Here is a 115,343-nt window from a genome sequence, read left to right as displayed (position 1 = left end):
TGCACATGTTCCGTTGGTTAGCCAGAGTTTCATCGCGAAACTAGCGCGGTTTCCAGCTTTTCTGGTACACTATGCCGACTTTTTAATCTTTATTGTTTTCAATTGTTGTCTGGTCATTACCGCTACTTTACTAGCGGAACGTTTTCAATGGCGTTTCAAAACAAGCTCGCCTTGGGTAGACCTACTGACTACATTGACTATCCTTGGAGCCCTCTGGGCCGTTGTTACGCCCGGCACAGAGTTTGGTCACCATCTCTTATTGCTGGTGTTCCCTTTAAGTTGGGGACTGGCTTTGGCTATCCATAAATTAATGCAATCAATCCCTGATCCGCTGATCAGGCAGTCTGTAATAACCACTTTAATAGGCTTGTATATTCTGGAGGTTATTCTAACTGATAACTTACTTCTAGCCTATGGCAGGCAACTAATGACAAGACCTATCAAGGCAACGATAAAACCGACCAAATCGGAGTCAACCCAAGATTGGTTAATAAGCAGCAACCCCTACCTGTTTTCGTTTCCAGCCAAACTAGTCTTGCCCTTATCTCCCGTTTCTCAGGTCATCAGGCGGCTAACACTCCCCCTCGACAAAATAGCGGTATGGGGTTGGAACTGTCAATATTACGTTGAAACAGGGTTAGCACAGGGGGTTCGTGAGAACCACACGCAACGAAGCATTATACCGAACCGGATGCGGAACGCGTATCTAAACCGATATGCACACGATTTGGTGATGAATCGACCCGTCGTATTCGTTGATGCGGTGGGAAAGGCCAGTTTAATATTGACCAAACCGCAATATCGCCATGAGCAGTTTGCCACGATCAACCGGATTATTCAACAGAATTATAGCTTAGTCACCTCCATAAAACAGGTGCGTATCTATGTTCGCCAGGACCGACTCCATCTATTTTCACAAAAAGTGGCCATTAATCCACTACGTTCACAGATTAATTAAAAATACCCATTTCCAGGCAAAGCTTGTCTATCTATTCCAGCCGTGGACCGTTGACCAATTGCAAAACCAACTTAAAATAAGGCAGTCATATACTTGACGACCCCAATGCAGTTTATCAATAAATTCAAGGAGTAGTTTAGGTGATCCTCCAACCCTAAGTTCTAGCCAGATCTGAGGCATAGAAACAGAGTGTGCTAAATCGGAGGATATGTCTGCGAGTCCTTGGCGTCGCAGTGGCACACTACCCCGTTAGTATATCCCACTCTGGTCAAGAACTTGCACGTTACCAAATCGTGGAATCTTACCAGTTCTCAAACCTAAGGGGCGGCCCGCCCGCTGATGAATCAACGTAAGTGAAAATCCAAACTTCGCGGGTATCTATACAAGAAAATGTAGCACCAAAATTTGCAAAATGAAGCGGCATTCTGGCGATTTTACTAGTTGTCCAGCGGTCCGCTGCCGCGGCTCAATCCATAGCATATGATTGTCTGATTGTCGCACGCGCAGACGCTAAAACGTAGCAAATTGGCATAAAATGGGGGCTACTTTGCTACGTTTTAGTTTGCCTTCACTATGGCTATTCGCTTAAAATTACCTTGCGAGTTATACGCTGCCGACCCTGAACCAGCGATAGAATATAAAAGCCACGCTTGAGGTTCTGCACGGGTAGATTAATCAGGTTTTCACCCGCCCTGACCAAAACTATCTGCTGAAGCATCGGCTGGGCTGCCTCGTTGAGGAGTTGCAATGACAGATCGCCCAAAGTTTCGGCCCGATAGCGTATTTGCAGCGTTTCACGGGCTGGGTTGGGATAAACTTCAGTTGTGAAAACATCAGCTTCTGACTTTACGGAAGCTACCCGACTACCACTCGGCTTGGTAAGTCGTGCTCCAGCCCAGTCCCCGTGATCACAGGCGCTACCATCGCCCCCATCGGTGATCATCAGCGTCAGCGTCTGTTTGCCCGATACGTCTAAAGTCACCGACTTGGTGGCCGTGGCCGCGTTCATGTTGCCGCTGCGGTAGACCAGTGTGCCATCGACGTAAATCTGGAACTCGACGTTGCCGCAACTGCTGCTCATCTCATCGTCCAGGCCCATGTCGGTGATGAACTGGGTATACTGCCCACCCAAATTGTAGCTGATCGAAGAGGCCGAATGCGCCCCCAGTCCTTTGGCGTAGGTCTGCCCATTGAGGGTGATGGTGCGGCCGTCGCCAGCCCCGGCTTCTCCGTTGCTCATGTCTTTCTCAACGGGACCATAGCCATTAGTAGCCGATGCCCAGGTCAGGTCTGACAGGTATACGCCCGATCCGGTAGGAACCGGGGTAGTGGTTGCCGGGACGCGATAGAACGCACTGGCCGGAATGGCCTGCTTACTAATGCCAGGTCCATCGTAATTGACGCTGAGCGCCTGATTGCCATTACCCTGGAAGAAGGGGACGGTGATCGCGTGTTTGCCAGCTTTCAGACCAATAGTACCCGATTTCTCCTGGGCAGCGTGCTGGCCATCATTACTAACGACCTCGGTCGAGCCAATATAGAGTTTGCTGCCGTCGTCGGAAGTGGTATAAAAGGTGTATGTACCGTCTGTAGGGGCGTTGAAGTAACCTTTGAACTGCAATCCAAAATAGCTATCCCGCGCCCGCACGGAGAGATCAGGCTGACTGGCAGTACCGGTCCTGGCGGCTGTAAGGTTGCTGAAGTCGGGTAGTATACTCCAGGAGCCTTCGTAGTACCGGTAGTCGAGACCATTCGTGGTTGAAGCGGGGTTTTCCGGATCGCGTAGGCTAACGGGCGTCGGAGTGGCTGCTGTAATCTGTTTCATCAGCACCATCGACGAATAAGGCGCAAGCGTAACCTGACCCGTATAGGCCGTGTTTTTAACGTCGCGGTAGGTCGCGTCTAAGCTCACGTTGGTGTTTTGGCCTGTAGCGTTGTAAACAATCTTAACGTAGTCGTCAGGATTAAGCGTAGTCAGGGTCGCTTCGCGCAGAATCAGGTTATCAATCCAGGCAGTCTGCCCGTCCTCAGACACCTGCACAACAAGGATGGCATTCGACTCGTCGGCATTAGCCGTAAATGTCGTTTGATAGCTCTGGCGACTCGTACCCATCACGAAGGTTGTGCGGTCAGCCAGGTCGCTATAGTTGCCCGCCAGCTGACGCGGATAAACCGTCAGGCGTTTATTGGATGCCGACGCAACGCCATCCAGCACCAGCTCATAGGTTTGTCCTTTCCGTACACTGCCCAGATTTATTGTTGACAGCAGATACGAATCGCTCTGACCCGACGAAGAGGCAAACGACAACCGCATAGATCCGCCATCGAGCTTGTTGGTATTGTCCCAGTCGACCCGACCGTTCCCAAAGGGCGACCAGTAATTCCAGCCATTGGTTCCGCTTGAGAAAGGGTAGTTCAGTAAGGTGGCACCCGTCTGGGTTACCATTTGAGGCTTAAAAGTGACGGCACTGTTCGACGAGTTTCTATCAAGGCCGAAGCGGTTTTGCCATTCCGCGAGTGATAGGATAGGGCCGACAAAGCCTGTACCAGGATTGTAAACGGCCTGAATCTTAAACTGATCTTCGAAGGGCCGCACGTAGTAGTTATAGTCGAATGAACCAAAACTACCCAGGTCATTGGCGTTGGTCTCGTAGCCCGCTACAATACCCGTGGCCAGCTTGCTGACCAATATATTGTTTTGATTAACGATATTTCGTGGTGAACAGGTACCATTTGCAACGATTTTGAGTTGATATTCACCATTGTCAAAGCTGGTATTATTTTTAATCGTGCAATTGTAAGCCCCCCGCAGGAAGATACCCATACCAGATACATGAAAGATGGTGTTGCCCGAAACCTCCGCGTTGAGCGTGCAGTCGTCGAGGAAAATACCGTGCGCGCCCGACGTCGACTGAACCTGCGTACCTTCGGGAGCACCAATACCATTATATACAATATTCGACTGGAACTTGACGTCGGTCAGGTTGGCCCGCCCGCCATTGGATATGTATAAGCCGCCCCCGTCGCTCTTCGTCTGGCAGAAGTTCGACACACGGTTGTACCGAACCGTTGTACTACTGCCAATAGAAACGCCCGTATAACCGAGTTGGTCGAACACATTGTTTTCGATGAGCGAGTTGGAATTACAGGCCGACTGAAGCCCAGAATACGTTCCGTCGCCATTGCCACCCCGGCCTGCCGACAGGCCAATTCGTTGAACAGTATTCCCCCGAAAGGTGAAATTCTGATAGACGTTGATCATAAAACCCGTATTGTTAGCATCTTCAATCAGGTTGTTTTCAACCAGAATTGTGTTGCCCGATCCAGTGAAATTGACCCCGTTTTCGCCCGAGAAGGTAATGTCGTTACCCGACAGCGTAATGCCGTTGCCGTTATTCGACAACAAACCTGCCGAGAGCGTCTGGGTGATCTTGATGTTACGTACAGTTATGTACGAAGAAGAACCGAGGTTAACGCCCTCACTGGCCGTTGTCGCCGTAATTGTCTTACTGTTAGGACTAGTCTGATTATCGTAAATACGGATCGTTTTATCGGACGGATTATAGTACCATTCGCCAACCTGATCGAGTGTTGCCGGATGATTCTGGATAAAGTATCCCCAGTTATCGAGCGGCTGATACGTAGTACTATAATTGAGCGATAGGGTATTGCCGTTCTGCCCGGTAATCTGGGCGCGGTCGATAACCCAGACAGCAGAGCGCAGCACGGCTTCCCCCCCCGTAAAATTGCTTGGCAAATTCTGCTGACTCGTAATCTGACTTGTACCATTGTGCGACTGAACAGTCAGATACCCTTTGTTCGAGTCGCTGAGATTAGGATAACGACCGAGGGGTAAACCTGCATTGTTGCTGTATATACCCGTCACCCGACTGCCACAACTGGGGCAACTAGCCTGCCAGGTATTGTTGCCGATGTTGTTCCACCCTGTAATCTGGCTCGACCCGGCAATGATGGGCTTATTACCTGAGCCGTAGGCATCAACAACAATCGGATTGCCTGACGAACCCGACTGCCGGATGTGCAGCGTTCCCCGGAACGTATCACCCCGTCGGAGCAGTACCTGGTCGCCCGGTTGTAGAGACAAACTGCTGATTTTAGCAAGCGACTGATAGGGAGCGTCGGTCGAGCGACCGGAGTTACTATCGTTGCCGTTGGCAGCTACATAATAAATGTTCTGAGCAAAGGCGGTGGAGACGGCCAATGATAGTAAAAGGGCAAACAAGCCTCGTCCAGCACGCCTGTTCGGGCGTGAGTTCAGGCGTACAAGTACTGTGAACACAAGTGAAGTTGGATAAAGTGGAGAAATAGTTTACTCTATCGGATAGTATTAAAGTTTGGACTAAAAGGATTAGATACTCAATCACTTTTCAATCAAACTGAGCCACTTACCTTTATTGTGGAATAACTAATTCTAGAGAATAAATTTACTAAGCGGTCACTAATTAAACAAACAATAAAAATTATTTGATCAATCAGTCAAAAAATTAGCGATATCTCCGTTTAAATTTGTTTTTTTAAGATGATTATTTTGCACAAATTCGATGAAAATAAACAAATGCATTCTATTGGTGTTAGCATCATATTATTCTTCATCCACTGAGTATCTTCTCCGCTCCTTTAATCTAATTTATTGGCCAGAATGGTCAAGCTAAGTCCACAACATATATGGAGCTTTTTAATCAGATACACGATCAACAAGTTTTGTAGACTTTCATCAATTTCCACAATAAGTTCACCCTGTTTCAGAATTAGATAATAGTTTTAAAGGAGTGTAATGACTGGTCTTAGAAAGCCTATAGACGCGAATTAGACATCGTCACACACTCGTTAATAAACTAAGGCACAACTTGTAGTAGTCACTGCCTGATCAAATCATTCTGAATGTCTCCATAGTTTATCACTCCACCTGATGGAATCAGAGTTACGAGTCAAGCCAATTCGTTATCACGAGATTGATTTGTTGCGCTTTATTGCTGCATTCGTCGTTCTGATGTATCATTATGTATTTCGAGGCTATAACCACGATCAGCTGAGCCCGGTTAATTATCCATTTCTAGGTAGCATTTTTAAGTATGGTTACCTTGGCGTTGAACTGTTTTTTATTATCAGTGGGTATGTAGTGCTGATGTCTGCCTATCACAAAAATGTTCGGGAATTTTTTGTATCGCGCGTCGTGCGCTTATATCCTGCGTTCTGGATTGCCTGCACTCTCTGCTTCGGTATTACTTACCTATTTGCTCCTTTACAGGGTCAACCTGGTTGGTCTGTTTATCTCGACGTCCATCCTCGTCAGTATCTGGTTAATCTCACTATGCTACATTACTTTTTTGGGTATGGGAACATTGATGGGGTATACTGGACATTAACCTACGAGATCGTCTTCTACTTTCTGATCTCTCTGCTGATAGGTTATGATTTAGTCAAACACTTGCCTTTATTACTTGCCGTCTGGCTGGTATATTGTGGTGTAGTAGGCTTCAAGCCGATGGGGTCTGCTTCCGCTGCGCCATTCGCAACGTTATTTTTCCCAGCATATGCGCCTTATTTTGTTGGTGGTATGTTGTTTTATATGATTCAACAACGTTTGGGTAACCGGCGCTATTTACTGATCTTATTAATAATTTCCTGGGCGTTGGGAGTTCGCAGCGCCTTAGCCGAATCAAGAGAGTATTCAAAATGGTTTGGTCAGCCATTTTCGCCTGAAATAACAGCTATACTAGTTACGCTGCTTTTTAGCTTATTTCTGCTTATTATTTTCAGAAAAATTGACTTACATCGGTATACTGGGCTAGTTTGGCTAGGTACTTTGACTTATCCCTTATACTTGTTGCATCATAATATTGGCTTTATTTTATATCAGCGTATAGGAAATACAGTTGATAAATATGTCTTATTAATTGGCATTACTGGCTTTATGATTGTACTCTCCTATGTGCTGCATATGTATATAGAAAAACCGTTAAGCCAGTTTTTGAAGCGTAAACTCGTTACAGTGTTTAAGCACTTTGACAAAACAATTCCTATTGAACACGTTTACTAGTTGACATCTGAAACAGGGTAGTTGATTACAGTAATCGTTATGTCCTAATCAGTCGACGTTGTTCTGGTTATAGGTAAGCGTAGCTATCTGACTAACAAAACCAGAATCAGTGAGTTTGCTCAATATTAGGCCCAATCGTGTTCCCGCTTGATGGTACGCTTTGCACGAATTCGCCCGTTGCCTTAGTCGAACGGGCAAGCGTATTGTTCTGAATCACAATACGTTGGCTATTGCCTGGGATCGTTACTACACTGGCTGCATTGGTCGATTGGGTTAATCGGATGCTACTATTAGTCACCGCTACGGCCTGGCTTTCATCAACAAGCATCGCATTGACGTCGTTCGTCACCGTCAGCGTAAGTCCGCGGAGCGAGCCATTACTGGCACGTATAAGTTCAACTTTCTTATCGGTAATGAACGAATCGTCAGTCACTGAAAAAGAATCGACATCATGGAGTATATACGCCCGACCTTTAACTGTGCCACGGTTGTTACTTAAAGTCACCCCACTGGTTTTATTGGCACCTGCCTGACTAATCGAATACGCACTGAAGTCATTCTGTACACCCGTAAAATGATTATTAGTCGAGGAAACGTTGCGGTTACTAACAAACTCAAGTCCGCAATACTGAGTATCCGTAATGTCGTTGCTGTCGACCTGGATATTATTGCCAATACCACTCAGTGAAAGCGCCGGGCCAAAAGCCCTATCCTTCGTCCCCATGTTAGTGACTGTGTTGTGGCTGAAGCGGAAATTTTCAAAATAAGCAGTGGTCTTATTATCAGCGTGAACGTGTGAATTCAGTTCACAAAACGCCCGTCCTCCGTCTTTGCCAACACAATCATGGATATTGATGTTGCGTTGCATGGCCCCCCGCCCGTTACCCGACTCATTAATGGGAGAATAGGGCACAAAACTAATCAGGTTAATCGGCGCATTGGGTGACGTAAAGGTGCAATGGTCAATCTCGTAGCCATCAATGAAGCTTTGTTCGAAGGCACATATAAGACCGTATTGATAGGAACCAGGCCCGGCCGTAGTCGAGAAGTTAATCCCTGTCAGGCGTATATTCCGACACGTACCCAGTAAGGCAAACAAGTTAGGTACTGAACTACTCCCTACCCAATTGGCCTTACCCTGGCCATCGATGGTAATATTATTTTTGCTCGTCAGATTGACCCGTGCGGTGGCGTTATAATCGCCGGGTGGTAGTATAATACGAGCGCCGGTAGCAGGAGCTGCATCAATGGCTTCCTGGATGGCAGTACTGGTCAATACTCTTACGACAATATCCGGTACTGTTTCATCCTGTATGGTGTTGGGATTGCACCCCCACAAAACGCTGCTTCCTGTTAGGGTTATCAACCCAAGAAGCCAAACAAGTTTTATACGTAGCGAAAGCCGATCTGTTCTTTCTATTTGCGTCATATTAAGTAGAAAGGTGACGATAAATCAATCATATTTATCGCGGTCAGTAAAATTGACTCAAGGAACGGAGGTTCATTAAGTTTGTTTAATTCACAACTTACAACTAATCGCGCTATTAATGAAGATTTGCGTTAAAATGACCATTAATAGCAATATAAGTTCTCAAAATAAATTAGATATATACATTGCTCAAACGGCAGCCAGTTAGCTTATCATACATAAGGCATACGGATATAGATGTCTATTATTACTTCATTTTAATTAATTTCTGAAATGGTATTTCTTTAAATAATTTTGTTTTATGAACTAATAATTTCACCGCCTTATATACTTTTATTTTTTTTCATTAACTAAACCATTCATTTTCTCTCATTTTCTACAAAAAATAAACTATAAGCTTTAACGATTATGTAATTAGTTTATGCCATTAGATTTGAACTTGAAGCCTACTTTTCTAATTTCAATATATATATGAATGAATGATTTCCCAAAAGCTGTTTGGGTTATCAAGAAGTGTCTATTGACTTGCTCTATAACTACCAGGTAAATCGTCCTGATAAATATCCTTAAAAACGGATTATCACATAAGGTCTGTTTATTGAGGTCCTACCGCAAGCGACTGAAATTTTAAGAATAGACCCGCCCTAAAATGGATTAATAATTCCATTTTGTTTTATGGATGGTACAATCAACTATCTAACTAAAGTTACTAGCGCTATTACACCCCCGACTCTACATGAAGTGCTGTCAAGGTGTTGGCATTAGCCTGGCACGGCTGGGGATGGACTAAAAAACGGTTGAATAAATAAAACAAGTTAGGTTCAATCGGTTTAGCCGTCGGGCAGCAACTGAATAAACAAGTGGTAAAAAATAAACGAGCATGGATTCAGGGGAAAGAATAAGTATTGTTTTGGCGAGTGACAATCATTATGCTATTCTGATAGCAGCCATGATTAAGTCGATTGAGATCAATCATAAAACGGAGGAACCAATTGACTTTTATGTCCTTGACGACAATATCTCAGAGAAAAACAAGGCTAAAGTATTAGCCTCCATCCACTCAGAGAAGATAAGTATCAACTGGGTCGATGTGCACCAGATCATCCCCCCTACAATCAAACTTCCTGTTGATAATACCCCCTTTCCGCTAACAACATATTTGAGGTTATTCGCACCCTACGCTGTCCCCCCGGATCTGGACCGGATTCTGTTTTTGGACGTGGACACCATCATCCTGACCGATATCTCTAGGCTGTGGCACACCGACATCGGTGATTACCTGTTCGGGGCGGTTCAGGATTTCCAGAAGGTGGTTAGCCACGGGGGCGTGCCCAATTACAAAGAGCTGGGGATGGCCCCGGATACGAAATATTTTAACGCTGGGGTACTGTTAATAAAAGCCAGGGAGTGGCGCGATGCGGACGTGACCAACCGGGTGTTTGCGTGTTCGCACGAGAATATAAAACACATAATTTACGCGGATCAGTATGGTCTCAATGTGACCCTGGCCAACCAGTGGTTCGAGCTGGACCCCCGCTGGAACTGGTTTTCTTTGTTTGAGACGCCAGACGATCCGTTTCTGATTCACTTTGTCAGCACTAAACCAATTTTCACTTCCTACAAATACGTCCCACGATTCAAGACGTTGTTTTACAGTTATTTAAACCAGACCACCTGGAAAAATCATCAGCCTATCAACGGCAACTACAACAACATACGTAAAGTCTATAACCTGGTGAAGAAGGTGGTCTTTCGCAGCTTGAACGTTGCCAACTGACCAGCCATTACGCCATTACTGATGGACTGGATTGAAGACCATTAGTTCGCCTGCAATCCGGTCAATACTCCCTAACAACGGGGGGCTGTTTTCAGACGAACAACGAAGAATGAGTAGAAAGTGATCATGTTCGATTTATTTTAGCTGCTGAATAATTGCAGGTAGGAGCAAAAATAAACGAGCATGGATTCAGGGGAAAGAATAAGTATTGTTTTGGCGAGTGACAATCATTATGCTATTCTGATAGCAGCCATGATTAAGTCGATTGAGATCAATCATAAAACGGAGGAACCAATTGACTTTTATGTCCTTGACGACAATATCTCAGAGAAAAACAAGGCTAAAGTATTAGCCTCCATCCACTCAGAGAAGATAAGTATCAACTGGGTCGATGTGCACCAGATCATCCCCCCTACAATCAAAATCCCCGTTGACACCACTCCTTTCCCGTTAACGGCTTATTTCAGACTATTCGCGCCCTACGTCGTTCCGCCAGAACTGGACCGGATTCTGTTTTTGGACGTGGACACCATCATCCTGACCGATATCTCTAGGCTGTGGCACACCGACATCGGTGATTACCTGTTCGGGGCGGTTCAGGATTTCCAGAAGGTGGTTAGCCACGGGGGCGTGCCCAATTACAAAGAGCTGGGGATGGCCCCGGATACGAAATATTTTAACACTGGGGTACTGTTAATAAAAGCCAGGGAGTGGCGCGATGCGGACGTGACCAACCGGGTGTTTGCCTGCTCCTATAAGAACATTAAGCACATAATTTACGCGGATCAGTATGGTCTCAATGTGACCCTGGCCAACCAGTGGTTCGAGCTGGACCCCCGCTGGAACTGGTTTTCTTTGTTTGAGACGCCAGACGATCCGTTTCTGATTCACTTTGTCAGCACTAAACCAATTTTCACTTCCTACAAATACGTCCCACGATTCAAGACGTTGTTTTACAGTTATTTAAACCAGACCACCTGGAAAAATCATCAGCCTATCAACGGCAACTACAACAACATGCGCAAAGTGTACAACCTGGTGAAAAAAGTAGTCATCCGCAACCTCAACAGACCCAATTGACCAGCTATTATTTCACTGTGTGATTTAGCAGAAATTCTCACTTTACAGTAGCTGACAGACGCATCAGAAGCCGTAGTCATTGATAAGATGCTTGCTTATTGATGACTACGGCTTCTGATACGTCTTTATTGGTATCCGTCCTATTAATAAACGACAGCGATTATCGGTCGTAGTCCGTTGTTTGGGGAGAAAAATTGGTCCAGCCCGTCAGCCAGTTTTCCGAGCCAAAGGCCCCCCGATACGTGACCGGCGTGAAGAATGAATTGGCTAGGCGCCCCCCCGTCACCGCTCCCGTCAGCAGGGGCGAATTGGCTAAGAGAGAAAGATTGGGCGAGTCAAGCGTAAAATTAGCCGAATTTAACAACAGAGCCGTCAGGCCGGTTGACGGAATGATTTGGTTGGTACGTGCGGCATCTAAAAAATAGGTGGACGCCTGCGCATTTGTCACTGCACCCGTGCCAACTACTGGCGTGAGCGTGTTGGCCAGCACAATTCCTTTCAGATCGATGGAGCCTCCCGTCAGGGCGGATGCCGATACAGTTGACCCGACGTGAAGTCCTTCGGGATATCCGTAGAGCAGGGAATTGTAGATAGCAATTGCGCTGTTACGGCGTAAGTTGATACCGGCTACATAGGCCCCTGTTCCACTCGCAGTAGTAGCCGTTGAAGGTGTCGTGCTAAATGCAAAGTTGCTTATGTTAGTGAAGATCGGATTGGTTTGGGCTAATCCATTAAATAGAACAACCGGTGCAACATCCGTCTGTTCTGTCGGATTATAATTTTCAATCTCAAATCCGTTCGAGCCGGATGCATCAGCTACGGCCGGATCGCGCAGGGCTACTCCAAACTGCACGTTGCCTACGTACCCCCAGTCGGCTGTCCAGTCGTCGTCCAGGTTACGGTAAGCAAACAGGTTTTTTGCATTTGCCGACCCGCCAAACCAAGAGTAAGCATCGCTTCCGGAATACGAAACCTGTACGTGGTCGATTGTCGTAGCAGATCCTACGCCAATCATGGTTAGGCCACTGAGTTTAGGATTGGGCACGGCGGGCTCCAGCGCACCGGGCTGAACGGCCCCCGCGTACTCGATGCGCACGTACTGAAATACACCGGAGTTATCGGACGGTTCGCCGTAAGCTTCTACCGCACCTCGAATCCCATTTGGGTAAAACAGGGTTTTAGGCCGGTTTACGGGGGAGCGGCCAACTAACGCTACGCCACCCCAGTCGCCGGGTTTACGCTGGCCAACAGGCTTGATAGACGTAAAAATAATCGGTTTAGCCGCCGTTCCTCTGGCAAATATCTGGGCTCGTCGTTCGATAACGAGCGCACCCGCACGGTTGGTACCGGCAGGATCCCGTTCGGGTCCAGCCCCTTTAATGATGGTACCTGGCTGAATCGTCAGTGTGTGGTCTTCGGGGATATAGACCATACCCCGGAGTACATAAACAGTATCGCTCGTCCAGGTTGGGTTGGTATAGATAGTACCCTGTTTTTCAGAAATAGGTTTGAGCGGAGCCACGTACATCGTAAAAGAGGTTGGGCTTTGAACAGTTTGCCCACCAGATGTTACTGATATAGGTCCGCTGGTAGCGCCCTGGGGAACGGTGACGATAATCTGCGTTGGCGAAACAGATACAATAGTAGCCGTTACGCCCCCAACAGTGACGGTTGTACTGGCCGGGTCACTACTGAAATTGGTTCCGTTAACGGCAATAGTACTGCCCACGGGAGCCGTGGCTGGGTCAACGCTGGTAATGCTGACTATTGGGGCAGGTTCATCGGGCGTTTTTTTACAGCTACTCATCATAACCGCCGACAAGCAACACAGCATGAGTAACAGACAGTTCAGTGTACTATAGCTTTTCATAATTACATCAGTTTATACTTGATTATCAATTAGTGTGCAATAGTTGACTGGCGTTGGGGACCTGGTCGCTTTTTAAGAACATACACTCTAGAAGCCGGTGACCTGGGATATCAATGGGTAGTTCTCTAATCACCTTCACTTGCCCCCGTTTGATATAATCTTCAATTTGATAAATGGCCTTTTCGTCAACGACATAGAAGTGAGAGAAATGGGTAGCGTTGAACGTATCAGATGGCACAAGGCCTTTTACATGGTACTTATCGGCTAAAGACTGCAATATTTTATAATCGGTAGTGGTGCTTAGAAGGTTATTGGGCCGGTTAGCGTTTTTCCAGTCCAGCATAAATGACACGTTCGGTTGCTCTTTGTGATACCAGATGGGCAGGAAATAATCGGCTCGCTCTACGAATACGGGATATTGTTCCTGTTGCTTGGGTAAGTATGTCAGGAGACTGCTGCGAAAGGAGGATTCCATTTTCCATACTTTGTAGAAAATGACCGATCCTATCAGCAACGCGTATAAGGGCAGAAAATAGGCTAGGCGGGGCGCGATACGTTGCTGCCCCGCAAAATAATAGTAGGTATAAACGAGCTGATACATAATCAGCAACTGGCTGGGCCACATATAGCGGCTGATAAATACGGAGGTGTAGGTCAGTGAAACAAGCAGCGCAACGATGATGACACCCAAGTAAACAAAGCCAGACAACAGAAAAAACTGGAAGGCTTCGTTTTGGCGTATAGCCCCATAACCAGTTTTGATACCGGGAATGGCTATGTATAGATACAAACCCACAACCAGCACTACGCGCAACACATCTAATCCTAGCGATGGGGGAAGCCAACTTATCCTGATAGGTACCGCCGGAATCAAGTCGCCAAAATTTGAGAAAAAGGAACTAACGGTAGGTAACGGTATCCAGCTATGGGGTTTACCGGCATCGGATTGAATAACGAAGCTTGGATACCATATTACCAGCCAGACTAGGGCTATAATACCGAATGTGCTCAATACTAGCCAATAAGTCCGGTCTTTAGACCAGAGCAGTAAAATGAAGAAGAAAGCTCCCGAAACCGCCAGGTAAAACGCCCCATAGTTATGGCAAAAAGCCAGCAGCAAACCCAGTACGGTATGTGCAGTCAACAGTCTGATGTTGCTGGGCCTGTTTATTAACCGGTGCATACTGATAAAATAAGCACAGCTAATAGGCAACAAAATGGCGTACGACCGGATGCCCGTCGAATGGACAAAGTTCTGATACGTCGTATATACCATAACCGAAATCAACACGAAGTTGATAAAGCCATTACCAATCAGCCGAGTCGTATACCAGAAGAACACTACTATAGTACCACTAAACAGCACTACCGAAATCAACCGTAAAAACAGGGGATTCAGGCTGATATAATGCCCAATGGGCCAATAGACATTGAAAAACAGGGGTGGATTAGCATCGAGACCGCTGACAAGGGCATCGTTAAGATGTACCAGGGATGGGTCTGAAATAAGCACATAGCTCAGTACCTCATCCATCCACAACCAAGATGCTCTAAAATATAATCCAAGACCGATACTGACCGCCAGCAACAGAAATAACCCCACACTCAACCACCGCATTTCTGCTTTATAACGTGTCATAACTAGTCTAAAATAAGGTAGCGTCAGTTTATCTGATTATGTGCGTGGATAAATACTTGTTCAGTTCGCCATTGTCCCCGCCAACAGCCTGCGAGTTCACGCTACAGATGGAACCAACCTGTTTCTAACTAGGATAATACGCCACTGGATAGATTTACTTTTGACCAAAAAACACTTTACGATAATTCGTAGCTAAGGGGTGTTTTGATAAAACAGGTGGAAAAAGCACATACCGCTCGGCAACTTCTTTGTCAAAAAAATGCTCATCTACAGCCGTAACGGAAAAGCCCGAGTTGGTTAGCATATCCACAAAATCGTCTCCGTAAATACGCAGGTGATCGACTTGTCCAAAGGTGCGTTCGCGCTCCTGCGGGCTGGTGATGGATAAGTCCTCGATAGTATGTTCCAGGTTGTCTTTCTGCGGAATGGTCAATACACAGTAGCCCCCCGGTTTCAGCACCCGGTAAATTTCATCAATAGCCCGAAGGTGATTGGGTACGTGCTCCAGTACGTCGCAGGCAATGACGCAGTCGAAAGACGCATCGGCAATGGCGTTCATGGCCGAAATGTCGATGTTGTAGTCAATGTGATTGTAGGAATACCCATCGGCCAGAAAGTCAGCCGTTTTGTAAGTTCCGGCCTGATTGCGCATGATTTTTTCCAAGTGCTTTTCCGGAGCAAAATGAAGCACGCTTTTATTTTGGATCAGTTTCTCGAACCGGAATGATTCAAGCAGACTGAAAGTTGCCATCAGCAGTCGATGCCGCACCGTCGACCCACAGTTAGGGCAGTAGGAATGGCGGTGCCAGGCATCGCTGACTAGATGGTCCGCTTTGTAGTGGCAGATGTTGCACTCAACTGCGTTGCCCGCCACATTGTAATACACTTGCGAAGCCTGGATGTAGGTGCCTTTCACGGCCCGCTTGATTGATTTCAGTGTTTGTATCATTGTTTCACTGTTTAGATGTTATCTCCTTCCTGTTGCGCTGTCACATACCATGTCAGCAGCCTTACTAAGAATCCATTAGCTTGTCATTGGAAGTATAGGCCCCAATGGTGTTACGTACCTGTTCACTTACCATTCGCTCTTCGCCTTCGGGTAGCAGCATAGCCGGGTACCACTCATCCACAAACAGCCGGATTTTGGTTTCCCAGAGTTGGGTAAGGGCAAATTTATGCGCCTGACGGCCCATCGTCAGGCGTTCGGTGGGGTGAGCAGCCATCCATTCAATGGCTCTCGCTAACTGGTCTGAAACCGTTTCGGGGTCAGTAACCGGTACACGTATTCCAGACCCATCGTTAACTAATTCGGCCTGCCCATGTAAATCGAGTGTAACCACAGGTAGTGAATACGCCATAGCTTCCAGCAACTGATGCGATCCCGAATCGCGCAGACTGGTAAAGAAAAACACATCCGACTGCCGGTAGTACTGTTTGACTTCGTCGTGCGTTACGTGCCCCACCCAGTTGACCCGATTATCAACTCTGTATTTTTCGATGTAGTGCGGTACCTGATCTACCAGATCGCCCCGCCCACCCACAATGGTTAGCTCAACGGGCAGATCGGGGTTAACCTTTCCGAGTGCCTGAATGGTTAGTTCCAGCGCCTTACGAGGCAGCATCCGACCTACCCAAAGTAGCTTCAATACCGCACCTGGTGGGTGTTCGACGAGCGTTTCGGGCACAAATGACAAACTGATGCCTCCGTCCAGCATACGCTCAATGGGTTGTACAGGGCGGTAACGCCGGGCCAGCGCGTCGGTATCCGCATTCGTAACGATAACCCGGCTAGCCTGCCGAAGCGTTTTATAAAAGCCAGGATTGACGTGTTCCAGCAATTTGCTAACCCAGGTTCGCATCTGCTCTCGCTGCCAGTAAGCCCCAAAATACTGTTTCATAGAGGCCGGTGCCTGCTGCCCGCCACTCACGGGACCGAAAATAAACGGTTTGCCTAGTCGGTACATAAAGCTACCCAACTGTAGGCTGCCGTAGGTAATGTGGTGAACAATATCGAACTGGTGCCTTTTGTCGAGTTGCCGGGCCAGTTGGCTGGCTTTCCATTGCCAGTATAGATAATGAAAATACATGCCCGGTAATCCCTTATGGTACGCCTTCTCGACCCACGCTGGCAGAGTTACGTAATGAACCGTGAGGTTTGGGAAGTACTGTAGCATGGGGGTGATGACCGCTTCTCCTTTTAACTGAGTCAAGCAATGCACTGTCAGGTCATTCTGGCTCAGAGTAGTGGCATACGTCCAGCCCGTTCCCTCTTCGGAACCCTGATTAGGTAGGCAGGCGTAGGCGGATAATAAGACTTTTTTCATAATATGAGCAGAAATTGACAAATCAATACGCTAAACGGGTTTCTGATAGAAAACCATTACGTATGGCGCATTACCCCAATTTTACGAAGCAGAAAACCTGCACAGATACGTCCGATGTCGAAAGCAAAATACAGCAGCTTGGAATTGGAGTGGGCCATGGCAAAGTTGTAGCGCACCCGCAGATTCGTGGGCGATTTGACCGAAGTGAAGCCATCAATAAACTGCTTCAGGCTAACTCCTTTCTCTACCTGAATACCCGTAGCGCTAACAAATTCATACACTACGCTGCTGGCGTTGACAATCAGCCGGTACCCAGCCTTACGCGCCCGAATCGAGAATTCGATGTCAGCCATGTAATGGACAAATCGCTTCGAGTCGAACAAACCTACTTTATCAAAAACAGCCATTGGAATAAGTGTACCCCGCCCCGGTAGCGACTGCGATTCTACAAAAGCGACCTGACGAGAAAGTTCCTGATAACTAAAGCCGTAATCGGCGGCTACATGGCGCCCCCCAGCGGTTCGGAGTTCAAATTCAGAACCAGCATAACCAGCGTATTCGAGCTTATCGGGCTTATCGCTATCCACACTCACCGATCCCACTAGGCACGGTTGGTACGTTTGATACGCATCCAGCATCGTTTGCAGATAATTCGTGTCAACACGGGTGTCGTCGTTGAGGGTAAGCACAAAATTGGTCTTGCGGCTATTCTGGTGTTGCTGCGCGTAGCGAATGCCCCAGTTAGTGGCTTCGGTCCACCATAGGTTACCATCCCCTTTTAGTACGATAACATCCGTAAACTCTCGATGAATCATCTCAGTGGTACCATCAGTCGAGCCGTCATCAACCACGATAATCTGAAAATCGCGGTAGGTCTGTATCGACAAACACGCCAGGCATTGCTGGGTGTAATCTTTGCGGTTATGAACGGGAATAACAATGCTAATCATAGATACATCGATTTAGCGAGCGTTGCGGCTGGCGATAAGTCGTGTTCAACGGTTGTATGTGTTGTATGGGATGAGGGTCCGGCGGTAAGGTGAATAGGTCGTCGTTTCAGGCCCATGTACATACCTAGCCCAACGAACCCCCAATACTGGACGGGAAATTGATAGCCCCCACCGTAAACAAAACCACTGACAATAAACCCAAACAAGACGAGCTGATCGGTGGACAAAATCCGACCTGATCGGTACAGAACGACCAATGCTCCCAGAATCAGCACTGAATTAATCAGCAATCCAAAGACTCCGTAATTGAAAAGCTGGTCGATATACTGCGAGTGGATAATGGTTCCTTTTTCCTCAAAGTCGGAGTTCTCCATAATTTCGCCCCGGTCATAGCCTTCATATCGCCAGCCGAAGAGTGGCCGCTCCGGTATTTGACTCAGGTAGTACTCAGACTGTTCCATGCGCCAGCTAGCGGTGTTATCTTCCTGGGGCGATATAATCCCGCCAAGACTGGTCATCATTACCTCTACCTTTTTCTCAGGCAGTAGTCCCACAAACGGGAGGGCAATACCAACCAGCAGTGCAAATAGTACAAGCGTACGGCCCAGTGGCAACCCACTACGTCCCGAAACTTTACCCAGCATAGATAATCCAACCACAACCCCGGCTGCTACTATCGACGACGAAATTACCGTTCGGTGCAGTAGGATAATAATGACCAGAAAGCAGAACAGAGCCGTAATCAGGTGAACTGGTCGGTGGTTCTTCAGGTAACTTACCAGGTAATACAGGAATGGAATCAGGAAGTAGTAAGCATCTGGCGAGAACGTAGTTCGGGTCTCGGAATTAAAGCCATATCCGAAAATACGGCCCATTACAATCTGATTGAAAAAGAAGAAAAAGAAGATGATATTGACCACGTGCCTGATGTTGATGGGTTCGGACCGGCCCGCTAAATAATACGCCCCGATAGCCACGCTGCAATACGCGAAACGCTTAATCACGAAGTACGAATACATGTATTGATTGTATTCGTACTTCGATTCCAGAACGAGCAGGACGATGCCCAACCCCAGTACCCAGCCAATGAATTTGTACAGACCGGGCATTTTGAAGTAGCCATGTACAAACAATCCCATGCTCAGGATCGGGGCCAGGTTAACCAGCATATCTGAGTACGACCTATGGTCACCACCGTGAGTCAGCGTGGCTATACCAAACAGCAGGTAGAACAGGCCGAGTCTATTTAGCCAGGTAATCATGCAGCCTGTTGGGTTTGGTGATAAAAAGAAACCAATTCTATTAACGACTTACGGTGGTTAAAGTGCTGATCCGCATAGTCGGCCTGTGCCTGCCGGAGTTGCTGCCGATGGGCTACGTCAAAATACATGGCTACTTGGTCGGTAATGGCTTCCACGCTATTTCCGCTCAGCAGCCCGCACCGGTCCGGCAACATCTCCGGAATGCCACCTACCGGCAGGGCCAGCACGGGCGTGTTCACAGCAAAGGCTTCAATAATCGAGTAGGGGCAGTTGTCGTTCAGCGCTGTATGCATATACAGGTTCGACTGCGCTACTAGCCGCCAGGGTTGCTCCTGCTGACCATAAAAGATAACATGCTCAGTCAAGTCAAGACTATGAACCAACTGCTCGTAGTCGGCCCGTTTGGGTCCCTCGCCAATCAGCCATATCCGGAAATTATCGAGGCCCCGTCGGCGTAGTTCGCTGCCAACCAGAATCAGCAGTCGCTGATTTTTACGCGCATCGACGTAGCCTACGTTACTGATGATAAGTTGGTTAGCTGGAGCTGTCTTGTCAGCATCTACAGTGAGGTCGATGTTGACTGTATTGCGAATCGTTATTTTCTTGATATCACCGGGCAGCAGATGTTTCGATTTTTCGAAGGCGTAATCCGAGACGAATACGTAATTTTTCAGGTTCGAGAATAGATACGCGTACCAACCCGAAAACCGGCGTTTAAACCAGTCATTCATGGGAAATCGAGCAGCCAGTTCGCTCACAGGACTGTCATTGAAGTGACACGTCAGCACCACTGGAACCCGTTTATTAAGGGCAACAAACGCAGCAGCCCCCGACCGGGCATCCTGCGCATGAATCAGATCAAACCCTTTGTTGCGGTGGCTGCGAACGGTCAGGTACACGCCCACCCAGGAAGCAAATTCTTCGTACAAAGCCCGACTGACTGTACCAAGTGGATACATAATCCGTCTTAGAAGGCCCATAGACGTTCGCCATGCAGATGGGGTAGACCGTATATCCAGAATACGTACATTCATATCCTGTTTGCGCAAGTCTTCCGCCAGCCTTTTATAATAAGTAACCACGCCAGACGGCGAATGGTCATCCAATGTTGTGATGATGAGAACGTTCATTTTGAGGGTCGTTGAACAGCCAGAATCGCTTTGGGTTTCTCATTGTCGAACACGCCAAACCACCCGTCTAGATAAGCTGCCGTGTAAAACTTCATTCGTTTCAGTTTGTGGTCGTCGTGCAAAGCAACCTGAATCAACTGCGCTGACAAAGCTTTGACAAAGCTGCCGGTTAACCTGAGCTTATGGATAAGCTTCAGATCAGGCCAGGCTTCCTTTTTCAGTCGTATATTGTTTCGAATCCCGTAAAACCGAATCCACAGTTTATCGATAGCGTAGCCACTTTTACCGGTACGTTGCGGGGCTGCCGGCTTCGACGCGCAATAGTGGTCGATACGGGCCGTGTGCAGCAGGGCAATCTTGCCAACTTTATTTTTCAGGCGCAGACTATACTCCACGTCATCGTTATGAATAAAGAATTCGGAGCGAGGTAAGCCTACCTGCTGTACGGAATTGTATGGAAGCAGCAATCCGACGAACGACGCGTAGTCGATAGCCGAAATAGCCGTATCCGTATTATCCTCCTCCAGCGGTTTCTGCAGCGCCGACAAATTAGGACTGTACGTCAAGTTAGCCCGGTGCGAAACCGGTATTTTATTTTCTTCGTACACGGTAGGAGCCAGCCCAGCGTACATTTCTTTGTTTGGTATCGCCAGCAGTTTTTCCAGACACAGTTCTTCCGGACTGCAGTCGTCATCCATCAACCAGAACCAATCGTACTGCTGCTCAAAGGCATACTTCAACCCGTAGTGAAAGCCCCCTGCCCCCCCCAGGTTATCCCGGCTCGTCAGGGAGTGCAAATCCGGCTGTTGCGCCAGCCAATCAGCCGTTCCATCGGTACTGCCGTTATCGAAAACAACGATAGCCGCCAGCGAGTAAGATTGCTGCCGTAAACTACGGATGCATTCTTTCAGATCGGTTAGGCGATTATAGGTTACTACAACAGCAGCTACAGTTTTCATGTCAAGTATTTTAAGTATCTTTTACTGATCAAACAGGATAATCGATTGACTAACTTTTCGTTAGATTACCCCAATTCTTTATAAAGTCTGAGTGTGCTGTCAACGGTATTTTTCCAGGAAAATTCACGTAGGCGCTCTTTGCCTTTTTTGATAAGTTGTTGCTTTAATTCGGTGTCACTCAGCAGCCGCTCAACGGCGTCAATTACTGAATCTGGTTCGTTGAAATTGACGTAGAGCGCTGCCTCTCCTGCCACTTCGGGGAGCGAGCTGCTGTTGTTTACAATACATGGACACCCACAATCGAACGCTTCCAGAATTGGAATGCCAAACCCTTCATATAGTGACGGAAAAATAAAGGCTACCGCCTGCTGATAAAGTTTTCGTAAAATCTGATCGTTTATCACATGTTGCTCTACCAAATCACTAATTCCCAGCGACTGAATTAATTGATGCTCCGACTCCGTAAAGCCACCGCCACCGGCGCAAAGAAGTTTCAGCCTGTACTTTTTTAGTACGGGCTGTATGGCCGTCAGCATACCACCAAAATTCTTATAAACTTGCCGACTTCCCACGTATAAAAGATAAGGAAACGGCACTGGATCAGGCTCTTCCGTTGAACTGACCACCGAAGGCGGGAACGAGCACCCGTGGTAAACTACCTCGATTTTTTCAGGCTTTATATTAAGCAACTCAACTATATCCCGCTTGGTACTTTCGGAAACAGCAATAATACGGTCGGCCTGATTGGCCATGAGTTTTTTACGAGCGATAATACCCCGGTCGAACGTTAATTCTTTAAACTGATCAGAGAATTTTTCATGAATCATGTCATGAAACGTTACGACCAGTGGCTTACGATTCAGGTACGGGATAAAGTATGAATCGAAGTAAGTAGGATGCAAAATATCGTACTGCTTTTTTTTGAGTGCCAGCAGGCTATAAAACTTATTTATTTCATAGATAAGCCGCTTCTTCCGCTTGAAATCTTTATTGAGCAAAAAATGATTGATGTCAAACCCTTTTTCTTTCAAATGAATGTTGTTGGAAAACAGTAACGGTAACGCAGCTGAATAATCTGGTGTAAGGTTTATGCCATGAATCAACTCAGAAAAATAGCGGGACACGCCACCGTAGGTGTGGAGTGAAAAAGCCTGATGATCGAAAAGAATTTTCATGACGTGGATCAACTCTAATGTGAGTATTATTATCGGTTGGTTACGCGCGGTCCTAGCAACGTAGCTAACCTGGTTTTCGTAAAGCCGATGGCTTCGTGGAGGTAACTAAGCTTAACGACCTGTATGCCTTTATAGCGCAGGTACCCGTACATACTTAGGGTAATCCAAAACTCAGCCATCACCCAGGCGTAGGCGGCTCCCAAGTAGCCCGACTTTTGTATCCACAGCATATTCAGCCCCAGGCCAATGGCTGAGCCGCAGGCCGTAATGACAAAAAAAGCGCGATCCATCCGTAGATTCAGCATGGTATGCAATCCCAGCAGATTACTGATGCCTACCATAATAGGCAGTAGCGACACGATACGTAGCACCTGAATAGCCTCCTGAAATTTGTTGCCGTACAGCAGCGTAATAAACAACGGCGCAATAAGCCACAACGTCGCCGACACAATCACCATGAAAAGAGCTAACGGAAAAAAAGTAGTACGGACCAGGTGCAGTCCTTCTTCCCGGCCTTTTCCAAAAGCGTTGGCCACAATGGGGAAAAAGGCCTGATTAAGGGCCATACTTACAAAGGCCCGGGCAATGCTTTCAATGCGGGTTCCCGCCGAGAAAATGCCTACGTTATACGCCGTAGTGAATAACCCCAGCAGAAACATAGACGAACCAGCGTACAGTGTAATCATTACCGAGGAAAAAAACAGAGTACTATCTTCCCTGAATCGATTACGTAAGGCCGAGGTCGTAGGTAACGTAAATGTTATTTTGAACCGACGTATGGCCACCCATAGGGCAACAATGCTCACTAGCACCTGCGCAACGCTGGTAGATAGGTTTTGATAAAAGTAATCTTCTGGTTGGCGGATAAGCACAAATACTGACAGAGTGAATAGAATTTTCACAAGCAGATTGAGGATAGCCATCCGGCCCATATCTTCCATGGCCTGAAACAGCCAAACCGGGAACAGCACCACGCCAATGCAGCTTAAGTATGTGCAGACGTGTAACCATACATGCTCTCTGAAAACCGGATTGTAATAAGAAAGACCCGCGAAAACAAGGGTCGACAGTCCAAATAATAAGGCTTTGCCCGTTAGCACCTCGCTGAAAATTCGATTTACCAGCTCTTTGTTGGTACGGTCTGCAGCAATGGCCCGTACAGCTGCCATCTCGAATCCATAGTTGATCAATAGGATAAAATAGGCGACGTAGGCCGTCGAGAAATTAAGCAATCCCAACCGCTCAGGGCCAATGACACGCACTACGTACGGCACCGTCAGGAGCGGCAGCAGCATATTGGCCAAATGGACACTGAAAAGAGAAGCTACATTTATAGAAAACCGTTTAAGAACCGATTTCGATAAGGCTGGCTGTGTATCCGCAACGGTTGTTGTTGTATTCATGCTTGATTTTAGTTGTAGCAACGCACTCGGCCAGTCAGGCCTGAACGGATTTGGATGGCCGGAAAGCTTCTTTCAGATTGAACCAGATAAACAGAGGGACCACCCGGAAGTATCGTCCGCCAAGGCGTTTGGGTTCGACCATAAGCCGAAAAAACCACTCCAGCGACAGCCTCTGCATCCAGGCTGGTGCCTGCGTAACCCGGTCAGTATGGAAATCAAAAGCAGCCCCCACCGTGACTAAGAAGTGAACGTTCGTCCACATAGACAGGCGTTGAGCAAAGCGCTCTTGTTTTGGCGTGCCTAAGCCAATCCAAACGATGTTTGCTCCCGATCTATTAATGGTTTGCGCCAGTTCTTTTAATTCCTGATCGGACATTTCCCGGAACGGCGGGCAGAACGTACCTACTACCTGGTGGTTACCGAACTTTTGGCTAACAGCAACCTTCAACTCATCAGCCACCCCTTCTTTTCCCCCACAGAAAAAATGAGTGATTTCCTTACCGACACTGTTTGTTAGTATCTGTTTAAAAAAATCGGGACCATAACACCGCGTCATTTGTGTGGCTCCCCTCCACTTTCCTAGTAAAACGCTGGGCATACCATCAGGCATAACCCAATAAAATGAATCAAGTAGAGCTTTAAATTCTGGTTGCCTATACGCCGTGACCAGCCCATGAGCATCCGTGGCGCTGATGCACTTATTTTCCCGCTGGTAGGAGTCTGCACATTGTTCGAGACAAGTATGCACAGCAGCATCCAGGCCACAATCGAACAAGGTAACGTTTAAGACTTTAGTCATTATTGTAATGATATCGAGTTTACAGGCTAACCTAAAAAGCGTTTTTATCTCCCTTGATGGCCGTTTTGATCGTCCACCAGCAAATCGCAGCATCTAATCGTGTTGATTGATGACGGATATACAGATGGTCGTATCGTACTCGAATTTTCATTCTATGGGCCTCTGCCGTTTCACCACGGGCACCTCGTACCTGAGCCAGGCCCGTAATGCCTGGGCGGACAACGTACCGTTCCTTATAGCCCACTAACGTATCCCAATGTTGAGCATCAAGAGGCAGGGGGTGAGGACGTGGCCCAACGATACTCATATGACCAGCCAGCACATTCAGGAACTGAGGCATCTCATCGAGATTCGTCCGGCGCAGAAATTTCCCGATACGGGTAACACGCCGATCATTTATCGTAGCCTGGCGAAATGTTGCGTTCTTTTCATGAGTCATCGTTCGGAATTTCAGACATGGGAATACGCGTCCCTTCCGTCCCGACCGCAGCTGAATGTATAAGGCTGGACCAGGAGAACTCAATTTTATCAATAGAGCAACTAGAGGTATAAGCCAAATGAGAATAGAGACCGTTACTAAACCAGCTACTCCAAGGTCAAAAAGGCGCTTTTTAATATCAGTAACCAGCACGTTTTTAGCCTGAGGCTGTGCCTGAAGGTCTGGATTCAGGAATAAATGAAATGTTTTTCCGTTGGTAGATGCCTCCATAAGAGTCGGTGTATGTGCCAAAGCAGCGTGTAGATAGCTCAGTTTATGCTGGGTAAGCCGATGACTACCGGATACCAATCTGTCGGTTCCTCTTATCGATACGAGTAGCTGTTCTTGTACTGGTGATTGGAATGGTAAGACTCTCCATCACCAACAGCGTTCAGAATAATACGCATGTTCTGAAAACGCTGCTCCCGGTAAAGAATGTCCAGCGTTTTGAGGCTATGCTTAGGTGTTAATCCATGACGAACGACAAACAACGTAGTGTCGGCATAAGGCGCAACAACTTGTGCATCCGTAACAATACCAATCGGTGGCGCATCAAGGATGATGTAGCTAAAGCGTTCCCGCAATAAGCGAAGCAACTGCTTTACCATAGGGCCGCTTAGCAGTTCAGAAGGATCAGGTGGCAAAGGGCCACTCGGAATAATGAAATAATTCGGGTGACCAGGAACAGGTTGCAGAATCTCGTCTAGCGTTGCTTCTCCGTTCAGGTAAGTACTGAGTCCGATTGTATTATTGATGTTGAACGACTGGTGCAGCCGGGGCATTCGCATATCCATTTCCAGAATGACCGTCGGTTGGCGTAACATGGCCAGACTCGCTCCCAGGTTTAAGGATATAAACGATTTGCCCTCGCCACTAATACTGGACGTACACAACAGGACCTGACTCTCCGTAGATTCGTGTTTTCCTAGCTGAAGATTGGTTCGAATGGCCCGGATCTGTTCGGCAATTACCGACCGGTTATTTGGAGCAACTACCAGTACGTCCCGATGGCGTTTACTCATCACTTCGCCCAAAATCGGAACCTGTGTACCATCCTCAACATCATTCCGGCGCGAAACCCGGGTATTTAACGCCTGTCTGGCTGTAATAGCGGCCGTTGGTACAAACAGACCCACCAGGCTAAAGAGCGCATAAATAACAATTGATACGGGTTTAACGGGGCCGTCGCTGCTTTTAGCCGCATCAATAGTCCGACTATCTGCAACAGAAGCGGCAAACGTAACGGCCATTTCCTCCCGCTTCTGAAGTAAGTACGTGTAAAGCGAATTCTTGATATCTTGTTGCCGCGTAATATCCATCAGCGTCCGTTCCTGCTTCGGCATTGTCCGGATACTGCCTTCGATTTTCTGGTTCTTGGCCTGATACTGCTGTTGAGAACTAGTCAGCATAGACTTCATCGTCTGGATGTTCTGACTGATGTTGTTCCTTGTCGCTTTTATCTGATTATCCGTTGTTTGTAACAGCGGATTTTCGGCTGATGTCGTTTGGCTCAACCTATCCCGCTCAAGTTCAAGCTGCGACAGTTTTTCAATCTGGCTCAGCAGGACCGGATCGTTCAGCCCTACCGTTGCTGGCGTACTACCCCGTTTATCAGACTGGGTACTGATAAATTTCTGTAGATCGTTGAGCACCGCCAGCTGGATGTTTACCTGGTTGAGTTGCGTATCGTTTTGCCGGGTTGTTTCCATAAAGGACTTTGCCTGCTCACTCAAGTCAGTGATACCGAGTGCCGATTTATATTGTTCTACGTTTTTCTCAACCGATGCCAACTCACCAGATACGATACGTAGTCGATTATCAACAAAACGTAGTGTACTGGCAGCTACCTTATTTTTATCCGTTACAGCCGCCTGATTATACTCGTTTATTAACGTATTCAGAATAGCTTCTCCTTTTTGCGGAACCGCATCCTCAAGCGTCAGGTGAATAACCGTCGACGTTTTGCTGGTTGGTTCTGCTTTAAGGTTGCCTAAGTACATTCCTACAGCCGCCGTTAGTGGCATTGCCTGAACAAGCAGTGGATCGGTCATACGACTTACTGCCCGGCGACTTACAATACGTAATCGGCCATATGGCGTCTGGATAGACTGGTTGAGCGGATACGTACTGTTATTGATCTGCACAGTTTCGCTGGTTGGAAAATTGAGTTCCAGCGGCTTCTTGTAAAGAGTCTGATTACCTGACTCAACCAGCATCCAAACAGGTGATTCCGTATAGATCTCCCGTTTGCCAAAAGACATTTTTCTGTAGTACCGGGTATCTAAATGAAGACTGGTCACTACGCTTTCCATTAATGTGGAAGAATGTAGTACTTCCAATTCATTCTCAACTACTTTTTTAGGAGAATACCCATCCAGTTCTTTCAGCGGATTTGCCTGCACATTACCCCGTTTTTCGTCCTGAAGCAGTAAGCTGGCCTGAATCCGGTAAATAGGTTGTTTATATAAGAGATAAACATAGGCCCCTGCCAACGCTAACAGCAACGACAACACAAACAACGGCCAATAGCGTAGGTAAGGCGCCAGATACGTCCGTAAGGCAACCTTATTTGAATCAATTACCTGATAGGGAACGTAGGAAGAAGTGTCTTTAAATGCCATGTTTGTTGAGAAGATTAGGTGTGCGTGGATTGATTAGCGACGAGTCGCAATAATGGCAATCAGGGACAAAACCCCGATAACTACAGGAGCCAGCACGTATACTCGATCTACACTAGTTACACGAACTTTACCAGGCTCCACATAAACAACATCGTTTGGGTGAAGCGAATAATAAGGCGAGTGAAAGGCATCACGACGGGTCAAATCCAGCCGGGCGAAAACACGTTTCTTCCCTTCCTCTCGAATAATCAATACGTTATCCCGACGACCATAAATTGTCAAATCACCGGCCAGGCCTAATGCTTCTGGTAGGGTTATCTGTTCGTTAGGAATCGTAAATAGGGAAGGACGGGTTACCTCCCCCAATACGGAGATTCTGAAATTCTGATTTCGTACGTTAACGGTTGGTTCTTTTAGATAAACAGTGAGCTTATTACGTATTAATTCGGCCGCCTTTGTGTTAGTCAAATCAACGACCGCTAGTTGCCCAACAAGTGGTAGCTTGATGGTTCCATCCGCATCCACTAAATAGCCAGGCGTTCGTGTCAACGGGTTTGACGAATTAATGGTGGAACCTCCGTCTGCTACTGCGGCTGGATTAAAATAGGCGGATGCTTCAGCGTTTAAACTACTTACCTGGATTGAAAGAATGTCTCCTTTTTTAATAGTTGGAATGAACTGCTCCGGCATCGTAATGGTGTCTTCGCTAGATGTCGTACCTTGAAAATAGACCAGTTTCTTAGCCGATGTACATCCCGTTAGCGAAGCTATCCAAAGCACAATAGCTGCCCAATGGACGAAAAAAATGAATTGCTCTTTTTTTCTAATTACTTTATGCATTGATTCGTGTAGATCAAGCTATAGACATCCAAAGACGTTCAGACCAAGGAAAAATCGTATTATAGCTTATGATGTTGACAGTTTTGCTCACTATTTATTGATGAGCGCTTATCTTGCTTAAACCTGGAGGAGTATGATTAAAAAAATTTGTCATGCTAGCGAGAAAACGATCTACTGTAAGCCAAGATGCCTTCTCTGTTAGCATGACAAAAAGTGATCCTAGGTATTTTCACTAACTACTTATCTACTCTAAATTTAGAAGAGAAGTTTGCCGAGACCAAATATGAAATAGCGTACTCTTTACTATACTATTAAATCAATAAGAGAGTCATCAATTCTTATTTTAAACATTCATAAACTACATATTTATTTTTTTATGAATTTATTAACATAAAATTGGTCCTAATTCTATACAAAATGTGAAAAATCGCAGTTATGCCGAGTAGGAAATTAACTATACCCATTTAGCTACTAATGCTATGCTCTGCATCGTGTTAATTCTTACCTGAGTGGCTACAACCGTACATTTTAGATCTTTCGAGTAGTAGTAAACCTCTCTACTATAAAATCAAAGGTTTTGTCCGCAGTTGTCAAAATGATACAGCTGTAGACAAAACCTCCGGTCTATTAAACAATAGGACTTATAGAAATAATCCTATTTGATATTTTTTTGGAATGAGAGAATAATCCGATAAATCTTACGTGACAACGTAAAAATTCTCTTAGCGCATACCAGCCAATGTCTTTAGTCGATTATAGATTCGGATCGGAATACTGTAGCGTTGTAGCGTTTTGCGATGATAGTAATCTGTAGGCTGTACAGTTGCAGGGAAGTCAAAGGTTCGCTGAGTACCTTTATCCAATTGTGTTTTGTATCGATTAAAAATATTTGTGTGGGTAGCCCCTTCACCAAATCCGATATTTTCAACTTTTGATACGGTTGGATAAACCGTTAATCCATTCGCTCTGAATCGATTATAACAGAAACGAATATCCCAGGCATCAGAGCGCCCTTCCATTTGATCAGCTAACATTCGCACCAAGTCAGAGCCGCCCTGATTAAAGGCTTTTTGCTGGCGTTTATCCTGAGTGAAGTCTGGGTAATCAGTCATGTCCCAATCGATAGATTGCCAGCGATCCGACCAGGTAGCCCAGCCCCATGGACTATGGCGTGGGATGAAGTAAGCATCAGATGCGTAATCGGTTGGACGCGGAAACGGAAACGTATAACCGGCTACAGAATAAACCTGCTTACTATCAGCATATTGTGCCAGTCCCTGATTCATGAAATCTAAAAAATTGGGCGATGTTACAAGGTCATCTTCGACAATAATCGCTGAGGGGTGTTTTGCCAAAACAAGGGATATTCCCCGGATAACTGAATCAGCACAACCGATGTTGGTCTTAGCATAGTCTCGGTAAATATTGCGAAAGCCCGTAGTATCGTTTAGTAGTTGCTGGACCTGAGCTACTTTAATAGAATCTTCCGGCCGTTTAGGTGCGTCAACAAAGATGTATAGGTCGCTTTGCGAAGCCAAATAATTAGCCTTCAAAGCTTGAAGAGTCGCTTTGAGCTCAGCAGGTCTCTTATAAGCAAATAAAATCACGGGTGCATTCATAACGTATTAACTGTTAATTGTCGATACAGGATGTTGCCGTCCATATGACTATATGGCCAGCGGAATATCATTGATAAGTTCAGTCAGACTGGTAATTTGATCAGGTACGTATTGTCACAAAGCTGGTATTGGCTATAAAACATTTTTACTACAAACCACCTGCTACCTGTTGTCTGTCGCTACGATAAATTTAGAGGAGCTAGATTCGGAAGGCAAAACGCTATTGAAAGAGGCTTTATATGATCATTAAAATAACTTTTAATTAAAACCCTTACCGTTCATTTGTTGTTAATCTATGGTTACCTTTCCTTAAATTAAGTAACAATAATCAATAACTACTAATCAAAAAAATATGAAATTTTAAAGAAGCTCCCAATTAGAAATAAACTGTCTTGCTCAATCTGTAGCAATTTATATTTGTAATGCAATTATTTCGATCAAACTCAGTACTCAGTCAAGGTTTGTGGTAGGATGAACTGAGTTACCGGATTCTGCATCAAATGAGGGTTTTAGCCTATTGGTTAGCATAGAAACTGTGTATTCAAGCCGATTGCGCGATACGGGAATCACCAGATCGTTGACCAGTCGAACCCAACCAGACCGTCCGCTTTTGTGCTCGAATTCCTGAACATAAAGTGGATTGATAATGGCAGAACGATGAACACGAACAAAATTGAGGTGATGCTCAAACCATTGAAGCGGCTGCGTAACAATGGCAACAGCACCATTCTGATAATGTACGCGTGTGTAACTGGCTTCGCCCTCCAACCATAAGATTGAATCAATTTGAATTGGATGGGGATGGCCTGTTAAATTAATAGTTTGCATGTAGATTAACTTGAGTAATAATAATACCTACGTCTTTAGTGGACATCCGGTTTTATACAATGGTCAGTAATCTATACTAGGTTAATATACTTTATCCAAATTTACTTTTGCTTATACTAAATCGATTTGATTGAGTAATACGTAGGTTGAAAGGTATTATAATTTACTTGTTTGTATATAGACGATGTAGTTTATTCTTTTTATCCTACATCCTTTTTCTTTAAATTTTCATAGTCTAATGCCTATTAATCAACCAGTTCAAAGAATTATTCACACCAGCGATTTTCGTGATAAGGCATATTGTTTCGAAGTGGAATCAGTATTAACGTCACAGGAACGTATTGGTGTATTGACTGTAAGTGCATCGGCAGGCTATATGATCGCGACTTCGTTAAATAGCGAGTTCAAGCGTGAACAAGTTATTGACCATGTTCTCCAGGAAGACAGTAGATGGATAGCTAAAGCTACCGTCACATTAATCATGACAGCCGATTCACCCGAAAACGGAGCCGTTGTTATTCGCAATTCCGTCGCCGAGACATTGACATTAGCTGTTGATGTGACCACGTCCCTGACTTTACTACAACAGCCGTCTTTAACGGTTAGTGAATCTGTTCTATCTTTCTCCCGGGCATCACCTGATAAACCGAGTTTTATGGTGCTAACGATTGCGCAGCAATCAAGTACAGAGCCCGTAACTCTTACTACAGATGCGCCAGAATACTTCCAGTTTGCCAGTGATAGCCGTCCTGCGTTTCTACCCACGCTGACGCTTATGCCAGCCTCTCTTGGCACTTATGTGCATGTCCGGTATTCAGCCAATAAAGCCGGACTTCATTCCGGTCAATTAATCATTCAGAATAGCACCGAAAAAAGACTAGTGTTACTTAAGGGACGTAGTTCAGGATTCTTACCAGCCATTCGCACACGTCCATTAATCAGTAAACAGGTGCAACCAGTACGCATTCCCAATCAGATGCCTTTGACAAAACGCTGGGTGGGCGTGCTGTCATTCGCCCTTGTAAGCGGACTGATCTACACTGGGTATATCAACCGCTGTCAGCTTTATCCGACTCTATGTCAAGCCCCCGAAGCAAGCCCGTCCCAAGTTCAGACAGTGCGATTACTCCCAACCCTCGCTCACGACAATACTACTTCAGAAAAGGTAGTGGTACATTCAGCTACAACTGAACGCGTAAAACGTAGAGAAGCACCTTCCCCGGTAGCTAAGTTATCCTCTTCATCTAATACGTCGCCGGTAACTATTTCCGAAAAACAGGTTATACCAGATGCAGTAGATCAGGAACGTCGTATAGAAGCAAACGTTCCTGAAACATCCAGCCAACAGCAATCAAGGAAACAACGTATTGATAAAGCGTATGAACGTCAGCCTAGAGAACGAACAACGCCCCCTGTATCTACGGACGAAAGTGAGCTGGAACGAACGCTTAATCAAAAGCCAAATCCTCTGAATTAACCATAATATACGTATATGAAACATATTTTTGTTCTATCCACATGGCTTATTTTTTGTTTATCACCAGCACTGGCTCAGAATGCCACCAGTCTGTCGCAAGCCATTCGCTATATTAAACTGGCTAATACGTTACGTGAAGTCGATAAGTCGCAGGAATCGATCAGCCTTCTGAAGCGGGCTATGCCTGCCGTTCAGAACAAAAACCCATACTGGGAAGCAATTACCAATGAACTATTGGGACTCTCCTATAAAGACCTGAAAGACTCTACAACTGCATTACGGTATTTAGAACAGGCCCGAACCCAGTACACCAATCTTAAATACGTAGCCAGTGGGTGGGCCGTCAATGAAATTATCCGTGATATCTCCAGTAAAAACATCTATGCGGGTATTCAAATCGGTACAGCAGGGGTAAAAGTTGCTATTTTCAAAACCAGTTACGAAACTGACTTTTACGAAAAGGATATAAAAACCAGTTTCGATATTCCAAACAGTGGCCTGACGGCCGATCTAGCGAAATCGCTCAAAGGAGGGCAGGATGCTCTGCGGATCGGTTTAGATTCTATCCAGCGCTATAACATACCGGCAGAGCGGACTTTTATTGTTTTCAGCAGCGATCTTGATCAGGAATTGGCCAGAACACCTCAGAATCGTCAGGCCCTCTATGAGCAGTTGGTTCGAGTGCTGCCCAATGGCAACCTGAAAATCGACACGACGTTAAGTCCTATTCGAGAGGCCCAGTTATTCACTATCGGCGCTATTCCCCGAAAAGTGTGGCCGACTACATCAGCTTTAAATCTGGGTAGCTCCCGAACGACTGGTGGGTATTTCGACCAGGATGCTAGCCGCCGAAATTACACTCACGCCAATAAAGCTTTCCATGAAATTAGTCTGCCCATTGGAATCAGTACGTTAGTGGAGCGCATTGAGGGAAAGCGATCATTAAATACAGATGCCTTTAAGCGGGAAGCGCAGCGAGTCATTAAAACGGTTGCTGACTCGGCTCTCGCATCCCAGTTGAGCGGTCTGAATTCTGGTCTGAAACAACGTCGGACGGTTGGCCTGGGCGGAGATGTTGCTCTGGCTCTGGTAAGCTATCTGCACCCTGAGAAAGCGGGGATGACGGCCGTACCGATTCTGGAAGCTGACGTAGCTCAGTTCAAGCACCTAGTGTTGGATGATTATAAAGCGCTAACGCAACCAGACTTAAAGGCAATTGACAACGCAAGAGTACGCAGCCAGGCCGAAAAAAACATTGATCAGGTACAAAGCAGACTCTCCGAAAAGCAATTGATTGTGGGAGCACTATGGCTAGAGGCTATCATGAAAGCCTATAACGCGGGGTCAAACCCTAAGCGGTTTGTCTTTATTCGGAACGCCGATCTTGGATGGGTGACGGGTAAATTTCTAGAGACGATCAACAATGAGTACGAGTCAACAATCGCCAAAGGTGCCATGTACACCCGCTAGAATAGATAATTAATTGCGCTGTAATGCCCTGGATTTACATAGATTATTACGTAAACACGCGCGCTTTTCCTGACTGATTCCGTCGACTCTTCGGCTGATTCAATAAGGCAAACTTCTCAACGATCACTAAAATAAATGGCCAAGGTAACTACTCCAAGACGTCGTAAACAGCGTCAGATTCCCATTTTAATTGTAGAAGACAATGCTGATCAGTGGCTAATTATTCGTGCTGCGCTGACTCAATGTTTTCCTGAAGTGGAGCCTATCTGGGCGAATACTGTTAGTCAAGCAATATTATACCTGGAAACGAACACCCAGGAAACCAGCAAATTTCCAAGGTTAATTTTATGCGATCTATACCTACCTCGGAAGGAGGATGGCTGGGCGCTGGTCGAATTTTTGGAGACAAATAAATTTTCTCGAAAGCCAACTGTTATCATTCTTAGTTCGTCACAGGAAGCGGACGATATCGAAAAAGCGTATTCGCTTGGGGTTGCTTCCTATATTGTAAAACCCGGCACTTACCATCAATGGCTTAATTGTTTTTACACCTTCCGTCGTTACTGGTGGGAAGTGGCTACGTTACCTTTCCTTTCTCAGCAAACTGACTCCTAAGAATCTGGAAAGAATGGGAATACGTATTGGTTTAGTACTAAGTATCTGGGCTCTCACCTGGTCTATAGCCTCAGCCCAGACGACGTACTACGTTGCCAACACGGGGAGTGATGAGAACGATGGCCGTTCTTTACTAACTCCGTTTCAGAATCTGGCGAAAGTTAATACGCTTTCATTGCAGGCTGGGGATGCTGTGCTGTTCCGCCGGGGCGACACATTTCGGGGGTCGCTACAAATCCGAAAGTCCGGTAGTATTGGCAAAGCTATTCGATTCGACGCCTATGGTAATGGCCCCAAACCCCTGCTCACAGGATCAGTAGTAGTCAGTAACTGGACCAGCTTAGGAAATAATCGCTGGCAGGCGTCCTGTTCGACCTGTGGTACAACTGTAACAAACGTGTTTCGTAATGGGCTAGCTCAGCCACTGGGTCGTTATCCGAATCCTGACGCTCCTAACCGGGGAAGCCTGACGGTGCAGGCGCACGTGGGTACCAGCCAATTAACCAGTCGGGAGCCTTTGAGAACGGATTGGACCGGGGCAGAGGTGGTGCTTCGACCTACTTACTGGATCATTGACCGCGCCACAATTACCCAACAGAATGAAAACAACCTCATCCTCAACAACTCTTCTACCTATCCATTAACAGAGGGGTGGGGGTATTTCATCCAGAATCACCCGGCTACGCTCGACCAGTCAGGCGAATGGTATTATAATCCGACGAGTAAAACCATTCAACTGTATACCGATCAGATTAACCCCAATGCCCAGGTTCTGACGGCTGCCGCCGTTGACCGGGTCATCGACATTGCTGGTGCAAGTTTTATTATCCTTAAAAACTTACACATTGCCCAGGCAAGAACAACGAACCTTTATGCCCTGAACGTATCAAATCTGACACTAACCGATACGGATTTTACTGACTCTGGCGAAGATGGAGTTATTATTCAAGGTGAAGGAAAAGATATCCTGATTAACCGTTGCAGCATAACGAATAGCAACAACAACGGTTTTGTTATTGGCTCGTATCAGAACGTTACCTTTCAGCAAAACATCATTCGTCATACGGCTATTTTACCCGGTCGGGGTAAGAGCGGTGACGGCCAGTTTACGGCATTTCAATCCTCTGCCACCCAGAACACGCTTATTGAACATAACATAATTGATAGCGTTGGCTACATTGGCCTGTCTGTTCAGAATAATTCGACCATCCGACAGAATCTGATTACCAATTTCTGCATGACAAAAAGCGACGGTGGAGGAATTTATCTCTTCAATGGAGCCCAATTGCCGATGGACAATATTCTTGTTCAATCGAATATAATCCGAAACGGTATCGGTACGTTCGGGGGGTTATCCGATAATGTCATTGGTGGAGCACACGGTATCTTTTTGGATGACTGCGTGAACGGGGTTGACCTGGTCGACAATACAATTGCTGATTGTCAGGGTTTAGGCATTTATCTTCATTCGGTCAGTAATCTCAATCTGCTACGTAATACCTGCTTTAACAACAGCTTAGCTCAGCTCATTCTATACAATTACGACCGATCATGTCTACCCAGAAACAACATAATAAAAGGGAATATACTGGTTGCAAAAAATGCGACACAGGCCGTTGCGGGGTACATATCCAGTGCGAATGACCTGGCTATGTTTGGTACGATGGAGCACAATTATTACGCCCGTCCTTTTAACGACGTATCGATAATCCGATCGGTCTATAACGGTAATATCGTGAATGATCTGAATCTACCGCAGTGGCAGGCTCAATTTAGTCGGGATGGTACATCGAAACCCAGTCCCATTAGTTATAAGGAGTATTCAATACAAAGCGTAAGCAACGTTAATCGTATTCATAATTCCTTCGACAGCAATACAGAAGGTTGGGAAGCGTGGGGGCCCTATTCGAATGGGCAGGTTACCTGGAATACAGGCTATAAACTCGATGGTGGTAATTTGCAACTGAACGTATCTACGCTGTCGCACCAGGCGGATTCGTATGTGTTGATGTATAAGGGTATCCAGGCAGTAACTAAATCAAAAAGTTATCTGCTTCAATTCGATGCCACCTCCCCTACCGAACGAAAAATTTCTGTATTTATTCGGAAGCAACAGGCACCGTATCAGGACCTGACTCGTCGGTACGAATTTATAGTTGGTCCGTCGCGAAGAAGTTACGAGTTCGCCTTAACACCTTCCACTGACGAAGCCAATGCCCTGTTAACGTTTCAGTTCCATGAGGATAGTCAACCGGTTTGCTTCGATAATATTCGCTTGCAGGAAGCCTCTATTGTCCTGAACAATCCTGATGACTTTATCCGGTTTGTGTATAACCCGACGAGTAGCGACTCGACAGTTACCTTAGATAAACCATACCGGGATGTCAGAAATCATTATTATAACCGCCAAGTCACGCTAAAGCCATTTACGTCGGTTATTTTACTGCTCGATACCTTTCCACCCGTTGACATCCGTCTTTGGTTTCAGACCGACCAGCCCTACCCTAAAATTAATGAGGTTACCTCCTTTTCTGTAGCCTTGTATAATGAGTCAGTTGGTCAGACTACAGGTCTAAATAAGGTACAGTGGACCTGTCGTCTACCGGCTGGTTTGACGCTCGTAAACAGTAATGGGCTTTCTTACAAAGACAGCTTATTAACCGGCACGGTTCAACACCTACAGAGGGATACGACTTTTGTGTTTCAGGTCAAAACAGCTACACCTGGTTCATACAGCTTAGCCGCTGAAGTAACCGCAACAACGTTTGCCGATCCTGACAGTACGCCCGATTCTGGCACCAATGATGGTGAAGATGATTCGGGCCTGACTACACTACGTGTTCGTACCCAGACTGATACAACTGCGGTCGTAACGGCAACAGACCCACTGACTGGACGAAATTCGATTTATCCAAATCCATCATCGGATGTCTTTACGTTTGTTGCTGAAGCCGATATATCATTAAGTCGAGTCGTTGATTTACTAGGCCGTGAACGACTCAACCTCGGCGCTATTCGCCAGGGACAAACTATTCGTTTCGGACAGCAATTGCCTGGTACGTATTACCTACTTTACATTCAGTATAATACTGGTGAACAACGTATTATAAAACTGATAAAGCGCTAAACTACAAGCTTCTCAGAGAATAGTCGCCTTATTATAGGGCGGCTATTCTCTGAGAAGCACTTTACGACTAATCCGTTTATTCCCCTGACTCAATATTAGAATATAATGGCCCCGATTAAGTTGACCCACATCTAGTTTAATCAGGTTGTTGCCTGCTGCAATTGGGTATTGCGTCTGCAAGATAGGCTGAGCCATGGTATTAATTAACTGAATCGTTGCTTCTCCTGTAGTTTCAGCCTGGTAACGTATCCACAGATTTACCTGGGCAGGTGTGGGATAGACCAGCATAGGTAAATTGATCTCGGAATCACTCTCACCAAACGAAGCTAACCGGGCAGAGGGTGTCGTTGCTGCATACAACCGTTCCTTGGGAACAACCTGCTGACCTTGGCCAGGATATGACCACAATAGCCTGGCTACGGCACCACCCTCGCCTTCGAAATATTCCATACGAATATCGTACCGCTGGCCAGCCGTTAGATTTAATGATGTACCATTATTAGTTGTTGGTGCATGACCATTCCAGTCATTTACCAACTGAATACCATTGACCCAAAGACGCACACCGTCATCGGTATTAGTACTAAATACGTAAGAGCCGGTTACAGGAGCTTCAACCTGACCCGTCCAACGGATGGAGAAGTTGTCTACACTGATCGTGCCAGAGGCTGGCGAGCCGTACCCCCAATCAAAATCAACGTTAGCGTCTGTACGGGTTAATACGATGGGGGCATTCAGAGTCGTATTGTTAAAGTATTCAGCCCGGAGACCATGACCTGTTAATGAGGTTGACGCAGTAGTATTCAATCGCCAGAACGCTGAAGCCGGAATAACCTGTTTACCTAAACCAGGTCCAGCATAACGTACAGTAAGCGCCTGATCGCCTGGTCCTTCATAATACAGAATAGTGATTGCATGAACGCCGGCTTTTAGACCAATAGTACCTGACCGCTCCTGTTCAGCGTGTCCACCGTCGTTGTTGACCACTTCAGTAGTTCCAATAAAAAGTTTACTGCCATCATCTGAAGAGGTATAAAAACTGTATACTCCATCTGTTGGTACATTTATATATCCGGTAAAACGTAACCCGAAATTGTCTTCCCGGTTGCGTACCGCGAGCGTAGGAGTGCTGCTTATACCCGTTTTGACAGGACTTAGTGCATTAAAATCGGGCAAGCTACTCCAATTTCCCTCATAATAGCTGTAATCCAGACCCACAGTGGTATTCGCGGGATTGTCAGCATCCCGTAATGTAGTCTGAGGCTCCTCCTGGCTATACGCCACTCTCCACATATTCGATGCCGGAATTGGCTGCTTGTTCAGACCTGGACCACTATAGCTAACTGTTAGGGCTTGGTCTCCTCCTCCCTGAAAATAGGGTATTGTCAGGGCGTGTAAGCCGGCTTTTAGACCAATAGTACCTGACCGCTCCTGTTCAGCGTGCCCACCGTCGTTGTTGACCACTTCAGTAGTTCCAATAAAAAGTTTACTGCCATCGTCTGAGGAAATGTAAAACGTATAAACCCCATCCGTTGGCACGCTCACGTAGCCAGTGAAACGTAGTGCGAAATAGTAATCTTTATTACGTACCGAGCGGGTAGGGATAGAACTGGTGCCGGTCTTAACGCTGGCAAGGGTTGTGAAGTCGGGCAAGCTACTCCAGTTTCCTTCATAATAGCTATAGTCTAACCCAGCAACCGCATTGGATGGGTTCTCCGGATCTCGAAGTGTAGGAGACGGGGGGGGGGGCGGTGTTGTATTAACTTCCTTCATCAATAAAAGTGATGAGAAAGGAGCTACAGTTACCTGGTTGGTATACGTGTTGTTTTTAACATCCCGATATACACCGTCGATTGACTCTACCTTGTTTTGGAACGTGGGGTTATAAATCAGTTTAATGTAATCGTCTGGATTAACATCAGTCAGAGTTGCCTCCTGTAGCCGGATATTATCCAGCCAGGCCGTTTGACCATCTTCTTCGACCTGAATGACCAGAATAGCATTTGATTCGTCAGCAGTAGCGGTGAAAGTTGCCTCGTAGCTCTGTCGCCCATTTCCGACCACAAAAGACGCTCTGGCTGCCAGATCGCTATAGTTGCCCACTAACTGGCGGGGAAATACCTGAATTCGCTTTCCTGACGCTGACGCAATTCCATCGAACAAAAGCTGATACGTTTTCCCTTTTGCGACGGTGCCAATACTAACAGTGGCTAGCAAATAGGCATTGTTCTGATTAGAGGCCGAATTAAAGGAGAGACGTAGTGATCCACCATCAAGTCGATTTGTGTTATCCCAGTCGACCCGACCATTGCCATAAGGTGACCACACATTCCAGCCGTTAATATCCCCCGCAAATGAGTGGTTAAGTACGCTGGCCCCTACCTGACCGACGGTTTTTGTTTTATAAGTAATCGGGCTGTTGAATGAATTACGGTCCTGGCCCCACTTTGCCTGCCACTCGGTAAGAGTGGCGCTCTTTCCTGTCAGGCCTGACCCTGGATTATACACCATCCAGATTTTAAACTGGTCTTCAAAAGGACGAACGTAGTAATTGTTATCAAACTGACCATACTGATTCAGATCGTTTGCGTTCGACTCATAAGCAACTACACCCTGGTCGGGTAAACGGCTGAAAAATATATTGTCCTGAACCACATTATTTCGGAAGGTACATAGATCATTATACCCCATTCGAAACTGCTCTTCGTTGTTGTTAAAGCTGGTATTATTCCTAACTGTTACGTTCGACGTAGCCCGCAGAAGAATTCCTTTACCCCTGGAATTAAATGTAGTGTTACCGACTATTTCACTGTTTTGGGAGCAGTCGTCCAGAAAGATGCCGTTGGCCCCTGAATAGGTTCCGTAAACCATTCCTTCCAGAGCCGCAAGGCCGTTAAAAACAATGTTTGACACTATATGCAATCCGCCAGAATTACTGTGGTTTCCATTCCAGGAATAAATGCCGCTCCCGTCACTTTTGGTCTGGCAGAAGTTAGACACCACATTATTTCGAACAATCGTGTTGTTAAAGATTGACATACCATTATAGCCGATGTGGTCGAGTACGTTATTTTCGATTAACACGTTAGCGACGGCCGACGAATGAAGTCCACTATAGGTTCCGTCCCCGCTTTTTCCGCGCCCAGGAATTACGCCAATGCGCTGGATGGTATTGCCTCGTGCGGTAAAATTCTGGTAACCATCAATATGAAAACCATTGTTGTTGGCATCTTCAATTAAATTGTTCTCCAGCAGTACATTACTTCCCGTTCCCAGAATAGCGATTCCATCGACTCCTGAATTTGTTACGTCATTGCCAGATAAAGTCAGGTTGGAACAGCCAGAGGCCAACAAGCCAATGTTCAATGTCTGCGTTATCTGCAAATTACGGATAGTAATGAACGACGCATTCGTCAGATTCACGCCCTCACTGAAAGCAGTTGCCGTGATCAGTTGATTGTTTGGGTCGTTCTGATTATCGTACAGGCGAATCGTCTTGTTAATCGGATTATAATACCATTCACCGCTCTGGTCCAGGGTAGCCGGGTGATTTTGAATAAAAAATCCCCAGCCATCTGTTATGTCATACGTGCTGTTATTGGCGAGTATAAGCGTATTGCCGTTCTGATTGGTGATACTAGCACGGTCCAATATCCATTGAACTGGCCGAACGACTACTTCGCCACCCGTCCAGTCGGTAGAAAATCCCTGCTGACTAGTCAGTTGTGTTTTCCCGCTGTGAGACTGAACGGTCAAATACCCTTTGTTAGCATCGCTCAGATTCGGGTAACGACCCAGCGGCAGGACTGATCCATTACGATAAACCCCTGTTACCTGACTACCACAAGACGGGCAGTTAGCTTGCCATGTGCCATTACCTATATTAGTCCAATTGCTAACGGGCACAGAGGCCGCCAATACAGGTTTATTGCCTGATCCGTAGGCATCAATGACAATGGGCTTGTCGGATGAGCCCGAGTTACGTAGCTGCAAACTACCCCGAAATGTGTCGTTTCGCCGGAACAGTATCTGATCGCCGGGTTGTAATGACAGGCTGTTTACTTTCGCAATCGTCTGAAAAGGTGACTCGATCGATCGCCCAGTATTGTTGTCACTGCCTGAAGTTGCTACGTAATAGATTGTTTGCCCAAAACCTACTGAAAAACAACTAATTAATAGCAAAAAAATAGGCGCAATACGGTCTAATACTACCGTTCGCCGAACGGAGAATTTTTTCAGATTGTACACAAGTCACAGAATTAAAGTTGGATGAGAGCTATTTTGAGCAGATTATAAGAGCGCAGAAGAAAGTCCCTTTATAATCGCATAGAAAATTACTCAGGAGTCACGTAGCTTGCAAGTAATAAGTTAAAATATTTCAAAATACTTTTACTTATTACTTGCATTAATATAAAAACTTCACCTTTTATTAACAATAACCACTATTACGAAAGGCGGGGAAGATATTCTCAAAATAGTACGATGCTCAATTCCACTATAATATCACAGCATTCACGTTTTGTAGTTTTATATATATGTAACTTTAAAATCATATTCATTTAGTAACACTTATGACCATATATTCGCTTTCTATTGACCTTTAACCTCTTTTATTTAACTATTAGAATTGGTTACTCACAGAAAGCCAACCAACACGACGACTGGCTTGGAGTGGGGACAAGGGAAAGCCCCCTTCCCAGCGGCATGGTTGCTCCCGCTTATGAATTTAGCAACAAGCCTACTCTAGTTACTGCATGGTATACGTTCAATGGTGAATCCTTTCAGATAAGCTATACATCGCACTTGGCATCAGTATACTAGTTCCCAATCGACATCTCGGGGTTAAGTTCAGCTAATCAGTTATCACGTAGTTTAATCCTGAAGAAGAATAAGTAAAGGTCACGTAGATAAGCATTTTGTTTTCAATAGGATTGGATTTTGTGGGGCAAATACCGACGTTTGACGCCGTTTGTATTACCTTGTGTTTCCTGCTATGAACGATCCTCAACTTACCCGGCTTTTTCCAGCCGAAGACCAAATTCCTGCTGACTATAGCATTGATCCCATTCATCAGCGCGAGTACCTGCTCAATGGCGAAATGCGTCAGTGGAATGGCCCTGTTTCGGAAGTATATTCACCGGTTTGCCTGCCAACTGCCGACGGTACGTTGCAACGAAAGCTCGTGGGTAGTTTCCCCGTAACAGGCCCAGCCGAAGCGCTTGAAGCACTAGAGGCAGCCGTCGCAGCTTATGACAATGGTCGTGGCGAGTGGCCTCAAATGGCTGTGGCAGCGCGTATCGAGTGTATGGAATCGTTTGTGGGCAAGATGCTGGAGCGAAAGAAGTTAGTCGTCAACCTGATTATGTGGGAAATTGGCAAAAACCTTGCCGACGCGACGAAAGAGTTTGATCGAACCATAAAATACATCTACGATACGATTGATACCCTGAAAACAATAGATCGAAACTCTTCGCGATTTCGGATTGAAGAAGGAATCATCGGGCAAATTCGTCGGTCACCATTAGGGGTTGTCCTGGCAATGGGGCCGTTTAATTATCCTTTGAACGAAACGTATACAACGCTCATCCCGGCTATTTTGATGGGCAACACCATACTCTTTAAAACGCCCAAACACGGTTCGCTACTACACTATCCGCTGCTGGAAGCATTTCGCACAAGTTTTCCAAAAGGTGTTGTTAATTCAATGTATGGGCGTGGGGCAGACGTCATTCCGCCAGTCATGCAGTCTGGAAAAGTGAATGTACTGACGTTAATTGGGTCCAGTCGTGTGGCCGATCAGCTACAGCGTCAGCATCCAAAACTCAACCGGCTCCGGTCGATCATGAGTCTTGACGCGAAAAACGCAGCTATTATTTTACCGGATGCCGACCTCGACGTAGCAGTGAGTGAGTGTCTGCTGGGCTCTCTCTCGTTTAACGGCCAGCGTTGCACAGCCATTAAAATAATCTGGGTGCATCGCTCTGTTGCTGACGATTTCTTACGCCGATTTAGTGCACAGGTAAGTAAGCTGAAACCTGGGATGCCCTGGGATGCGGGCGTACAGATTACGCCCTTACCCGAACCCTCTAAGCCAGATTATCTGGCCGACTGCATTCGGGATGCCGAGGCCAATGGGGCAAAAATCATGAATGAGGGCGGTGGCGAGGTGGCGGAGTCGCTGTTTAAACCGGCCGTCGTTTATCCAGTTAAGGAAGGCATGAAGCTTTATCGGGAGGAGCAGTTTGGTCCTATTGTTCCGGTTGTACCGTTCGATGATACGGAAGAATTTATTGACTATCTCATCACAGACGATCACGGTATGCAGGCTAGTATTTTTGGCACCGATACGAATGCAATTGCGCAACTGATCGATCCCTTAGTCAACTTAGTAAGTCGGGTAAACATTAATGCACAATGCCAACGCGGTCCTGATACGTTCCCATTTACGGGCCGAAAGGACTCGGCAGAGGGAACATTATCGGTGGAAGATGCGCTTCGTTCCTTCTCCATTCGGTCGGCGGTGGCAACAAAAGACACCGATGCCAACAAAGAAATCCTGAACGACATTGTAGGCCACCACAAATCCGAGTTTTTAAGTACGAATTTTATCTTTTAACGTAGCACTGTCGATCCCGATGGATAAAGAAAATAAACCAATCGGGATCGACAGTGCTACTCCGTATGCTCACTGCTAGCAAATTATCAAAATTTTACACCGACGTAACTGCCGTTCGGAATGTATCCTTAACACTTGAGCCAGGCCGGGTCATGGCGCTGGTTGGTGCCAGTGGTTCGGGAAAGAGTACGCTACTGAACCTGTTGGCTGGCCTGTCTGATGCGGATATGGGCGAAGTTCGGTTGAATGGTGATCGAATTCCAGGTCCATCGGACGTACTGGTTCCAGGCCATAACGATATCCGGCTGGTCCATCAGGAGTATCAGTTGATGCCGAACGTATCGATTCGGGAAAATATCGCCTATGCCCTCCGGTTTTTTGAGAAAGATTACCGCGATTACCGGGTCAACGAGTTACTTAAACTCTGTCGCCTGACCGATATTCAGGATCGGATACCCCGCCATGTATCGGGTGGTGAGAAACAACGTACGGCCATTGCCCGGGCCATTGCCGATAAACCAGCCGTTTTACTGCTCGATGAGCCCTTTAGTCACCTCGACCTACCAAACCGACTTCTGGTACGCGATCTCCTGTTCGATCTGGTCCGTCATGAACATACATCGTGCCTGTTTGTAACCCATGACGCTACCGACGCGCTTTCTGTGGCTGATACGTTGGGAATACTACGCGACGGAAAATTAATTCAGTTGGGATCGCCCATTGATGTGTACCGACAACCACTTACGGCCTACGCAGCCCGTATGACAGGACCTGTCAACATTCTGAAGGCAAAACACTTACCAACCTTGCGTTTACCTGAATCCAGCGATCCTGAATCATTAATTTGTCTACGTCCTGAACAGATTAAGCTTGTAGACGATGGGGTTCCGGGAATTGTACAGGCCGTTTACTTCAAAGGAAGTCATTATGAAATCGACGTAGCGATTTCGCGTTACGTATTCTTGCGTCTGTTAACAACCCACGATACAATGCAGGTGAATCAGGAGGTGAACGTAGTGATTCAGGAAAAGGCCGTTTGGCAGCTAAAAAGCTAATTTCTTAACTATTCGGATCGGCGTCAGTTGTGTTAAAAACAAACCCAATCGTGCGTTATGAAACCTGAAGATGACCAACAAGATCCTGGTATAGATGAACCAAATGGAACCGGCGACTTTCTGATCGGCGAAGAAACCGAAAACGTTAAGCCAACAGGAGTCGATGACAAATCGACCGGTATGGGCGACGGAGACAGCGATTATCTCGGCAAAACCAATAGAGATGATAAAGAGGAATAAACGGAAAAGGGACGAAAGGACCAGTGGGATTATCCCTTGTGTTCCTTTCGTCCCTTCTTCGTTTATTCCTTACGTTAAAGCAGCCGCTTAATCAGTTGTTCAACCGAAATCCCCTCGGCTTCCGCCTTAAAATTCCGAACGACACGGTGACGAAGAATAGGCATAGCAACAGCCTTAACGTCTTCAATGTCCGGCGAGTATTTTCCCATCAACAGCGCATTGCACTTAGCCGCCAGAATCAAAGCCTGCGAAGCCCGTGGTCCGGCACCCCATTCTAAATACTGATTCGCATCGGTAGAGGCCATATCCGTATTGGGGCGGGTCTTGTGAACGAGTTTAACCGCGTACTCAACCACGTTATCAACGACCGGCACCCGACGTACTAATTGCTGGAAATCACGAATCTCTTCGCCAGTAATGACGCGTTGGACATCATATCGCTTGTCAGACGTCGTACTTTTAACAATATCCAGTTCTGACTGATACGATGGATAATCCAGATAAATATTGAACATAAATCGGTCCAGCTGCGCTTCGGGCAGTGGATACGTACCTTCCTGTTCAATTGGGTTCTGCGTAGCCAGTACAAAAAACGGACGCCCCAGACTATATTTCTGTCCAGCAATCGTTACCGAGTACTCCTGCATGGCTTCGAGCAAAGCCGACTGCGTCTTGGGTGGTGTCCGGTTGATCTCATCTGCCAGGATAATGTTGGCGAAAACGGGGCCTTTGATGAATTTAAAATTACGTTCCTGATCGAGTGTTTCGGAGCCGAGAATATCTGATGGCATCAGATCAGGCGTGAACTGAATCCGATTGAAATCAAGATCTAAAGCGCCAGCAATGGTCTGAATCAGCAGTGTTTTGGCCAAGCCCGGTACCCCTACCAACAGACAATGCCCTTGACAAAAGATGGCCGTTAGCAACAGTCGAACGGTATCATCCTGACCAATAACGACCTTGGAAATTTCATTTTTTAATTTCTGGTAAGAAGTGGTAAGGGCTTCTGCAGCCGCAACGTCCGATGAGTAAGGCACAGGTAAAAAAGTTAATGATGAATGAAGAATGAAGACTAAAAAGCGAAGAACATGGTTATTCTATTCTTCACTTTTCATTCTTCACTCATTACTGCCAAGGGTAGCGGCACTATTTTGTGTTGTTCCAAATATTCGACAATTGTGGAATTCGGGATCGACGGTGATGTACACGTCAGCAACGGATTTTCGGAACCAGTCATCAATCGCCCGGTTCTTTTTGTTTTGAAGGACAATTGTTTGTAGCTTCTCAAAATCCTTGCTGAAGTCAGCCGTGTGCGGAACAGCCTTACTCTTGAAGTACAATACCCGCATGGCACTTTTACCGTCTTCGGTACGATAGGGAAGCGGTTTTGAAAAACTACCAACCTGCATCGTGTCAAGCAGTTGAAAGAGTGCATACTCCATCGTACCGTCCATAGCCAGTCGGCTACCACCCGATTGTGGATCGCGAAGCAGGCCCCCCGCATCCGCTGTATTTTTATCTTCAGAAAAATCTTTAGCTGCTTTATCGAACTTCAGCGAGTCGATTTGGATCAAATTACGAAGACTGTCTAGGTAACGGGTTGGTCCCGCCAGGTCCAGGCGATTGTAATCAGGACGAAGTAGAATGTGGCGGGCGTGGTATTCAGCACCGCGCGTTTCCAGCAGTTGAATAAGGTGCAAGCCAAAATCCGATTCAATGACATCCGACAACTCATTGGGTTTTAGTCTCAGAGCCGCTCCTTCAAAAGGCGCCACCATCATACCCCGTTTCGCAAAACCTAAATCCCCTCCTTTCTCGGCCGAGCCTACATCTTCGGAATTCTCTTTGGCTAGTTTCGCAAAATCTTCGCCAGCTTCAACTCGTTTTTTCAGGTCCATCAAGCGCTGCCGCAGGGCCTCTTTTTGCTCTTTGGTCGGTTTGGCGAAGCGAACAATCTGGCCCACTTCAACTTCAGCGGGCATGTAAGGCAAGCTGTCTCTGGGAATTGCGTCGAAGAACTTACGAACGTCGCGCGGAGTCACTTTTACGTCGGTCGTGATTTTATTCTGCATTTTCTGAACGATCTTCTGATCTTTCACTTGCTGCCGCAGTTCGCTCTTCAGCATTTCCAGGCTCTTGCCATACGCTTCAACAATGTTCTTTTCGGAACCGAACTGCTGGGCCATGTACTGCATCCGCTGGTCGAGTTCATTGTCGACCAGTTTCTCTTCAACCACTACCGAATCAATTTCTGCTTTAGCCAGCATCATTTTATTGATAACCAGGCTTTCGAGCAATTGGCATTTTTGGGGGGGCGTCTGATTTTGCCCAACATATGACTGATAGGCTTCCTCCAGGTCCGATCGCAACACGTAGTAGTTATCGACCTTAGCGATAATTTTATTCAGACTGACGCCCTGTCCCTGACCAAACGTATGGGCAGTCAGGAAGCAGCCAACCAAGACAAACAGTATACTGCTAATTACTTTTTTCATGATCTAAAGATACGTACAGAACGGCAAGCGAACTGGGTTTTAAGCATTTTTAAGAAGGTAAATTACGCAAATGAATGCCATTGTCTGTTGTAAACGTATTTCCTGTTTACCAAAGTACCTATTTACGGCAAACTTACTTAGCCAATCGCCTGATCTCTTCCTCGTTAACCTTCACCGGATACCTCTGCCGAAGTTGAGCTAACCATTGTTTTTCGAGGGTTGCCTGATAATCATTAATAACGTTTCCGCGGGCTTCGGCAAATGTTTTGGCACGGGCCGGTTCAATGCGATCAATTATTATCGCAACCGATTTGTTATCGCTGCGTAACGTAGTAGTTCCCGCTTTCCAGGCAGCTACCCCATCAAGATAAGCATTCCCTCCCCTGGCAAACGTTCCTTCGGTGATGGTTACTGCCGGATCGCCGGATGCCAGCTGATGTTTGCCGTTGATCACCTTGGCAATGTCGTCTTTTGCCGTACTGAAATATTGAAACGTTACGTTACGCTGGGCATCTTTCACCGTCCCCGGCCGCGTACCCTGATAATCCTTCTCCGTGATTCGACTGAGCGAAACGCCGTTTTTCTGTAAATAACTAACAACATTTCGAATCCGACCAGCAGAAACCGAATCGCGCTCGGTTGGGTCATGTGAACCACTTACTTCAACAACGTAGCCCGGATTACGCATCATCACGACCAATACGTCGAACAGATTTTCTCGTAGACCCGTCGGTAGTGATGTCTGATTTTTTGCGAATGTCAGGGCTGGTGCCGATCGCCGAAGTTGATAAGGTGGCTTGCCTGTAAGCATCGTTGTCGCTTGTTTCAATAAACTATCGTGCTGCGCTACAATAACGGTGGCTACGGCTCGGTCGGGGAACTGATACTTCGCTTTATTTTGCTCGAAATACTGCCGCTGCCCGGTCGAATCGATCATCGAGCGCTCCCATACGTTCTGTTCCATCACCTGCGAGAGCAACACGCCATCGTGAATTTCGCTAATCAAGGCCCGAAACTCCGGTGATTTCTTCTCCAGATTCGCTTCTTCATTTCGCATCAGTTCATCGCCAACAAACCGGTCGAACAAGCGTCGCATAACGAGCCTGGGCACACCGACAACAACAGGTGCCGGCGTAGAATTACTCATAGCAGGATTCCGCGGGGGCTGCTGCCGCTGACGGACGTAATCAAAAAACCGGTTGACCGTATAAGAGCGATCCGCAATTGTTACGATCGGTTTGTTCTCTAATGCCGGATCGAGCGGTTCGGTATACTTCCATTGCCCACGTAACAAACTACTGTCGGCCTTGGCCAAGGCAGCCTCTATCACTGCCTTGTCTTCACGTACCGCATATTCTTTCCGAAGCCGCTGAAGAGCGGCCTGCCGTAGAACTTCAGCGCGTGTGTCGGTTGTGACACGCTGACGAAGTGAAGGCGCTAACGTAGCGTATGGTTCCAGCCCTTTGCGCTCAATAAGCTTAATAATATGCCAGCCGTAATTGGTCCGTACGGGTTTCGAATAATCACCCGGATTTGCCAGGGCAAAAGCAGCATCTTCAAAGGCAGGCACCCAACGGCCAGGCTCAAACACAGGTAGAACGCCCCCATTGGCTCTGGACGTAGCGTCGTCGGATAGTTCACGGCAAACGGTTTCAAACGATTCACCTTTCTGCAAACGATTATAAGCCGCATTGATCCGCGTCTGAGCTGCTTTCTGGCCAACTTCATCAGCTCCCGGACTCATTCGCACCAGTATATGGGCGACTCGCACCCGTCCGCGACTGGGCCTCCGAGCATTCACTTTGATCAGATGGTAGCCAAAGCGTGTCCGAACCGGCTGCGAAATTCCACCAGTCGGCGTCGCATAAGCTGATGTTTCCAGCGGATAAACAAGGCTAAAAGCCGTGAAATAGCCTAGATTGCCACCGTTTGGGGCCGTTGTTGCATCCTGCGAATGATCGCGGGCTAGTTTGGCAAAATCCTCACCAGCCAGCGCCTGTTTACGTAACGTCAGGGCCGTTTGACAAGCCGCCAACGTATCAGCAGGTAGCGCATCTTCAGCCACCGTCAACAAAATATGTGATGCGTTGACTTCTTCCTGCATGCGCTGATAAGCCTCAGCCGCCAGCGATTCCACCAACACTTTATCGGTCAGATACGACTGCGCTAATTGTTTACGATACGTTTTCATCTCCTCACGAAAAGCCTCCGTTGTGTCGCGGCCTTCGGTTTCGGCAGCCAGCACTTTTAACTTCAGATTCGTGTACAGATCGAAATATTCTTTTACATCGGTGCGATGGGTTGAATCAGCGGAAAGCTGATTTTTCGTAAAGGACTGAAAGAAATCGTCGGTTGAGAACTCTTTCGTCCCCAGCGTCAGGATAACTGGCTGCTGAGGTGCTTGTTGAACAACGGGTGTGGTTGTTTTACAGGCCATTACGGCAAGTGCCAGCAAGAATCCGCCTGTGAGTTGGCGCATAGCGTCTGAAAAGGTAATTTTAGAAGTAATGAGAAAACAGATACGTCGGCAAAAACATTCGCTTTAGACCTAACGTATCGGGTTAACCAACGATCAATGAGCTAGTTTATTGATGAGCAGGCTGAATTTTAACCGTTTTCAACGTAACGTCGTAGGTCAGCTGATACTCAAACGAATTACGCATATGGCTTCCGGAGAACATGGCCGGTACGTGAACGAATCGTTGTTTTTTCTGACGTAATGCGGACTCATGCAATTCGACGCTACTTTGTCCCAGCAAATCGTCATCGTCAAGTTTATCCATGAGCTGCAGACCAATCCCCGAAGCGACCAGACCAGCCGATACGTACTTCAGGGGCGTTAATGCTTCAGTAGCTGTTAACAGCAGTCCTACTGGTATGGCAACAATGTTGTGTACCTTCTGAATCTTAGTCAGTGTCTGCTTTGCCTGATTGTAATCATCCACCTCAATCAGCACCAGTGATGCCACAATCTTTCCGTTTTTCGGCAAAGTCAGCTGAATCGGTTTCGCCGGGTTATGTTCTGCCGACGGTGACCCCTTTGTTTGCAGATCAAGTTGCTGACTTTTCTTGATGGCCTCAACGCCCCACCCGCCATTGACAACACCGACGGGTTTATTTTGGGCATCATAACTTGTCAGCGAATAAGCCATCATCACCTCATCACGACCACCAAGCGTTTCTTCGAGATTGACAGCCGTGATCGACCGCGGAACCAGTTCAGCCATGAGAGAAGGCTGCCGTGCACAGCCGACCAGATGAACCAGCGTTAACAGAATTAAAATGATTCGCATGGTTAGTAATTTTGACTGATTGAATTCGTAACTGATTGAATTGGCTGACGCTTTGATTCGATCATTCACGAATTCAATTAGTCGATCATGTTTAAACACTCGGCTCTTGCTGACTCAGGCAATGAAAACTGCCTAATCCCCAGACAATATCCGTTGAGTCGATGCCGACAATTTTACGGTCGGGAAAACACGTACCGATGATGTCCAGTGCCTGCTGATCGTTGGCACAGCGGAACGTTGGCACAATAACGGCACCGTTTGTAATCAGGAAATTAGCGTATGAAGCTGGTAATCTTAACCCGTCACTCACAACGGGATCGGGCATGGGCAATTCGACAATCGTCAGTTGCTTGCCATTAACTAAGCGCATTTGCTTCAATTCGTGATGAATCTCCTGAAGAAACGGATAGTTCGCGTCGTTTTTGTCAGATTCGTAAGCTGCGATAACGGTATCTTCATTGACAAATCGTACCGTATCGTCGATATGGCCATCCGTATCATCGCCAACAATGCCTTCCTCAACCCAAAGCACCTGCTGAACACCGTAATAGTCGCACAGATACTGTTCTATTTTCGCTTGCGTCAGGTGGCTGTTCCGGTTTTGATTCAGTAAACAGGCCCGGCTGGTCAGCACCGTTCCAGCACCATTGAATTCTACCGAACCACCTTCCATAATGATGCCCCCAGTGGATGCTGCAGGCGTTACGTAGTCCAGCTTCCGATAATGAGCAATCTCAACCGGAATCAGATCATCGCGATCGTAAGGCGGATACTTATTACCCCATGCATTGTACCCCCAGTTGACAATCATACGCTCTTTTTTCTCCGGATTAATTAGAAAAGCCGGACCATGATCGCGACACCAGGAATCGTTGGTTGGATGGGGCAGCAACGTAATGCGGCTCATGTCAGCATCGGCCGCCAACAGGCGCATCTTTGCCGCCTGGATAACAATCTCATCGTGCGCGTTGATGCATACGTGTTCGCTTTCAGAGATGGCTTTGATGAAATCGATGTAAGCCGGAAACATCAACTCCTGCCGATCACGTGTCCAGGAGGCTTCGGTATGTGGCCAGCTTAGCCAGGTTGCTACGTGTGGATGCCACTCGGCAGGAAAGAAAAAGCCCTCACGGGCGGGGATCATGGACATACATTACTAAGTGATTGAGTAAATAAGCGATTGATTGATTGATTGATTGATAATTACGTTAGTTATCGCTCATTCTCTCTTTCGCGCTTTCACTCTTTCTTTATTTTATGTGTTACGTTGTTAGTCTCCGTGAAAAATAGCTTTACCGTTCTTTCGTAAGGCATACCCTTTCCAGGCGAATAGATCAAGGCTGTCGTTCTTCCAGCTATAATTTCCTTCTTCACCGGTTCTGTTCAGTATCAGGCTGCCTTTCTGATCGGGCATGTAAAGTTCTACTTTCGACTGGTCGGCATTAAAAATCAACACAGCATTAGACCTATACGTAGTTGTATCTTCAATGGGCATAAGCTTCGCATCGGCCTCCTCAAAGGTACGGATACACTTATTTTTCAATACGCTCCACTGATACCCAGCACTGCCTATACAGCCGTGTTCATCCTTATCGCTACCTACTTTTGGCGAAACAGAGGCAACATGGGTAGTCGAATCCTCGGCCGCAGTCGTTTCGCTTTGTTGATTGTTGCCAGTACAGGAAACCAGTAAGGTAATTACTGAACTAACGAGAATTGTCTTTTTCATTGCCTTATCCATTGAACCGAATTTCAGACCGACAAACTCTCAGGCCGTCGTAAGCAGATTCCGTACTTTATCCGGCGTCAGGTCCGTGAAGTCGCTAACAATAAGTGATACGCCTGCATCAGTAAGTTCGTCAGGCGTGTGTGTAGTTGCCAGCGCCACAACCTTCATCCCTGCCCGAAGTCCCGCTTCAATGCCGGCCAAAGCATCTTCAAATACCACACAATGAGCTGGTTCTATACCTACCCGCTTAGCGGCCGTCAGGTAGATTTCCGGATCGGGTTTGCCTTTGTGGATCATACTGGCATCAACAATCGCATCGAAATAGGGACGTAACGACAGTCCATCCAGCGTAAACCGAACATTACTTTCCGGAGCTGACGTGCCAACAGCCAGCCGCACGTGCTCTTCTTTCAAGGCGTTTAAGAAATCCAGTAAGCCGGGAGCCGGGGCAAGGTGCGGCCGATACAATTCACGGTAAATGGCTTCTTTTTCCTCAGTCAACACAATCAACTCACCGGGCGAAATCGGGCGTTGAAACACATACGCCATGGCATCCGCCGAAACGTGTCCATTGATGTTTTCGACGTATTGCTCCTTCGTAAGTGGCCGATTATGCTTTTGCGCGAATTGTAGCCAGGCATTGACGTGAAAATCAGTATTATCGACCAAAACGCCGTCCATATCGAACAACGCGGCCCAGGGAAAATCAGAAGTAGTATTAGGCATGAGATGCAGTTGTAGAGACCCAGCATTTGGCTTCTCCCAGGTGTCAGCAACAAAAGATTTGAATTGCAAAGAAAGCTGATTGCGCCTTACACTACGTCATCGGTCGTTGCCGTTGACGAAATTTCAGGTAACGTATCGCCTGCCAGTATAGCCGCTTCGTGGAGCAGTTCGGTTGAAACAAGCTCATCCGTTACGTCCTCAATCCGTTCTTCGAAAACGTCTATACCTTCATCTGTCGTGAGTGAAGACGGTTGCATACCCAGTAATAACCGACCCACGTAGAGCAGATTCAGTGAAAAACGTAATTCGGGCAACGTGCGGCTATGACGGGTTTGGGGTTCGGTAGACATATAATCGAAGAACACTAGCCGCGCCCGATTGGGTTCATCTAACGTAACGCGATTGGAAAATCACATTCATACGAGCAGTTGTATAGACACGACTTCCCAATCGCCTTACAATGTCTTGATCTTAATATTTCGGAAGTAAATCGGCGCACCTGCGTGTTTCCCCTGCAAACCAATGTAGCCATGTAGCGGCAGATCAGCCGGTGGTTTACTGAGCCAGGATGGCACCTCCGATCCGTCGGGATTGGTTTTTGCCGATGTAAATTTTGACAAGTCGATGGTATTGATCAGTTCGTTGTTCAGCACTATATAAATGATCTTTCCCTGACACGTAATGGTATACCGATTCCACTCGTCCGGCTTTTTGACAACGCGCTGTTTGATCGGCGCCTGATGGCCGAAGAATGCCCCACATTGCCAGTTTTTAGGCGATTCGGCCCATTGCTTTGAATAATCGTCGGCAATTTGGATCTCAACTGAATTGGGAATCCAATTGGCGGTATCACTGGCATGAACGACTACCCCACTGTTTGTTCCATCGGCGGTTTTGAATAATAAATCCAGGACAAAATCATCGTATGGTACGGCTGACCAAATCGTCTTATCTTCTGTTGCCGTCAATATTCCACCGTCATCGACACTCCAGACACCTGTCGGATAGCGAGCTTCCGCTAGATCACTACCAAATAACGACTTCCAGCCGGGTCCGCTTGGGTTAGGATGCCCTTTGGGTGGCGTGATGACGGAGGGAGTTTGCGCGAAAAGCGTATACGTCAGACTTAGCGCTGTGAGTAACAGAAAACAATTTCTCATAATAGCCGATTGGATTTCATCCATAAAGATAACGACCGGCGCAATTTCTTCATTGTCGCCGGTCGTTTGAAATACATAAACCTATTTAATAAGCTAAACCCCTGGGTAGCCTGGATTCTGTGGCCGCAGATTTGGGTTATTGAGCATTTCCTGAACGCCAAGCGGAAGCAACAGGTGTTTCTGCTCCAGCGCCTTATTAGTGCTCAAATTAACGTGACCTACAAAGTTGTCGAAGCCTTTTGTTGTCTCGTTAAACACCTTTCTTAACCGAATCATATCAAACCAGGTCAGTTGTTCGTAGCAGAGTTCGTACCAGCGCTCTCGCCAAACGGCTTCCCGGAACGTAGCCTGCGTATACGTACCCAGGGCGGGCGTCGTCAGTTGGGCCCGATCCCGAATGCGCTTCATGGCATCGTACGTTGCCTGCGTCGGCCCCCCTACTTCGTTTTGCGCTTCAGCATAAATCAGCAGGGTTTCGGCATAACGAATCTGTGGTACGTTCAGGTTATTCAGACGCGTACCGACAACACCCTGCGTTCCGTTGGCAGTCCGATTAAAGTGTTTGAATACATAAGGCGCTCCTAAACTGAACCGTTCGCCATTACCGTTTGTGAAGTAGGTCGTATAAAAATATCCATCCTGATCTTTCACCCGTAGATCCGTTTTATCGTATGAGTTATAAAACGAAGCCGTCGGTACCGAACTGCCTGTGCCCGTAGGACCGTTGTAATTAATTGGCTTGAAATTGCCATAGAAATTATCCATCGGGTTACTGGCCACAACCGAGTTATACTGAATCATAAAGAGGTGTTCTACCCGATTTTTGGTACTCTCTTTATGAACATCTTCATACGTCGTGAACAGGTTAATCTCTGTAGGTTTGCTGTTGGCATACGTAATAACCTCCAGAGCCTTATCAGCTGCCAGTTTATAATGTGACGCTCCTTTGCTCAGCGGAAAACCCGCCATCGTCAGGTAAACTTTGGCCAATTGCGTTTTCACAGCAGCCAGGTTCACACGTCCACTGACGTCCGTCCAGGCTAAACCCGCTGATTCAGCTGCCTGTAAGTCTTCAATAATTAGTTTATATACGTCTTCCTGAGTAGCGCGTGTTGGCTGGAAATCTGGGGCAAATGCATCTGTCTGCGGCTTAGTGATAAGCGGAACATCGCCCCAGAGCCGAACTAACATAAAATAAGCCCACGCACGTAGAAAGCGCGTTTCTCCCAAAACTTTAGTCTTCTGGGCAGCATCCATCAGTGGAATACCCGGCACCCGATCAAGAACTAAGTTAGCCTGCGCCACAACCCGATATAAGCCGTTCCAATAGTTGACCACATGAATCGTGTTCCCATCGTGAGACAGACTGTATAGGTTATTCAGATCGGAGTTTTGAGCGGTTTCCGTCGTAGAGGTACCCGTCATGGCCTCCAGCATCTGCCAGTTGTTGGAGAAGATGCCAGCCCCATCACCGATGAATCGCAGATTAGCGTATGTGGCTGCCAATCCGGCCTCCGCATGGTCAGGGATGGTAAAAAAGTTGTCTGCGGTTAAATTTGAAGGAGCTTTTTCGTCCAGAAAATCGGAGCAGCCAACGGGTCCGAGCAAAACGGTTCCGCATAGCAAGGCTCTGGTTATATTTTTTACTACTGTATATCGCATGGTAAAAATCGTTCGAGTTTAAAGTAATAGTTAGAAGCCAATCTGCAGACCCAGCAGGTACGTCGTTGGTTTCGGGTAGTTGTGCCAGATCATCCCTTGTGTAAACGCACTGTTGTCATCGCCCTGGTTGGTGGGCGTAACTTCAGGGTCTCCAACGATTGGATCTTCAACCAATAGGAAAAAGTTCTGTACAGTACCGTAAACGCGGAGTCGGCTTAATTTCAATCGGTTCGTAACCTGTGCCGGCACGGTATAGCCCAACAAAAGATTGCGGCCCCGCAGGAACGAGCCATTCTTAATCCAGTGGCTATCCACGTTTGTTACGTAACCGGCCCGAGTTTCCCGAATCTGCGCGATGGGTGTATTCTGATTCTGCTGGGTCCAAGCATTTAGCACAGATGTGTAACTGTTGGCGATAGCCTGGCGGTCTTCACTAGCGTGCAGGTTCATCAGCATTACGTCGTTGCCATACATAAACTGCAATTCCAACGTAGCATCGAAGTTCTTGAAGCGGAAACTGTTCGTCAGCGCACCCCATCCTTTTGGACTACCGTTACCGATAATACTCCGATCGGCATCCGTAATCGCTCTATCACCGTTCACATCCAGGTACTTGATATCACCAGGCAGCATCGTCAGGTTGTTGCGATAGCTGGTAAATCGGGCAGCTTCTTCGCGTTCCGCTTCACTCCAGGTACCCAGACGGGTCAGACCCCAGAACGAGCCAACTGCTTCACCGACACGAATAATGTTGGTCGGGTTCGTGAAATTGGGACCACCTACGTTGAAAATATCCGACGGTGTCGCTAAGGAAAGCACTTTATTTTTGTTCAGCGAAATGTTGAACGTAGTGTTCCAGGTAAAACCGCCCCGGTCGATGTTTACCGTATTCAGACCAAATTCGAAACCCTGGTTTTGCATGGAACCGACGTTACGACGGATGGTACCGTAACCACTGGTGCGTGGAACGGGCGCATCCAGCAACATGTCGGTTGTCAGGCGGTAATAATAATCGGCCTCTAAATTCACCCGTCCTTTAAACAAACCAATCTCTAAACCTACGTCTGTCTGGGCCGTTTTTTCCCAACGCAGATCCGGGTTAGCCAGCCGGTTAATCCCCGTTCCGCCAATACGTGTGTCGTTGTAGATGGTGGAGTAGGTTGAGCTAAGTAAGGCCAGCGACGTATACGGTGGAATTTCGGAGTTACCGGTCAGGCCATAGCTCGTGCGAAATTTCATACTGTTAACAACGGGATTTCCTTTTAGGAACGGCTCTTCCGACACCCGCCAGGCAAAAGCGGCTGAAGGGAAAAACGCGAACTTGTGATTGGCCCCGAATTTTGATGAACCATCAGCCCGACCTGTTAATGTAAACAGATATTTGTCCAGGAGGCTGTAGTTAATCCGGCCGAAGTAGGAGTTAAAGGCAAACCGGGACGCATCGGACTGCACCTGCGGGTTAACGGCCCCTGCCCCTAGGTTGTTAAACCCAAAATAGTCGGTGGCAAAGCTATTGACCGTAGCACTGATTCTGAAGAAGTTGGTTTCCTGCCAAGAAATCCCCAACAGACCCGTGAAGTTGTGGGCAGTACCAATCTGTTTGTTGTAGGTCAGGTAATTTTCCAGCGACCAGAAATTTTCTCTACGGTTACGACCGGCTGCGTTACCCAAGCTGCCAGGATTCAACGTTCGGGTTTGCGACTCGTTGTTTTCCTGGGTCAGAAGGTTTACGCCCAGAACGGTCCGCATCTCCAGCCCTTTGGCTAAGTTGATATTGGTGTAAAGACTTCCTAACGTCGTTTGCGTGTTCAGGATGAAGCGCCGGTCCATCAACCGGTGGATTGAGCTAAAGCTCCCTTCAGCACTTGGGTAATCGCGGTTACTGGCGTACGTACCGTCCGAGTAGTTTACGGGCAGAAATGGAAAATCTTCTACCATTTGCCGGGCAACAGCATCATTCTGATCCACCAGGTTTTCGGTCTGGTTGTTATAACTCAGCGTGCCGCCAATTTTCAGCCACTTCTTAACCTGATCGTCGATAGTGAATCGACCAGAATACCGCTTCATGTACGAGGTTTTAATCAGACCCTGATCATTCCGGTAGCCCAGCGACAGCGAATACTGCGTACGTTCATTTCCACCACTAAAACCCAGCTGATGATTCTGAGACAGTTTATTCTGCGTGGCTTCTTTAAACCAGTCGGTATCGTACAGTGGGTTTAGGTCCGCATCAAAAACACCCGGATGGGCTGCGCTAAATGTTCGCCGTCTGGTCACTGGATTCAAGGATGTGTATTTACCAGCGGCCCATCCGGCAGGGTCGAACTTTTCTATGTTTTTATAAGCGAGGTCTTCGGTATCGAGGTACTGTCTGGCATTCAGCGTTCTCGGACGGTTGGGACCAATCGTGTTGACGCTAAAGTCAGAATTATACGTGACCTGACCTTCGCCTGCCTTGCCTTTTTTAGTGGTTACCAGAATAACACCATTAGCGCCCCTGGCTCCATAGATCGCGGTCGATGAAGCGTCTTTCAGGACTTCGACCGATACAATATCATTAGGGTTAATGTAGTCAATAGCCGAGCTAAACTGGGATTGATTACCCTGCGGAAGCATGACCCCATCAACCACGTAGAGCGGGTTGTTAGACGAGTTAATGGAACTAAATCCCCGAATCCGAACAGTCGTCCGTCCACCCGGCCGACCGGAGTTGGTATTTACCTGCACCCCAGGCATCCGACCTGAAAGGGCCTGGTTTAACGAAGGAGCAGGACGCTCCATAAGCTGCTCAGTTTTGATAGTACTAACGGCCCCAGTCAAATCCGATTTTCTAGCCGTACCATAACCGATAACGACTATTTCATCGAGCACCTTGCTGTCAGCCTTTAGCGTTACGTTAATGCTTGCCTGGTTACCAACTCGTACTTCCTGCGATAGAAACCCAACGTATGAGAAGACTAACACCGCATCGCCTTCGGGTACGTCTAATTTGTACCGGCCATCTACATCAGTAACCGTACCCCGTTGACTTCCTTTCACGATAACACTTACCCCTGGCAAAGCCGAGTTGCTTTCATCAATGACCCTACCCGTTAAGGCTCTGTCTACTAATTTGGCTTCAGACCGGCCAGGCTTAGGATTACCAGCCAGACCAGTAATAGATGCTTCAGCGCCATACGGTAGTGCACTTATAGCACAAAACAACAAACTGTGCCTGAGGGCCATTCTTACAATCCTGCCAGTTGCGATCTGCGGATGAAGAAGTTTTTTCATAGATTCCATTCGTTAATAATTAGTTTAGGCGTTATGCGTATTATAAAAATTACGTTAATAAGTCCCTTATTGTAGAAATAAGTGTATGGACGTATCTACTTACGAATCGTTAATTTTTTATTAAAAATTTTAATAATTCTAGTCTGATGAAAATAAAATTTGTTATGTATGAGGCAGTTATGAATAATTTTTAGTTAAGCTCTATTCGCCTTATCACGCACTACGGGGATCGGTGCTGGCACAAATTCGCTCGAAGAGTTGTTACCTATGTAGCCGTGCTTGACTCAGCTATTGCCTATGCAACCTGATTATTCGAATACCACTTCATCAGCTTATTCGACCGAACACCATCGATTTGGACAGCCCAGCGCAGTAGATCTTTGGGAAGTAGCCTCTTTGCTTGGCTTCCCAGCCGTACTCTGGCGGCTACCTAACCAGAAGGAAAAGCATCTGATCGTCTCATTCGATGAAATTTTACCCCATGTGTCGGTTGATCTGGATGAGTTGCCCGCTGGTTTTATTATAAGTCCGTTCGACAACATTACCGATGGGTCGTCTGATAGCACAGAAGTTGACAGACCTGCCCGTACACTTTTCTTACGAGCGGATATTCAGGCCGTTTTTCCGCAAGACAATCAAGCTCATGTTAAAAGCACATCAGGCGAAACGGCTGAACGGTTCTGGAGTTTTCTGTCAACGGATGCTAATAACTCAAGCAAGAAGAAATCGACACATCCATCGACCCTTACCGCTCTACCCGATCCAGACGCGCAGTCACGCTATGTTCGCAACGTAGCGAAAGCTGTTGAGGCCATGCAGCGGGGCGCATTTCGCAAAGTGGTTTTGTCGCGAACAAAGCGCGTACAGTTTACGGATGCTCCCAACGCCGTTGAGTTATTTGACAAACTTTGCCAAACCTATCCGACCGCCTTTGTGTCGGCGGTTTCAATTCCGGAAAAAGGGCAAATCTGGATGAGCGCAACACCTGAGCGCTTAGTTAGTATTGACACTGACGGCATTTTTCAGACGACATCACTGGCTGGCACCCAATCGGCCCTTAATCCGGACGGGACGCCGAAACGTCCTGCCGAAGCCATGTGGTCTCAGAAGGAGATTGAAGAGCAGGCTTTGGTAAGCCGTTACATCATCGAATGCTTTAAGAAAATTCGATTACGGGAATATATAGAAGAAGGGCCCAAAAGTATCATAGCCGGAAATCTGATGCACCTTGGCACCAGCTTTACCGTCGATACACAGGCTGTCCGATACCCACAGCTCGGAACTGTCATGCTTCGGCTTCTGCATCCAACTTCAGCGGTATGCGGAACTCCTCGTGACGTAGCTTTTACGTTCATTAGCCAGCACGAAACTCACGACCGTGAGCTTTACAGCGGATTTCTGGGACCTGTTAACATGAATACAACGGAAGGATCAGCGACAGATATCTTCGTACACATTCGTTGTATGAAACTGGAAGGAAAGTTGGCCACTCTTTATGCTGGCGCAGGTCTGACCGAAGATTCGGTTCCTGAACGCGAATGGCAGGAAACGGAAATGAAATGCCAGACGCTACTTCAGGTAATGATGAATGATGAATGAGAAACTATTTTCTATAGAATCCATTCATCATTCATTATTCGCTTTACGCACCCTCAGCGGGATCGCTGGGGGCTCTTGAGCCATCTTCCGTTGTGCGATCGCCTGCTTCGCTGGCTGCCGACGATTGCGTATCAGCATCAGGAGCGGTCCCCCCCGTTTCAGCATCTGCTGTTGTAACGATCTTTTCTTCGCTAGGGTCTGGTGTTGATTCTGAAGGTGCCATAAAAAAGTTTAATTAAATAGATTCGGGACGGTGATACAGACTTCCCAAAAAGAATTGTCGACTAAGCATCAATCTTATTACAGATTATCATCATCGTCCAGGTCGTCTTCGATGCTATCATCATCTAAGTCTTCCAGATCGTCCTCGCTGAACTCTTCTTCTTGATCGATATCGTCTAGATCATCGGCTCCATAGCCACTAGCGGCTCCTGAGCCCAGTTCATTGAATTCGGCGCCATCTTCGTCGAAGTCATCTTCATCATCGTCGAATGCAGCCGATTCAGGGTCTGGATTTAACATCAATACGTCTTCGTCCTGATCAAATGTTGGCTGGTAAATCATGGTTTATAGAGTCTAAAAGTTGATTCATTCCTCATAACGCGGCTATTTCCCCGAAGGTTTTGCCCGGTCCAAAACTAATTGAATAATTGATTCAAAACCTCACGATTCGCTTTACGGTTGTGAAAATATTATTGTTTTGCCCGTCAAAGGTAACACGGCGTAAACTTACTATAGAAAAACACTTTGATGAAAAATTATCGGCTTCAGCGATTATCCGATCAACCCATTATCCAGACAACCGATGTACAACCATTTATCGAGGGATACGAGGTACTCGGCGCCTTTAATCCAGCCGCCTGCCAATTCGGAGATGAGATACTACTGTTGCTACGGGTGGCGGAAGCGCCCAAAGCTGAAAAAGGATACGTTGCTATTCCACTCATTGAAGAACAGGATGGTGTCCCAACTTTAGTGGTTAAGACGTTCAAGGAGCCAGAGGAAGATTATGACCCCAGGGTTGTAACGATAAGAGGGAAAGCGTACCTGACATCCATCAGTTACCTTCGGCTGGCCCGCAGTCGCGACGGTATTCACTTCACAATCGACGAAAAACCATTTCTGTTTCCAGCCCGGATGGACGAAGCCTATGGGGTTGAAGATGCCCGCATTACGTTTCTGGACGGTAAATACTGGATTACGTATACGGCTGTATCCGAACATGGACCGGGAGTAGGCCTAGCCGTAACCACTGACTTTATAAATGTTGAACGGGTGGGTATGATTTTGCCACCACCGAATAAAGACGTCACCCTATTTCCCGAAAAAATTAATGGCAAATACGTATTGCTCCATCGGCCCATGGTGTCCGACATTGGAAAGCCATCCATCTGGCTGGCTGAATCGGAAGATGGCGTACACTGGGGAAATCATCGTTTTTTATTCGGCGGACGCGGATTAACCGACACCCAATTTGACTGGGAAGGAGCAAAAATCGGTGCAGGTCCCGAACCAATCCTGACCGATGAGGGATGGTTGGTCTGCTACCACGGCGCCGATCCGACTCATGCTTACTCACTCGCCTTAGCACTACTTGACAAGGATGATCCATCAAAAGTGCTGGATCGTTCTGAATTACCACTGTTAACGCCTGAACTCTCCTGGGAACGTGAGGGATTCTTTCCGAACGTAGTGTTTTCGAATGGTTGGGTGCAAAAATCCGATGGTAAAATATGGGTGTATTATGGCGCTGCTGACTCAGGTGTGGGACTAGCCGAATTGATACAGGAGTAATTATACTGCACCGGGCGGACGGCCGCTGCCGTTTAAACCAGGTGCAGTATAAAAAAACTTTGCTATTTTTTGTCCATAACATACGTTTTCCTCACTGAATCCATCGTCAGTTTAGGTTCATAGGCGGCATTTAGCCGATTGGCATTTTCTTCAACGCTTAGATCAAATCCAGCTTGTTTCCTTCGTTCATTTACACGTTTCGCGTCTGTAATTGGCCAAACAAAACAACGCGACTGTTTTGTACTGACCAGTTGTCGACACGATACCTGCGTGCCATACAGTTGTGGTTTCCCTTCGTACATCAGTGACCGGTCGAGCATCATGGCGTAAAGTGAGAATGGCAGCTCCTCTCCTTCAGCAGCTTTCCTGATCAAAGGCAGATAAGTCGGAATCTTATTGGAATGTTGAATGACATAGAAGACTGTTTCATTGGTAGGTGTACCAACAAGTTTTTTTCCAGGGTACCCATGCTCCTTCAGAATACCCTCCGCTCGACTCAGATTACTACTATCAATTTTTACCTGTTCAGCCCAAAGTGCTCCAGCCAGCTTGCTACGATCTGTTTTATAAACGGTGCTTAAACTATCCGTCAGAGGCTGATTATTGCCCAATTTAGCCAGCCACTCCCGGTTCCGCTGATCCAGCACATACATACTGTCTAGTTCCTGTTTTAGTTGCTTATTCGATTGCCCAAACGCGTAAATGGGCAATAAACTAAGCGTGAGTAGGATGAATCGCATAATAAATGGTAAGGTTATTGTTTATTGACCTACTAATTGATGGGTTTATCGTAATTTAGTCGGTCTTAATTTTCCCCTTTTTCATGAAACACTTCGCTCAACTAGCATTTTGTTTTCTTTTCCCAGTCTCATTACTCGCGCAAACGCCGAAACGTCCTCTCAATGCGTCTGACTACGATCGCTGGCAAAGCGTGAAGTCCGAAAAAATTTCGGACGATGGTCGCTGGATTGCGTTTCAGGTCGATCCGCAGGATGGCGATGGTCGATTAGAAACCTGGACTACAGGTACAAACCCGTCGAGAACACACTATGTTTTCCCGCGTGGTTACATGGCTCAGTTCACACCCGACAGCAAGTTTCTGGTGATGCGGCTGAAGGTTCCGGTGGCCGATGTACGAAAAGCCAAACTGAAGAAGAAAAAAGCCGATGAGATGCCCAAAGACAGCTTGCTGGCGCTGAATCTGACGACGGGTAAATCGATAAAGTTACCGAGTGTAAAGTCGTTTGCCTTTGGCAAAGACGCGGGCTCATGGCTTGCCGTGATGCAGGAGCGGAAGGACTCCAAAGAAAGACCGGCCAGAGTCACAACGCAAACTCAGCGTGATACGCTCCCCTCAACATCGCCCACGTCAACAACCGAAGTTGCCGGTAAAGCCTCCTCAAAAAAGCCAAAAGGTGATGATCTAACGCTATTTAATATGGCCGACGGATCGCGTAAAACATTTCGATACGTATCGAACGTAGTGGTTTCCGACAATGGGCAGAAAATATTCTATAGTAAAGACTCAGCCAATGACTCATTGAAGACGGGCGATAAAGCCGTGCCAGGTGTCTTTCTGTTCAATACGTCCAACGGACAGACGATGCTGGTTGATACCAGTTCGAAACGTAAAATTTACAAAGGGCTGGCCGTCGACAAAGCAGGGCAGCAAATCGCCTGGATGGCTTCAGCCGACAGTGCCGGATCGGATGTAAAGGTATTCTCGCTGTATTATAAAAACCTGGTGCCTGCTCTACCAACGAAAGGCAAAAAACCGAAAACAACCCCGCTCGAAGCTCCATTTAAAGTGCTGGCCGATACGTTAACAGCTGCGATTCCTAAAGGTTGGTCAGTCAATGAGTTCCGCGAACCAAAATTCGCAGATGATAGCAAACGACTCTATTTCTCCACCTCTCCGATTCCACCCAAGCCGACTAAAGATACATTGACGCCGGAAGATGAAAAGGTGAAAATGGACATCTGGACCTGGCAAGACAGCCGCCTGCAGCCGATGCAGCAAAAGCGACTCAAAGAAGAGAAGGAACGAGGTTTTTTGACGATCTATGACGTAGCATCCGGCAAAATCATTCCGTTAGCCACCCGCGAAATGCCGACTGTGGCCTTCGATCCGAAAGTTAATACGCGGTATCTGTTAGGATTGAGCGACTTACCGTATCAGGTACAATCTTCGTGGGACCCTGGCCATACCGATTTATATCTGATTGATACGCAGTCTGGTACGAAGAAGAAAATTGCCAGCGACATTATGGCTTCGCAACCCAAACTGTCGCCGGCTGGTACCTACGCCTACTGGTTCGACGAGCGCGACTCACTCTGGCGGGCCTGGTCGGTAGCCGATAACAAACGTATTGATCTGACCCGTGGGTTACCCAGCAAGTTTTTCGACGAAGAGCACGATACACCTGATCTGCCCGGTTCGTATGGCTCGGCGGGATGGACAACCAACGACCGCTACGTATGGCTGTATGACCGCTACGATATCTGGCAAATTGATCCGACTGGCAAGGAAAAACCGTTGAATCTGACCGCCGGTTGGGGACGAAAAAATCACGTGCGGCTCCGCTACGCCGAGTTCGATGCTGATGATACGCCAATGCCGGGACAGGGCAGAATGGCACCTGAAAAAGCGATTGACCCGAAAAATGAACTATTCTTCACGGGCATCTGGGAAAGCGATAAATCGACCGGGCTTTTTAAGAGCAAAAATGGTCTGTCAGCGCTTGAACCAACGACACTCACGCATAGTAACCACCGATACGCTAAACTGAATAAGGCCAAAAATGCGGCAACGATGACCTTCTACCGGGGTAATTTTCAGGAGCCGATCAATCTGTATCAAACCGATTCGACACTGGCAAATCCTGTTCAGCTTACCCGCATTAATCCGCAACAGGATAGCATTAGCTGGGGTAGTGTCGAGCTGGTAAAATGGATTGGAACAAATGGGACTAAGCTTGAAGGACTGCTGTACAAACCCGAAGGTTTCGACCCGAAGAAGAAGTATCCGATGCTGACGTACTTCTACGAACGTAACGCTGAAACCCTGAATGATTATAAGGTTCCTGCGCCTAGCCGGTCGACAATCAACGTATCGTACTGCGTATCAAACGGCTATCTGGTGTTTATTCCAGACATCGTGTACACAACTGGTCAACCCGGCCCAAATGCCTATGATTGTATTGTTCCAGGTGTGTTGAGCCTGGTCGAGCGAGGTTTCGTTGATCGTGACCGGTTGGGTATTCAGGGGCAAAGCTGGGGTGGTTATCAAACAGCGTATATCATCACTCGCACCAATCTATTCCGGGCTGCTGAAGCTGGTGCGCCTGTTGCCAATATGACTTCGGCTTACGGCGGAATTCGTTGGGAAACAGGGCTTGTCCGGCAGTTCCAGTACGAAAAAACGCAAAGCCGGATTGGTGGTACGCTTTGGGATAAACCGATGAACTACATCGAAAACTCACCTTTGTTCTACGCGAATCGGATTCAGACACCGCTCATGATGACACATAACGATGCTGATGGTGCCGTACCCTGGTATCAGGGAATTGAAATGTTCACAGCGTTACGTCGGTTAGACAAGCCTGTCTGGATGCTGGTTTACAATGGCGAAGGACATAACTTAACACAACGGCACAATGCTAAGGACCTGAGCATTCGGCTGTATCAGTTTTTTGACTATTATCTTAAGGACGCTTCCATGCCCATCTGGATGAAAGAGGGACGTAGCGCCGTTGAGAAAGATCGTGGTGAGATGAAGTATTGACCTTCAGGAGGCTTTTATGTAACTTTGAGCAAACAAATCGCCACATGTTCATTATTAAGCAGCCACTTTTGTACGTAGGTTCTCAGGGAGAAAAGCATTTATACACACTGTTCGACAGTGGGGCAAATCTTTCATGCATCAATCCTGAGTTCGTTGCCAACTTAGAAAAGCCGATCAGCTTAGGTCGAGTACGACGAGTATCCACAGCCGCAGAAGGTCATTATATCGAAATTAGGCACCGCGTCATTCTAGATTTTTATCTCGAAGATGTTCTTCTATCGGATGAATTCCTGGTGGTACCGGGTTTAAGCGAAGAAGCGATTATTGGAGCGGCTACGATGCAGAAGTGGCGTATTAAACTAGACTTTGAGCACGATACGGTACATGTCGATCCGAAAGTGGCGAAGATGCAATTGATTTAGATTTTCTGTTTTACCAGACTCTTATTCAGCCCTCAGATGGCGATCCATCTGAGGGCTATTTTTTTACAACAAAGTCAATTGTTTTTCCTTCTGCGATTTCCTGCTGCTTCGCAAATGCGTGATTAGCCCCATCTTGAAGAGTAAACCGACGGAGCTTTACGTGTCCGCTTAATACAGTTAACGATACGTTCGCATTACCTTGAGCCTGACTCACTGAGCAAGTTCCCCAGGCCGAGCCATTCGACCAGAAATACGTACCGGGTTTTGACGTAATGGTCATTGTTTCGGTTATGCCCGAATATTGGAACCGGCTCCAGGCCAATAACGTATTCCAGCTTGTCATAGAACGGGCATAGTGATAGCCACATTCGGGTTCGTTGAACGGATTTCGTTTGCGCCCGTCGAATCGGTTCCGAATGGCGGTCAGGCATTTGATCGCATTATCGGTTTGCCCTTCGTAGAGCATGCCAACGGCCGCACAGTATTCAAAACCCGTCATCGATTCGGCAAAATACGGAAATGGCACCTTCAGGCGTCCTTTTGGCCAACTCGCCATCAATAAACCCGCTTCATCGCCCAATACGTACGACCGCATGTTGTTGAAATGATCCGCAAACGTGTCCAGGTAGTTGTATTTCATAATACTTTGCAGCGTCGTCTGGATATGTTCGCGATTAGCCAGATACCCCAGTCCCAACATATGCGCCATCATTTGCCCGACCAACTGATCGACTAAACAGCCTTTCCCGAGTTGATAATCCGGCACCTTGACTGTCGAATCGCGTTCCCAGTTCAGGAAATCGAACGTAGCAGGATCGGTGATTTTATGCTCGTAATATTCACCGTTGAACAGATTCTGATCCATCCAGGCGCTCCCTTTTTTTGCCAATACGTCGCACTTTTGGGCCAGTTCAGCATCGTTCATCGCCGTGGCCATTTCGCGGGCAGCTTTCAGCACGCCCAAGTACCAGAAGCCCATTTGTGGATTAGGTCCGTAATAATCGACGTCCATTGTATTGTGTTGCCGACCTTCCATCACGCCATCCTGATTACCATCCCAACCGCCTTTAATCCAGGCATAACTCAGGACTTTTTTCACCTGAGGCCAATTCTTTTTCAGAAATTCGGGATTGCCGGATAGTTGCCAGTCGCGGTAAAATTTCAGAATCGTACCCATTTGTCCGTCGGCCGCGGCATTGGTCCATTCCTGTGCTTTTGCCAGCGGAAGCATGACGCGGAAGCTCATCTTGCCGGTTTCGTTGGTCGCATAGTTGAACTCGATATCGCGCATGGATTGCGATAAATCGGAGAAGAGAAAAGCGGTCGCCTGCTCATAATTCCAGACATGCGTGCAGGAGCCGAAGCAGGAGCCAAATTCATCGAAGACACCCTCCCACCCCATCAAATGCCCGCTGGGAATCCGAAAAACCGTTTGCGAACGTAACGTAGCGAGATTAAACAAAGCCGCTTCTTTGATCACTTCCGGGTAATCACTACGTAGCAACGCATTCACAAACAGAAGCGTTTTCTGCTCCAGAGCGGGCAAACGCGGAAAAGTTTTCACAATCACATCCCAAGCATCGGCGTATTGCGCTGAGTAATAATTGCCTACTGCGGGTTGATCCGGTTTCGTAGTAAACGACGCCCAGGCCATCCGATTCGGAAAATTCCACGTAATGAAAAACGTAAACGTCTGATTTTGGCCGGGTGCAATCGTTTTTTGCACCGCTAATGACGCCAACGGGTCATCATCGATAAGTTTACCCTTTTCGGTCAAGATGCCATCGGCACTAAAATCATCCCAGAAATCGAGCATCGCATTCTCCCAATCATTCGAGCGTGAACTGGTTCGGTAACTCACGCCCGTTGGACTATTCGTTGTCAGCGCGATTGTTCCCCAGGCCGCGTCCTGCCGACTGACGCTATCCGAATACATAAAAATACCCTGTACGCCCTTGTCACTTCGATACGTGTTGATGTTCTTTTTGGCACCGATCGGAATGTAATCGCCTTTCCAGTCTTTGATGGATTTACTACCGTCCTTCCCAACAAAATTTCGTATCGATCCGCATACCGATACGGTCAGTGGCTCCTGACTGGTATTCGTTACGTCGTAGGCCAGCACCGCAATGGGAATACCGCTGTTATCCGCATCGCCTGGAATGAATGGGTTGAAACCCTTGACTTTAACCGTAACAGGCATATGCTTGTCCGACAAATTGACCTGACCGAACGGATAAGCCGCGTCAAACGTAGCGTCGGTGAATCGCGGAAATCCATGTTGATTTACCGGTCGTCCTTCGTAATGTTGAAATTCGGCGGGGTCTAGTGGGCCAAGGAGCGCTTTCGTCATGGATTTGCCGTTCGCCGGTCGAACGTTGATGGCAAAAAAAGGAGCGTTGTTCCCGATTGTAACCGTGCTAAAGCCTTTAGCCGGTTTGTTCATGATCTCCCAGTCTCGCAGCTCACCCCGTCCACCTAATGAAACCGTTCCCGTACCGATGCCGCCCAGCGGCAACGCGATGTTACGTAGATGGTCTTTATCGTAATGCTTCAGGACCGGCCACGGACTGGGCTGCCATTGCGCCAAACCGGTCTGGCTTATAAAAAGTAGGCAGGTGATTAGCGAATAGAAAAAGAAGCGATTTTTCATAAATATTCACTTTTTAGCTAATCTGTGTTTTGAAGCTTAAGCAATCAAGCAGACTTAATTTGAATCGTCATTTCTGTGTGACCCCAATGGGGTCAAATGTTTATAGCAAATATTATTCTATAGACATCTGACCCCATCAGGGTCATACTGAGCCAGATGGTAAGGCAAGTTGTTCTGCTAACTTAAAAGTGAACGAACGGCAAAAAAATACTCCCAACCCGTCGTAACGAATTGGGAGTTCACAAACTCAGCCTTTTCAAATTTATTGAGCAGCCGCACCTTCTTTCATCACTTCTCCTTTAAAATATAAGGTTTGCGTACCGCCTTCCGCATTTGACTCGACCATTACGGTTTTGTTGAATGCCCCAATGGCAGCCGCGTTGAATGTCGCTTTCACAACGCCCGACTGACCCGGCAGAATCGCCGACTTCGGATAATCAACACCCGTACATCCGCAGGAGCCTTTTGCGTTGCTGATAATAAGTGGCGATTCGCCCTTGTTTGTAAAGGCAAACTCGGCCGTAACGGGCTTGCCCTGCGCAATACGTCCGAAATCATACGTAGCGTTACGCCAGTTGAATAATGCTGCCGAAGTCGTCATGGCAACAGAAGCTGTCAGGATCAACAGCGAACCGAAAAACAGGATACGTTTCATAGAAAAATTGGTTTGATAGGATTTGTCTTGCCACTTACTCAAGCAACGATGCAAACCTACCGTCCCTATCCCGATCGCTTTGTTAAGCGCTTCCTAACGTTTGTTAACGAGTTGTTAATAAGGCCTGAATGAGCGAGAAAGTGACTGAGCGAAAGATTGAAAAAACGTACTTTGCATCAGTCATTCACTCTTTCGCTCTTTGGGTATGTCTCGTCTGCGCCTGCTGGTTATTCTTTCGGTGCTGTCCATTATCGGAATCCTGGCCGTGCAGGCGGTTTGGCTACGGAACGCTTACGCTCTGCGCGAACGCCAGTTCCGGCAGTCGGCGTTTATTGCCTTGCAGGACGTAGCCGACGAAGTAGCACAATTAAATCGCTTTACAATAAATCGCTACGCCGTTACGCAGCTATCCGCCGATTATTTCATTGTCAATACCGATGCGCCGATTGATCCCGCTACTCTCGAAACGTTCATCCAGCGTTCGTTGCAGGCGCATCATCTGATTACCGACTATGAATATGGTATTTACAACTGCGAAACCGATCGTATGGTCTACGGTGCTTATGTCAGCACGAGCGGTTCAGCAGGCGCTAAAACAAAAAATCTGCCCAAATTTCCGCGCTATACGTACTATTTCGGCATCCGGTTTCCCAATCAATCAGCATTTGTAGCGGGGCAATTAAGTGGTTGGCTGTGGTCAACGGTAGCGGTGCTGTTGGTCGTAATTTTCTTCGGCTACACGCTAAGCGTTGTTCTTAAACAGCGTCGGCTCACGGAGGTGCAGCGCGACTTTATCAACAACATTACCCACGAACTTCAGACCCCCGTATCAACAATACGTATTGCCGCCGACGTACTGCAATCTGACGCAATTGTTCAGCAACCGGATCGGCTGAAACAGTACGCCCGCGTATTGAGCGAAGAAAGCGGTCGTTTGCAGAAACAGGTTAGCAGTATACTTCAACTAGCTCGTTCTGAACGTACTGGTTTTTCGCTGGAATTAACTGCCGTTGATTTACACGAACTAATGACTTCAGTAGCCGCTACATTTGCGCCGTTCGTACAGCTTGATCTTACGGCCACGAATGCTCATATTCAGGCTGACCGGTATCACCTTGAAACTGCCTTGAATAATTTGATTGATAATGGGCTGAAATACTGCGACAAATCACCCTGCATCGTGCTACGTACCCGAACAGAAAACAGCCAATTGATCTGGTCAGTAAACGATAACGGAATCGGTATTGCGCCTGAACATCAGAAAGCTATTTTCCGCCAGTTCTTCCGGGTAAGCGCTGGGCATACGCATAATGTAAAAGGCTTTGGGCTGGGTCTGTACTACGTTCGGCAGATTGTTAAAGCACACGGCTGGACGTTAGCTCTTATCAGCGAACCCGGTAAGGGCAGTACGTTTGACATAAAGAGCGAATCGGAACGCCAAACCGGCGTGAATGAGCGAATAAGCAAAAAGTTAACGCAAAACTTTTCACTCATTCGCTCATTCACTCATTCACAATTCCTTCCATGACTCCCGCGCATATTCTGTTCGTTGAAGACGATGTTAATCTGGGCTTTGTGATCCGGGATACGCTCGAAAACGTCCCTTTCATTGTTACGCACTGCATCAACGGTTCTGATGCTTGGGCTACGTTTCAGGCTAGTCGATTCGACATCTGTCTGCTGGATGTAATGCTGCCGCAAAGCGACGGTTTTACGCTGGCTCAGCAGATTCGATCTATCGATACGCAAATACCCATTTTATTTCTAAGCGCTTTAGCCAACAAAGACGACCGCTTACAGGGCCTGCGGCTGGGTGCCGACGATTACCTGACGAAGCCATTCAGCATTGAAGAATTAATCCTGAAAATCAACGTTTTTCTCCGACGAACTAGCTCAACAAACGAACGTTCGTTACGTGTCAACACAATCCTCAATCGGCAGAATCTCACGCTCACGGTTAACGGCCAAACCCAAATCCTCACCCAGCGCGAGACCAACGTAATAGCGTATCTGCTCGACCGCCCGAATACCCTTGTCCGACGCGATGAATTACTACGTGCCATTTGGGGCGACGACGATTATTTCATGGGCCGCAGTCTCGACGTATTCATCTCCCGGCTCCGCAAGCGACTCGCCCAGGACCTAACGCTACGTATCGAAAATGTACATGGGGTAGGATTCGTTTTGCGACAGTAATCTGCGACCTTTGCGAATATTTAGCTGTCTATCCAATCGTATGATTTACCGATCACCCGCCGTTACGTTAACGGTTTTACTACTTGCTCTTGGCTGTAAAACCGCCAAACTCCCCACCAGCAAACTGTCAACAACCGCCACCATTACCGAACAAGGCTTTCTTACCTGCTTTACCGCCGGAACGTCGGTAAATAGCCAACCTGTTTGGTGCGAAGCATCAGCCGTATTGTATGATGGCAAAAATTTGTTTTTCGCTAACGATAAAGATATGCCTTCGGGTCAGAGCTCGGTGTTTATGAAAACGCCCAAAACGCTGGCCGATTCAACGAAACAACCAACGTATCTGACACAATCCACTTTTTCGCAGGGAACAAAATATGAAGATTTTGCCCAGACACCCGATCGTCGTTACGTCTTTCTGACCACCGCTTTTGATCGTGTGAAGCCAGGTAGCCATGACTGGGATCGCTACAATACGATTCTCTACTGGCGAAGTGGCAACGAACAGCATCCGCATGTGCTGGCTCCCGACGATACCAGTCGAACATCCATTGCTTACCGTCAGCCGATTGCGCGGTTATTGGCCACTGCTGAGTTTCCGGGCGAACTTCCTTATTTTAAAATAGAAGGACTGGCTGCTACCGACAAACAACTGTTATTTGGCATCCGGGAAGAAGGCAAGTCGTTTGAGAGTTTTACGTACCGGGCAAAAATTGTCAGCGTATCGTACAGTATCGAGAAATCGGGCGACTCTGAGCGAATTCGGCTGGCCAACGACTGGAAAATTATCAACGATTTCGTTATTGCTAATGCCGACTCAACGCTTGCGAAACCACTGGCCATATCCAGTCTCGAATATGACCCTTTTCGAAACTGTTTCTGGATGCTGACTTCTCTGGAATCAAAGGATCAATTCGACACGTATTTGTGGATCATTTCACCCGATGATTTGTTCGCGAACAAACCCTTTACGCTGGTACGTAACGAGCAGGGTCAACCGCTACATACGCCTGGTCACAAAGGCGAAGATTTGACGCTACTGGACCGCAACCGTCTTCTACTCATCAGCGACGACGATCGTACCCGTACAACCATCGACTCACAAGTGCGGCAACCCAATCAGGCTGCTTACACGATTCTAACCATCAAGTAGAGCAGCAGAGTGTGGTGTTATTCCGGAGGGAAACAATCTATTACCACAACTGATTACACTTGATAATCTCTACCCATTTTTGACTACCCCTGATTATAGTTTTCGTATTTTTGCGCCCTCAAATACCGGCACGTCACTAACTTATCGACTCGTTGACGTACCAACCGTCTGACAATCATGCAACTGAGTGAACAGGAAATAAATCGCCGACAAAAGCGCGAGGAATTAATGCGGATGGGCATCGACCCCTACCCTGCCGAATTATTTGACGTAACAGCTACCGTTGCTGACATTCGGTCGGCCTTCCAGCCAGATGGTCCCGAAACGGACGTGGCGCCTGAACAGGACTTTTCTAGTGACGAACGCTGGGGAAATATTCAGCTTGCTGGCCGACTTATGATTATTCGCATTAGCGGCAGCGCATCGTTTGCGGAATTACAGGATTCGACGGGACGGATACAGCTTTATTTCCGACGCGATGACATTTGTCCCGGCGAAGACAAGACGCTGTATAACACCGTCTTTAAAAAGCTTCTGGACATTGGCGACATCATTGGGGTACGGGGTCATATTTTCTCTACCAAAACCGGTGAGTTATCGGTTTATGTCAAAGAATTTACGGTGCTCAACAAATCACTACGTCCGTTGCCAGTAGTGAAGGAAGTGGTGAACGACAAAGGTGAAAAAGAAACCTATGATGCGTTTACTGATCCCGAACAACGCTATCGCCAGCGCTACGTCGACTTGATCGTGAATCCGCAGATACGCGATGTGTTTGTAAAACGTACAAAACTGGTTAACTCGATTCGGCAGTTTTTGAGTCAGAAAGGGTATCTGGAGGTTGAGACACCGATTTTGCAGCCTATTCACGGGGGCGCTACCGCCCGGCCATTCCGTACGCACCACAATACGCTCGATATGACATTGTACATGCGTATTGCCAATGAATTGTATCTGAAACGATTAATTGTCGGCGGTTACGACGGTGTATTCGAATTTGCCAAAGATTTCCGGAACGAAGGCATGGACCGCACCCATAATCCGGAATTTACGCAGGTTGAGTTTTACGTTGCTTATAAAGATTACATCTGGATGATGGATACCATCGAAGAGATGGTGGAAAAAGTGGCCCTGGACGTAGCGGGAACAACGAAAGTGACGGTTGGCGAAAACGTTATTGACTTTAAGCGCCCCTGGAAACGGCTCACAATGTTCGAAGCCATTCAGGAATACACGGGAGTCGACGTATCAGCGATGGAAGAGGATGAACTTCGGCAAGTCGCGGAAAGCCGAGGCATCCGGGTGGATAGCACAATGGGCAAGTCGAAGCTGATTGATGAGTTGTTTGGCGATGCGTGCGAACCTAACCTGATTCAGCCGACGTTCATTACCGATTACCCGGTTGAAATGTCGCCTTTAACCAAGAAACACCGGAGTAAACCGGGTCTGGTTGAGCGATTTGAAGCCATATGTAACGGTAAGGAAATTGCCAATGCATACTCAGAATTGAACGATCCGCTTGACCAGCGCGAACGATTTGAAGAACAACTGCGCTTAGCCGAGCGGGGCGATGAAGAAGCGATGGTGCTGGACGAGGATTTCCTTCGCGCTCTGGAGTACGGTATGCCTCCTACGGCAGGTGTTGGTTTGGGCATTGATCGGTTGACGATGATCATGACCAATCAGCCTTCGATTCAGGATGTTTTGTTTTTCCCGCAGATGCGTCCCGAAAAGAAACTGGAGCAGTCAGAAGAGCGTGATTTTGTGGAAGCGGGCATTCCTGCAGAATGGGTTCCTGCCGTACAGAAACTTGGTTTCCTGACTGTTGAGCAGATACGTACTGCCAATCCAAACAAGCTGTTTAATGATCTGGGTGGTGTTCGTAAAAAGCTGAAATTAGAGGCTAAGATGCCGACACTCGACGACGTAAAGAGCTGGGTAGGGTAATTGCAGTCAACGCAAAAACCCCACCTGACCAGCAGATGGGGTTTTAATTTCTCGTTACGACATTTGGAGACTTAGTAATCAGAGTCTATTTTTTGCACCTTTACGGCGTTTAGTCCTTTTTTGCCGTCAACCACTTCAAACTGTACCCGGTCTTTCTCACGGATGGTAATGCCATTTAGCCCGGTAATGTGAACAAAAATGTCCCGGTTGGTATCGTCTTCAACAATGAAGCCATAACCTTTACTTTCATTAAAGAACTTTACTACACCTGTTTGCATAAAACGTAAATAATTAAACAATTAAACATTAAGAGGTTCAGTTATTAACAAAGTTTCATGAAACAGATACCAGGGCATTCCGAAAGACTGGATACTTGGTTGAAAATCAACGAACTTTGTTTATTATAAAACGGAAAATGGTACTTAAAAGCCATCAGCCCCGTTGCAACACAAAGAAAATAAAAATGTTCTGACTTCAATAAGTTTGAAGCCATTTTTTAGGTATTTTCATTACATTTATACTGATTTTCTACCTAAACGGCAAACATTCTGTTTGAAGCAGTCGTTAGTTCCTCTTGATTGTATTCAACGTTTATCCATGCACTTCGCAACTCAAAGACATGAATAAAATTAGGTTTTTCGTTGAAAGTCAGGCCTTTGGCGTTTGTTCACGCCTGGGAGAGAAAATGAGTATCTCGGCCAGTAGCATTCGGCTGTACTTCATCTATACCTCGTTTTTAACACTCGGCTCACCCGTTGTCCTTTATCTGATCCTGGCCTTCTGGATGGAGATGAAAAAGCACCTGCGCCGTCACGCCCATCCAACCGTCTGGGAATTATAAGATGATGAGTAAGTGTATTAAAAACAGTTATAATTATTAATTTATCATTTCAGCAAACGTCTTTTTGCCTTTCGCAAAATATTGCCATACGATGCTGTGCGGGTACAGTTTGACCTCTTTTATTTGTTGTTTCTGAAGTTGTTTTCGCTGACGGTGGAGAGTCGGTAAATGTCCGTAGAAAGCAAAGTGCGCCCTGAGAATTGCCCAGATGTCGCTCCACTCGCCTAATTGCATAAATAAAATTGAGGACGCCCCGTCTAACATCAGCCTAAGCAGAATTTTGGGCCATAACCAGCCATCAGCGGGCCAGTTTTTATATAGCATGAACAGGCTGTTGCGGTAATTCAGGTATGTTTTGTGCGGATTGGATTTGTGAAGCGTGCCGCCCCCAACGTGAAAAACCGTCGATTGGCCACACGTCCAGACTTCGTAACCGATTCGCTGTAGGCGCCAGCATAAATCGATTTCCTCCATATGGGCGAAAAACGATGCATCAAAGCCACCAACCTGATGGAAAACCTTTGACCGCACAAATAGACAGGCACCTGTGGCCCAGAATACGGGGCGGTTATCATCGTACTGCCCATGATCAGTCTCGAACGTAGCGAAAACCCGTCCCCGGCAGAATATATACCCCAACCAATCGACAAAGCCGCCCGCAGCACCGGCATGCTCAAATAAGTTACGCTCGCTGTAAGATCGGATTTTAGGCTGACAAGCAGCTATCTGTGGATTGGCATCCATCAAGGCTAGCACGGGCGCAAGCCAGCCGGGCGTCACTTCGATATCAGAATTGGGCAGAACGTAATACGTTGGCCGCTCATAATGCGTGTGAATAAAGTCGAGCGCCCGATTGTATCCACCTGCATAGCCCTCATTACGAGGAAGTTCAATGACGCGAACGTCAGGAAAATTAGTTCGGATAAAGGAAACCGACGAATCTGTAGAAGCGCTATCCGCTACGTAAACCGGATGACCATTCGCATTCGCAAGTACGGCAGGCAGGAATTTAGCTAAAAACGGTTGCCCGTTATAATTGAGAATGACTATGGCAAGGGTATCCAACTCGGTTTGTGATTCTTGGTTTGTACCGGGCCGCCGGGCGGTTTGAGCCTCACCATAGGACACGCCATCCTACGTGAAGTCAACTACGAACCGCCCATTACGGCGGTTCGGCACAAATTTACAAACTCTTTTACTACATCAGCCCGTCAAGATTTAAACCAGGGATGTTAGGCAGTAAACCTTCTGTAGCCTGACGCAGATGTTCACGCGTTTTGCTCTCAACATTGCTCATGGCCTTGTTGGTAGCGGCTACGATAAGGTCCTGTAGCATTTCGCGGTCGTCTGGACGAATCAAATCTGGGTCAATTTCAATTTTCAGTATGTTCTTCAGGCCGTTAACCGTCACTTTTACTAAACCCGCCCCTGATTCACCTGTCTCGGTAACCGTGCTAAGTGTTTCCTGTGCATCTTTCATTCGGGATTGAACTTCCTTCATTTTCCCGAACATGTCCATCATATTCATAAATAAGAGTTTGTAAGTCGTAGGTATACTAAGCAGTAGTCACTTACGATTGTTTATCGTAGTAACAACACCGCGCCGGTACGAACAGTTTTCTGCCCCCCCGGATCTTCTATCTCAATTCGGTACATATACTGGCCGACGCTAGCCGGTGCACCATTAATCAGTCCATTCCAACCCTTCGTTTTATCAGTCGTACTGTACACGATTTCGCCCCAGCGACCATAAATAGTCATTAAAAAGCGGTCATTAGCGATTCCTCTGGGTAAAAACTCATCGTTTATCCGATCGCCATTAGGCGTAAAGGCATCAGGAGTCCAAATTTTAGAGTCTCTGTATAACGTAACAAAGTTCGAATAGCTGGTTTTACTTCCCGCCGTAGCAATAATCTGATACGTAAACGTTGATGCGTTCGCATCATTCGGATTGATCTCGTAGCGCGTACCTGTGCCCATCGAAATTCGTTGCGTTGCACCGTTTAGCGAATCCGTCACAATAAGTGTATACGCTGCTACGGGGTCGGGCGTGAAGGGTGACTCTCGGGTCCAGTCAATACTGTTTCTCGTCTCTGAATTCAGAAAGACTGTACAAACCGGCTGAGACGGGGGAAGCGTCAGACCGCAAACGCCCTGATAGGTAATCTGATAGCAATAGGAACCAGCCGAAGCACTCACATTATTGTCAACGAACGTATTGTTATTCAGAACCGTACCAACTGGTGTAAATGCCCCCGAAGATCCATTTGAACGTCCAATTGCCAACGTGTAGCTGGACAATGTACCAGAAGAAGAATTGGGGAACGTAGCAACCAGTTTTGGTCGGTTATTTTCGACAGTCACAACAACATCATTCAGGTTATCCGGTACGTCGCCGTTAACACCTGTTACGCAAACGGAGGCCGATGTAATTTCGGTCTGGGTAACGCTACCAGCAACGGTAGCGGCTAAGCTATAGCAATATTGAGTGCCGCAAACGATGCTATTGTCGTCTGTGTATGTAGCTGTATTTTGATTCGTTATAGTTCCGCCAATGGATGCCCCATTCCGTGTAATACGATAAGACCGGAACTGTCCTGTCGTACCAGCATAGGGTTGCCAGTTAAGCGTATTCTTTTTGTTACCCGCCTTCGCATCCAGTGCCAGGCTACAGACTTCATCCGATCGTATCCCCGAACTGTTGCAAACGTCCTGTGCAACGACCTGAAAACATTGCACTTGCTTAGCATCTGTCTGAACGTTGAACGTCCCTGGAGCAGATTCTTTTAGCCCCGTGTCAGTATACACCCCATTTATTTTCCGATGGAGTTGCACAACTGCTCCGGCTCCGGCCTGATACGTAATACTGATCGAATTATCGCTTACGGTTTTAAGCGTCGTAATAGCCGGCTGGGCAACGACAGGTAATAACTTGATGGTTTGAGTAAAGGGCGTTTTGCAAATCGGATCAGCGGATGTTCCATAAACGCCTTCAACAGTCACCGTGCGAGTATCGGCACCATTATCCGTGTATGTATGCTCCGGATTTGCTTCCATACCCGCTCGATTTACCTCCTGAATATTCCCGTCATTCCAATTGATGACATACGTATCATACTGGCCTAAAGTCGATATGTCGGGAACGACCGTAACCTTTCTACCAGAGCATGATTTAACCGTAAGAGAAATAGGATCGAGGGGTAAAACCGTCAAAGTCTGGCAGGCTAAAGCCCGAGAATTATTACGACTGCCGACTTGTAATATGGTATAAGAACCAGGTCTCGTGTACGTAAAGCTTGGCCCTGCTTCGAAGTTAGATGGAATTCCTTTTCCACTGTATTGAGACACGTATCCTACGTTGGCCAGGTTCGTAGGGACACTACCACTAACAATAGTAACGGCCCCGCCAACACATATTCTGGTTTTGTTTAAGGTAAATCCACCAGTTTCAGCACCCTGCGGATTTGCACAATAATTGTTATTGGGGTCCTGGGCTAGTACATAACGAACAGGTAAACAGGTGATAAGCAGTACAAGAAGCAGCCAACAGATCGGTAAACCGATCTCCTCGCCAATCTTAGTCAGCCACAATCGTAAAACGCGCACGGAAAGTCAAATTTTTTATCGATTCCAGAATCGGATGGTTCCTTCTTTTGAAAACGTATTAACAGGCATTTTCGCTTGAAATCTTGGAATGATTTTAAACGAAATTATCCAATGACATCCGGGAACCTCTACGTTTCGCTACCCTATCGAATTAATTCCAGGGCGCCCGTGCGAATGATTTTCTGATTACTGATATCAACCACTTCAATACGATACATGTACTGACCGACACTGGCAGGCAGACCATTAATCAGTCCATCCCAACCCCTGGTTTTGTCGTTAGTGCTATATAGCACTTCCCCCCAGCGACTGTAGATATTCATCAGGAAGGTTTCGGCATACAATCCTTTCGGTAAAAACTCATCATTGACCTTATCTCCGTTGGGTGTAAACGCCGTAGGAACCGTAAACCGATCTTCCCGTTCAAAAATGTGGTAATTGGAATAACTCGTGTAATTACCCGATCGGGCAACGACCCGGTATACATACACAACCTCAGTTGGGCTCCGGTCATAATGTGTTGTAATACCAACGTTTTTTTCAGTACGGGTCAGTGAATCGACCAATTCGATGGCATAACTGGCTGGTGAACCCGGCGCGAAAGGCGATTCCCCGTTCCAGTCCATCGATCGAATTGAAGACGATGTCAAATGGATGGAGCAAACGGGGTTTGATGCAGGCAGGCCCAGTCCACAGCCACCCTGGTATTCGACTTTGTAACAGTATGATTTATCGGAAGCATTTACAGCATTATCCGTATACGTATTTTTGCCCACCAATGTGGTGAGCGGAGTAAACGTTCCGGAAGCACCGTCGGCACGGCTAACGACAAGTGTATAATTGGCGGGTACGCCCGTAGTGGGTAGGTTTGCCGTTAAACTCGGATGATTGCTATCGACCGACACAACAATATCGCCAATCTTATCGGGCACAGTGCCATTAATGCCTGTTACGCAGGACGGTGCTGACGTAACAATGGTTTGCGTGGCTTTACCAGACAACGTAGCCACGATCCGGTAGCAATACTGCGTTCCACAGGTCACGCTGGAGTCTGTAGACGTAGCGGCACTTCTGTTCGTTAAAGCAGTTCCTAATGGAGCATCATTTTTTGTAAGCTGATACTGCTTAAACAACGTATCAGCTCCGACTCCGGCATACGGTTGCCAGGTAAGCGTATTTTTCTTGTTGGTCGCTTTGGCATCCAGTACAAGGCTGCATACTTCACTGGATTCGATCGTCGTACTCCCGCAAACGTCCTGCGATACAACTTTAAAACACTGTACCTGCCTGGCATCTGCTTTAACCGTAAACGTAGCAGGACCAACCGTCCGTTGGCCTGTGCTCACATAGGTACCATTCACTTTCTGATAAAGCTGTACCGGCGAAGCCGCACCGACCTGATACTGAAGCGTAATGGTCCCGTTATCAACAGCGTTTAAGGCCTGTATAAGCGGCTGGCTTATCTCCGAAGCCAGGGCAACTGCCTGTTGGCTCGATGAACTACATAGAGGGATGTTAAGCGAACCGTATATACCGTCAATCGTTATGATTTGTGTGTTTGCCGCCCCGTTAGCATAAGTATGTTGTGGATTAGCCTCTAATTGCGCTCGGCTCATCTCTACCGGAAGCGTGCCATCGCCCCAGTTTAAAATGTAGGTATCATACTGCCCTAACGTAGCAGCATTTACCTGTACGGTCACCTGTCTGCCTGTACACGATTTGGCTGTGAATTGAACAGGGTCCTGTGGGAGCACCGTGATCGTCTGGCATTTTACGGCTAACGTCCCATTTAATGTACCCTTTTGCAGAATTGTATACGTACCGGGCGTGTTGTACGTAAAAATCCCTTGTAGCTGTAAGTCGCCAGTAGGAATACCGTTTCCCTTGTAATCAGCTATATAGGAAATACTTGTTAAGCCTGACTTAAATGCTGTAACGCGTATTCTATCTCCGGGACAAATCCGTGTTTTATCTAGTGTAAATCCTCCTTCAGCTGCGCCCTGGGGATTAACGCAATAGTTGTTGGTAGGGTCTATTGTTTGGGCTATTGAGGAAATGGCCTGTGCAAAAATAAAGAGCACCACAATAAAGAATTGTAGTATTGGTCTCTCAGCTTTCACCCTACTACCTACCAGCCACAAACGCATAAAATGCACAAGAGGTAAACAATTCATCATCCGTATAATCAGAGGCTTAGTCTTTCCAAAGAACGACTTAGTGGACATTTTCGCATCAGGCGAAACGTATCTTTATTAAAATCAGTTTTCAGGTCAAACACGAAGAAACCTAACCAAACCAGGTCTCTATAAAACTAGTCTACTGGACTTCAAAGATAGTTCCGCCGACACGCATCAACCAAATAATGAGTCACAATAGTAATTATACGGAATCTAAGAGCCAGGCTCCTTCAGATCACTCAGAATCAGCACCTATTCGACTGGACAGCATTGAAGAAGCCGTCGCCGATATCAAAGCCGGTAAAATCGTGATTGTTGTCGATGATGAAGATCGCGAAAACGAAGGTGACATGATCTGCGCAGCAGAAATGATCACCCCCGAAATGGTCAATTTCATGATCCGTGAAGCCCGTGGTCTGATGTGCGCTCCACTCACGCAGGAACGGTGCGACGAACTGGGTTTAGATATGATGGTGACGAGCAATACGTCAGTCCACACGACCCCGTTTACGGTATCCGTCGATTTATTGGGGCATGGTTGCACCACCGGTATTTCAGCCTCTGACCGCTCGAATACCATTCGGGCTTTAGTCGATCCAGCTATTAATCCAGAGGACTTGGGGCGCCCTGGACATATTTTCCCGTTACGGTCCGTTGAAGGTGGTGTCATTCGCCGGGCGGGTCACACGGAAGCGGCTGTCGATCTGGCTCGCATGGCTGGACTGGCACCAGCGGGTGTGCTGATTGAGGTGTTGAATGAAGATGGCACGATGGCCCGGCTACCTGAGTTACGCGTAATGGCCGATCGCTTCGGCATGAAACTCGTTAGTATTCAGGATCTGATCGCATACCGATTACGTACTGAAACCCTGATCCGTCGTGAAATTGGCGTAGACATGCCGACTGAATGGGGACACTTCGACTTGATTGCCTATAAACAAAGCAACACGGGCGATACGCATCTGGCGCTCGTAAAAGGTACCTGGGAACCCAATGAACCCGTATTGGTACGTGTCCATTCCTCCTGCGTTACGGGCGATATTTTCGGCTCCTGCCGCTGCGACTGTGGTCCTCAGCTTCATGCAGCCATGCAAATGGTCGAAAAAGAAGGAAAAGGCGCTATTGTTTACATGTTTCAGGAAGGCCGGGGCATTGGTTTAATGAACAAGCTAAAAGCGTATAAACTTCAGGAAATGGGCCGGGATACCGTCGAAGCAAACCTTGAGCTAGGCTTGCCGATGGACGCCCGTGATTATGGCGTTGGTGCCCAGATTCTGCGTGACCTGGGCATACGGAAACTTCGACTTATCTCGAATAATCCCAAAAAACGGGCGGGTCTGATGGGCTACGGTCTGGAAATTATCGACACCATACCGGTCGAAATTCCATCGAATCCACACAACGAAACGTACCTACGTACCAAGCGCGACAAAATGGGCCACACCATTATGAACGAGCCGGTTAACGAAGAACAATAGCGACTGTTTGCGGTTTTTCAATATACCGTTTTTGGTTGGCCGACACGTATTATCAGTACGTCGATTTACTGAAAAACGGAATCCGACAACTGTAAAACCACAAGAAAATGAACAAGCAATCATTCAAAGACCTGATTTATGGCGATAAGCCTGTGCTGGTCGATTTCTATGCTGATTGGTGCGGTCCCTGTAAACAGCAGGCGCCCATTTTGAAGCAGCTCACCGATCGGGCAGGTGATAAAGTGCGGGTTATCAAAATTGACGTCGATAAAGCGCAGTCTGCTGCCCAGCAATATCAGATTCGAAGCATTCCGACAATGATTCTGTTTAAAGATGGGAAGATTGTCTGGCGGCAGTCAGGTGTTCAGCCACTACATACCCTGGAGGGATTAGTGAAGCAATTCAGCGCATAAAGAATAACTGACGCTTTATAAAAACGAGTTTGTACAGAAATGGGCTGGATGAAGAATCCAGCCCATTTCTGTATCTGTTTATGACGACTACTAATTAATCTTACACAAATCAATTATCTCTAATCGACAATCTCAAGCTTCGCTATTTACTCTGCGCTAGTCCGAAATTCTTCAGGTTGGTTAGCGCAATGACGTTAATAATTTTCCACTGTCCATTCAACTTTTCTACGACCCTCGTTTCTTTCGAGGTTGTCTTACCGTGACTATCCACGAGTGTCTGATCGTACGTAACAAACGCCATATTGCCATTCTGGTGAATGGTATAGTTTGCATTCTGGACGGTAACTTTATCAGACACTTTCGAACTCTTAAACTGACTGGCAAACTGTTTTTCCAGATCAGACCAGCCCTGAATCAGCCTAAAATCGCCACCATAAAGGTTGGCCGCAAAATTAACATAGGGCGTATGCGCCCAGGCGTTTGCCCACTCGGCTTTATCACGCTTAAAAAAACCTTCGGTTTCACTACGTAACACACGCTTGATAGCATCGTTGTCGGCCTGAGCCAGACTACGCGAAACGGCACTTAGCAGAAGCAGAATTACTAAAAGTAAGTTTTTCATGGCCGTAAAATGTTTATTTGACGGTCAAGGTATATCACTTTATTATAACAATCAAGTATTTTTTTGTACTTTTTAATCACTAACTATCAAAATGATATACTCTGCTTAGTCACCCGCAACAAGCGGCTATCTTTGACTGTCCTGAGGATATACTATTTGCTTACGTAACCAATTGCTCCAATGCCTACTTTGACTCAACCAGATCCTGCCCCGATCACCCGCCATTTACGAGCTATGTTTGGCTCACGTTTATTGATTGCCGCCGTTCATCACTTACACGTATTCGACGAGTTAAGCAAAGGCCCACTTCCAATGGCAGAATTGAGCAGCAGACTCCGTTTGAGAGAACGGCCAGCCATGGTGCTTTTCCCAGCGTTATGCGCGATGAATTTGCTCGACTACGACGAAAATGGACTATTGTCAATTACTGAATTGGGGTGGTACATCACAAAATCCCATAACCCCAGTCTGGCAGGTTATGTTGAATTGGAAAAAGATGATCCGGGTGCTTTTGAAATGGCCGTCCGACTCAAGAATGATGGCCCATTAGACACTCCACAAGGCATTTCATTCGTAAAAGAAGGGGAAGAACCCTCGCCGATGGATGACCCTAAGTTATCTCGCAAATTTACGCTGGGATTAGCCGGACGCGCCCTTCACCTATCTCCTATCGTCGCTGCGAACATAACGAAACGCGAAGGCCACTTGCTCGACGTAGCGGGTGGTACTGGCTATTACACTTACGAATGGCTGCTCGCCAATCCAACCTCAACGGCAACGCTGTTCGACCGACCCGTAGTACTGAACGTAGCCAAAGAACTCCTGGATGAATTTGCGCAGAATGGTCGTCCGGGCGCTGAAGGGGTAAAAGCGCGCGTTACGTTCTTACCGGGCGATATGCTGACGGATGATCTCCCGGAAACGGATATTCTGCTAGCCGCCAGCCTCTTTCACGATTGGCCAGTACCAACCTGTCAACTCCTGGCGAACCGCTTCGCCCAAGCGCTACGTTCTGGTGGCGAGTTGTGGGTACACGACGCCTTTCTGAACGATACGTTGGATGGTCCACTAGCCGTTACCGACTATTCAGCCCAGCTGTTTTGGGGAACCAAAGGTCGTTGTTACAGCCGTGCCGAGTACAGGAGCTGGTTTTCGGAAGCCGGACTTACACCTGCTTCGGAAGAAATAGCGACGCAAATGGACTATGGATTGATTTGGGCGCAAAAGTAACAACAGGCGTAGTTGAGACTGTCTACTTGAACTTCTTCTCTATCGCTTTGACCAGCTTTCTGGCAGAAGCTTTTTTTGCGTTAAATCCATTCGTACCATTAGGGCTAACTCGATACGTATCAGACTCCCAGAGCACTGTATTATTTTTGTCGTAAAATTTAGCTGCAGAAGCAATGGATGTGCCACCCCAGGAAGTTGCCGTTATTCCCTTACTCGCTTCGACATCTAATTTTATAATGAAGTCAGCCGATTGACTATCAGAAACCAGTTTCCAGTAACCCCATTCGCGTAGATTCTCAACAAAAGCGTTTGCCGTTTCCTGAACATTTTCATTTTTCGAGGACGATTCGACGTAAGCAGTATTTCCTTTCTTAAACAGTTCATCTGATTGACTGAATGTTGCAGATGTCACAAAAAGCAGGAGATAAATTAGCGTTTTCATGGGTGTCTGTGTTTAAATCAACATACTTTCACGATCAGCGATTCGATCGACTAAGAAGCTTAAAATATACAACGCATTCCAGCGGCCGATGTTCGGTCAACCTGACGATCAGCCTAAGCGCTTATTTTAGGCACTCATCAGTTGTTACGTTAATGATACGTATCAGTCTGGAAATGATTTCTGCTGAAACGTGTAGATCATTCAGTAGAGCAAGCTAACCATCCCCTTTATTGTTTGCGGCAACGTAGTGCAACGACACAGAGGTTGTCTACTATTCAGACGTAAGCTTACATGGACCAAACAATTGCAAAATCGCGTTGGTATCGACTACTGCCGATCGCTTTCATTACGTACAGTCTGGCTTATTTAGACAGGGCAAATTTCGGATTCGGAGCCGCTAGTGGCATGGCAACCGATTTGCATATTACGCCCGCCATGTCTTCTTTGCTGGGCTCATTATTTTTTCTGGGGTACTTTTTCTTTCAGGTTCCAGGTGCGATCTATGCCGAGAAAAAAAGCGCGAAGAAGCTAATATTCTGGTCGTTGATTCTGTGGGGTGGGCTAGCGATGGCGACTGGTATCATCAGCAACATAACGCTGCTGATTGTCATCCGATTTATGCTCGGCGTAGTAGAAAGTGCCGTGATGCCGTCGATGCTGCTCTTTCTGAGCCGGTGGTTTACAAAGGCCGAACGTTCACAGGCTAATACATTTTTGATTCTGGGTAATCCGGCCACGATACTCTGGATGTCTATTCTGTCGGGTTATTTGATTAAAGCGGTCGGTTGGCGCTGGATGTTTATTATTGAAGGGCTACCCGCTATTATCTGGGCTTTCTTTTGGTGGCGACTGGTCGATGATAATCCTAAAGAGGCTACGTGGCTAACTGAACCCGAAAAGGAAGCATTGGATGCCGAATTGCAGAAAGAGCAGCAGGGCATCAAACCCGTCAAGAACTACGCCGAAGCGTTTAAATCGAGGATTGTTATTCTGCTCAGTCTACAATACGCCTTGTGGAGTATCGGCGTCTACGGATTTGTCATGTGGCTCCCGTCGATTCTAAATGCGGCTCCGAATATGACGATCGTCAAAACGGGATGGCTGTCTTCAGTGCCCTACGTACTGGCCATCATCGGAATGCTAAGTGCTTCGTATTTTTCGGATAAAACCCTGAACAGAAAAGCGTTTGTCTGGCCTTTTCTATTGATTGGCGCTATCGCCTTCTATGCTTCCTACCTGGTTGGCGTAAATCAGTTCTGGCTATCCTTTGTTCTGCTCATCATCGCGGGTGGTGCTATGTACGCACCCTACGGTCCATTCTTTGCCATTATACCGGACTTACTTCCCAGGAACGTAGCTGGTGGAGCGATGGCGCTAATTAATAGTTTTGGCGCGTTGGGTTCCTTTATTGGCTCATACATCGTCGGCTACTTAAACGGAACGACCGGTGGATTTGGCGCTTCTTATATTTTTATGGCGGGTTCGCTATTCCTTTCCGCTATTATCACCCTGATTGCCGTTAGGAAGCCTGCCCCCGTTAACGAACCAACACCCCAAACGTTCACAGCTTAACTACCTGACCTCGTTTGACCCCGCTGGAGTCATATCGCACTAAGCCGTTAAAGATATAAACTAAACTTGCGTAGTTGTTTAATGCTCTTTCCCATACGCTTTCTCACCTGCTTCAACAGCTATAGACAGTATGTTATTTTTAGGCGGAATCGGGCAAGGATAACCTTCCTGATACGCGCAGTATGGGTTGTAGGCTTTATTGAAATCCAGCGCTACGTGTCCATCTTTAACATCGCCCGTGCGAAGGTCCATGTAACGCCCTCCGCCGTAGGTTTCTTTTGCTGACGTAGCATCTTTGAACGGAAGAAACAGATAATCGCGGTATTCAGGCATCCGAATGACGTTGAGATTTCGATAGAGCGTTAACCGCTGTTTCTTACCCTTGAGCACGAACGACAGAATTGCGTATGATACGTGCGTTCTCGTTTTCCCATTATATGTTGGCATTTCAAACGGCTCGGCTTTAGGCGTCAGTTCTACCGTAGCTGTTATGCGATACGTAGAATCCGGCGCATAAAATTTCACATAAGCCAAATCTTCCTCTGCCTGAATCGGCCCTCCCACGGATTTCAACAAATCCTTTTTGTATTTCTCCCTGTGTTGAGCAAGCTGTTCAGCAAAGGGCATCTGGGCAAAAGTGGTCGTAGTGAGCAGGTGCGTAAGCAGAAGGAATAAAAAGCGCATATGGATTAAGTGGGATAACTATACCTCCGCTAGTAATATCAGTTATTATCAAAAGTACAAAAGCTAGATGCAACAAACCACACAGGCCAGCTCAGTCGATTTTTCTAATCAGATGCGTTTAAGGAAACGAGTAAAATGGTCTACTTTCGCTTCATGAACGTTCACCAACAAAAGCTTGAACAAGCCAGAATAGAATTAGCCGAAAATGGCTTCACCATATTGACTAATGTTTTCGATAATGACATTCTTCAACTGTTCGCTCATGCAATTGAACATGCGTCAGCCACGAATGCCAGCTTTCGACGCACTAATGATCTGTTCGCTATTCGTAACCTGTTGCAAGAAGTACCAACCTTGTCCCCGCTCCTCTGGCAAGCATATTTTAACAAGTTACTCAATACGTTGATTGACTACGGTACTGATTGTGTCAAGGGTATTTATTTTGATAAGTCCGCCCAATCGAACTGGGTCGTACCCTATCATCAGGATTTGCAGATTTCAGTAGATCACCGAGAATAGGTAGCTCGCTGGATCAACTGGAACCAACGGCATGGTCAATGGTCGGTTCAGCCGTCGCGCTATTACTTGAATTACCTCTATACGGTACGTATTCATCTGGATGACTGCGACGAAACAAACGGAGCCCTGAAGGTTGTTCCCGGCTCTCATCGGTTAGGCATCCTATCAGATGCTGCGATGCAAGATTTAGACAAACAGTCAGCTATTGTCTGTACGGTCCCAAGGGGTAGTATTTTAGTCATGCGTCCGTTGCTGGTGCATGCTTCCGGCAAAAGCACCAGTAACACCAACCGACGCGTAATTCATCTAGAGCTAACCGACCGCCGTTTACCCAAAGGCCTCCAATGGCGCGAATTCTCCCGTAGACAGAGTAAACTGGAGTTAGCCAATACGTTCATTGAAAGTTATCATTGAAAATGTTAACCATTTTAAATAGAGTGTCGACGGGCAAAAAAGGCTATACGGTCCAATTTAGGTGGGTTATTTAGGTCGTAATTATAGGCAACACTATTTAAATGCGCGGCAGCAAGTAACCGATCAACCATCGTTTTCGGCTGATTACATGTATAATAACGTTCTGTTTCCTCATGTGTTCCTGAATGAAATAGAAGTACGATCTAAGCGAAAGTCCATTCTTACAGATTTCTTCAATCAAAAATAGGTACAATTATTAAACACAACGACCTGTAGCTCTTGACAATGTAGCTACAGGTCGTTGTGTTTTCTTATTCCTTTCTATAAAGAAGTGTGCTTTTTCTGTTCTTTAATAGCGATTTCTTCGGCCAACGCGTCTTTCAACTGCCTAACCTGATGACGCAAAGTTGCTGTCTTCGCCATTAGCCTATCTGCCTTCGCCAATGCATCCGCAACAGTAGCCTCTCCTTTTTGTGCAGTCTCTTCAACTCTGTCTTGCTTATTACTCGTCATCTTTATCTCGACTTAGAATATCTATCATAAATTTAGCATGAGAAATATCTAATTCCAAGTCGCCTATCTCATGAGACAAGATTTCATGTTCCTTTCTCAATTGTCGGAGCCCTAACTTTAAGTTGTCTAATCTTGGATTATCATATTCATCTATTTGTCGCATCTCCTGTAAGAACTTCCGTATATCGTAAATTGCCAACTCTATTTGTAGTAACTCTCCAACAGTTTCTAATTGTGTATATTCTACGTGGCGCAATAGATTTTGATAGTAAGCTTTATCTTGGTTCATTTTCTGAGTAGAAAATTTCGTATCGCATAACTTTTACGAATTAATAATTTTCTTTAGCTTATCGCATCACGAGTTAAAGTCGCGTTTTAATAAGTGTTAAACGGTATTCCAATTTCTACATTTTTTGAAGTCACTGAGCCTTGAGAATCATAACAGTAAATTACATTAACCTCATCGCGCTCTAAAAAAGTAGATTTAGAATAAACTTCCAGTTTTAGATAGTATTTACCTGAATCGTATTCACTTTTAATTTCCACTATAACATTCAAATCGTATTCACAATAACTACCATCATTTTCATAAATAATTAACCTACTTCCTTTTAAGTCAATCTTAGCTATGTTAATTGATTTTTTGAACTGATATAAAATATATCGTAGTGTTTCTTCTAAATTAGACTTTATGTAAGCTTTTTTGCGGAAATACGATTCATTGAAAGAGTTGTTCGCTAAATTGGTATTTAATGAATATAGGAAAATTAATAATTTTAAAAACAACATATTATCTCATTTTATCTATTTTAATATGAATCATAAGTTCGAAGACCGATTAATCGGTCTTCGAACTTATGATTCATATTAACTCCCACACATCTCACAACCTTCTGGATCGTCCAGCGAGCAGGTCATGGCAGCATACTGCTGTTCGAGGTCCGTTACCATCGGTACGGGTTGTGGGGTTGTGTTCTGTGCGTGTTCTTTCGCGTACTGCACGTAGTCGAGGGGTTTTTCGACGGTTACCGTTTCGGCCATTACTGGTTCCAGCTGGGGTTCGGCTTGTGGCTGTACCACAGTGAACTTCACGGCATCGGCAGCGGCTTTCGTGCGGAGGTAGTACATACCCGTTTTCAGGCCTGCTTTCCACGCGTAGAAGTGCATCGATGTTAGCTTGCCGAAGTTCGAATCCTGAATGTGAATGTTCAGCGACTGCGACTGGCAGATGTACGCGCCACGGTCGGCGGCCATATCGATGATGTGCTTTTGCTTAATCTCCCAAACCGTTTTGTACAGATCTTTGATGTTCTGCGGAATATTCGGAATCGCCTGGATCGAGCCATTAGCCAGAATCAGGTTATTCTTCATCGTATCATTCCATAAGCCCAGTTTTACAAGATCTTTAAGCAGGTGCTTATTTACCACCACAAACTCGCCTGATAGTACGCGACGGGTATAGATGTTGCTTGTGTACGGTTCGAAGCACTCATTATTGCCTAGAATCTGCGAGGTCGATGCCGTTGGCATCGGCGCTAGCAGCAACGAGTTCCGAACGCCGTGTTCCACTACGTCCTTCCGCAGGCTTTCCCAATCCCAGCGACCTGATTTTGGTTTCACCCCCCACATATCAAACTGGAACTTACCTTCCGAAATGGGCGAGCCTTTCCAGGTTTCATACGGACCCGATTCTTTAGCCTGCTCCATCGAGGAAGTCATGGCACCAAAGTAAATCGTCTCGAAAATATCTTCGTTCAAACGACGCGCTTCGTCCGACTCAAACGGCATACGTAGCATGATGAACGCATCAGCCAACCCCTGCACACCCAGACCAATTGGCCGGTGACGCATATTGCTCCGACGGGCTTCTTCAACTGGGTAATAGTTGATGTCGATGATCTTGTTGAGGTTGCGCGTAGCCGTTTTCGTTACGTCATACAACTTCTGGTGATCGAACCGCATAATACCATCTGTACCACGTGTGATGAATTTCGGCAACGCAATCGACGCAAGGTTACAAACGGCGACTTCGTCAGGAGCCGTGTATTCGATGATTTCGGTGCAAAGGTTCGACGACTTGATTGTACCGAGGTTCTTCTGGTTCGACTTCTTGTTCGCTGCATCTTTATACAGCATATAGGGCGTACCGGTTTCCGTTTGCGATTCCAGAATTTTGAACCACAATTCCTGCGCTTTAATCGTCCGGCGGGCGCGGCCTTCACGCTCATAACGGGTATACAACGCTTCAAATTCATCGCCGTAGCAATCGGCCAGACCTGGGCACTCGTGCGGGCAGAACAATGACCAAACGTCGTCATCTTCCACGCGCTTCATGAACAGATCGGGTGTCCAGAGTGCATAGAATAGATCACGAGCGCGGCCTTCTTCTTTACCGGAGTTCTTTTTCAGATCCAGGAAATCAAAGATATCGGCATGCCAGGGTTCCAGATAAATAGCAAATGAACCTTTGCGCTTACCACCACCCTGGTCAACGTAACGAGCTGTATCGTTGAAGACACGTAGCATCGGCACAATCCCGTTCGACGTACCGTTCGTGCCTTTAATATATGTTCCCGTTGCCCGAACATTGTGAATGCTCAGCCCAATACCACCCGCCGACTGCGAAATCTTGGCGGTTTGCTTCAACGTATCGTAAATGCCTTCGATGGAGTCATCTTTCATCGTCAGCAGGAAACAGCTCGACATTTGTGGCTTCGGCGTTCCGGCATTGAATAACGTTGGCGTTGCATGGGTGAACCACTTTTCCGAAAGCAGATTATAGGTTTCAATAGCCGCATCGACGTCCTCCATGTGAATACCGACGGCTACGCGCATCAGCATGTGTTGTGGGCGCTCCGCAATACGTCCATCCAGCTTCAATAAATACGATTTTTCGAGGGTTTTATACCCGAAATAATCATAGCCGTAATCCCGATCATAGATAATTGTAGAATCCAGCAGAGCTGCATGCTGCCGTACTACGTCATACACCTCTTTCGAAATCAGCGACGCATTTTCACCGGTTTTCGGATCTTCGTAATGATACAATTTCTTGATCGTACCTGAGAACGATTTGTTTGTCTCTTTGTGCAGGTTCGAGATGGCAATCCGGGCCGCCAGAATCGCGTAATCCGGATGTTTGGTGGTCATCGACGCAGCTGTTTCAGCCGCTAAATTGTCGAGTTCGGTCGTTTTAACCCCGTCGTATAGACCACTGACGACTTTAACGGCGACCTCTACGGGTTGCACATAAGCTGGATCGAGGCCATAACATAGCTTTTCAATTCGAGCTGTGATTTTGTCGAATTTGACAGACTCCCGGCGGCCATCACGTTTGATTACGTACATGAGTTTTGGGCTGGTGATTATATATGAAAAATGATTAATTCAGATGGAATTAGCCTTAAAGTTGTGTCGATTTTGACGCAAAAACAACCCGAATAGTTCGGTGTTTTTTGCCAATCCTTGAAACATTCAACTCTACCAGGCAGGTTATGAAATTGTTAAGTCGTCAGCCTTAGCGGGTTAACAATACCCCATTGGAGAAGTAGTCTAAGAAATTAAAAAAAGAGATTTTATTAATCGGGAGCGGGGTAAAACCTCGCCAGGTACCGCTTCATTGAGGAAACGGAATGGTCTGGAAAAGTAGGAATAAAGTCAGACAGACACAAGCGTTTATTACCTGATTATTAGGCAACGGCATTGTTTTTTTTATTTACAAGGAGAGTCCGAAAAGAACCCGAAAAAAGGTTGGTCAATCTCCAAAAAGGCTGTACCTTTGTAGTCCTTTTCGGTCGGAAACCGAGAAGATGACCAGAAAAAGACATTAAATCATGAAAAAGGGCATTCACCCAGACTACCGCGACGTAGTATTTCACGACCTGTCGAGCGACTATAAATTTCTGACGCGCTCAACAGTTCAGACCAAAGACACCATCGAGTTCGAAGGCCAGACCTACCCACTCGTTAAGATTGAAGTTAGCTCGCAATCGCACCCGTTCTACACAGGCAAGAACGTACTGCTCGATACAGCCGGCCGCGTGGACAAGTTCCGCAAGCGTTACGGTACGAAGTAAGCTTCGTTAACAATCACAAAAAACACCCCGCTACGATCGTCGTAGCGGGGTGTTTTTTGTTTTAGCCAGTAACGAAATCTGCTTAAAATTCGTCATTCTGATTCAACGGATGGTTATTGTCAATTTCGCATTTTGGCATGGGCAATAACAGATTCAAACTGGCATTTGTTACTCCAATAATTCCTTCGACAACGTAGAGCGGATCAAAGCTCGAATTGATGGAACCTCCCCTCCCGACTATGGATACGTGGCTGATAGTCTGGGGCCGATAGATTCACGCCAACGTCGACGCCCGGAATACGGCCCTGAAGCACCTGTGCTACGTTGGTAGCCTGCCAGTCGAGCAGTTTATCGCCTTTGATGGCGTTATTTTGTTACTATACGCAGTGAAATTCATCTATAACTAATACTTAATAAGTACTAAAGCACGATTAGTTTAGTGTATTTTACAATGGCGTTTTTGTCATGCTGACGAAGGAAGCATCTTCGGGTGATGCTTGTTATGCTGTTAGCGAAGATGCTTCCTTCGTCAGCATGACAAAAAATAGCCTAATGTATTTTCGCTGACTCACTTATATAAACTTCTTTTTCAGACTATTGTGTAACTTTTACACGATCCACGAACTAGGCGTGCATACAGGGCAGCCGTAATGAATTACACCGGTAAGACGTTCTGGATTTACTCAACCGATACCACATGAAGAAAATCTTAATCATCGAAGATGACCGACGTATCGCCCAGAATATCAGCCGTGGCCTTCAGCAAGAGGGATATGCAACCGAAGTCGTGTATGAAGGCTTGAATGGACGGCAAATGGCGCTACAACCGGGTGTCGATTTGCTGATCCTAGATATCAATCTGCCCGGTTTAAGCGGATTTGAAGTTTGCCGCAGTGTTCGGGCAGAAAAGCCGCAATTACCGATTATCATGCTTACAGCCCTAGGCGAGATCGAAGACAAAGTCGAAGGCCTTTCTCTCGGCGCTGACGACTATCTGGTCAAACCGTTCGATTTTCGGGAACTGGTCGCGCGGGTGGCTACCTGCTTCCGCCGTGCGGTTCATACAACCGATCGGCCACTGGCTGAAGAAGTCTGGCAACTCGCTAATCTGACCGTTAACGTAACAACAAAAGAAGTCAGGCGAGGTAACGTACCAATTGATTTAACCGCCCGCGAGTTTGCTTTATTGGAATACCTGATGCGCAACCGGGGGCGAGTACTTGCCAAAATGGACATAGCCGAAACGGTCTGGAACCTGAATTTCGATCCGGGAACGAACGTAGTGGAAGTCTATGTCAACTACCTGCGAAAAAAAATAGACCGTGATTTTGAGCCAAAGTTGATTCACACCCGCCCTGGTATGGGGTATGTCCTAAAAGAGGAGTAATTAGCAGAGGGCCTGGGGCTCGGAGCAGCGGGTAAACAAGTACATCTCTTGGCCCACTGCCCCGAGCCCCAGGCCCTCTGCTCTAATCCCCTACGCTCATGACTATTCGTAACCGCATTGCTCTTCAGTTTTCGCTGATTGTCGCTTCCATCCTGATTGTTTTTTCGATCCTGATCTACTTCGTATCGGCAACGTATCGGCGGGAGGAGTTTTATGACCGATTGAAAAACAAGGCACGTACTACGGTTCGCTTTCTGATCGAGGTTAAAGAAGTAGACCGGGAGTTACTCAAAATCATCGACCGCAACACGCTCACGGCCCTCATTGATGAGAAAGTTCTGATCTTCGACGCCAGGAATCGGCTGATCTACTCCAGCGTTGACGACCAGGTTATTCACTACCAGACCGCTTTGCTGGATGAGGTTCGGCAACAGAAAGATGTGGAAACTTTCAGCGGATCCAATGAGCTGATCGGACTGCTTTACCAGCAGAATGGGCAGGATTTAGTGGTGCTGGCATCAGCTTACGATAAGTTCGGGAAAAGTAAATTAGACAACCTTCGGCTAACCCTGGGCTGGGGCCTACTGGCGGGGTTGAGTATTACCATTGGTCTGGGTATTTTCTTTGCCGGTCAGTCACTACGCCCAATCAGTCAGATCAATCAGCAGGTATCCACGATTACAGCCCGTAATCTTCAACAACGCCTGGATGAAGGCAATCGTCAGGACGAAATTGCGCGACTGGCGATGAATTTCAATGACGTATTGCAGCGACTGCAACAAGCGTTTGAGCAACAGCGCAGCTTTGTTTCGCACGCATCGCACGAACTCCGAACCCCCTTGGCCGCCCTAAAGTCAGAGATTCAACTGGGCCTTCGTCGGCCCCTGACCGTTACTGAACACAGTGAAATACTGGCAAATTTGATGGTTGATACCGATCGTCTTATTAACCTGACTAACAGTTTGTTGCTACTTGCTCGTACCATGGAAACAAGCCATCAGGTTTCCTTCCAGCCGATACGTATCGACGATGTTATTTTTGTCGCGAAAGACGAACTGACGGGGGCGAAACCTACGTATCGGGTCGAAGTCGATTACACCAATATTCCTGATACTGAGACCGAAACGGTTGTGAAAGGCAATGAAGATTTACTAAAACAAGTCTTACTGAATCTGTTCGATAATGCCTGCAAGTATTCTTCCGATCACACGGCACAGGTACGTATCAGCACCAATGAACGACACTGCCAGATTACGATTCAGGACCGGGGTATCGGGATGTCTGATGACGACGTTCGACGGATTTTCGAGCCCTTTTACCGAGCCCAGAACGCCCTAGGTTTCGAGGGTTTTGGCATTGGCCTATCCATTTCTGCCAAACTCATCGAGCTCCATCAGGGTACGCTTACTGTCGACAGTAAGCTAGGCGAGGGCAGTACGTTCATTATTTCGCTGCCACATGTGTAAACCACTTAGGTAATACCCACATCCAACGGAGAAGTCGCTTTCCAGAAATACCCTCCTTCAATAAGCTAATTTTCTGACGCTACAGTTGCTTCGTTTTACCGTATCCCAATAGATACCTTCCTCTAACTTAATGACTTATTGGAACTCATCTGGCTGATTGAAATTGATCCTGGAAGCCTATAAGGTTCATTGTATGAAATAAGCTATCTTCCTGAAACGAACGGTCAAGAACTCAATCATGAATCTATCAAAAAAAACAGTCCTTTCGCTGATTGCGTCTTTGCTGATGCTATCGTCTTTTGCCCAATCGACACTACCCGTTACGTCGACTGGTACCACGATGTACGGAAACAATACAAAAGTTGGGAAATACGCCGACATCAGGGGTTTCAAAATGTATTATGAGGTCTATGGGGCGGGTAAACCGATGCTCATCATTCACGGTAATGGCGGTTCCATCAAGGACTTCAAACACCAGATTCCGTATTTCGCCAAAAACTACAAAGTGATCCTGGCTGATAGCCGAGCGCAGGGAAAATCAACCGATACCAGTGACTCGCTCACGTATGAAATGATGGCCGACGACCTGAATGCGTTGCTGAATGGCCTTCGCGTGGATTCCTGCTACGTTATTGGCTGGAGCGACGGCGGCATCGATGGGTTGTTGCTGGCGATGCGACATCCCGAAAAAGTAAAGAAACTGGCCATTACGGGGGCCAACCTATGGCCTGATACAACAGCCGTTGCGCCAGACCTTTTTCAATGGATTGTCTCCACCAGTGATAGTCTGGCTAAGGTTCCGCCACTACCAGCCGTGAAAGCGCAGAAGAAGCTACTCAATCTGATGATCTTCAATCCTCACATCTCAACGATGGATTTGAAAAAGGTAAAGTGTCCTACGCTGGTCATTGGGGGGGATAATGACGTGATTCTACCGAAGCATACACTGACCATTGCTGAAGCCATTCCGCAGTCGTATCTGTGGATTTTACCCAACTCCGGGCACTCGACCCTCATCCGTTACAAAGACGCGTTCAATCAGGTAGTCGGAGATTTTTTCAAAACACCCTACCGAAAGGTAAAAGGCATGGCACAACTCGACTAAGTTTGCCTGGCTTAATGGATAGCGAAACCCTACCTACGTAAGCGTTCATTTACTACCAATTCGTGATTCAACGAAACTTGGGCGCTACGTCTATCTTTACGCAAAACCCTCTTTTAACCATGACGGATCTGTACGCTTTTCTTTCGGTTTCAACTCGATTTACGTTACTAGTTACATGCCTGCTCATAAGCATTTTATCGTTCAACAGCCAGGCTCAGAACAAATCCAGCCAAACCATTTCCGGACAGTATATTATCGTATACAAACCAAACGCAAGCGTTAAGGCCATCCAGTCTTATCAACAGCGCCAGCAACTGATGCGGGAAGTAGCCACAGCTACCTTACTACGTAACAGACTATCAGACAGGCAAGTGCTTCAGGTGTACGATACGGCTCTACAAGGCTTCTCAGTAGGTGGTCTGACGGGAGCCGAAGTCGACCAGCTTCGCCAGGATGACCAGATAGCTTATATCGTACCTGATCGACCCGTTTTTCTTTCTGAACAAAGCACTCCTCAGCTTCGTCCATTGGCGGGCACTTGTTATGGTCCTTCGGTTACAATCAACGGCGTGACCAATTACGCAATTGGCCTGGCTAGCTTCGGATCGACGGCTACGGCATCCGGCGAGGTGATCCTGGTGAATGATGGTACGGCCCCTGTAACCGATGGTTGTGGCAATATCCAGAATAACATTGCAGGCAAGATTGCACTGATCGACCGGGGCATCTGCGATTATAGTTCAAAAGCCTATGCGGCACAGTTGGCTGGTGCCATAGGGGTTATCATTGTGAACAACGTTGCTGGAACTGCGCCCGGTATGGCCGCCGGTACCAGTGCGAATCTGGTGACCATCCCGGTCATGTCGATTAGTTTAAGTGACGGAAACGCCCTGAAAACGCGGTTAACCAATGGTACCGTAACGGCTATTCTTGAACAGGCAGTTGACCCTAATTCGCAATGCAAGCCCTGGGGGGTTACCCGAGTTGGGGGTGGGTTGTCGGGCGTAGGTAAGCGGGCATGGATTATTGATTCGGGCATTGACCTCACGCATCCCGACCTGAACGTAAACACAACTCTCTCTACTTATTTTATTGGTAACAGTCCGGCCGACGGTAACGGCCACGGTACGCACGTAGCGGGTACGATAGCAGCCAAAGACAACGGAATTGGCGTGATTGGGGTAGCAGCGGGGGCCGAGGTCGTAGCTGTGCGAGTTTTTTCGGACCAGGGTTCGACCACAAATTCTATCGTATTGGCCGGGGTGAACTACGTAGCAGCCCACGCTGCCAGTGGCGATGTGGTCAACATGAGCCTGGGCGGTGATCCAAGTCAGGCCGATGAAGACGCGGCTGCCAACCTGTCAGCGGTATGTAGAGTTGTTGTTGCGGCCGGCAATGAGGCAAAGAATGCGAACTTCGTTAGCCCCGCCCGGATCAATGGCCCTAACATCTTTACCGTATCGGCCATGGACATTAACGATAAACTGGCCAGCTTTTCCAACTTCGGCAACGGCCCCATCGATTACAGTGCTCCCGGCGTCAATGTGGCTTCCTGCTGGCTGAACGGAGGGTATTCTTATCTGAGTGGCACCTCAATGGCGGCTCCTCACGTAGCGGGTTTATTGCTATTGGGGACTATTTGTGCAACATCGAGAGTCACGGGTGACCCGGATGGCAACCCCGACCTCATTGCAACGCTGTATAATCCCGCCAATGACGTCGATAACGATCATGATGGCGTCACCGTCTGTGGTGGCGACTGTAACGACAACGATCCAGCTATTCATCCGGGAGCGGTCGAAATTTGCGACAATAAAGACAACAACTGCGACGGACAAATTGATGAAAGCGATGTTTGCTGCTCGGCTGGTAATACGAGGTTATATGTCAATGCCAGCGCTACGGGTGTCAACAACGGCTTTTCCTGGCAAAATGCCTTTACGTCACTACAAGCGGCCCTTGCGTCGGCTAATCGCTGTAGCCAGATTACCCAAATCTGGGTAGCAAAAGGTACGTATTATCCAACTGCTGACGAACTGGGTAATGCCTCACCCCTGGACATACGCACCAAGTCGTTTAGTCTGAAGAATAACCTGGCCATCTATGGTGGATTTGCCGGCAATGAAGCGCCGGGTTATGACGTATCGCAACGAAATTTTGGCACCAATCTCACCACGCTCAGTGGCGATATTCAGCAGGATAATGTTGCTACAAATAACGTCTACAATGTCGTTTTAAACGTGCCCCCCTCCGGTACGTCTATCACCAGCACGGCCGTTCTGGACGGATTCACGATTCAGAACGGGTACGCCAATTTTATCACAGGTACTGATCTTTCGTTTCCGCGTAGTTTCGGTGGCGGCATGTTCAATTATAGTTCAGGCCCTACGATCAGGAATTGTTCGTTTGAGAAAAATGGGGCTTATTACGGGGGTGGCATGGAGAATCAGTCGTCGAATCCTACCCTACTGAACTGTTCGTTTGTGGGTAATAACGCTACTATACTTATTGCCGGAGCTGGTGTAGACAATGATTTTTCATCCCCTACGTTGACAAACTGCTCTTTTCAGGGAAACACCGGCAGCTATGGGGGTGGGGTGGCTAATTTCAACGGATCAAGCCCTACGTTGACAAACAGTTCGTTTTCCGGCAATCGCGCCACAACAGCGGGTGGTAGCCTCTACAATTCGAATGGTTCGGCGCCTGCCATAAAAAATACTATTCTATGGGGCAACAGCACGGAGGTAATTAACGCGCCAGCATCCGCCACACTAGCCGCCAGCAACCCGACGATTACGTATAGCATCGTTCAGGGTGGCTGGTCTGGCGCAGGGGCAAATAACCTGAACGTCGATCCAAAATTTGTCAGCCAGCCAGCCGTTAGCCAAACAACCCCCGGAGACCTGAGACTCACCGCCTGCTCCCCGGCCATCAACGCTGGCGACCCCACTACCACATCCGCAACGGTCGGCATCACCGACCTGGCTGGTGCTCCCCGGTTTGTCAACAATGGACGTATCGATATTGGCGCCTATGAATTTCAGGGGGTTACCATTGCAGCCACGCCTAGCCTGACCATCAGCCAGGGAACCAGCACAACGCTGACCGCTTCAGGCGCTACGTCGTTTATCTGGTCAACGGGAGTCAGTACAGCTAGTATTGTAGCCGCCCCCACGAGTACCACCGCCTACTCGGTTACCGGTACGACGGGGGGGTGTTCGAGCGTTGCCAGCGTAACGGTCACCGTTATCCCCGTACCTGATCTTATCCCGCTTATTTACTTCCGACCCACGACACTCTATGGCACCAATGATGTCACGGTGGTGGTCGACGTAGTGGAAATCCTGGGAACAGCCACCAGTGGGCTCATCACTGTCCGGCTTACCAAAGATTCCCGGATGACTCTGAGCTACCCTCCAACAGCCACATCCGTTAACAACCGATCGGTGCAAAACAGTAGCTGGACCTTTGAGAGTAACTCTAACCCCAACTATTATATTTTCACCTCCACTACACCCGTCTCGGCTGGCGACAAGCTTTCCTTTGGCCTGACGGGGGTGCTCACGGCGGGTTCTTCTACAGGCATCGTTACGTTAAGTTCTGTGATTTTAGGAACTAGTGGCGGTGAGGTTCGGGTCAACAACAACGTCGACGCCGACAAGATCGACTATTTCCAGCAGTAAAATAAACCTGGTCGGACCGCTGTGAGTAGCCTGTACCATAAGTAGGAGTTTACTAAGTATGCATTTTATCTTACCAGCGAAAGGTACACCGGCAAAGCGGTATGGCCGTTAACGATAACTCGTAGATAATAAAGCGCCGGGTTCATACCCGGCGCAAATGGTAGGCATGTCTCTTTTTAAGTCAAAACCAGGTCAACTTCTCACGTTCTGTCTACTTTGCCTGGCATTCAGCCTCAAAGCCCAGACTCCCCACATCAACGTGATTGCCTTCTATACGGCAAAAAACGATAAGGCGCACATCAGCTTTGTTCAGGAGGCAAATCGATGGTTTCCGAAGATGGCCGCTACGTATCATTTTACCTACGATACGACATCCAACTGGAACAACCTGAACACTACGTTTCTGTCGAAGTATCAGGTCGTACTTTTTTTAGACACCCGCCCCGAAGCGCCTGCTCAACGGGAAGCATTCCGGAACTACATGGAAACCGGTGGCGCCTGGATGGGCTTTCACTTTGCGGCTTTTGCACTCACACCCTCGGCTTACCCGCAAAACTGGGACTGGTATCATAATGAATTCCTCGGCTCAGGTCAATACAAGAGCAACACGTGGCGACCGACATCCGCCATGTTGCGGGTAGAAGATCGTAAGCATCCAGCAACAAAACAGTTACCCCAAATCGTCAAATCGTCGCCGAACGAATGGTATCGCTGGGAAAAGGACTTACGGACCAACCCGAACATCGACATTCTTCTGTCCATAGACTCAACCAGCTTTCCACTCGGTACGGGTCCGAAACCCCACGAGATCTGGCATAGCGGTTATTATCCGGTCGTCTGGACCAATAAGAAGTACAAAATGCTGTACCTCAACATGGGCCACAACGACATTGATTATGAGAACAAAACGAACAGAGAACTATCCTTTACGTTCGATAACGAGACTCAAAATAAGCTCATTATCAATAGTTTGTTGTGGCTAGGGAATGGCAAAAAACCGTAACGCTTCTAATTTTTTTCTAATCTTTTTCTAAGGCTCCCCTAAGTTTACTTTAAGCCTGCTGTAACGTACGTAACGGACATTTGTAGCTGTATACTCTGTTATCCATGCGGCTGATTATTTGTCTGTTCTTTTTCTTTCTGACTACCCACTCTGTTTATGCACAGAATCCTGCTGGTCAGGATTCGCTTCGCTTAACCCTTCGACAGGCCGATAGCCTGTTTGTGAAAAATAACCTGCTCCTGTTAGCGGAACGATTCCGTGTTGATGCGAGCCAGGCGCAGATTTTGCAGGCCAACCTGTATGATAATCCGACGGTTAGTCTGGAGCTGAGCGCCTATAACAATGAGTCCCGACGCGTGCTGGATATTGGTGGTCAGGGACAGAAAATCGTTTCGATTCAGCAATTACTCTACACGGCGGGTAAACGTAATAAACGGATCGCGCTGGCATCGGAAGCGGCCCAACTAACCCAATTTGAATTACTGGATCTACTCCGTGGTCTTCGCTTTGACCTGCGAAGCCGGTTCTATTCCATTTACTTTCAACAACAGACACTGGCACGCTTCGATCAGCAGATTGCTACGCTCCAGACCACCGTTTCGGCCTACGAGATTCAGTATAATCGCAACAACGTATCGCTCCGTGAGCTACTTCGACTGAAAGCACTGCTCTTTCAATTGAGTAATGACCGTACGGCCATTCTGTTTCAGCTGGCCGATGACCAGCGGGCACTACGCACCTTGTTATCCATCGATCAACCGGTTAAACCAATCGTTCGTAATGAGGCCCTGACCCGCTATCACTTACCTGCCCAGTCAGAAGATACGCTTCAGCAGAGGGCGTTACGCAATCGACCCGACCTGAAAGCCACCGAATCCCTCACCAGACAAGCGGAACTGAATTATACGCTTCAGCGCGCGTTAGCCGTGCCCGACCTGCGTGTTGGTGGTACGTACGACCAGGCCGGGAGCTACGTCCAGAATTACGTTGGCTTATCCGTTTCAGCTGACCTTCCCCTGTTCAACCGCAATCAGGGTGCCATTCGGGCGGCTCGAAGTCAAATTAGCTATCAGAGCCAATTGCAGCGGCAAAAAGCCATTCAGGTAAACAACGAAGTCGCTACGTCGCTGCAGAAAGTCCGGGAAGTTGAACAGCGCGTACAGTCGGTCGAGCAGCAGTTTACCGATCAGTTCGATCAGTTGAATCGGGGAGTCGTCACCAGCTTTCAGAAGGGAAATATTTCGTTGCTGGAATTTGTCGATCTCATCGAAGCCTACAACGAAAGTATCAGCCAGCTCAATCGCCTGAAAGCCGACCGTGTTAGCGCCTACGAAGAATTGAATTACTTAATCGGCGAAGACCTGTTCCGATAATACAATTTACGGCCGGATCGCCTTCTCTGGCAAGCAAACTACCTGATTCATTAACACTTACCAAGCTGGCTGATACGTCCGGCACTGCGATGAAAACGAACCTTGTTTTAGTAATTAGTTGCCTTGCTTTACTCTCCTCGTGCGGACCAAAACCGGCGCACGAAGAAGAAAAAGCCTTTATGCTCTCCGATACGATGATGCGTCGGATTCAGCTCGACAGCGTTATGACGCAACCGGTACGTAGCGAGCTAACGCTGGTTGGGAAAGTCGTGGCTGATGAAAACCGGGTCATCAAAGTGTTTCCACTGGTGGGTGGAAACGTCGAAGCCGTCAATGTCGAGCTTGGGGATTACGTCCGAAAAGGGCAAAGTCTGGCGTCTATTCGGTCGGGCGAAGTAGCGGACCTTGAGCGGCAGAGCATTCAGGCACAGTCGGATTTGCTAGTAGCGGAGAAAAACTTACGCGTCGCTCAGGATCTGTTCGAGACTAAACTGACCTCACAGCGTGAAGTGGTGGGCGCTCAGAAAGAAGTTGAAAAAGCCCAGGCCGAAGCGACCCGCATCAAAGAAGTGTTCAAGATTTATGGCATTGGCAAAGCCTCCATGTACACGGTGAAAGCGCCCATTGATGGCTACGTCATCGAGAAAAACGTTAACCGCGACATGCAACTCCGTTCCGACAACGCCGACAATCTGTTCACGATTGGACAAATCAGCGAAGTCTGGGTGCTGGCCAACGTGAACGAAAGCGACATCCGGCGGGTGCGTGTCGGCATGGACGCCAGCATCCAGACGCTCAGCTATCCCGATGAAATCTTCCAGGGTAAAGTCGACAAGATTTATACCGTACTGGACCCGAATACCAAAGCCATGACCGTTCGAATTCGGCTGAACAACCGGGGCATGAAACTCCGTCCGGAAATGCACGCAACCGTTACGTTACGTTACGAAGATGGTGGCCAATTAGCTACGGTTCCAGCCGGTTCCGTCATTTTCGATCGCTCCAAACACTACGTCATGGTGTTCAAAAACCGCTCCGACATCGAGACCCGCGAGGTGGATGTGCTCAAATCGCTGGGCAACGTAGCGTACGTCCGGCAGGGTATCAAACCCGGCGAAAAAGTCATTTCCAAAAATCAACTGCTGGTTTACAACGCACTGAATAATTAAAAAAAGGAGTAAGGGGAAGAAAGGGAGGACAGAGAAACGGAAAAAATACGCCATGAACCTCCCCTTCCTCCCTTTCTTCCTCTCCTCCCTTTCCTCCTTCTATGAACAAGCTCATCCGAACTATTGTCGGCTTTTCGCTCAAGAACCGTTTCTTCGTCTTTTTCATGACGGCGGCCCTGATCATTGCGGGTATTTACAGTTACCTGAACACGCCCCTCGAAGCCTTTCCCGACGTAACGAACACGCAGATCATCGTGGTGACACAATGGAACGGTCGCTCAGCCGAAGAAGTAGAACGCTTCGTTACGGTACCGATCGAAGTAGCCATGAACTCCGTTCAGCGCAAAAGCAACGTGCGTTCGACAACCATGTTTGGCTTATCGGTCCTGAAAATTATTTTCGACGATGATGTGGATGATTTCTTTGCTCGACAACAGGTAAATAACCTCCTGCGCAACGTATCGCTGCCCCATGGTGTCGAACCTGAAATCCAGCCGCCTTACGGACCAACGGGTGAAATTTTCCGCTACACTCTCGAAAGCCCAAAACGTGATAGCCGCGAATTGCTCACGCTACAAAACTGGGTCGTTGACCGCCAACTGCGGGCCGTACCGGGCGTGGCGGACATTGTTGCCTTCGGTGGCCGGGACAAGATTTATGAGTTGCGTGTCAATCCAACGCAACTGACCAAGTACGACATTACGCCCCTGGAAGTGTACCAGGCTGTTACGCGCAGCAACATCAACGTTGGGGGCGACGTGATTGAACGGAACGGACAGGCGTATGTCGTTCGGGGTATTGGCTTACTCACCTCGGTTCAGGATATCGAAAACATTCTGATTGAAGAAGCGGGCGGCAATCCGGTGCTGGTCAGGAACGTAGCGGAAGTGGCAGAATCCAACCTGCCGCGCGTGGGGCAGGTCGGTCTGGACAAAAACGACGACGTAGTCGAAGGCATCATTGTGATGCGAAAAGGCGAAAATCCGAGTGAAATTCTGACGCGGGTTAAAGACAAAATCGAGGAATTGAATACGCGCGTTTTACCATCCGACGTCAAGATGGTTACCTTCTACGACCGCGACAACCTCATCGAATTTTGCACAAAAACCGTACTGCATAACCTGACCGAAGGCATCGTTCTGGTAACGGTCATTGTGTTTCTGTTCATGGCCGACTGGCGGACGACGGTGATTGTGTCCATCATTATTCCGCTGGCGTTGCTGTTCGCGTTTATGTGCCTGAAACTACGTGGCATGTCGGCGAACCTCTTGTCGATGGGTGCCATTGACTTCGGGATTATTATTGACGGAGCCGTGGTGATGGTCGAGGGGATATTCGTGTCGCTGGATCATATGGCGCATAAAAACGGCATGGCAAAGTTCAACCGCATGTCGAAGCTGGGACTAATTCGTAAAACGGGGGGAGAGTTGGGTAAAGCCGTTTTCTTCTCCAAACTGATCATCATTACCGCCCTGCTTCCTATTTTCTCATTCCAGAAAGTGGAGGGCAAGATGTTTTCCCCACTCGCCTGGACGCTCGGTTTTGCCTTGCTGGGCGCGCTTTTATTCACGCTGACGCTGGTCCCTTTGCTATGTTCGATGCTGCTGAAGAAGAACGTTCGGGAGAAGAATAACCCATTGGTCAATTTCTTCAACCGAATTGTGATGACGGGTTTCGGCTGGTGTTACCGGAATCGACGCATTAGTCTGGTTGCATCGATCTGCTTCATGGGCGCTACGTTCTTTTCATCCAGTTTGCTCGGTACGGAGTTTCTACCCCAACTGAACGAAGGCGCTCTGTGGGTGACGGCAGAATTGCCCATGAGCATGTCGTTGCCCGAAAGCGTTGACATGGCCAAAACCATTCGGGCGGATCTAAATACGTTTCCGGAAGTGAAGCAGGTACTGTCGCAGGTCGGTCGCTCCAACGACGGCACTGATCCCAACGGCTTCTATTTCTGCCAGTTCCAGGTCGATTTAAAGCCAAAAGACGAGTGGTCACGCAAGATCAGCACCGAGCAGTTGACCGACGAAATGGACGCCAAACTGAAGAATTACGCGGGTGTGCTCTATAACTACTCTCAGCCCATCATCGACAACGTAGCGGAAGCTGTAGCCGGATACAAGGCCAGTAACGGGATCAAGATTTTTGGGTCGGATGTGTACGAGCTGGAGAAATACGCCAATCAGGCGATGGAGGCCGTTAAAAACGTGGACGGCATCAAGGATTTGGGGATCATCCGCAATGTGGGTCAGCCCGAAGTGAGCGTACTCTTTCACGATCACAAAATGGCGCTTTACGGCGTGTCGACGGCGGATGCACAGGCGGTTATCGAAATGGCCATCGGCGGCAAAACCGCGTCGATCCTCTACGAAGGCGAACGCAAATTCGACATTCGGGTTCGGTTTTTGCCGGAATACCGGAAAAGCGAAGAAGACATCATGCGTCTGATGGTGCCGACGATGAGCGGGGGTAAGATCCCACTTAAGGAAATCGCCACAATCCGGCAGGTTACCGGCCCAGCGTTTATCTACCGCGATCTGAACAAGCGTTTTATTGGCGTGAAGTTTTCGGTACGTGGTCGCGACCTGGGTAGTACGATTGCCGAAGCGCAGCAGCGGGTTCGCGAGAAACTCAGTCCGGCTAAAGGGTATTCCGTCGACTGGGTTGGCGAATTTGAGAATCAGGTTCGTGCGACGGGTCGGTTGGGGCAGGTCGTTCCGATCAGTATTTCCGCTATTTTCGTGATCCTGTTCATTACGTTTGGCAACGCAAAAGATGCCGGACTAGTACTGCTCAATGTACCGTTTGCGCTCATTGGCGGGATTCTGGCACTGCACGTAACGGGCATGAACTTCGGGATTTCGGCGGGAGTGGGCTTCATTGCGCTGTTCGGTATCTGCGTTCAGAACGGGGTTATTCTAATCTCGGTGTTCAACAAAAACCGGCAGGACAAGCTAGCGCTCGACGACGCCATTCGTGAGGGTGTTCAGTCGAGGATTCGCCCCGTCGTAATGACTGCGCTGATGGCCGCCATTGGCTTGTTACCGGCTGCCGTCTCAACCGGTATTGGCTCCGAAACACAAAAGCCACTGGCCATCGTTGTGATTGGTGGACTGATTACGGCCACAGTGCTAACACTGCTGATTTTTCCAATCATTTACCGACTTTTTTACCGTCGGGAAACGAATAAAAAACCGAGAGAACTAGTGATGGCGGACGTGTAAAATTTATCGTCCGGTTATTTTCGAAGGAAGATCAATACGTTGGTCTTCCTTTTTATCTGTGCTAACGTTCAATCGTTTGACCAGCATTGGCAAACTCAGCCCCTGCCCGACTAACGTAATCAAGACCGTAACGACGGCGATAAAAATGATCGTGTCGCGTTGTGGGAAAGCACTTCCATCGGTTAACGTAACGGGCAAGGCCAGTGCTGTCGCCAGTGAAACAATGCCCCGCATACCCGACCAGCTGATAATCAGCGAGCTTTTCCAGTCCAGTTGCGCGTCCTCGAAACGGCTGGATTGAGTTTTCCGAAAGGCCCGGTCAATATTGATTTTTTGCAGAAATACCCGAGCCATCCGGATAATCAGGGCTACGAGGCAAAAGATAAAGCTATAGCCAATCAACAGAATAAGCTGCTGCCGATCAATATTCTCCAGAACATACGGAAACTCAAGACCGATCAGAACAAAGACAAGTCCATTCAGAATAAACACGATAATTTCCCAGATGGCTTTGGATTACGCTTTCGTCCCGTCCGGGAAGAGTTGTTTTGTATATTGGGACGTTACCAGCCCCAACGTAACAACGGCAATCACACCTGATACGTGCACTTCTTCCGCCAGTGCATACGTAACGAAGGGCATCAAGAGCGTGAAGCTGATGGCCACCAGGTTATTTTTCGGAATCCGTCTGAGAATTAACCCCAGCGTTTTACCAATGGCCATGCCGACCAGCATACCGCCGGCAATCAATACGACAAACTGTAGACCCGCTTTCCAGAATACAAACGACGTACCACCCACAGCAGCTACCGAAAGTCGATACGCAATCAGACCGGACGCATCATTGATCAGGCTTTCTCCTTCCAGAATCGTTAGCGTTTTGTGCGACAGCCCCAGGCCTTTAGTAATGCTCATGGCGGTTACAGCATCCGTAGCGGAAAGAATGGCTCCTATCACAAAGGCTAGTGGCCAGGTCATGTCCGGAATCAGAAAATAAGCGGCAACCGCGATTCCTCCAGCTGTCAGAAATACCAGGGCAAAGGCCAGCGAGGAAATCGTGTTCAGGTTCTTCTTGAATTCCTGAAGCGAGATGTTGAAAGCCGCATCGTACAGCATTGGCGGCAGGAAAAGCAAAAAGATAATATCGGGGTCAAGCTCGATTTTAGGCATGCCCGGAATAAACCCCACGGCAATACCCGCTGTGACTAAAAGAATTGGATACGGCAATTTGATCTTATCCGCCACGGCCGATAAGCCGATCATAATGGCTAACAGAAATAAAACAATACTGTAATTTTCCATATAAACCCTGTTGCGACTAACGTACCTTATTTTTTAACGCGTGCAGTCGTGGTAAGTTTCTCCATTCGCCCGTGACCTGTCTGCCACACGCTCAACCGATACGACCGTTTCCTAAAAGGTTGATCCAATACGCTTATTGACAGCGTACATTCTACCTCAGTAACCATAAACTCCTTCGTATCCTTAACCGTTTACAAGTATGAAACCAACTAAGTTTGAAAAGAACAAAGTCAATTTCGATGAATTTACGCCTGATATTTCTACCGAAGAGCTAGCCGGTACTCTGGCAGGACCTGATATGATCCTTGGTCCACCCTGGTTTTTTTCGATCGATACATTGAGCGTGACAAAAACCGTTGGCAAAGGGCGAACGAATCTTACGTTTATCAAGCCGGAAATCGTTCAGGCGGATGCGGCTACACCTTATGCCGGTTTTAATCGACAAAATTCGCCCCAACGTAACCCGCTGATCCAGATGCACTTTGATCCCGCTGCGTATGGCGCAACAGCAGCCTCAACGTATGTCATGGTCTTTTCCATCGAAGCGTTTGGTTCGTCCACCTTCAATCTTCAGGGCTACGCGGGAGCGGGTACTCTCGCGAATACAGGCTCCCGAGTCTTAAACGGAAAGCAGACGGCTTCGCTAACGTTCAAAAACGTCCCCCCTTCCCAGATTATATACGGCTATCTGGAACAAACCGCTGGAGCTGCCTGGAATTATTACAGCACCTCTATCAGGCACCCGCTAATCATCTTACAGTAATGATGTGTAAAAAAGGGACTGTCTAAAAAACAGCGTTGATCAATATCAGGCAGTCCCTTTTCCTGGTGCTACGTATCCCGTTACAATAGCACAAACTCAACCCGCCGATTTTTCTTTCGGTTCTCCTCGTTGTTGTTTGGCGCTACGGGGTCGAGCGGGCCACGACCGACGGCGCTCAACCGATTCCGGCCAATGCCTTTTTTCGATAGGTAATCCACAACGGCCTGGCAACGGTCACGGGCAAGCTGCGTATTCAAATCGAAATCACCCTGATTATCGGTATACCCCCGAATTTCGATCCGCAGCGATGAGTATTGCATCAGAACCGCATAAAGCTGATCGAGTTCGGCATAGGATTCGGTACGTAACACCGGGCTGCTCTGGTCGAAATAAATCTTATTCAGCCGGATACTTTTCCCTCGTTCAATGACGCCGAATGATTTCGTCGTTACGGCCGACGCAGACGCTACGTTCGTTGTGAGCATCGTGGGCTTCACCTGCACCGTAGTTTTTGCGGCAATCAGGTTGGCTGGAAGCGCTTTAGCTTTTAACCTGACGACGACTTCACTCTTTTCCTGATCAATAACTACTGAACGTGTTACGTCTTCATACCCAGCCGCAGTACTGACTAATTGGTACGCTCCCTTGCCGGGAAGAATGGCCCTTGAGAACCCGATTCTTGGAGTAGGTAAGAGCACAACAGGCTTTGTTCCGATAGCGCCGGTCAGGGCGAAACGCCCGCCCAGTACAGCTTCGTTCGTTTGGGCGTCTACCGCACGAACGGTCAGGCTAAACGTAATCTTTTCTAACTCAGCATCAAACTCGTACCGATTACCCGTTGGTGGTACGTCAATCGTCATTTGCCGACTAACGGATGTGTAGCCTGGCGAACTAACCTGGATAGTTACCTGATCGGGTTGGGTAAATCGCCAGGCAAGACGCCCATTTTTCAGATCGATCCGTTCGGATTTACCGGTAACCTGTGACGTAATGACTGCCGTAGCCGGTGATAAGGGTTGCCTGATCGTACCGGCGAATGCTTTGATCATCAAGAGGCTTGGCTTTTTACGAACCAGCTTCATGATGACTTGCTGGGCGATGGCCAGATTAATGATTCGGGTCGTGGCAACGAAATAAGTGGGTGCTGAGGCTTGAATACTTAGGGTTATACCGGGCAATGCGGAAAATGTAAACCCCAGGCTGTCCGCTACAGTTGGAATGCTTTGGCCGGTTCTTTCGTCAATGACCGATACAACTGCTCTGGCTACGGTTGTATCGGTTTCAGCATCAATCAGCCGGACGGCTACGGTTAATGGCTGTGTTCGTGGTGATTGTGCATACGTTTCGTAACCACAGAATAGCCAATGAATAATGAATAAGACTGGTAGCGGTACTAGCCAATTCATTAAATCTTTGGTTGTTTTAGGCACAGTTGGACACATTGGTGAATGGAAAGGGCTCCCAAAAATACAAACTACCCGTTACCATTCATCTGGTCAGTTATTGACCGAGCCCGTCAGGTTGTAATGATCCGCTGACGATTCCGTTCCTATCCAGTTCTTTCAGCTTCACCAATCACCCGATCTCAAACAGCAATGCCGCGCTACGTCAATGCGACGCTGTTGTCGACACAGGGGGATTGATCATGATGTGGGCCCGGTGCGTACCGGGGTCCATGATCCACGGCATGCCGGGCGCTTCGGGTTTGAGCGGAAGACCGGTGCTCTCGGCGGTTGCATAGGGGATGTAAACAACGTAGCGCAGGTAGCCATTTTTCACATCGCCAGTGGCAGGCGTATAATCCTCATCTTTAGCCGTATACGAAAATAGACTCGATGGATGCGCAGGCATTGTTAACTTTTTGTCCTTGACCTCCTGTTCACGCGCAGCCAGAATTTCGGCAGGCTTCTTGCCTTCTTTTTTCAGAATGCGACCCCGCTCCATGAAAGGGTCCAGGTCCTTATGATAGCAGGATACGCTCAGGCCTTTTTGCGCTGGATCGTCGGCCAGACAGACCATTTCATTCGTTCCTTTCCGCAACACGATAAATTCACTCGTTGCCGTATACCCATAGACGGTAGCACCCTCGCGTTTGTCGGCCGGGGCAGCCAACACAGCGGTTTTGATTTGTACCTCAGGCGATGGTATTACAGGCGTTTGAGCCAGGGCAACCGCCCCTACTGCCTGAAAGGCAACGAAAAGAGTAGCGAACGTTTTCATTATCAGCGTAGTCAATTTAGGTCTGTAAGATAAGCAGGAATTAAGAGAGTCAACATACGCTGTGGGTAATGATTAGCTTAGCGCGAACCTAGTAGTCAATCAATAACGTAGCACTAAACGGGCTTTCCTCCGAAGATTTCACGCTCAACCATGTGAAATTATTTCTATTTGATTAAAAAAAAATACCATGTCCATTGATTTTTACATAGATACACTTATATCTTTGCAAACCCTAACTTAGTGCGTTAAGTAACATGCAGAGGAACGTTCGCTGGCTGATTGTTTTCATGCTTTTTATCGCCACTGGCCTGAGCTTTCTGGATCGGCAGGTGCTCTCGATTGCGATCATCAAGATTCAGCAGGAATTCCATATCACGGACGTACAGTATGGCATGATTAACACCAGTTTCCTGATCAGTTACGCCATTATGTTCACGCTCGGCGGCTGGCTGATTGATCGGGTTGGGGGTAAAATTGGGCTGGCCCTTTCCGTCGGCTTGTGGTCGGTTGCCAACAGCCTGCATGCGGTCATGACGACCTTTTCACAATTGCTGACGTTCCGGTTTCTGCTGGGTGTGGGCGAAGGGGGCTGTTTTCCGGGAGCCGCCTGGACAGTCTACCGCTGGTTCGACAAGGAAGAACGGGCACTGGCGAACGGTATAGCCATTGGTGGTTCAGCAATCGGTGCTGTAGTGGCCCCTCCTTTAACCATATGGCTGTCAGCAAACTACGGATGGCGCGGAGGATTTCTCATTCCTGGCTTAATCGGTATTGTCTGGGTAATTCTCTGGCTCTTCATCCCCTGGAAGAAAGAAAACAGCATCGCCGATACGTTAACGGAACCCCTCCCTAAGGAAACTGTTCCGCTGTTAACCTTGCTAAAACAGCGGCCAACCTGGGTGTTTATCATCATCCGATTTCTGCTCGATCCGGTATTTTATTTCATGATGTTCTGGATTCCGAAATACCTGAGTTCGGTTCGGAACGTATCGTTTGAAGAGATCGGTAAACTCTTCTGGATACCGTTTCTGGCGCTGGGGATTGCCAACGTATTGGGAGGCTGGTTCTCAGGCCAGTTGATTGCCCGTAATTATTCGATCAACAAGGCGCGTAAAACCGTAATGGGCATTGCGGCTTTCCTGACACTGGCAGCACCCGCTATCGAATGGGTATCATCCGTTAACGTAGCAGTTGGACTCATGGCGGTATTCATGTTTGCTCACGGTTTCTGGATTACGAATTACATCACCTCCATATCGGACATGTTTGGTCAGAAAGCTACGTCGACGGTGGTTGGTTTATCGGGAACAGCGGGGGCCATATCGGGTCTATTACTCAATCCGCTGATGGGCGTCGTGATTCAAAACTACTCCTATCGACCGCTCTGGATTGCCTCAGGGATACTATACCCGTTAGCCTTTGTGTTACTACTCGTGCTGATTCCTACCATTAAAGTGCTGAACTTAAGAACGATAGCAGAACCAATAAATGAGACCATGGAACGCTGATTTTCACAACAAGAAGCTGTTTAAACTTTCTGTAGTTGAGCCATAATCGGTGTTTTTGTCATCCCGACGCAGGAGGGATCTTCGGGTAAGGGTTATTCCACGGGCTCACCCGAAGATCCCTCCTGCGTCGGGATGAACTGTGTTAAGAAACAATAGGTAAGGCTAATTTTTGATCATATTTTACCCCACTTCGGGCGACGGCAAAAC

General features: G+C 47.3%; 85 protein-coding genes and 1 pseudogene (1 of these 86 running past the window's edge). 37 read left to right on the top strand and 49 right to left on the bottom strand.

From position 1 onward, the window contains the following. Positions 1–958, top strand: the 3' portion of a protein-coding gene (locus IC230_RS05310; RefSeq protein WP_191037949.1) for a hypothetical protein. The gene continues 848 nt to the left of window position 1, outside the view; 958 of the gene's 1,806 nt are visible here — the last part of the coding sequence; its start codon lies beyond the left edge, outside the window; its stop codon occupies positions 956–958. Between the two features lie 577 nt (positions 959–1,535). Here IC230_RS05310 and IC230_RS05305 read toward each other — a convergent pair. After that, on the bottom strand, positions 1,536–5,258 hold the full coding sequence (locus tag IC230_RS05305; RefSeq protein WP_317171763.1) for an NPCBM/NEW2 domain-containing protein: 3,723 nt from the start codon (positions 5,256–5,258) through the stop codon (positions 1,536–1,538). A 630-nt stretch (positions 5,259–5,888) separates the two neighbouring features. Between IC230_RS05305 and IC230_RS05300 the strand changes: the two genes are divergently transcribed. Then, positions 5,889–7,019 (top strand): acyltransferase family protein, encoded by a 1,131-nt coding sequence (locus tag IC230_RS05300; RefSeq protein WP_191037948.1) that lies wholly within the window; start codon positions 5,889–5,891, stop codon positions 7,017–7,019. 106 nt (positions 7,020–7,125) lie between these two features. Here IC230_RS05300 and IC230_RS05295 read toward each other — a convergent pair whose 3' ends face one another. Next, a complete protein-coding gene (locus IC230_RS05295) occupies positions 7,126–8,448 on the bottom strand; it encodes a right-handed parallel beta-helix repeat-containing protein (RefSeq protein WP_191037947.1) in 1,323 nt (440 codons plus the stop codon). An 880-nt stretch (positions 8,449–9,328) separates the two neighbouring features. On the opposite strand from IC230_RS05295, the gene IC230_RS05290 reads away from it, so the two are divergent. Next, positions 9,329–10,225: a glycosyltransferase family 8 protein gene (locus IC230_RS05290; RefSeq protein ID WP_191037946.1), complete on the top strand. Its 897-nt coding sequence runs from the start codon at positions 9,329–9,331 to the stop codon at positions 10,223–10,225. A gap of 183 nt (positions 10,226–10,408) precedes the next feature. After that, the gene (locus IC230_RS05285; RefSeq protein ID WP_191037945.1) at positions 10,409–11,305 is read left to right on the top strand and encodes a glycosyltransferase family 8 protein; all 897 of its coding nucleotides are present in this window, start codon (positions 10,409–10,411) and stop codon (positions 11,303–11,305) included. Positions 11,306–11,465: 160 nt separating this feature from the next. On the opposite strand, the gene IC230_RS05280 is transcribed toward IC230_RS05285, so the two are convergent. From IC230_RS05280 to IC230_RS05205, 16 genes are all read right to left on the bottom strand, one after another. Further along, positions 11,466–13,175 carry an IPT/TIG domain-containing protein gene (locus IC230_RS05280; RefSeq protein ID WP_191037944.1) on the bottom strand — a complete coding sequence of 570 codons (1,710 nt, stop codon included), beginning with the start codon at positions 13,173–13,175 and terminating at the stop codon, positions 11,466–11,468. Between the two features lie 25 nt (positions 13,176–13,200). After that, positions 13,201–14,814, bottom strand: coding sequence for a hypothetical protein (locus IC230_RS05275; RefSeq protein ID WP_191037943.1), 1,614 nt, complete (start codon positions 14,812–14,814; stop codon positions 13,201–13,203). Between the two features lie 154 nt (positions 14,815–14,968). After that, complete coding sequence (locus IC230_RS05270; RefSeq protein ID WP_191037942.1) at positions 14,969–15,763, bottom strand: class I SAM-dependent methyltransferase; 795 nt, start codon at positions 15,761–15,763, stop codon at positions 14,969–14,971. 64 nt (positions 15,764–15,827) lie between these two features. Next, positions 15,828–17,138, bottom strand: coding sequence for a glycosyltransferase family 4 protein (locus IC230_RS05265; RefSeq protein WP_191037941.1), 1,311 nt, complete (start codon positions 17,136–17,138; stop codon positions 15,828–15,830). Positions 17,139–17,194: 56 nt separating this feature from the next. After that, entirely contained in the window at positions 17,195–18,088 is an 894-nt protein-coding gene (locus IC230_RS05260; RefSeq protein ID WP_191037940.1) for a glycosyltransferase family 2 protein, read from the bottom strand. After that, positions 18,085–19,350, bottom strand: coding sequence for an O-antigen ligase family protein (locus tag IC230_RS05255; protein ID WP_191037939.1), 1,266 nt, complete (start codon positions 19,348–19,350; stop codon positions 18,085–18,087). Before IC230_RS05255 ends, IC230_RS05260 begins: the two co-directional genes overlap by 4 nt. After that, entirely contained in the window at positions 19,347–20,480 is a 1,134-nt protein-coding gene (locus tag IC230_RS05250; protein WP_191037938.1) for a glycosyltransferase family 4 protein, read from the bottom strand. Before IC230_RS05250 ends, IC230_RS05255 begins: the two co-directional genes overlap by 4 nt. Further along, a complete protein-coding gene (locus IC230_RS05245) occupies positions 20,477–21,439 on the bottom strand; it encodes a glycosyltransferase family 2 protein (protein WP_191037937.1) in 963 nt (320 codons plus the stop codon). Before IC230_RS05245 ends, IC230_RS05250 begins: the two co-directional genes overlap by 4 nt. Before the next feature lie 65 nt (positions 21,440–21,504). Beyond that, on the bottom strand, positions 21,505–22,614 hold the full coding sequence (locus IC230_RS05240; RefSeq protein WP_191037936.1) for a glycosyltransferase family 4 protein: 1,110 nt from the start codon (positions 22,612–22,614) through the stop codon (positions 21,505–21,507). A 29-nt stretch (positions 22,615–22,643) separates the two neighbouring features. After that, complete coding sequence (locus IC230_RS05235; RefSeq protein WP_191037935.1) at positions 22,644–24,017, bottom strand: flippase; 1,374 nt, start codon at positions 24,015–24,017, stop codon at positions 22,644–22,646. 34 nt (positions 24,018–24,051) lie between these two features. After that, positions 24,052–24,816 (bottom strand): WecB/TagA/CpsF family glycosyltransferase, encoded by a 765-nt coding sequence (locus tag IC230_RS05230; RefSeq protein WP_191037934.1) that lies wholly within the window; start codon positions 24,814–24,816, stop codon positions 24,052–24,054. Positions 24,817–24,847: 31 nt separating this feature from the next. After that, entirely contained in the window at positions 24,848–25,525 is a 678-nt protein-coding gene (locus IC230_RS05225; RefSeq protein WP_191037933.1) for a sugar transferase, read from the bottom strand. A gap of 92 nt (positions 25,526–25,617) precedes the next feature. Then, positions 25,618–27,915 (bottom strand): GumC family protein, encoded by a 2,298-nt coding sequence (locus IC230_RS05220; RefSeq protein ID WP_191037932.1) that lies wholly within the window; start codon positions 27,913–27,915, stop codon positions 25,618–25,620. Between the two features lie 33 nt (positions 27,916–27,948). After that, positions 27,949–28,755: a polysaccharide biosynthesis/export family protein gene (locus tag IC230_RS05215; RefSeq protein ID WP_191037931.1), complete on the bottom strand. Its 807-nt coding sequence runs from the start codon at positions 28,753–28,755 to the stop codon at positions 27,949–27,951. A 722-nt stretch (positions 28,756–29,477) separates the two neighbouring features. Next, the gene (locus IC230_RS05210; protein ID WP_191037930.1) at positions 29,478–30,374 is read right to left on the bottom strand and encodes a glycosyltransferase; all 897 of its coding nucleotides are present in this window, start codon (positions 30,372–30,374) and stop codon (positions 29,478–29,480) included. A 450-nt stretch (positions 30,375–30,824) separates the two neighbouring features. Beyond that, positions 30,825–31,202, bottom strand: coding sequence for a LytTR family DNA-binding domain-containing protein (locus IC230_RS05205; protein ID WP_191037929.1), 378 nt, complete (start codon positions 31,200–31,202; stop codon positions 30,825–30,827). Positions 31,203–31,440: 238 nt separating this feature from the next. On the opposite strand from IC230_RS05205, the gene IC230_RS05200 reads away from it, so the two are divergent. The 4 genes from IC230_RS05200 to IC230_RS05185 all read left to right on the top strand — a co-directional run bounded on the left by IC230_RS05200 (position 31,441) and on the right by IC230_RS05185 (position 37,891). Beyond that, a complete protein-coding gene (locus IC230_RS05200) occupies positions 31,441–32,679 on the top strand; it encodes a hypothetical protein (RefSeq protein ID WP_191037928.1) in 1,239 nt (412 codons plus the stop codon). Positions 32,680–32,694: 15 nt separating this feature from the next. Continuing rightward, positions 32,695–34,149, top strand: coding sequence for a tetratricopeptide repeat protein (locus IC230_RS05195; RefSeq protein WP_191037927.1), 1,455 nt, complete (start codon positions 32,695–32,697; stop codon positions 34,147–34,149). A 135-nt stretch (positions 34,150–34,284) separates the two neighbouring features. Beyond that, complete coding sequence (locus IC230_RS05190; protein WP_191037926.1) at positions 34,285–34,764, top strand: response regulator; 480 nt, start codon at positions 34,285–34,287, stop codon at positions 34,762–34,764. Between the two features lie 13 nt (positions 34,765–34,777). After that, a complete protein-coding gene (locus IC230_RS05185; protein ID WP_191037925.1) occupies positions 34,778–37,891 on the top strand; it encodes a right-handed parallel beta-helix repeat-containing protein in 3,114 nt (1,037 codons plus the stop codon). A gap of 42 nt (positions 37,892–37,933) precedes the next feature. Here the strand turns inward: IC230_RS05185 and IC230_RS05180 are convergent, their stop codons facing one another. Further along, entirely contained in the window at positions 37,934–42,139 is a 4,206-nt protein-coding gene (locus IC230_RS05180) for a PA14 domain-containing protein (protein ID WP_191037924.1), read from the bottom strand. 745 nt (positions 42,140–42,884) lie between these two features. Here IC230_RS05180 and IC230_RS05175 point away from each other — a divergent pair. The 3 genes from IC230_RS05175 to IC230_RS05165 all read left to right on the top strand — a co-directional run bounded on the left by IC230_RS05175 (position 42,885) and on the right by IC230_RS05165 (position 45,802). After that, the gene (locus IC230_RS05175) at positions 42,885–44,507 is read left to right on the top strand and encodes an NADP-dependent glyceraldehyde-3-phosphate dehydrogenase (RefSeq protein WP_191037923.1); all 1,623 of its coding nucleotides are present in this window, start codon (positions 42,885–42,887) and stop codon (positions 44,505–44,507) included. A 65-nt stretch (positions 44,508–44,572) separates the two neighbouring features. Then, positions 44,573–45,562, top strand: coding sequence for an ABC transporter ATP-binding protein (locus IC230_RS05170; protein WP_191037922.1), 990 nt, complete (start codon positions 44,573–44,575; stop codon positions 45,560–45,562). Between the two features lie 57 nt (positions 45,563–45,619). After that, complete coding sequence (locus IC230_RS05165) at positions 45,620–45,802, top strand: hypothetical protein (protein ID WP_191037921.1); 183 nt, start codon at positions 45,620–45,622, stop codon at positions 45,800–45,802. Between the two features lie 74 nt (positions 45,803–45,876). Here the strand turns inward: IC230_RS05165 and IC230_RS05160 are convergent, their stop codons facing one another. From IC230_RS05160 to IC230_RS05110, 11 genes are all read right to left on the bottom strand, one after another. Beyond that, positions 45,877–46,839 carry an AAA family ATPase gene (locus tag IC230_RS05160; protein WP_191037920.1) on the bottom strand — a complete coding sequence of 321 codons (963 nt, stop codon included), beginning with the start codon at positions 46,837–46,839 and terminating at the stop codon, positions 45,877–45,879. Positions 46,840–46,920: 81 nt separating this feature from the next. Then, positions 46,921–48,297: a peptidylprolyl isomerase gene (locus tag IC230_RS05155; RefSeq protein ID WP_191037919.1), complete on the bottom strand. Its 1,377-nt coding sequence runs from the start codon at positions 48,295–48,297 to the stop codon at positions 46,921–46,923. Between the two features lie 133 nt (positions 48,298–48,430). Beyond that, on the bottom strand, positions 48,431–50,776 hold the full coding sequence (locus IC230_RS05150) for a peptidylprolyl isomerase (RefSeq protein ID WP_191037918.1): 2,346 nt from the start codon (positions 50,774–50,776) through the stop codon (positions 48,431–48,433). A gap of 106 nt (positions 50,777–50,882) precedes the next feature. Then, entirely contained in the window at positions 50,883–51,590 is a 708-nt protein-coding gene (locus tag IC230_RS05145) for a hypothetical protein (protein WP_191037917.1), read from the bottom strand. Between the two features lie 91 nt (positions 51,591–51,681). Further along, the gene (locus tag IC230_RS05140) at positions 51,682–52,740 is read right to left on the bottom strand and encodes an agmatine deiminase family protein (RefSeq protein WP_191037916.1); all 1,059 of its coding nucleotides are present in this window, start codon (positions 52,738–52,740) and stop codon (positions 51,682–51,684) included. Positions 52,741–52,860: 120 nt separating this feature from the next. Beyond that, on the bottom strand, positions 52,861–53,319 hold the full coding sequence (locus tag IC230_RS05135; RefSeq protein ID WP_191037915.1) for a hypothetical protein: 459 nt from the start codon (positions 53,317–53,319) through the stop codon (positions 52,861–52,863). A 39-nt stretch (positions 53,320–53,358) separates the two neighbouring features. Continuing rightward, positions 53,359–54,045, bottom strand: coding sequence for an HAD family hydrolase (locus IC230_RS05130; RefSeq protein WP_191037914.1), 687 nt, complete (start codon positions 54,043–54,045; stop codon positions 53,359–53,361). A gap of 86 nt (positions 54,046–54,131) precedes the next feature. After that, entirely contained in the window at positions 54,132–54,395 is a 264-nt protein-coding gene (locus tag IC230_RS05125) for a hypothetical protein (RefSeq protein WP_191037913.1), read from the bottom strand. Positions 54,396–54,500: 105 nt separating this feature from the next. Continuing rightward, entirely contained in the window at positions 54,501–55,205 is a 705-nt protein-coding gene (locus IC230_RS05120; RefSeq protein ID WP_223860340.1) for a 3-keto-disaccharide hydrolase, read from the bottom strand. A 93-nt stretch (positions 55,206–55,298) separates the two neighbouring features. Beyond that, entirely contained in the window at positions 55,299–56,867 is a 1,569-nt protein-coding gene (locus tag IC230_RS05115) for a RagB/SusD family nutrient uptake outer membrane protein (protein WP_191037911.1), read from the bottom strand. Positions 56,868–56,897: 30 nt separating this feature from the next. Beyond that, the gene (locus IC230_RS05110) at positions 56,898–60,140 is read right to left on the bottom strand and encodes a SusC/RagA family TonB-linked outer membrane protein (protein WP_191037910.1); all 3,243 of its coding nucleotides are present in this window, start codon (positions 60,138–60,140) and stop codon (positions 56,898–56,900) included. Positions 60,141–60,437: 297 nt separating this feature from the next. Between IC230_RS05110 and IC230_RS05105 the strand changes: the two genes are divergently transcribed. Beyond that, positions 60,438–61,739: a chorismate-binding protein gene (locus IC230_RS05105; RefSeq protein WP_191037909.1), complete on the top strand. Its 1,302-nt coding sequence runs from the start codon at positions 60,438–60,440 to the stop codon at positions 61,737–61,739. A 43-nt stretch (positions 61,740–61,782) separates the two neighbouring features. Here IC230_RS05105 and IC230_RS05100 read toward each other — a convergent pair whose 3' ends face one another. Then, positions 61,783–61,962, bottom strand: a complete 180-nt coding sequence (locus IC230_RS05100; protein WP_191037908.1) for a hypothetical protein — start codon at positions 61,960–61,962, stop codon at positions 61,783–61,785. A 77-nt stretch (positions 61,963–62,039) separates the two neighbouring features. Next, positions 62,040–62,303 (bottom strand): adhesin, encoded by a 264-nt coding sequence (locus IC230_RS05095; protein WP_191037907.1) that lies wholly within the window; start codon positions 62,301–62,303, stop codon positions 62,040–62,042. Positions 62,304–62,489: 186 nt separating this feature from the next. Here IC230_RS05095 and IC230_RS05090 point away from each other — a divergent pair, with 186 nt between their 5' ends. After that, complete coding sequence (locus IC230_RS05090; RefSeq protein WP_191037906.1) at positions 62,490–63,533, top strand: glycoside hydrolase family 130 protein; 1,044 nt, start codon at positions 62,490–62,492, stop codon at positions 63,531–63,533. Positions 63,534–63,595: 62 nt separating this feature from the next. On the opposite strand, the gene IC230_RS05085 is transcribed toward IC230_RS05090, so the two are convergent. After that, positions 63,596–64,273 carry a DUF6624 domain-containing protein gene (locus tag IC230_RS05085; RefSeq protein ID WP_191037905.1) on the bottom strand — a complete coding sequence of 226 codons (678 nt, stop codon included), beginning with the start codon at positions 64,271–64,273 and terminating at the stop codon, positions 63,596–63,598. An 83-nt stretch (positions 64,274–64,356) separates the two neighbouring features. Here IC230_RS05085 and IC230_RS05080 point away from each other — a divergent pair, with 83 nt between their 5' ends. Continuing rightward, complete coding sequence (locus IC230_RS05080) at positions 64,357–67,317, top strand: S9 family peptidase (RefSeq protein WP_191037904.1); 2,961 nt, start codon at positions 64,357–64,359, stop codon at positions 67,315–67,317. A 44-nt stretch (positions 67,318–67,361) separates the two neighbouring features. Then, positions 67,362–67,739 carry a pepsin/retropepsin-like aspartic protease family protein gene (locus tag IC230_RS05075; RefSeq protein ID WP_191037903.1) on the top strand — a complete coding sequence of 126 codons (378 nt, stop codon included), beginning with the start codon at positions 67,362–67,364 and terminating at the stop codon, positions 67,737–67,739. A 55-nt stretch (positions 67,740–67,794) separates the two neighbouring features. Here the strand turns inward: IC230_RS05075 and IC230_RS05070 are convergent, their stop codons facing one another. Then, positions 67,795–70,392 (bottom strand): GH116 family glycosyl-hydrolase, encoded by a 2,598-nt coding sequence (locus IC230_RS05070; RefSeq protein ID WP_191037902.1) that lies wholly within the window; start codon positions 70,390–70,392, stop codon positions 67,795–67,797. Positions 70,393–70,654: 262 nt separating this feature from the next. Continuing rightward, the gene (locus tag IC230_RS05065) at positions 70,655–71,047 is read right to left on the bottom strand and encodes a DUF1573 domain-containing protein (protein WP_191037901.1); all 393 of its coding nucleotides are present in this window, start codon (positions 71,045–71,047) and stop codon (positions 70,655–70,657) included. 205 nt (positions 71,048–71,252) lie between these two features. Here IC230_RS05065 and IC230_RS05060 point away from each other — a divergent pair, with 205 nt between their 5' ends. From IC230_RS05060 to lysS, 4 genes are all read left to right on the top strand, one after another. Beyond that, complete coding sequence (locus tag IC230_RS05060; protein ID WP_191037900.1) at positions 71,253–72,575, top strand: sensor histidine kinase; 1,323 nt, start codon at positions 71,253–71,255, stop codon at positions 72,573–72,575. Further along, positions 72,572–73,243, top strand: a complete 672-nt coding sequence (locus IC230_RS05055) for a response regulator transcription factor (protein ID WP_191037899.1) — start codon at positions 72,572–72,574, stop codon at positions 73,241–73,243. Before IC230_RS05060 ends, IC230_RS05055 begins: the two co-directional genes overlap by 4 nt. A 40-nt stretch (positions 73,244–73,283) precedes the next feature. Next, positions 73,284–74,396, top strand: a complete 1,113-nt coding sequence (locus IC230_RS05050) for a hypothetical protein (RefSeq protein ID WP_191037898.1) — start codon at positions 73,284–73,286, stop codon at positions 74,394–74,396. A gap of 177 nt (positions 74,397–74,573) precedes the next feature. Continuing rightward, positions 74,574–76,343 carry a lysine--tRNA ligase gene (gene lysS / locus IC230_RS05045; protein ID WP_191037897.1) on the top strand — a complete coding sequence of 590 codons (1,770 nt, stop codon included), beginning with the start codon at positions 74,574–74,576 and terminating at the stop codon, positions 76,341–76,343. Positions 76,344–76,414: 71 nt separating this feature from the next. Here lysS and IC230_RS05040 read toward each other — a convergent pair whose 3' ends face one another. Beyond that, positions 76,415–76,621 (bottom strand): cold-shock protein, encoded by a 207-nt coding sequence (locus IC230_RS05040; protein ID WP_191037896.1) that lies wholly within the window; start codon positions 76,619–76,621, stop codon positions 76,415–76,417. A gap of 341 nt (positions 76,622–76,962) precedes the next feature. Here IC230_RS05040 and IC230_RS05035 point away from each other — a divergent pair, with 341 nt between their 5' ends. After that, positions 76,963–77,184: a PspC domain-containing protein gene (locus tag IC230_RS05035; RefSeq protein ID WP_191037895.1), complete on the top strand. Its 222-nt coding sequence runs from the start codon at positions 76,963–76,965 to the stop codon at positions 77,182–77,184. Between the two features lie 36 nt (positions 77,185–77,220). Here the strand turns inward: IC230_RS05035 and IC230_RS05030 are convergent, their stop codons facing one another. From IC230_RS05030 to IC230_RS34580, 4 genes are all read right to left on the bottom strand, one after another. Beyond that, positions 77,221–78,249, bottom strand: a complete 1,029-nt coding sequence (locus IC230_RS05030) for a glycosyltransferase family 2 protein (protein WP_191038598.1) — start codon at positions 78,247–78,249, stop codon at positions 77,221–77,223. 133 nt (positions 78,250–78,382) lie between these two features. Next, complete coding sequence (locus IC230_RS05025) at positions 78,383–78,712, bottom strand: YbaB/EbfC family nucleoid-associated protein (RefSeq protein WP_191037894.1); 330 nt, start codon at positions 78,710–78,712, stop codon at positions 78,383–78,385. 53 nt (positions 78,713–78,765) lie between these two features. Beyond that, complete coding sequence (locus IC230_RS34585) at positions 78,766–80,790, bottom strand: T9SS type B sorting domain-containing protein (protein WP_191037893.1); 2,025 nt, start codon at positions 80,788–80,790, stop codon at positions 78,766–78,768. A 143-nt stretch (positions 80,791–80,933) separates the two neighbouring features. Further along, positions 80,934–82,874, bottom strand: coding sequence for a T9SS type B sorting domain-containing protein (locus IC230_RS34580; protein ID WP_191037892.1), 1,941 nt, complete (start codon positions 82,872–82,874; stop codon positions 80,934–80,936). A gap of 278 nt (positions 82,875–83,152) precedes the next feature. Here IC230_RS34580 and IC230_RS05010 point away from each other — a divergent pair, with 278 nt between their 5' ends. After that, positions 83,153–84,445 (top strand): bifunctional 3,4-dihydroxy-2-butanone-4-phosphate synthase/GTP cyclohydrolase II, encoded by a 1,293-nt coding sequence (locus IC230_RS05010; protein ID WP_191037891.1) that lies wholly within the window; start codon positions 83,153–83,155, stop codon positions 84,443–84,445. Between the two features lie 107 nt (positions 84,446–84,552). Then, positions 84,553–84,858, top strand: coding sequence for a thioredoxin (trxA, locus tag IC230_RS05005; protein ID WP_191037890.1), 306 nt, complete (start codon positions 84,553–84,555; stop codon positions 84,856–84,858). Positions 84,859–85,000: 142 nt separating this feature from the next. Here the strand turns inward: trxA and IC230_RS05000 are convergent, their stop codons facing one another. After that, on the bottom strand, positions 85,001–85,480 hold the full coding sequence (locus IC230_RS05000; protein WP_191037889.1) for a Cif family virulence factor: 480 nt from the start codon (positions 85,478–85,480) through the stop codon (positions 85,001–85,003). Between the two features lie 180 nt (positions 85,481–85,660). On the opposite strand from IC230_RS05000, the gene IC230_RS04995 reads away from it, so the two are divergent. Next, the gene (locus IC230_RS04995) at positions 85,661–86,710 is read left to right on the top strand and encodes a methyltransferase (protein ID WP_191037888.1); all 1,050 of its coding nucleotides are present in this window, start codon (positions 85,661–85,663) and stop codon (positions 86,708–86,710) included. 22 nt (positions 86,711–86,732) lie between these two features. On the opposite strand, the gene IC230_RS04990 is transcribed toward IC230_RS04995, so the two are convergent. Beyond that, the gene (locus IC230_RS04990; RefSeq protein WP_191037887.1) at positions 86,733–87,152 is read right to left on the bottom strand and encodes a hypothetical protein; all 420 of its coding nucleotides are present in this window, start codon (positions 87,150–87,152) and stop codon (positions 86,733–86,735) included. Between the two features lie 291 nt (positions 87,153–87,443). Between IC230_RS04990 and IC230_RS04985 the strand changes: the two genes are divergently transcribed. Further along, a complete protein-coding gene (locus IC230_RS04985) occupies positions 87,444–88,724 on the top strand; it encodes an MFS transporter (RefSeq protein ID WP_191037886.1) in 1,281 nt (426 codons plus the stop codon). A 78-nt stretch (positions 88,725–88,802) separates the two neighbouring features. On the opposite strand, the gene IC230_RS04980 is transcribed toward IC230_RS04985, so the two are convergent. Further along, a complete protein-coding gene (locus tag IC230_RS04980) occupies positions 88,803–89,408 on the bottom strand; it encodes a DUF1684 domain-containing protein (protein WP_191037885.1) in 606 nt (201 codons plus the stop codon). Between the two features lie 153 nt (positions 89,409–89,561). On the opposite strand from IC230_RS04980, the gene IC230_RS04975 reads away from it, so the two are divergent. Together IC230_RS04975 and IC230_RS04970 are read left to right on the top strand one after the other, a co-directional pair. Continuing rightward, positions 89,562–89,927 (top strand): phytanoyl-CoA dioxygenase family protein, encoded by a 366-nt coding sequence (locus tag IC230_RS04975; protein WP_191037884.1) that lies wholly within the window; start codon positions 89,562–89,564, stop codon positions 89,925–89,927. Between the two features lie 12 nt (positions 89,928–89,939). After that, a complete protein-coding gene (locus tag IC230_RS04970) occupies positions 89,940–90,341 on the top strand; it encodes a phytanoyl-CoA dioxygenase family protein (protein ID WP_191038597.1) in 402 nt (133 codons plus the stop codon). 321 nt (positions 90,342–90,662) lie between these two features. On the opposite strand, the gene IC230_RS04965 is transcribed toward IC230_RS04970, so the two are convergent. The 3 genes from IC230_RS04965 to IC230_RS04955 form a co-directional block, all read right to left on the bottom strand. Further along, complete coding sequence (locus tag IC230_RS04965) at positions 90,663–90,854, bottom strand: hypothetical protein (RefSeq protein ID WP_191037883.1); 192 nt, start codon at positions 90,852–90,854, stop codon at positions 90,663–90,665. Further along, a complete protein-coding gene (locus IC230_RS04960) occupies positions 90,844–91,143 on the bottom strand; it encodes a hypothetical protein (protein ID WP_191037882.1) in 300 nt (99 codons plus the stop codon). The genes IC230_RS04965 and IC230_RS04960 overlap by 11 nt, the downstream gene beginning before the upstream one ends. A 578-nt stretch (positions 91,144–91,721) precedes the next feature. Continuing rightward, the gene (locus tag IC230_RS04955) at positions 91,722–94,202 is read right to left on the bottom strand and encodes a ribonucleoside-diphosphate reductase subunit alpha (RefSeq protein ID WP_191037881.1); all 2,481 of its coding nucleotides are present in this window, start codon (positions 94,200–94,202) and stop codon (positions 91,722–91,724) included. Between the two features lie 485 nt (positions 94,203–94,687). Here IC230_RS04955 and IC230_RS04950 point away from each other — a divergent pair, with 485 nt between their 5' ends. The 9 genes from IC230_RS04950 (at position 94,688) to IC230_RS04910 (ending at position 109,343) form a co-directional block, all read left to right on the top strand. Beyond that, entirely contained in the window at positions 94,688–94,930 is a 243-nt protein-coding gene (locus IC230_RS04950; protein ID WP_176566371.1) for a type B 50S ribosomal protein L31, read from the top strand. Between the two features lie 697 nt (positions 94,931–95,627). Further along, a complete protein-coding gene (locus IC230_RS04945; RefSeq protein WP_191037880.1) occupies positions 95,628–96,317 on the top strand; it encodes a response regulator in 690 nt (229 codons plus the stop codon). A 98-nt stretch (positions 96,318–96,415) separates the two neighbouring features. Continuing rightward, complete coding sequence (locus IC230_RS04940) at positions 96,416–97,783, top strand: sensor histidine kinase (protein ID WP_191037879.1); 1,368 nt, start codon at positions 96,416–96,418, stop codon at positions 97,781–97,783. A gap of 238 nt (positions 97,784–98,021) precedes the next feature. Then, the gene (locus IC230_RS04935; RefSeq protein WP_191037878.1) at positions 98,022–98,888 is read left to right on the top strand and encodes an alpha/beta fold hydrolase; all 867 of its coding nucleotides are present in this window, start codon (positions 98,022–98,024) and stop codon (positions 98,886–98,888) included. Positions 98,889–98,950: 62 nt separating this feature from the next. After that, positions 98,951–102,571, top strand: coding sequence for a S8 family serine peptidase (locus IC230_RS04930; RefSeq protein WP_191037877.1), 3,621 nt, complete (start codon positions 98,951–98,953; stop codon positions 102,569–102,571). Between the two features lie 166 nt (positions 102,572–102,737). Continuing rightward, entirely contained in the window at positions 102,738–103,574 is an 837-nt protein-coding gene (locus tag IC230_RS04925) for a ThuA domain-containing protein (RefSeq protein ID WP_191037876.1), read from the top strand. A gap of 104 nt (positions 103,575–103,678) precedes the next feature. Further along, entirely contained in the window at positions 103,679–104,947 is a 1,269-nt protein-coding gene (locus IC230_RS04920) for a TolC family protein (protein WP_191037875.1), read from the top strand. Positions 104,948–105,036: 89 nt separating this feature from the next. Further along, positions 105,037–106,116, top strand: coding sequence for an efflux RND transporter periplasmic adaptor subunit (locus IC230_RS04915; RefSeq protein WP_191037874.1), 1,080 nt, complete (start codon positions 105,037–105,039; stop codon positions 106,114–106,116). 101 nt (positions 106,117–106,217) lie between these two features. Continuing rightward, positions 106,218–109,343 carry an efflux RND transporter permease subunit gene (locus IC230_RS04910; RefSeq protein ID WP_191037873.1) on the top strand — a complete coding sequence of 1,042 codons (3,126 nt, stop codon included), beginning with the start codon at positions 106,218–106,220 and terminating at the stop codon, positions 109,341–109,343. A gap of 3 nt (positions 109,344–109,346) precedes the next feature. Here the strand turns inward: IC230_RS04910 and IC230_RS04905 are convergent. Next, positions 109,347–110,606: pseudogene (locus IC230_RS04905) on the bottom strand (Na+/H+ antiporter). A 238-nt stretch (positions 110,607–110,844) separates the two neighbouring features. Between IC230_RS04905 and IC230_RS04900 the strand changes: the two are divergent. Continuing rightward, on the top strand, positions 110,845–111,408 hold the full coding sequence (locus IC230_RS04900; RefSeq protein ID WP_191037872.1) for a hypothetical protein: 564 nt from the start codon (positions 110,845–110,847) through the stop codon (positions 111,406–111,408). Positions 111,409–111,488: 80 nt separating this feature from the next. Here IC230_RS04900 and IC230_RS04895 read toward each other — a convergent pair whose 3' ends face one another. Next, positions 111,489–112,814: an OmpA family protein gene (locus IC230_RS04895; protein WP_191037871.1), complete on the bottom strand. Its 1,326-nt coding sequence runs from the start codon at positions 112,812–112,814 to the stop codon at positions 111,489–111,491. A gap of 202 nt (positions 112,815–113,016) precedes the next feature. After that, a complete protein-coding gene (locus IC230_RS04890) occupies positions 113,017–113,628 on the bottom strand; it encodes a hypothetical protein (protein ID WP_191037870.1) in 612 nt (203 codons plus the stop codon). 254 nt (positions 113,629–113,882) lie between these two features. Between IC230_RS04890 and IC230_RS04885 the strand changes: the two genes are divergently transcribed. Next, positions 113,883–115,136 carry an MFS transporter gene (locus IC230_RS04885; protein ID WP_191037869.1) on the top strand — a complete coding sequence of 418 codons (1,254 nt, stop codon included), beginning with the start codon at positions 113,883–113,885 and terminating at the stop codon, positions 115,134–115,136. Positions 115,137–115,343: the final 207 nt, after the last annotated feature.

Source organism: Spirosoma validum, from assembly GCF_014699035.1.
Taxonomy (GTDB): Bacteria; Bacteroidota; Bacteroidia; order Cytophagales; family Spirosomataceae; genus Spirosoma; species Spirosoma validum.
Note: the sequence above shows the minus strand (reverse complement) of the source record. Positions and strands in the feature narration are given on the sequence as shown.

Coding starts and splice junctions, on each gene's coding strand:
- IC230_RS04940 (WP_191037879.1), top strand. CDS start 96,416: ATGACTATTCGTAACCGCATTGCTCTTCAGTTTTCGCTGATTGTCGCT.
- IC230_RS05245 (WP_191037937.1), bottom strand. CDS start 21,439: ATGAAAACTGTAGCTGCTGTTGTAGTAACCTATAATCGCCTAACCGAT.
- IC230_RS04885 (WP_191037869.1), top strand. CDS start 113,883: ATGCAGAGGAACGTTCGCTGGCTGATTGTTTTCATGCTTTTTATCGCC.
- IC230_RS05195 (WP_191037927.1), top strand. CDS start 32,695: ATGAAACATATTTTTGTTCTATCCACATGGCTTATTTTTTGTTTATCA.
- IC230_RS04975 (WP_191037884.1), top strand. CDS start 89,562: ATGAACGTTCACCAACAAAAGCTTGAACAAGCCAGAATAGAATTAGCC.
- IC230_RS05025 (WP_191037894.1), bottom strand. CDS start 78,712: ATGAATATGATGGACATGTTCGGGAAAATGAAGGAAGTTCAATCCCGA.
- IC230_RS04935 (WP_191037878.1), top strand. CDS start 98,022: ATGAATCTATCAAAAAAAACAGTCCTTTCGCTGATTGCGTCTTTGCTG.
- IC230_RS04995 (WP_191037888.1), top strand. CDS start 85,661: ATGCCTACTTTGACTCAACCAGATCCTGCCCCGATCACCCGCCATTTA.
- IC230_RS05210 (WP_191037930.1), bottom strand. CDS start 30,374: ATGAATGCACCCGTGATTTTATTTGCTTATAAGAGACCTGCTGAGCTC.
- IC230_RS05215 (WP_191037931.1), bottom strand. CDS start 28,755: ATGCATAAAGTAATTAGAAAAAAAGAGCAATTCATTTTTTTCGTCCAT.
- IC230_RS05060 (WP_191037900.1), top strand. CDS start 71,253: ATGTCTCGTCTGCGCCTGCTGGTTATTCTTTCGGTGCTGTCCATTATC.
- IC230_RS04925 (WP_191037876.1), top strand. CDS start 102,738: ATGTCTCTTTTTAAGTCAAAACCAGGTCAACTTCTCACGTTCTGTCTA.
- IC230_RS05280 (WP_191037944.1), bottom strand. CDS start 13,175: ATGAAAAGCTATAGTACACTGAACTGTCTGTTACTCATGCTGTGTTGC.
- IC230_RS05080 (WP_191037904.1), top strand. CDS start 64,357: ATGAAACACTTCGCTCAACTAGCATTTTGTTTTCTTTTCCCAGTCTCA.
- IC230_RS05085 (WP_191037905.1), bottom strand. CDS start 64,273: ATGCGATTCATCCTACTCACGCTTAGTTTATTGCCCATTTACGCGTTT.
- IC230_RS05255 (WP_191037939.1), bottom strand. CDS start 19,350: ATGATTACCTGGCTAAATAGACTCGGCCTGTTCTACCTGCTGTTTGGT.
- IC230_RS05290 (WP_191037946.1), top strand. CDS start 9,329: ATGGATTCAGGGGAAAGAATAAGTATTGTTTTGGCGAGTGACAATCAT.
- IC230_RS05285 (WP_191037945.1), top strand. CDS start 10,409: ATGGATTCAGGGGAAAGAATAAGTATTGTTTTGGCGAGTGACAATCAT.
- IC230_RS05095 (WP_191037907.1), bottom strand. CDS start 62,303: ATGATTTACCAGCCAACATTTGATCAGGACGAAGACGTATTGATGTTA.
- IC230_RS05295 (WP_191037947.1), bottom strand. CDS start 8,448: ATGACGCAAATAGAAAGAACAGATCGGCTTTCGCTACGTATAAAACTT.
- IC230_RS04910 (WP_191037873.1), top strand. CDS start 106,218: ATGAACAAGCTCATCCGAACTATTGTCGGCTTTTCGCTCAAGAACCGT.
- IC230_RS05150 (WP_191037918.1), bottom strand. CDS start 50,776: ATGCGCCAACTCACAGGCGGATTCTTGCTGGCACTTGCCGTAATGGCC.
- IC230_RS05055 (WP_191037899.1), top strand. CDS start 72,572: ATGACTCCCGCGCATATTCTGTTCGTTGAAGACGATGTTAATCTGGGC.
- IC230_RS04960 (WP_191037882.1), bottom strand. CDS start 91,143: ATGAACCAAGATAAAGCTTACTATCAAAATCTATTGCGCCACGTAGAA.
- IC230_RS05155 (WP_191037919.1), bottom strand. CDS start 48,297: ATGAAAAAAGTAATTAGCAGTATACTGTTTGTCTTGGTTGGCTGCTTC.
- trxA (WP_191037890.1), top strand. CDS start 84,553: ATGAACAAGCAATCATTCAAAGACCTGATTTATGGCGATAAGCCTGTG.
- IC230_RS05170 (WP_191037922.1), top strand. CDS start 44,573: ATGCTCACTGCTAGCAAATTATCAAAATTTTACACCGACGTAACTGCC.
- IC230_RS04985 (WP_191037886.1), top strand. CDS start 87,444: ATGGACCAAACAATTGCAAAATCGCGTTGGTATCGACTACTGCCGATC.
- IC230_RS05185 (WP_191037925.1), top strand. CDS start 34,778: ATGGGAATACGTATTGGTTTAGTACTAAGTATCTGGGCTCTCACCTGG.
- IC230_RS05090 (WP_191037906.1), top strand. CDS start 62,490: ATGAAAAATTATCGGCTTCAGCGATTATCCGATCAACCCATTATCCAG.
- IC230_RS04920 (WP_191037875.1), top strand. CDS start 103,679: ATGCGGCTGATTATTTGTCTGTTCTTTTTCTTTCTGACTACCCACTCT.
- IC230_RS05035 (WP_191037895.1), top strand. CDS start 76,963: ATGAATAAAATTAGGTTTTTCGTTGAAAGTCAGGCCTTTGGCGTTTGT.
- IC230_RS05200 (WP_191037928.1), top strand. CDS start 31,441: ATGCCTATTAATCAACCAGTTCAAAGAATTATTCACACCAGCGATTTT.
- IC230_RS05065 (WP_191037901.1), bottom strand. CDS start 71,047: ATGAAACGTATCCTGTTTTTCGGTTCGCTGTTGATCCTGACAGCTTCT.
- IC230_RS05270 (WP_191037942.1), bottom strand. CDS start 15,763: ATGATACAAACACTGAAATCAATCAAGCGGGCCGTGAAAGGCACCTAC.
- IC230_RS05110 (WP_191037910.1), bottom strand. CDS start 60,140: ATGAAAAAACTTCTTCATCCGCAGATCGCAACTGGCAGGATTGTAAGA.
- IC230_RS05140 (WP_191037916.1), bottom strand. CDS start 52,740: ATGTCCATGATCCCCGCCCGTGAGGGCTTTTTCTTTCCTGCCGAGTGG.
- IC230_RS05250 (WP_191037938.1), bottom strand. CDS start 20,480: ATGAACGTTCTCATCATCACAACATTGGATGACCATTCGCCGTCTGGC.
- IC230_RS05010 (WP_191037891.1), top strand. CDS start 83,153: ATGAGTCACAATAGTAATTATACGGAATCTAAGAGCCAGGCTCCTTCA.
- IC230_RS05230 (WP_191037934.1), bottom strand. CDS start 24,816: ATGACTAAAGTCTTAAACGTTACCTTGTTCGATTGTGGCCTGGATGCT.
- IC230_RS05300 (WP_191037948.1), top strand. CDS start 5,889: ATGGAATCAGAGTTACGAGTCAAGCCAATTCGTTATCACGAGATTGAT.
- lysS (WP_191037897.1), top strand. CDS start 74,574: ATGCAACTGAGTGAACAGGAAATAAATCGCCGACAAAAGCGCGAGGAA.
- IC230_RS04950 (WP_176566371.1), top strand. CDS start 94,688: ATGAAAAAGGGCATTCACCCAGACTACCGCGACGTAGTATTTCACGAC.
- IC230_RS05115 (WP_191037911.1), bottom strand. CDS start 56,867: ATGCGATATACAGTAGTAAAAAATATAACCAGAGCCTTGCTATGCGGA.
- IC230_RS05225 (WP_191037933.1), bottom strand. CDS start 25,525: ATGGAGGCATCTACCAACGGAAAAACATTTCATTTATTCCTGAATCCA.
- IC230_RS05040 (WP_191037896.1), bottom strand. CDS start 76,621: ATGCAAACAGGTGTAGTAAAGTTCTTTAATGAAAGTAAAGGTTATGGC.
- IC230_RS05145 (WP_191037917.1), bottom strand. CDS start 51,590: ATGCGAATCATTTTAATTCTGTTAACGCTGGTTCATCTGGTCGGCTGT.
- IC230_RS05135 (WP_191037915.1), bottom strand. CDS start 53,319: ATGAAAAAGACAATTCTCGTTAGTTCAGTAATTACCTTACTGGTTTCC.
- IC230_RS04900 (WP_191037872.1), top strand. CDS start 110,845: ATGAAACCAACTAAGTTTGAAAAGAACAAAGTCAATTTCGATGAATTT.
- IC230_RS04890 (WP_191037870.1), bottom strand. CDS start 113,628: ATGAAAACGTTCGCTACTCTTTTCGTTGCCTTTCAGGCAGTAGGGGCG.
- IC230_RS05125 (WP_191037913.1), bottom strand. CDS start 54,395: ATGTCTACCGAACCCCAAACCCGTCATAGCCGCACGTTGCCCGAATTA.
- IC230_RS05075 (WP_191037903.1), top strand. CDS start 67,362: ATGTTCATTATTAAGCAGCCACTTTTGTACGTAGGTTCTCAGGGAGAA.
- IC230_RS04895 (WP_191037871.1), bottom strand. CDS start 112,814: ATGAATTGGCTAGTACCGCTACCAGTCTTATTCATTATTCATTGGCTA.
- IC230_RS04980 (WP_191037885.1), bottom strand. CDS start 89,408: ATGCGCTTTTTATTCCTTCTGCTTACGCACCTGCTCACTACGACCACT.
- IC230_RS05265 (WP_191037941.1), bottom strand. CDS start 17,138: ATGAAAAAAGTCTTATTATCCGCCTACGCCTGCCTACCTAATCAGGGT.
- IC230_RS04990 (WP_191037887.1), bottom strand. CDS start 87,152: ATGAAAACGCTAATTTATCTCCTGCTTTTTGTGACATCTGCAACATTC.
- IC230_RS05205 (WP_191037929.1), bottom strand. CDS start 31,202: ATGCAAACTATTAATTTAACAGGCCATCCCCATCCAATTCAAATTGAT.
- IC230_RS05220 (WP_191037932.1), bottom strand. CDS start 27,915: ATGGCATTTAAAGACACTTCTTCCTACGTTCCCTATCAGGTAATTGAT.
- IC230_RS05070 (WP_191037902.1), bottom strand. CDS start 70,392: ATGAAAAATCGCTTCTTTTTCTATTCGCTAATCACCTGCCTACTTTTT.
- IC230_RS04945 (WP_191037880.1), top strand. CDS start 95,628: ATGAAGAAAATCTTAATCATCGAAGATGACCGACGTATCGCCCAGAAT.
- IC230_RS04915 (WP_191037874.1), top strand. CDS start 105,037: ATGAAAACGAACCTTGTTTTAGTAATTAGTTGCCTTGCTTTACTCTCC.
- IC230_RS04955 (WP_191037881.1), bottom strand. CDS start 94,202: ATGTACGTAATCAAACGTGATGGCCGCCGGGAGTCTGTCAAATTCGAC.
- IC230_RS05105 (WP_191037909.1), top strand. CDS start 60,438: ATGCAACCTGATTATTCGAATACCACTTCATCAGCTTATTCGACCGAA.
- IC230_RS05100 (WP_191037908.1), bottom strand. CDS start 61,962: ATGGCACCTTCAGAATCAACACCAGACCCTAGCGAAGAAAAGATCGTT.
- IC230_RS05050 (WP_191037898.1), top strand. CDS start 73,284: ATGATTTACCGATCACCCGCCGTTACGTTAACGGTTTTACTACTTGCT.
- IC230_RS05120 (WP_223860340.1), bottom strand. CDS start 55,205: ATGAGAAATTGTTTTCTGTTACTCACAGCGCTAAGTCTGACGTATACG.
- IC230_RS05000 (WP_191037889.1), bottom strand. CDS start 85,480: ATGAAAAACTTACTTTTAGTAATTCTGCTTCTGCTAAGTGCCGTTTCG.
- IC230_RS05175 (WP_191037923.1), top strand. CDS start 42,885: ATGAACGATCCTCAACTTACCCGGCTTTTTCCAGCCGAAGACCAAATT.
- IC230_RS05190 (WP_191037926.1), top strand. CDS start 34,285: ATGGCCAAGGTAACTACTCCAAGACGTCGTAAACAGCGTCAGATTCCC.
- IC230_RS05130 (WP_191037914.1), bottom strand. CDS start 54,045: ATGCCTAATACTACTTCTGATTTTCCCTGGGCCGCGTTGTTCGATATG.
- IC230_RS04965 (WP_191037883.1), bottom strand. CDS start 90,854: ATGACGAGTAATAAGCAAGACAGAGTTGAAGAGACTGCACAAAAAGGA.
- IC230_RS05165 (WP_191037921.1), top strand. CDS start 45,620: ATGAAACCTGAAGATGACCAACAAGATCCTGGTATAGATGAACCAAAT.
- IC230_RS05260 (WP_191037940.1), bottom strand. CDS start 18,088: ATGATTAGCATTGTTATTCCCGTTCATAACCGCAAAGATTACACCCAG.
- IC230_RS05235 (WP_191037935.1), bottom strand. CDS start 24,017: ATGAATACAACAACAACCGTTGCGGATACACAGCCAGCCTTATCGAAA.
- IC230_RS05240 (WP_191037936.1), bottom strand. CDS start 22,614: ATGAAAATTCTTTTCGATCATCAGGCTTTTTCACTCCACACCTACGGT.
- IC230_RS05275 (WP_191037943.1), bottom strand. CDS start 14,814: ATGACACGTTATAAAGCAGAAATGCGGTGGTTGAGTGTGGGGTTATTT.